Genomic DNA, 115,343 nt, shown 5'->3' on the forward strand with positions numbered 1-115,343 from the left:
TTACAATGACGCCATCCTGACGGAGCCTACGAATGCGATATCCCTTCAATCAGCGTACCTTCCTGCTGGCCGGCCTGCTGACTGGTGCCGTGCTTTCCACGACCCCCGCCCTCGCCGCCGAAGAAAAGGCCATCTTCGCCGGAGGCTGCTTCTGGTGTGTCGAGGACGCCTTCGACAAGATCGATGGCGTCGAGGCTACCGTCTCTGGCTATGCGGCGGGCAACACCGATAATCCCACCTACGAAACCGTCAGCGCGGGGGGCACCGGACACGCCGAAGTGGTGGAAGTCACCTTCGACAGCGACACGGTGAGCTACCAGGATCTGCTCTACGTCTTCTGGCGCAATATCGATCCCTTCGTCGCCAACCGTCAGTTCTGCGATGAAGGCGATTCCTATCGCTCCGCCCTGCTGCCACTCAACGATGAACAGCGCGAACTGGCCGAGGCCAGCAAGGTGGACATCGCAGAGCGCTTCGACCAGCCGATCGAGACCACCATCGAAGATCCCGGCACCTTCTATCCGGCCGAGGACTATCACCAGAACTACTACCAGAAGAACAAGGTGCGCTACACCTTCTACAAGAACGCCTGCGGCCGTCCTGATCGACTCGAGGAAATCTGGGGAGACGAAGCCATGCCCCACGACGTGCCTGCCTCGTCCGCAGCATCCTGACGGCGCGGCGCTGACAGCAACGTCATGACACACCGATCGACCCTGGTGCGAGCCAAGGTCGATCGGTCTCTGCAACGCATCTGCAACCTATCAGCAACAGCGTCGCTGTAGCGTACTCATACGTGTTCGAGTCGACGCTCGACGACGCGCTGGTGTTGTGCACGCTGCAGCCGCTTTCCTAGCCGCCAGGACAGCCAGCCCGTGGTCGCCAGCACCAGCCAGCTGGCCGCCACCACCCCAGGCCAGCCCCGCCACAGCCAGAACGGCTCGAGCCACAGCGGCCCGAGACTCGCCCCCAGGTAGTAGAACACCAGATAGAGCGCCGATGCGCCGCCTCGTCCTTCGCGGGCCTGGCGACCGACCCAGCCCGAAGCGGTGGCGTGGCACAGAAAGAAGCCGAAGGCGCTGAGGGTCAAGGCGGCAATGATGACGGCGAGCATCGGTATCAGGGACACACCCAGCGCCAGCATCATGATGACAACGCCCACCCCCATGGTGGCGGGCGCTCCCGCTCTGGCGACGACCCTGGCAGATAACGTCGAGCCCAGAGTACCGCCCAGGTAGGTCAGAAACAGCAGGCCCAGCCAGCGGGGCCCGAGAGCAAAGGGTGCCTCGGCCAGACGAAAGGTCATGTAGCTGTACTGGTTGATGAACACCAGGAAGTTGAGACCACCGATCAGATAGGCCGACAGCAGCCATGGGTTGGCCAGGTGGCCACGCATCTGGCGGCAGGCGTGCCCCACTCGAAAGGGTTGAGGGGCAAAGGAGCTGGCCGCCGGCAGCAGCCACCAGAACACCGCCACGCCTACCAGGGTCAAACCGCCAACCGCCACGAAGCTCGCCTGGACGCCATACCATTCACCGATGACGCCTCCCAGCACGCGACCACCGATACCGCCCAGGGTATTGGCCGCGATATAGAGCCCCACGGCTCGACTCATCGCCTCCGGCGAGAACTCGTCGCCCATCCAGGCGATCGCCACCGCCGGCAGCCCTCCCAGGGCGACCCCCTGCAGCACGCGCGCGACCAGCAGCCAGTCGAGCCCAGGCGCAAATGCCGCCAACAGTGTCGCGAGAGCTGCCACCGACAGGCTCGCACGCATGATACCGCCCCGCCCGATGGCGTCGGACAAGGGCCCGTAGACCAGCAACGAGAGCGCCAGGGTAAGGGTGGCAAGCGACATCACCAGGCCCACCTTCAGGGTCGAAGCCTCATGGATATCGCGCAGCAGCGGCAGCAATGGCTGGGGGGCGTAGAGGTTGATGAACACCAGCATCGAGCCCAGACACAGGGCGAGGGTCGCCCTGCGCCAGGCAGGGGTATTGGCGTGAATCATGGCGGTCTCCGGTTGGCCTCGTCCATCTTCCATGCTTCACTACCATCACACCAACAGAAGAAAATGATGCTATCCATCACATTCCCTTATGTCGCTACCCTTTGACCTGCGCTCGCTGTCGCTGTTTGTCGCGGTGGTGGACCACGGCGGCTTCAGCGCCGCCGCCCGCGCCCGTCACATCGCCCAGTCCGCCGTCAGCCAGACCATCGCGGGCCTCGAGCGACGCCTCGACACTCGTCTGTTCGAGCGCCATGATCGGCGTGTTCGACTGACACCAGAAGGTGAGGTGCTGCTGGAACATGCCCGACGGCTGCTCGCCGACGCCAGTGCCACCGAACTGGCGCTGAAGGAACTCAACGGCCTGGTAAAGGGCGAAGTGCGCATCGGCATCCCCTCGATGCTGGGTTCCTACTATCTGCCGCCGCTGCTGATGGGCTTTGCCGCACGCCACCCTGGCATACGCATGACGGTGATCGAGGCGGGCGCCCGCCGACTGCAGGCAATGATCAAGGCACGCGAGCTGGACCTGGGAATCGTGGTCGAGGATGGCAGTGCCTGCGAACTGGAAACCGAGGCCCTGCTGCGCGCGGAGATGGTGGTATGCACGCCCCGGGACCACCCCTTCACGGCACGCCACAGCGTGACCCCGGAAGCCTTTCTGAGCGAGCCGCTGGTGCTGTTTCAGGACGGCTATTTTCACCGCGAGTTTGTCGACGCCATGGCCCGACGGCTGGATATCCAGCCCCGCCTGACGTTCCAGTCGAATCTGATCCCGCTGACCAAGGCCATCGTCCGCCAGGGCTTTGGCATCACCACCTTTCTGCGCCGGGTGATCGAGGAAGATGACCTGTCGGCGGTGCCCTTTGACCCCGCCGCCTGGCTGACCCTGTCGCTGGCCTGGCAGCCCCAGGGCTACCTGTCACGCGCCGAGCGCGCCTTTATCGACTACGCCCTGTCGCAACGCGACTCGTTGTAGCCCTGGAGGCGCCGAAGGCTCGCCAAGGACTGGCCGAGGCCTCGCCAGCCAAGCACCAATGCTACCCAACGCAAACGGGGCGAGCCCAGTGAAAGGCTCGCCCCGTTGTTGTGGCGACGTCGATGGCGCCGAGGACGCTTCAGCCGCCCATGCCCGCCGGGCTGTAGGCGAACTGGCGCATGCTCAACCGGGTGGGTTCCAGCGGTCGACGCGCCTGCCAGTAGTAGCGGCGCCAGTAGCTGTTATCCAGCTTGGAGATCATCACACCGCGCGACGATGAGGCGTGCAGAAAGCGCCCCTGGCCGACGTAGATGCCGACGTGGCGGTTGCCCGGAGGACGAAAGAACACCAGATCGCCGGGAGACAGCTGATCACGCGTGATCGGTTCGCCGGTATGCACCTGGCTGCCGGTGGTGCGCGGCAGCTGCACCTGGAAGGCATCGCTGAAGATGTTCTGCACCAGCGCCGAGCAGTCGATGCCGCTCATGCCGGTGCCGCCGAAACGATAGGGCGTACCCGCCCAGCGATCGTGCTCCGCCATCAGCGCCTCGCGGATGGCAGCGGCGGGATCTTCAAGGAAGCTTCCCCCTGCCGCTGGGTCCTCCAGCGGGGACATGCGCGAGGCGGCGCGTTCGGCCAGGCTCGGCATATCACGGGAAAAGTAGTCGTTATCGGCAGTATTCTGGTAGTTCGATGCCGCACAGCCTGACAGCAGGCCAAGCAACACCATCGCCGCTGTCACGCGGCTTGTCTGGGCGACGCTCATGCGACACACACCTCATTCCCTGAACCGGCTGGCTGACGGCCTGCCGGCGCCCAAGAGCCGCTGTGGAAGTGACGCACTCGTGTCACTACCATAACGCCCCTCAGCTGCAAGTTTGACAATTCGGCCTCCTTCTTGATGGGAGGCCTGACGAAAGATCAACACGATACTAGCCAAAATTATCCGATCTGACGATAGATCAGGACAATTTTTTGGCGTTTTTTTCTGCTGTTTCGCGACGATCAGTGCAGGGTTCGTCCATCTCCCGGCAAGGTATCGATGTGAAGCGGTGCCCAATGGCGGGGGCGCGCACCCGGGAAATCCAGGCTGGCCCAGGTGCCGGCGAGGGGCGGAGCGCCCGACAGCCAGGCCACCAGCGCCTGGCGGAAGCTGGCCAGAAACGCTTCGCGCTCCGGGGTTTCCCCCATGAAGAACGAAAATCCTGCATAGAGACCCCGGGCATACTCCTGCCAACCGGCGTAGTGCTCCGACGCCAACTGGTGCGCACGCTCGAGCAGTGCCAGGAAGTCCTGCTGAGCCAGCCAGCCCAGCTGGCGACCGGCGATCGCCAGGTCGACCGCCTGGGCCAGGTCCCAGGCGCACATGTCGACGTCATTGCACTGGTCGGCGTTGTCACGTACCCGCAGCAGGCGCTCCAGGTGATTGCGCTCTTCCTCGTTGCACTCACCGGACTCCAGGGTCGCAATCTCGGAATTCAGGCGCGCGCTGTTGAGGGTGTAGGGCGCGTAGTTGATCTGATATTCCTGGCGATCACCGGCGTCCAGCAGAAAGCGCACGAAATCGATCAGCTCGGTGGCGGAGTGCAGGCCGTAGTGTCCATCGATCCACTCCAGGATCGAAGCCCCTTCCCGGTCGCTTTCCGGCTGCGGCAGGCTCCAGGCGGCGGTGTTCAAGGGTCCCACCAGCGACAGCGCGGTAAAGTGCATCAGGCTCGGACGCTCGCCAGGCTCGCGCCAATCGCCGCTGCGCCACTCGAGCCAGTGGAACAGGCTACCCGGATCGTCCAGGTGCCAGCGAATCTCGTAGGTCAAGGAAGGCTGATCCGGTTCCGGCAACAGCGCATCCCAGGTCGCCCAGGCCTCGAGCAGGCGCTTGGGGGTGCTGTAGAACCGACACAGCACATCGCGCAGGGACGCCGCCATATCGGTCAGGCTGTCCTCGTCGAACTGCTCACTGTCCATGCTCATCAGCAAGTAGAAGGCATACTTCTCGGCCATATGGATGGTCGCCGAATGGCGGGTCGCCCTGGCCAGGCCATCACGACCTGCCAGATCCGCCTGGGGCGCATCACCAAAGGGGGTTCTGGCCGAAGGCAGCGCTCGATGCGCCGCGTCAGCCGCCAGCTGATTGAGATGATGGGCCTGGGCCGGCAGCCAGTAGCGCACCAGTGAGCGGGCGCCCTCGTCGGGGTGCAGATCGAGGGTCTCCGCCAGGTACTTGCGCGCCTCGTCACGACGCGCCTGGGGCAGCGGCGGAATCGGCCCCTGACGTGCCGCCAGCTCGGGTTCACGCACCGAGGCCAGCGCCAGCACCCAGTGGCGAGGCGAGGCGCGCCACTGCCTGGCCGCCTGGCGTGATGCCTCGACCTGCTCCTGGTCGAGCAACTCCTGCAACGAGCCATGCCAAGGGCTCACCGGCGAGCCCATCAGCAACTGCCAGTCGGCTGCCAGGGTCGGCAGCCTGTCCTGACCTTCGAACAGACCACGGCCGCGCTGATAGGAGCGCGCCAGGGCGCTCCAGTCACTGTAACGACGCTGGACCAGATCGCCTGCGTGGTGCGCCAGCAGCGACGCTTCCTGGGGTGTCAGCCAGCCAATGCAGCTGCCGGCCCAGGCCAGATCCACCGCCCTCAGCCAGTCCCAGGCGGCCCACTCCAGCGGCTCCCCCTGGTCCACGTAGCGGCACAGCAGGCGGCCGTATGGGCGCTCCTGAGGCGCCAGCCCCTCACACCAGGCCTGGCGTTCGCCGGCACTGACCGCCATCAACCGCGCGGCGTCGATATCCCAGCCCTGGCGATCCCCCTGACTGGTCAGCCACAGCAAGGCGCGCTTGAGATCCTCGGCGCCATGAATCTGCCAGACTTCCCCCAGCCAGGCCTCGACCCCGTCCCAGTCATCCATGCTGGCCGGCGTCATCAGTACCGGCGAGAAGGCCGCCCGCAGTCGCCAGACGCGATCTTCCGGGCTGTCAGGCCAGAGGGCGGCGGCAGGCTCGCGACTCAGCGCAGTGCCGAGCAACGGCCAGGTGATTCCGGCGCCCTCGCCTTCCAGCTTCGACAGCGCCCGGCAGGTATCGAGCAAGCCCTCATCGCCGCGAAGCCAGCCTTCGCCGCTGCGGGAGGCGCAGAGTGCCTCCAGCCATTCATCCAGGCTTGCGTGACGATGGTGGATGTCGCTGCACAGGCGTGCTGCCCAGCCACGACTCACCTCGGCCGACATCCATCCCGACGCCCCTGCCAGGGCCACCAGCTCAAGCGCTCCCAGCAGGTGGGAGGCAGGCAGCGTGTTCGACGCATTGAGCTCGAGCAGGCGCCACCCCAGTTCGCCCCGGTCGGGGATCTCGAGGGCGGCCAATCGCTCACGTGCCGCCTCTTCAGGCAGCATCAAGGGGTCAGGCATAAAGGCCCAGTCGCACAGCACCAGTTGCTGAGCCCACCAGGCATTGAGCGGATCAACCAAGTCTCACCTCGCAGAAACACGGAGTCAGGCCAGCCCGGTCCGGCCTGACACAAGGCGCCAAGGACCATCGCTTCGGGCAGCTAGAAGTCGGCGACACAGTGTACCGGAAACTGTTCGCCACGCCGATGGCGATTGTTGCCAATAGATCTTCCAGACCTGGGCCTCGAGGGCCCGGCAAGCCTCATCGATGCATTCTTCGAACGGGCGTAAAAAATTCCGATCACAGCCCTTGGCGAGATGTTTCAAATAATGCACACTCGTCAATCATGACATAACACCCCTCTTCTCTGACCCTTTCCGGAGCTCCCGCATGTCCCACGTTCAGGACCTGATCATCGACAAGGCGTACATCGGCGGCCAGTGGCGTGACGCCGATCGCCACTTCAGCGTCACCAATCCCGCCACCGGCGAGACCCTGGCCGAGGTGCCGGACTTGAACGCCGAGGAAGTCCGCGAAGCCATCGGTGCCGCCGATGCGGCCTGGGCCGGCTGGAAGCGCAAGACCGCCAAGGAGCGCTCGGCCCTGCTGCGCGCCTGGTTCAACAGCATCATGGACCACCAGGAAGCCCTGGCCGAACTGATGACCCGTGAACAGGGCAAGCCGCTGGCCGAGTCCCGTGGCGAGGTCGCCTACGGCGCTGCCTTCGTCGAGTTCTACGCCGAGGAAGCCAAGCGTGTGGCTGGCGAGACCCTGCCGGGCCACGGACCCGACAAGCGTATCCTGGTGTTCCGCGAGCCGGTCGGTGTGGTCGCCGCCATCACCCCCTGGAACTTCCCGCTGGCGATGATCACCCGCAAGTGCGCCCCGGCCATGGCCGCCGGCTGCACCGTGGTGGTCAAGCCGGCCGAGGCCACCCCGCTGACCGCCCTGGCGCTGGCCAAGCTCGCTGAAGACGTGGGCATCCCCGCCGGCGTGCTCAACGTGGTGACCTCGAGCTCCCCGCGCGAAGTCGGCCCGGTACTGACCGGCGATGCCCGAGTACGCAAGGTGTCCTTCACCGGCTCCACCCCGGTGGGCAAGATCCTGCTGGCCCAGTGCGCCGACACCGTGAAGAAGGCCTCCATGGAGCTTGGCGGCAACGCGCCCTTTATCGTCTTCGATGACGCCGACCTGGACGCCGCCGTCGAGGGTGCCATCGCCTCCAAGTACCGCAACTCCGGCCAGACCTGCGTATGCACCAACCGCTTCCTGGTTCAGGACGGCGTCTACGATGCCTTTGTCGAGAAGCTGGCCAAGCGCGTGGGCGAGCTGAAGGTCGGCAACGGCCTCGAGGACGGTGTGGTTCAGGGTCCCCTGATCAACTCGGCAGCGGTGGACAAGGTGCAGTCGCACATCGCTGACGCCCTCGACAACGGTGCCCGCCTGGTCGCCGGCGGTGAGGCCCTGGAGGGCACCTTCTTCCAGCCCACGGTGCTGGCCGACGTGACCACCGACATGCGTGTCGCCCGGGAAGAGACCTTCGGGCCGCTGGCCCCGGTGTTCCGCTTCTCCAGCGACAACGAAGCCATCGCCATGGCCAACGACACCGAATTCGGTCTGGCCGCCTACTTCTATGCCACCGACTATCGCCGTATCTGGCGCACCATGGAACAACTCGAGTACGGCATGGTCGCCATCAATGAGGGCATCCTCTCTACCGAGCTCGCCCCCTTCGGCGGCGTCAAGGAATCGGGTCTCGGTCGCGAAGGTTCACGCCATGGCCTCGATGAGTACACAGAGCTGAAGTACGCCTGTGTCGGCGGCCTCTAAGGGCCAGCCCCGTCTCCCCGGGGCACGCCCTGCGTGTCCCGGACCTAGCGTCTACCCTATACATTCAGTGCCCTCAAAGGAGTCACGACATGAATAACGCTCAGCTGAACGAACTCAAGGACAAGTACGTCGCCAAGGGCGCGGCCAGCCCCGCCACCGCCTTCGCCGATCGCGCCAAGAACGCTGAACTGTGGGATGCCGATGGCAACCGCTTCATCGACTTCGCCGGCGGTATCGGCGTGCTCAACATCGGTCACTGCCACCCCAAGGTGGTGCAGGCGGTCAAGGACCAGCTCGACAAGGTGATGCACACCTGCCAGACCGTGATGCCCTACGAGGGATACGTGAAGGTCGCCGAAAAGCTTGCTGCGATCACCCCGGTGCGCGGTGAGGCCAAGGTGATGCTGGCCAACTCCGGCGCCGAGGCGCTGGAAAACGCGGTCAAGATCGCCCGCGCCGCCACCGGTCGCAACAACGTCATCTGCTTCGACGGCGGCTACCACGGCCGTACCTTCATGACCATGGCGATGAACGGCAAGGTTGCCCCCTACGCCAGCGACTTCGGCACCATGCCGGGTTGTGTGTTCCGCGCCGGCTACCCGGTGGCCGAGCACGGCATCAGCGAGGAAGAGGCGGTGCGTCGCCTCAAGATGGTGCTGAAGACCGACGCCAACCCCAAGGATACCGCCGCCATCGTGCTCGAGCCGGTACTGGGTGAAGGCGGCTTCTACCCCGCGCCGCAGAGCTTCCTCGAGAAGATCCGCGAGATCTGTGACGAACACCGCATCCTGATGATCGTCGACGAGGTCCAGAGCGGCTTCGGTCGTACCGGCAAGATGTTCGCCATCGAACACAGCGGCGTGAAGCCAGACCTGATGACCATGGCCAAGAGCATGGCCGCCGGCATGCCGATCTCCGCCGTGGTCGGCACCGCCGAGCACATGGACGCCTCTGGCGGCAACTCGCTGGGCGGCACCTATTCCGGCAGCCCGGTGTCCTGCGCCGCGACCCTGGCGGTGATGGAAGTGTTCGAGGAAGAGGACATCCTGGCCAAGAGCCAGGCGCTGGGCGACAAGCTGGCCAAGCGTTTTGCCCAGTGGGCGAGCGACTTCGACGCCGTGGTCCACCCGCGCAACCTGGGTTCCATGGCCGCCTTCGAACTCAACGGCAAGGACGGTCAGCCGGCTCCGGATCTCGCCGCCGCCCTGTGCAAGCGTGCCCGGGAGCAGGGCCTGATCCTGCTGTCCTGCGGCATGTTCGGCAACACCATCCGCTTCTTGATGCCGGTCACCATCGAGGACAAGGTACTCGAGGAAGGCCTGGACATCGTCGAGCAGAACCTCAAGGCCCTGGTCGGCAGCGAAGCCGCCGCCACCGCCTGATCGTGAAGCCTTGACGGCCTGAGCCGTCAGCCGATGACGCCACCGGTCCCGCCGGTGGCGTCGTCGTTTGTGGGGGTTGGCAACACTATGCCGAATCAAGCTAGGGTAAGGGTCCATCCATGGACGCGAGGGACCCGACCATGCAAGAGGACGAACTGGGCATTCTGGGCGTTGCCGCGCTGACGGAGCACTATCGCAGCGGCGACGCCTCCCCCCTGGAAGCTACACGGGCGGCGCTTGCGCGCATCGAGCGCTTCAACGACGCCGTCAATGCCTACACCTACGTCGACGCCGAGGGTGCCGAAAAGGCGGCCAAGGCGTCGGCACGTCGCTGGGGCCAGGGCAAGCCGCTGAGTCCGATCGACGGTGTTCCGGTCTCGCTCAAGGATCTGACCAACGTGGCCGGCATGCCGACGTCCAACGGCTCGCTGCTGGGTTCAAGCGAGCCCTGCGATGCCGACGCGCCACCGGCGAAACGCCTGAGAGAGGCCGGCGCCATCCTGCTGGGCAAGACCAACACCCCGGAAGACGGCTGGAAGGCGGTCACCGACAATCGGGTGTTCGGCGCCACCTGCAACCCCTGGGATACCCGCCTGACCGCGGGAGGCTCGTCCGGCGGTGCTGCCGCCGCAGCGGCCCTCAACATGGGGGTGTTGCACCAGGGCGGCGACTCCGGCGGCTCGATCCGCATTCCTGCCGCCTTCTGCGGGGTGTTCGGCTTCAAGCCGACCTTCGGCTGGACGCCCCAGTGGCCGCCGGCGGAAGAACCGACGCTGTCCCATATCGGGCCCATCGCCCGCAGCGTCGACGACGCCGTGGCGATGCTCAATGTCATTGGCCGCTACGACTATGTCGATCCCTACGCCACCCGGGGCCAGCCGGAGGACTGGGGCCAGGATATCGGCAAGGGGCTCGAGGGACTGCGCATCGCCTTTTCCACCGATCTGGGCTTCGCCGAGGTGGACCCTCAGGTCGCCACACGGGTCAGAGAAGCGGCGGATCGCATGCGCGATCTGGGCGCGGAGATCTGCGAGGTGGATCCAGAGCTGCCCTCGCCGCTATGGATCTTTCAGCGGCTGTGGTTCACCGCCTCGCTGGAGATGGTCTCGCAGCTCAGCGACAGCGAACGCGCCAAGCTGGATCCCGGCCTCTACGAGAACGCCCTGCGCGCAGAAGAGTGGAAGGCCGTGGAGCTGTTTCGCGCCCAGGCGGCCCGAGCCGAGCTGACCATGCGTCTTGAGCAGTTCAACCAGGACTACCACCTGCTGATGACGCCCTCTGTGCCGATCAGCCCCTTCGAGATCAACCACCAGGTGCCGCCGGGTAGCCAGATGCGCGACTGGGAGGAGTGGGCGCCGTTCTCCTACCCCTTCAACCTGAGCCAGCAGCCGGCCGCCTCGGTGCCCTGTGGTTTCACCGACCGTGGCCTGCCGGTGGGTTTCCAGCTGGCCGGCGGCAAGTTCGACGACGCCCGGGTACTGCGCGCCTGCCACGCCTTTCTCGAGGCGCATCCGCCGCGCTTCCCGACCCTGCCGGACCCGGCCCAGCGCGCCGGCTGAGCGGTGCATCAGGCCCCTGGCAGGGCCAGCTACGACAAGGGCCCGGTGCAGTGCACCGGGCCCCTTGCGATGACGGCGAGTCGCCGCCATTCGGTCGCTGATCAGAGCGCGCTAACCGCGTAGCTTGCCCACACCCCACAGCAGCACCACGGCACCCACCACCGCAGTGACCAGTGAACCGATAAAGCCGCCGCTGGACAGCCCCACCAGGCTGAACAGCAGGCCGCCAATCAGAGCACCCACCACGCCGACGCCGATGTTGCCGAGCAGGCCGAAGCCGCCGCCACGCATGATGTTGCCCGCGATCCAGCCCGCCAGACCACCGATGATCAACCACGCGATAAAGCTCATTGCGTTCTCCTTTCGTCACTGAATGGAAACTTGCGAATCATTCACCCTCGCTCCTTCGACCAAATCCCTTGACCAGGGCGCGAGGTGCCGCGTCGATCGCCCGGGGACGATCTTCACCGTTCACAGCTATACCATTACATCAATGCATACGAAAGTAGGGATATGTCACGTAATGTGAGACGCGACAGCACGAATACCGTCCGGTGACGCTGGGTCAGCGCCGATGACAGGCCCTTCGTCGCGTCTAGAATCGGTTGCCGGGCAGGGCAAGAAAGGCCAGTTCCTCGGCGGTGGACGCTCGTCCCAGCGCCTCATTGCGCTGAGGATAGCGACCAAAACGCACCAGCACCTCGCGGTGGCGATGCTCGTGGTGCAGGTTGTGCTCGAGTCCCGGTTGGTCGAACAGGCGCAGCGCCTCGTCGTGCACACGCAACGACTCGCTGTGCATATAGGGCATGTACAGGAAGGCTCGCCAGGGAGGATCGAGCACCCGATCTGCGCGCTGGGACACCGCCTCTTGGGCCAGTACCAGGGCCTGACCGTCACAGGCGAAGGCTCGTGGCTCGCCGCGGTAGATGTTGCGAGAGAACTGATCGAGCACCAGGATTTCCGCCAGCCGCCCGCGGGCCGAGGTACGCCACTGCCAGGTCTCGCCGGCGGCCGCCGCCGCCAGGGTCGCACCGAAGTCATCGCGGATACGGCCATCCAGCGCATCATCCTTGGCAAACCACTGTTTTGGTGTCAGCGTCTGAAACCAGAACTCGATCACTTCGTCGGCTCGCACCACCCTGTCGGTCATGGCAGACTCCCCTTCGCTCGCTTGTGACCCAGGCGGCCGCGCCCTTTCGCTCGCGGATTCCGCCACGTCGCCCCTCTGCCACAGGATGCCCAGGGACAGCCCATGACCTCGTTTGAACTGCTTCGATCGCTCGCCGTGGTGTTTCATCTCACGGGCTTGCTGGTCTGCCTGCTCGGCCTTCACCTGGCACGCCACCCGCAGCGCCGATGGCCCGGTCGTGCACTGGCCCTGTGCGGCTTTATCATCGCGGCAACGCCGACACTGCTGCAACTGTTCGGCATCATCGAGCCTGTGCCGATTTCAGCAGCTCCACCAAACTGACCCGCTGCGACAAAAGACGTATGGCTCGCCACGGAGAGCCGATTAGACTTGCGATCACGTAGTTGGAATACGCAACCGTCGGTTAACTTAATCCTTTAAGCTCGACGTCTTTCTGGAAAAAGACGAAGACTTTCGGAATTTCCACCGACTTGACGTCAATGCGACACTGCGCGAACCCGCGCTGCTTCAGCGCCAAAAGATGCACTGCAGCGGGCAGGATGACGCAAGCGCTGCAAAGATACTTCCTGGGTGTCGGCGCCACTGGCCTGCCAGCTGGCGCTCGGCACGGACATCGACCCAAGTGCGGTAATCGCCATGCCCCCTTTGGGAGGTGGCTCACGACCACGCCGCACCGGACAACGACCGCAAGGATGACACCATGCCCCTACTCACCTTCGCGTCCTTCCTGTTCTTTACAGGACTGGTCGCCTTCATCACCTGGCGCATCACACGCCGTGACGACCATTCAAGCACCAGCGGCTTCTTCCTGGCGGGGCGCAGCCTGACCTTCCCGCTGATCGCCGGCTCGCTGTTGATGACCAACCTGTCCACCGAGCAGATGGTCGGCCTCAACGGCTCCGCCTTCACCGATGGCCTCAGCGTGATGGCCTGGGAGGTGGTGGCGGTCATGGCTCTGGTGGCGCTGGCGTTGTTCTTCCTGCCGCGCTTTCTGAAAAGCGGCATCGCCACCCTGCCCCAGTTGCTCGAGATTCGCTTCGACAAGGGCACCCAACTGATCACCAACGTGATCTTTCTGATCGCCTACGCGGTGGTACTGCTGCCGATCATCCTCTACTCCGGCGCCATCGGCCTGCAGGGCATGCTCGACCTGTCCGGGCTCACCGGTATCGAATCCAGCACCACCCTGCTGTGGCTGACGGTGTGGATCGTCGGCATCATCGGCTCCATCTATGCCCTGTTCGGGGGCCTGCGCACCGTTGCCGTGTCGGATACCCTCAATGGCGTCGGCCTGCTGATCGGTGGCTTCGTGATCGTCTACTTCGGCCTTCAGGCGGTCAGCGACAGCGGCGGTGTGCTCGCCGGCTGGGAGATCCTCAAGGAATCCAACCCCGACAAGATGAACTCCATCGGTGGCAGCGAGCAGAGCGTCCCCTTCTTCACCCTGTTCACCGGCGTCTTCCTGATCAACGTCTTCTACTGGACCACCAACCAGCAGATCATCCAGCGGACCTTCGCCGCCAAGAACCTGGCCGAGGGCCAGAAGGGCGTGCTGCTGACCGGCTTCTTCAAGCTGCTGGGGCCCCTGTACCTGGTCCTGCCGGGCATCATCGCCTACCACCTGTACGCCGATCAGGGCGTCAAGGCTGACGCGGCCTACGGCCACCTGGTGTTCAACGTGCTGCCGGCGCCACTCACCGGCTTCTTCGCCGCGGTGATGGTCGGCGCCATCCTGTCTTCCTTCAACTCGGCGCTGAACTCCACCACCACCCTGTTCAGTCTGGGCCTCTACAAGGCGGTCCTGAAGAAGGACGCCACCGAGGCCCAGGTGGTCAAGTCGAGCCAGGTGTTCGGCTGGATCATGGCCATCTCCGCGATGATCATCGCGCCACTGCTGGCCGGTCAGGAAAGCCTGTTCGGTTACCTGCAGAAGATGAACGCCATCTACTTCATCCCCATCCTGGCGGTGGTGGTGGTCGGCCTGCTGACTCGTCGGGTGCCCCCCATGGCGGCCAAGATCGCTCTGGTGGGTGGCTGTCTGGCCATCTTCTGTGGCTACTTCATCCCGCCCTTCAACAAGCTGCCGGTGATCATGCACGAGTTCCACTTCGTCGCCCTGGTGTTCGTGCTGCTGGTGGCATTGATGCTGGTGATCGGCAAGCTGCGCCCGCGCGCCGAGGCCTGGAAGCAGGAAGACGTCGGCGCCGTCGACCTGACGCCCTGGAAGGGTGCCGTGCCGGCGGGCATCGTGCTGGTGATCCTGGTCATCGCCATCTACCTGGCCTTTGCCGGCTGACGGCCACCACGCCCCGCAATGACGACGCCCCGCCCTGTCAAGGCGGGGCGTCGTCGTTGTGGACACCATATGTCCATATCGGTGGGATAATGGTCCTTGCCGACATTCCTGACCTCCTCCAGACTCCAGAGACTCGCTGTCGCGCCGTTGTCAGGTGCGTCCCCCCTTCTCTGGAGCCCCCATCGTGACCACGACTCGAGACGTCGCCCTGCTGGCCTACCCCGACTGTCAGATGCTCGACGTCAGCGGCCCCTGGCAGGTCTTCGCCAGCGCCAACGACGTGCTGGGCAAGCCTGCCTACCGGCTACGTCTGATCGGCCGAAGTGCGAGCGAACTGGTCACCAACGGCGGTCTGCGACTGCTGCCGGATCTTGACTGGGAAGGGTGGGAGAGCGAACTCGACGAGGCCCCCGATGCTGGCGGCAACGGCCGCGACCTGACCACCCTGCTCATCGCCGGGGGCCACGGCGTCTTCGTCCAGTGCCAGCAACAGCGCTGGCGCGAACGACTGACGCGGGTGGCGCCGCACCTCGGGCGCCTGGGCGCCGTCTGCACCGGCGCCTTCCTGCTGGCCGATGCGGGCCTGCTTGACGGACGCAGCGCCACCACCCACTGGCGCCACTGTCGACGGCTTGCCGACAACTTTCCGCAGGTAAGGGTCCAGGCCGATGCGCTCTACGTCCATGACGGCGGGCGCTACACCAGCGCCGGGGTCACCGCCGGCATCGACCTGGCACTGTCGCTGGTCGAGAGTGATCTGGGCGCAGAAGCCGCCGCAGCGGTGGCCCGCGAACTGGTGATGTTCCTCCATCGCCCCGGCGGCCAGTCCCAGTTCAGCGAACTGCTGTCTCGCCAGCATCGTTGCGGCCCCCGCCTGCGCCCCTTGATCGATCGACTGCACGCCGACCCCGGCGGCGCCTTCGACCTGGAGAGCATGGCCGACAGCCTGAAGATCACCCCACGCCACCTGACCCGGCTGTTTCGCCACCACCTGGACACCAGTCCCGGCGAGTATCTCACCGGACTGCGCCTGGAGGCGGCTCGGCGCGAGCTGGTGCGTGGAGAAACCTCGCTGGAACGCCTCGCTTCACGCTGGCGTCTGGGCACCAGCGAACAATTGAGACGCCAGTTCCATCGCCACTATGGCGTTTCGCCGTCGATCTACCACGCGCGCTTCGGCGCCGATTCAGCGAACCATCGCTGAGTCACCGCCTCAGTCTTTTTTATCCACGACCTTCGTTACCGGAGACTCCGCCATGCCCCCTGTGACTTCATCCCGCCTCCCCGGCGGTGTGCTTCTGCTGTCGCTGTGTCAGGCGCTGCTGGTGAGCGGCAACATTCTGTTGATCGCCGTCTCGCCGCTGATCGGCCAGAGCCTGGCGCCCTCGCCCTGGCTGTCCACCCTGCCGGTGGCGACTCAGTGGCTGGGGTTGATGCTCGCCACCCTGCCGGCCTCCTTGATCATGGGCCGATTGGGGCGCAAGCGAGGCTTCGTGATCGGCAACCTGATCGGCTTCGCCGGCACGGTAGCCGCCTACCTGGCGTTGCTGGCCAATCACTTCGCCGCCTTCACCGTGGCGACCATGGCAATCGGCGTGGGCATCGGCTTCGGTCAGCTCTATCGCTTCGCGGCGATCGAGCTGGCCCCGAGCGGCGCCAGGGACAGGGCCATCGGTCTGGTCATGGGCGGTGGTGTGCTGGCCGCCTTCTTCGGCCCCTGGCTTGCACGTATCAGTCAGGACGCCGTCACGACGCCCTTTCTCGGAAGCTTCATCGGCCTGGGAGCGCTCTACCTCATCGCCCTGGCCCTGTTGCTGGTGGTACCTTTGCCCCCGCTGGACCCGAGCACCCGTCATGGCAAGAGACGTCCGCTCGGGGAGCTGCTGGCACAGCCCAAGCTTTGGCTTGCGGTACTCGCCGCCATGATCGGCTACGGCGTGATGAACCTGGCCATGACCGCTACCCCCCTGGCCATGGCCTCCGATGGCCACGCCTTTCACCACGTCTCGATGACGATTCAGTGGCATGTGCTGGCGATGTTCGCGCCCTCGTTCTTCACCGGCCAACTGACCCAGCGGTTCGGCACGACACGCATGATCGCGCTGGGTTGTGTGCTGCTTTGCGCCAGTGCCCTCAGCGCCCTGGCACCCTCCAGCCTGGCGGGCTTCAATGTCACTTTGATCCTGCTGGGACTGGGCTGGAACTTTACCTTTCTGCCGGCCACTGGCCTTCTGACCGAGTGTCACCTGCCCGCAGAAAAGGCCCGTGTTCAGGCCGCCAATGAGTTCCTGGTGTTTTCCACTGCGGCGATCACCGCCCTGGCGGCCGGCCCGCTGATCCAGTGGCTTGGCTGGCAGACGCTCAATCTGTGGCTGTTGCCGATGGCTGCCCTGCCGCTGATACTGATCGCGGCGCAGCGTCTTGCCTTTGACGCCGGTCGCCCCCAGATTAAGGAATAACTTTCACCGACGGAGTGGCAATGCCAACGGACCTGACCCGTGATCTGATGGACCTGATCGAGCGCGGCCGAGACCGCCAGTTGCGTCTGGCGGTGACCGGGCTATCTCGGGCCGGCAAGACGGCATTCTTGACCTCCCTGGTGGACCAGTTGCGTCACGCCGGGCTCGAGGCGCGGCTCGACCTGCTCTCGGCCAGCCGCGAGGGGCGCCTGCTGGGCGCACAGCGGGTTTCCCAGCAGGATCTCGCGGTCCCCAGGTTTCCCTTCGACCGAGCCCGCGCCAGCCTCGAGAGCACGCCTCCCGAGTGGCCCCAGCCCACCCGTGGCATCAGCGAGTTACGCCTGAAGATTCGCTATCGCCCCGGTCGCCAGCAGTGGTTGCGACCCGATACCGCCGAGTTGACCCTGGACCTGTTCGACTATCCTGGCGAGTGGCTGCTCGACCTGCCGCTGCTGGACCACGACTTCCTGAGCTGGAGCCTCGCCCAGTGGGACGCGGCGGGGCCAGCAAGGCGCGCCATGCTGGCCGACTGGGAAAGCGCGGTGCGTGAACTTCGGCTCGACGACGAGGCCGACGAGGCCCGCCTGGCGGAGATCAGCGAGCGCTACGCCGAAGGCCTGCGCGCCGCCAGGGAGGCCGGCTTCTCCGACCTTCAGCCCGGCCGTTTTCTGCTGCCGGGGGAGCTGTCCGGCGCCCCGGTGCTGCAGTTCTTCCCCCTGCCGGGGCTGGAGCAGGCATCGTCCGACGACCTCGAAAGGCTGCCCGAGACCAGCGTCTACCGTACCCTGGCCCGGCGTTTCAGCTACTACCAGCAACATATCGTCAAGCCGTTCTACCGCGAGCACTTCCGGCGCTTCGACCGCCAGATCGTGCTGGTGGACGTGCTGGGAGCACTGAACGCCGGGCCGGAACGCTTCGAGGATCTGTCCAAGGCGCTCCATCGTCTGATGCAGAGCTTCAACTACGGCCAGCGCAGCCTGTTCTCGCGGCTGTTCACGCCACGCATCGACCGCCTCGCCATCGCCGCCACCAAGGCCGACCACGTGACCCCGGAACAGCATGCCCGCCTGGTCGGGCTGCTCGAGGCGCTGCTGGCCGAACCACTGAAGAACCTCAAGTACGCCAATATTCCGGTCAAGGCCATGTCGCTGGCGGCCATTCGCGCCACCGAGGCCCGCGAGGTCACCCACCAGGGCAGGAAATCCCCTGCGCTCAAGGGCGTCACCCTGGAAGGCGAGCCCTTGCTGGCCTTCCCCGGCGAGGTGCCCAGCCGCCTGCCTGACCCAGCCTTCTGGGATCGCCAGGGGTTCGATTTCACCGCCTTCCGCCCTCAGCCCTCGACCACCGGTGCGCTGCCCCATATTCGCATGGACCTGGCGCTGGACTGGCTGATTGGAGACAAGCTCGCATGACTCGAGATAGCCGTGACGACCCGCGCCCTGCGGTACGCTTCGCCGATGACGACGATGCGCCCTCCGCTGCCGGCGTCGACAACACCACCTTCAGTGACCCGCGTCCGGGCCTGCGCTTCGACGATCACCTGGATAGCCGAGCGCTAACCCCAGCCGAGGCGCCGGAAACCGATACCAAGGTCGACCTCGAGGGCTCTCTGGGACGCCCACGCAAGCGCCGCTGGGGCCTGATCGCAGTACTGGGAGCGGCGGTGGGACTGGGCGGCGCCGAACTGGTGACCGGGGTCCCCGCTACCCTGGCCAGCGGTGACCTGATCGCCACCGGCTGGCAACTGCTTGGACTTGCCACCATCGGCCTTGGCGGGCTCGCCCTGAGTCGGGAGCTGTTTCGCCTCAGGCGCCTCAAGCGCCACGACCAGTTGCGTGAATCCCTGGCCGAATTACCGTCGCGCTCCCCCAGGGACGCACTGTCCATGGTCAGACGGCTCAAGCATCAGCTGGCCCTCGGCGACGACGATCCCCATTGGCTGGCCTTCGAGGCCGCCCGTGAAGACCACCATGACGGCCGTGACCTGCAGGCGCTGGTGGCCCACCATCTGCTCGCCCCCCGTGACCGAGAGGCGCGCCGGCTGATCTCGCGCATGAGCGGAGAAACCGCCGTGATGGTGGCGGTCAGCCCGCTAACCTTGGTCGACATGGCGCTGGTGGCCTGGCGCCACCTGGCGATGATCGATCGCCTGTGCCGACTCTACGGATTGGAGCTGGGCTACGCCGCCCGGGTACGCCTGCTGCGCAGCGTGCTCTATCAGATGGCCTTCGCCGGCGCCACCGAGCTTGCCGCCGACGCCAGCATGCAGATGCTGTCGCTGGACCTGGCCGGGCGGCTGTCCACCCGCGCCGCCCAGGGCCTCGGCGTGGGGCTGCTGGGGGCACGTCTGGGACTGCGCACCCAGCGTCTAGTGCGCCCGCTGGCCTTCGACCCTGACGAGCGCCCCCGAGTGGCGGACCTGCGCCGCGATCTGTGGCGCCAGCTCAGGCGCATGGAGGCACCGAAGAAGGACGCCTGACGGCCCAGGATGGTGAGGAGCGCCGGCCGTAGCATGGCATCGGCCGGCGCCGAAGACAGATGCCTAACGATCCAGCCGCTCGAGCACTTCCATGACTTCCTGACAGGCGCCCATGGTGTGGTAGTCGACCTTGCCGGCAGGGCTCTTCAGGTTGTCGTAACGACGATTGTCCGGCGTCAGGATACGCACCCAGGCGCCATGATGGTGGTCGATCATGTGCTGCCAACTGTAGTCCCACAGCCGCTGGTACCAGCGTCGATAGCTGGCCTTGCCGGTGACCTCCCAGAGCACGGCGGCCGCGGCGAAGCTCTCCGCCTGGACCCAGAAGTACTTGTCGCCGTCACATACCTGCCCGTCGAGATCCAGGCCATAGACCAGGCCGCCATGGGTCCTGTCCCAGCCCGCTTCGCAGGCGCTCGAGAACAACCGCTCGGCGGTGGGAATCAACCAGGCATCATCGCGATAGCGTGCCAGCAGCACCAGCAGCTTGGCCCATTCGGTCTGGTGGCCCACCTGATAGCCCCAGGGACGGAACAGGTGCTTGGGATCATCGCGGTTGTAGTCGAAGTCGCGCTGCCACTGGCGGTTGTAGTGCTCCCAGATCCAGCCCTGGGGATGGTCATCGCTGGCCTTGGTGATCGCGCGGGCGATGGCCATGGCCTGGTCCAGATAAGGGGTCTCGCCGGTGGCCTCGAAGGCGGCGATCAGCGCCTCACAGCCATGCATGTTGGCGTTCTGGCCGCGATAGTCGCTGAGATTCCAGTGCTCATCTGCCTCATCGGCGAAGCGCTGCCACTGGGGTTCCCAGAAGCGCTTGTCGAGCATGGCGTGAACCCGACCGATACCCTCGTAGGCTTCATCGATGCCGGCGCGATAGGCCTCGGCGTAGGCCAGCAACACGAAGGCCAGGCCGTAACAGTGATGGGTGGGGTCTTCGACCTTTCCATCGCGCAGGGTCCAGGCGTAGCCCTGATGGCGCGTCTGGAAGTGGGCCTTTTCGAGATAGGCCAGACCATGGCGGGCCCAGTGCAGATACTCGGGATTGCCGGTCTGGCGAGCAAAGCGTGCATAGGTCACCACGAAACGCGTACTGGAGACCAGGTGCCGATGTCCTGCGTCGACGATGTGGCCATCGTCACGAAAATACTGGAAGAAACCGCCGTGCGGATCGATCGCCCGCGGATGATAGAACGCCATGGTGTCGCGCACATGGCGATCGAGAAACATCGGGTCAAATCCGTTCATCACTGCCTCCTGTTACGGGGATGCAAGACCTCGGTATGACGGCGCTAGGCGCTGTCCGAAAAGTCGACGAGCGAAGGTTAGACAAGGCAAAAATCGGTGAGAAAGCGCAGTTTACGGGGTGTAAATGAGCATTTTGACCGGGCTGGCGCACCAGACGATTTTTAACGCCGTATTACCGAGCGCAGGCACTTTTCAGACAAGCCCTAGCCCGCCGCCCCACCACTGCCCCAAGTGTGGCCTCAGTGTAGCGCGCTGCCTTTGCCTCGGCCGCCCCGTCAGCCGTCCAGCCCGAACCGCTGCCGCAGGTGCTGGGCCACCGCTGCCTCGGCGTGGTGACCGATCACGCGGGCCTCGGGCAGATCCTCGGCCAGCCTGGGATGGGCGTTGGCCATCACCTGGGCCTCGCCGGCCAGCGCCAGCATCTCCAGATCATTGAGGTTGTCGCCGAAGGCCAGGCAACGGGTGGCGGGGATGCCGAGGTCGTCAAGCAGTGCCGAGACGGCGGTGCCCTTGTTGACCCCGGCGGCCATGATCTCCAGCGAATGACTCATCGAGTAGGTGATGTGAAGCGCCTCCCCTGCCGCCTCCCGGGCGCCGGCTTCGATGTCGGCGAGCAGACTGGGGTCACCGATATAGAGCACCTTGCCGACCCCCTGGACGTCCATCTCTCCCGGTCCCTCCACCCGGTAGCCGAAGCCGGTGGCCTCGTGCAGCGACAACAGACCCGGGGCGTGATCATCGATCACCCAGGCCTCGTCGCGGTACATGTTGAGGCGTACGTCGGGATGACGCGGCAGCTGGATCAGCGCCTCGACCAGCTCCGGGGCGAGGTGTGCCGACCGCACGCAGCGGTCGCTCGGGTCCAACGTCCAGGCGCCGTTGCTGGAGATGATATGGGCGTCCACCCCCAGGCGATCGCGAAAGCCGATCATGTCGCGATGATGGCGGCCCGAGGCCAGGGCGATACGGTGGCCATCGGCGGCCAGTCGACGCAGGGTCTCGACGGTCAGCTCGGCCAGGTCATGGTTGGCACCCAGCAGGGTACCGTCGAGGTCGGACACGATCAGGTGAGGCAGCATGGCGACTCCGGGTCTTCAGGGGGAACGGGGAAGTCTACACCAGATGGCCAGGCGTAGAACGCCAGCGGCGGCACACCCTGAAGTGTGCCGCCGCTGGCGGTAAGGCGAGATGACCGCAGGTGGCGGGCGCATCACACTCGCCACCTGCCACCCAGCGGGCTACCACTCAGCGGGCTACCACTCAGCGGGCTACCAGCCCTGCCTGGTGCAGACCACCGGCCAGGGCCTCGGCGTCCTTGCCCACCACCAGGTGCCACACGCCATCGGCTACTCGCATCACGCCGTGACAACCCAGCTGCGCCAGCGCCTGCTCGTCCAGCGCACCGTCGCTGCCGACCTCCAGGCGCAGACGGGTCGCCGCCCGGGCTTCCAGCGCGCGAACGTTGTCCGAGCCACCCAGCGCTCGGGTCCAGGCGTCTATCTGCTCGTCATTGAGACTCTTGGCGCTCACCACCTTGGGGACGCCGGTGGCGATAGGTGCGGGGTCGGCGCCCACCGGCGGGGTCTGGCCCTCGGCGGCCATGGCGGCGCGAATCTCATCGGACACGCTGTCGGCGATGGGGCCCAGGATGACCTGGATGCCACCTCCGCCGAGGCGCATGATGCCACGCGAGCCCAGCGCCTTGAGTGCCGGCTCGTCGATCTGCTCCGGCTCCTTGAGCACCAGCCGCAGGCGTGTGGTGCAGGCACCGACGGCCTCGAGGTTGGCGGCACCGCCGAGTGCCGTGACGAAGGCCGGCCCCCGCTCGCCCAGGTCCTCGGCTTGTACCTTGGCGCCCTCGTCCATCGGCTCACGCCCTGGCGTCGGCAGATCGAAGCGCACGATCGCCCACCGGAACAGCACGTAGTAGACGCTACCGATCACGAGCCCCACCGGCAGCATCAGCCAGCCGTTGGTGGACAGACCGTAGGACAGGGCGTAGTCGAAGGCGCCGGCTGAGAAGGTGAAGCCAAGCTTGACGTCGAGCCACTGCATGATCGCCATGCTCAGCCCGGTCATCAGCGCGTGGAAGGCGTACAACAGCGGCGCCAGGAACATGAAGGTGAACTCGATCGGTTCGGTCACCCCGGTCAGGAAGGCGGTCAGCGCCAGCGACATCAAGAGCCCGCCGACCTGGGCGCGACGGCCCTTGTCTGCGGTGTGGTACATGGCCAGTGCCGCCGCCGGCAGACCGAACATCATCACCGGGAAGAAGCCGGCCATGAAACCACCCGCCGCCGGGTCACCGGCGAAGAAGCGATTGAGGTCACCGGTGGCGTCACCGAAGCTGCCGAACACGAACCACACAAAGCTGTTGAGCACGTGGTGCAGGCCGGTGACGATCAGCAGTCGATTGAGCGCACCGTAGACGAACTTGCCAAAGGCGCCGGCGTCGATCAGCCAGTGTCCCAGGGTGTCGATGGCGTGCTGGATCGGCGGCCAGCCCCAGCCGAAGGCGATCCCCAGCACCACCCCGGCAAGGCCGGTGGCGATGGGCACGAAGCGCCGTCCGCCGAAGAAGGCCAGATAGTCGGGCAGTTTTATCGCCTTGAAGCGGTTGTACAGAAGCCCGGCCACGGTACCCATGATGATGCCGGCCAGCACCCCCATGTCGATCTCGGGGTTGAGGCTTTGCAGCACCGCGTCCAGCACCAGATAGCCGATCACCCCGGCAAGTCCCGCCGCGCCGTTGCTGTCGTCGGCAAAGCCGACGGCGAGGCCGATGGCGAAGATCAACGCCAGGTTGGCGAAGATCGCCTGACCGGCGCTGGCGACGAAGGCGATGTCCAGCAGGTCCGGCTGGCCCAGGCGCAGCAGCAGGCCGGCCACCGGCAGTACCGCGATCGGCAGCATCAAGGAGCGCCCGAGCAGCTGAAGCGCCGCCATCAGGCGTGAACCAAAGGAGGTGGTCATGTCAGGATCCTCTCGGGTGTGGGTTCGACGTCGAGGGCGGCGTCCACCAGCGGTGCCAGAGCCTTGCGCACCGAGGCCGCATCGGGCATCGCCAGCAGGGTGTCGATTTCACGCGCGATCACGGCGGCATCAAGCCTGCGCAGGCGGGCCTTGACCGAAGCGATACGCGACGGCTCCACCGACAATTCCGACACGCCCATGGCCACCAGCAGCGGGCCGGCCAGGTCGTCACCCGCCGCGGCGCCACACACCCCCACCGGGCAGCGGTTGGCGGTGCCCGACAGGGTGGCCTGGATCAGCCGCAGCACTCCGGGATGCAGCACGTCGGCCTGGGCCGCCAGCTGAGGATCCTCGCGGTCCATGGCCAGGCCATACTGGGTCAGGTCATTGGTGCCGATCGACAGGAAGTCCGCGACCTTGGCCATGGCGGCGGAGCACAGCGCTGCGCTGGGCACCTCGATCATGGCGCCGAGCAGCGGCAGTTCGGTCAGCCGCATCTCGGCGGCCAGGGCCTCCATGCGTTCGCGCACCCACTCGAGTTCGCTGGCATCGCTGACCATCGGCACCATGATGCGCAGATGACGCAACGGCTTGACCCCGAGCAAGGCCTTCAACTGGGTATCCAGCAGGGCCGGCTGGGTCTGCCACAAACGCATGCCGCGCACGCCCAGCGCCGGGTTGGGGACGGTGGGCAGGGTGAGGTACGGCAACTGCTTGTCGGCACCGATATCCAGAGTACGGATGATCACCGGCCTGGAACCCAGCGCATCGACGCTTGCCTGGTACTCCTGACGCTGGGCGTCCTCGTCCGGCGCTGCGCCACGCCCCAGAAAAAGAAACTCGGAGCGCATCAGGCCGACGCCATCGGCACCACAGTCGCTGGCCTGGCGGGCTTCCTCGGCGCTGCCGATATTGGCCGCCACCTCGACCATGTGGTTGTCCCGGGTGACCACCTCCAGGTGAGCCTCGGCGCGTTCTTCCTCGGCGCGCGCCTGGCGGGCGGCGATGTCCGCCACCACCTGGTCGCGACGCGCCTGGTCGGGCTCGAGTTCCAGCCGGCCGTTGTCGGCATCCAGCACCACCGCCCGATCCAGACACGACTCGGTCGCTTCCATCAGGCCGCCGCCCATGGCGACCAGGCACGGCAATCCCCTGGCCCTGGCCATGATGGCCACGTGGGAGGTGGTGCCTCCGGCGGCCAGGCATATCCCTGCCGGCGCCAGGGCGCAGAGATCGACGAAGGTGGACGGTGTCAGATCCTCTGCGACGACGATGGCGCCGGGGGTGATATCACCGAACCCGCTGCCCTCGCCTTCGCTGAATTCCAGCATCACCTGGCGTTGCAGATCACGCAGGTCGGCGATCCGCCCGATCAGGATGGGGTTACCAGTGGCCCGCAGCCGATCGGCCTCGGCATCCAGCGCCTCGCGCCAGGCCTGGCCAGGGCTTAGTCCCTCTTCCAGGCGGCTGATCGACGAGGCCACCAGATCAGGGTCTTCAAGCCACGCCTGGTGCGCCTCGAACACCTCCGCCTCGGCGGTCTGGCCACTGCGCTCGGCGCGCTCTCGGGCGGCCTCCAGCTGGCGCCCGACGCGTTCGAGCGCCTCTTTCAGACGCGGACTTTCCAGCTTGCGCCCCAGCCCTTCCAGCGGTACCTCGGGTAACTTGACCGACAGTGTCGCCAGCGGACCGGTCGCGATCCCGGCGCTGGCCACAAGACCTGCGAGCTGTCCGGCGGGCAGATCGACGCTGGGCGCTGCCGATGATGTGGCGGCCTCCGCCTGTCCTGGGCCATGCCCTTCCGGGGTGGTCAACAGCGCCATCGCTGCCGCCAGGGCCGCGTCGGCCTGACGCCCCTTTACTCTGATGACCACCTCGTCACCGCACTCGAGCCCCAGGTTCATCAGGGCGCTGACACTATCCGAACTGGCCGTGCGAGCGTCGCGCAGCAGGCTCAGGCTCACCTGGTGATCACGCGCGATGGCACGCAGGCGTGCCGCCGGCCGGGCGTGCAACCCTGACTCGATCGCCAGTACCAGAGAGCGCTCCAGCGCCTGGTCATCGCCGCCTTCTTCATCGGTGACATCATCGGCAAGCCTTTCGGGGCCCAGCACCACCAGCGGATCACCGCGCTGGACGATATCGCCGGCACGCAGGTCCAGCGACACCCACTCACGACCTCCGGCATCCAGCACCACCAGTGGTGTCACCAGCGATACCGCCTCGCATACCAGTTGATCCACATCGAAGTAGCACAGCGGCTCGCCCGCCTCGATGCGCTGGCCCAGGCTGACGCAGGGCTCGATGCCCTTGCCTTCGAGGGCGACGGTGTCGAGGCCAAGATGAACCAGTACCTCGACGCCCTCGTCGCTCTTGATGGTGAAGGCGTGATGGGTACGGGCACACTGAATCACCTCGCCGGCGCAGGGCGCGTGCAGGCAACCGCCCAGGGGATCCAGGGCGATGCCCTGGCCGAGGGTACCCTCGGCAAAAACCGGGTCCGGCACGTCGGCCAGGGGGACTACCACCCCCTTGACCGGCGCCACCAGAGTGACATTGCTGGAAGTCATGATCGGCTCCGTATGATTGTCGTAGTGATTAGAGCGTGCAGGTCACCTTGCGCAGGTGCCTCGGTTGATCCGGATCGATACCGCGAGCCTCGGCCAGGCGGGCCACCATCGGATAGAAGCTCTGGATCACCGACACCGGTTCCAGCGCCTCGTGACCCGCCGAGGTCAATGTCAGATGGCGCTTGGGCACACGGTCGTCGGCGGCCAGCAGCACCTTGGCACCCACGCTCTCGAGCCACTCGGCCAGCTCCAGCAAGCCCTGCTGTTCGGCGCCGGGGGGGGCGAACACCAGTACCGGATAGCCTGGCTCGATCAGCGCCATGGGGCCGTGCTTGACCTCGGCGCCACTGAAGGGCTCTGCCTGAATGGCGCAGGTTTCCTTGAACTTGAGCGCCGCCTCCTGGGCGATGCCAAGCCCGGTACCCCGGCCGATGACCATCAGCCGATCGGCGTCCTTGAGCGCTTCTACCGCCGTGCTCCAGTCCTGGGCGGCGGCGTCGGTGAGGCGGTCGGGCAGCTCATTGAGCGCCCCCAGCAGCATGGCGCTCTCGTTCCAGTGCGCCATCAGCTGGGCACCGGCGGACAGGGTCGCCAGGAAGCTCTTGGTGGCCGCCACACTCTTCTCTTCACCGGCAAACAGCGGCACTTCCAGATCGCTCGCCCGGCCCAGTGGTGACTCCGGCGTATTGACCAGCGCGATGGTGGTGGCACCACCCTGCTTCAGCGCCTCCTGGCTCGCCACCAGATCGGGACTCTGGCCCGACTGGGAGATGGCGATGGACAGCTGGCCGGCCAATCGCCAGGGCGTACGCGACAGGGTCGACAGTGACGGCGGCAGCGAGGCCACCGGAATGCCGCGAGTCTGCATGCACAGGTAGGCGAGATAGCTGGCGGCGTGGTCAGAGCTGCCCCTGGCCACGGTGACGGCGCCTGTCGGCGGCTCGGCACGCAGGCGATCACCCAGTTCCCGCAGCACTGTCTGGTTACGCGTCAACTGACCGCGCAGGCGTTCCGGCGCGTTCAGCGCCTCTTCAAGCATGAGTGACATGGGATTCTCCAGAGACAAGACGACCGTCCAGATGGACAGAGGTAAGGGTGAGTTCGGGGTCGAGGGTCACGATATCGGCGCGGGCCCCGGCCCCCAGGCGACCGATGTCACGGCGCCCGAGGAAGTCCGCGGGAAAGCGCGACAGCCGATCCGAGGCCTCGGCCAGGCTGAGCCCGACACTGACGAAGTTGCGCAGCGCCTGATCCATGGTCAGGGTGCTGCCGGCCAGGGTGCCGTCGGCCAGACGCACGCCGCCCAGGCACTTGGTCACCTTCTGCTCGCCCAGGCGGTAGTCACCGTCGGGCATGCCAGCCGCCGCGGTGGAATCGGTCACCGCATAGAGCCGCGGAATGCAGCGCAGCGCGGTGCGAATGGCGCCGGGATGTACATGCAGCAGATCGGGAATGATCTCGGCGTACTCGGCGTGGGCCAGCGCCGCCCCGACCATGCCCGGCTTGCGGTGGTGCAGCGCGGTCATGGCGTTGAACAGGTGGGTAAAGCCGCAGGCGCCGTGGGACAGCGCCTCGACGCCTTCTTCGTAGCTGCCCAGGGTATGGCCCAGCTGGACGCGCACGCCCTTGTCGGTGAGGTGACGGATCACTTCGCCATGGCCGCTGATTTCCGGTGCCAGGGTGATCAGCAGGATGGGCGCCAACGCCATCAGTTCATCCATTTCGGCGACGCTGGCGACCTGGGCGTGGGCCGGCTGGGCGCCGAGCTTGCCAGGATTGATGAAGGGCCCTTCGAGGTGTACGCCGAGCACCCGGGAAGCCGCGGGGTCCGGGGCGTCCATATAGCCTGAGATCTCGCCCAGAACCGTACGCACCTCTTCCGGGCGCGCGGTCATGGTGGTCGCCAGCAGGCTGGTGGTGCCAAACCGCAGGTGAGTGCGGGCGAGGGTCGAGACGGCCTCGCGCCCCTCCATGGCGTCGGCTCCGCCACCACCATGCACGTGCAGGTCGACGAAGCCGGGGATCAGCCGAGGGGCATCATTGGTAGAGGGGTCCACGGGGGAGCCCTCGATGGCGGCGATCCGGCCCTGTTCCAGCCGAATCTCACCCAGGCGCCAGCCCTCGGGGGTCAGCACGTTACCGGCAAGGCGGGTGGGAGCGGTACTCATGGCGGTCTCCTAGCGGGCGAGTTCGACGGTGAAGTCGTAGTAGTCGGTACGGCAGTAGGTGATGGTCAGCTCCGCCGGGGTGTCGTCGGCCAGGTAGCCCAGCCGCGTCACCTTGAGCAGAGCCTGGCCTTCGGCCACCTGGGCAAGCCCGGCGAGTTCGGCGTCGGCATTGACCGCGGTGACCTGCTGACGGGCACGCACGATGGGGCGACCAGCCTGCTCGAGCCATTGATACAGCGAGACGTCGACCGCCATGGGGTCCGGCAGCACCGTGACCGGCAGGCAGCTCTCCTCCACCGCCATCACCACGTCATCGGCCAGACGCAGACGCTTGAGTCGCGACACCTGGGCATTGCTCGACAATCCCAGGCGTAGATTCTCCTCGGAGCTCGGCTGGCAGCGCTCGCGTCTCAGCCACTCGGAGCGCGGCGAAAATCCCCGCTGGATCAGCATGTCGCTGAAACTCGCCAGTCGGGTCAGCGGCTGATCCATGCTGGGACGAATAAAGGTGCCGGAGCCGCGGTCGCGTCGGATCAGGCCGCTTTCCTCCAGCTGGTCGAGGGCCTTGCGCGCCGTGATGCGTGACACCGCCAACGCCTCGGCCAGGTTGCGTTCCGACGGCAGCGCCTCTCCGGCGCGCCAGCTGCCACTGCGGATGGCCGCCTCCAGGCCGTTGGCCAGCTGGCGGTACAGTGGCGTGGCAAGCGAGGCGTCGAGGTGCAGGTGCTCGAATCGTGAATCCATGGCGGCGTGGTCCCTGGGAGCTTGGTGATAACCACTATAGCTCCACCTAGAGACCAATTAAATACCAATCTAATACCACATTGGTCGAACCCTGACTGTGCATTTCACGGCGACCCACACGCCCCCTCAACTCCTCTACCGAGGTATTCCCACGGGAGCGAAAGGAGGCGTAGCAAGGATGCCGCACAGGAAGCGGTGAAATTTTGCCGAATGCCGTTTCCAACCCCTTGATTTGTGGCCTCGGGCTCCACGGGGTTTGGCCGGGGCTGCAACAATCCGTATAGTGGCCCCCTTATTCCCGCCACTCGATCGTGACCATGCTGCAGAACAACGCCTTGCTGGCTCAGCTCAAGCAACAGATCCGCGATAACACCCCCCGCGTCACGGGTGTCATCAAAGCCACCGAAAAGGGCTTCGGCTTCCTCGAGTGCGAGGACGGTGCGTCCTATTTCGTGCCGCCCCCCGCCATGAAGAAGGTGCTGCACGGCGACCGCGTCGAGGCAGTGCTGCACGAGGAAGGCGAGCGCAAGTCGGTGGAACCCGACACCCTGATCGAGAGCAACATGCAGCGCTTCGTTGCCCGGGTGCAGAAGCGCGATGGACGCCTGGCGGTGGTGCCTGATCACCCGTCGATCAAGACCGCCATGAAGGCACGCATCAAGCGCAGCCTTGAGGAAGACGCCATCGGTGACGGCGACTGGGTCGTGGCGCGTCTGGTGCGCCACCCGCTCAAGCCCGACGATCGCGCCTTCTTTACCCAGATCGACGAGCTGGTGGCCAAGACCGATGATCCCGCAGTGCCCTGGCGCGTCACCCTGGCCCGCCACGCCCTCGAGCAGGAATGCCCCGACGCCGGCAACGACTGGCCGCTGCGCGACGAAGGCCTGGAGCGAAAGGACCTGACCGCCGAGCCCTTCTTCACCATCGACGGCGAGAAGACCCGGGACATGGACGACGCCTTGCGCGTCGAGGTCCGTGAGGACGGCGGCTGGCGCCTGTCGGTGGCCATCGCCGACCCTACCGCCTACGTCGAGGAAGGCCACGCCGCCGACCTCGAGGCCCGCACCCGCGCCTTCACCGTCTACCTGCCGGGCCAGAACGTCACCATGCTGCCCGAGCAGCTGGCCGACGATCTGTGCTCGCTGCACGAGGGCCAGGAGCGCCCGGTGCTGGCCTGTCGCCTGGACGTCAACGCCGATGGCAGCCTCGGTGACTATCAGTTCTTCGCTGCCACCGCGCGTTCACAGGCTCGCCTGGTCTACGACAACGTCTCTGACTGGCTCGAGGGCCAGGGCGAATGGGCACCCGACGACATCATCGGTGAACAGCTCAAGGCCCTCCGCGATCTGACCGAGGCACGCACCGCCTGGCGTCAGGAGCACGCCCTGGTGTTCAAGGACCGTCCCGACTATGTCTTCGACCTGGACGAGGCCGGCAACGTGCTGGCGATCCGCACCGAAGAGCGGCGCATCGCCAACCGCATGATCGAAGAGTCGATGATCGCCGCCAACGCCTGCTGTGCGACGCTGCTGGCCGACAAGGTCGGTCACGGCATCTTCAACGTCCATCGTGCCTTCGAGGACGACAAGGCCGAGGCCGCCCAGAGCTTCCTGGCGACCCAGGACATCGCCGTCGAGCGTGAGGCGCTGACCGACCTGTCGCGCTACAAGGAGCTCAAGCGTGCGCTGGAAAGCCGCGACGATGCCTGGCTCGACGCCCGCCTGCGCAAGTTCCAGGGCTTTACCGCCATGTCCGCCCAGCCGGGCCCGCACTTTGGCCTGGGACTGGCCGCCTACGCCACCTGGACCTCGCCGATCCGCAAGTACGGCGACATGGTCAACCACCGCCTGATCAAGCGCGTGCTCAAGGGCGAGCAGGCGCCGAAGGAGGCCAGCGTCGAGTTGACCGAGCAGCTCACCGAGCGCCGTCGCCTCAACCGTCTGGCCGAGCGCGACGTCAAGGACTGGCTCTACGTGCGCTACCTGACCCCGGCGGCCAAGCAGCAGGACGTGTTCGATGCCGAGATCATCGCCATCAACCGCGGCGGCATGCGGGTACGCCTGACCGCCAACGGCGCCACCGCCTTCGTACCGGCACCGCTGATGCACGCAGACCGCGACAAGGTGGTGGTCGACGACAAGGAAGGCCGCATCCAGATCGAGGGCGAGGAGCGCTTCAAGCTCGGCGACGCGGTACGCGTCGCCCTGACCGAAGCCAAGGAAGAGACCCGCTCACTGGTGGCCCAGCCCGCCGCCTGAGCGATCCTTCCTGCTCGGTCGCGGCGGTAACACCGCTATCGACCTCGAAGTACAGAAAACGGCGACCTTCGGGTCGCCGTTTTTCGTTCTCCGCCCGGGCGATTCTTCCAGGCACCTTTCCCTGTCGCTGAACTGACTTATTTCCCTCGTAGGCTCATGGCAATGACGCGCTCGCCATGGAGGCCCCTTTTGCATCTCGCCGACGTCACCATGTTTCACGCCCCCGCCAGCGGCGGCGTACGCACCTACCTTCAAGCCAAACACCGGGTGTTTTCGCGCTTCCCGCAGTTGCGCACCAGTCTGCTGGTGCCGGGGGCCGAGCGAGACAGCCTCGGCGACCATCACCAGTTGCCTGCACTGCGCATCCCGCTGGGCCAGAGCTACCGCTTTCCGCTGCGCCGCCGGCCCTGGCGCGACGCCCTGGTGGAGCTATCGCCGGATCTGATCGAAGCCGGCGACCCCTACGTCACCGCCTGGGCGGCACTGGACGCCGGCCAGCGTCTCGGCGTGCCGGTGGTGGGCTTCTACCACTCGGACCTTCCTCGGTTGATGGGGGATCGCTTCGGGCCGATGGTGCAGCGACGGCTGGAGCGCTACGTGGTCGACCTTTACCGCCGCTTCGACAGCGTACTGGCGCCCTGCCAGGCGATGGCCGACCGTCTGACGTCCTGGGGCGTCAAACGGGTGCGGGTGCAGCCCCTTGGCGTCGATCTGGCGACCTTTCACCCGGACAGGCGCGATCCCGAGCTCAGGCGCAAGCTGGGGCTCGGCAACGACAGCCGTCTATTGGTGTTCGTCGGGCGCTACTCACGAGAGAAGAACATCGAGGTGTTGCTGGACACCGCCAGGCGCCTTGGGCCTCCCTACCACCTGCTGTTGATGGGCCCCGGCATGCCCACCGAGGTGCCCGCCAACGTCAGCGTCATCAATCGCTGCGTCGGCGTGCATGAGGTCGCCCGTGCGCTCGCCTCCAGTGATGCCCTGCTGCACGCGGGCACCCGCGAGACCTTCGGGCTGATCGCCCAGGAAGCCATGGCCAGCGGCATCCCGGTGATCGGCGCCAGGGCCGGTGCGCTGATCGAGAACGTGCCATTGGGCGGCGGCGTGCTATGTCAGCCACATTCGGCAGCCGCCATGGCCGAGGCCACCGAGGCGCTGTTCGCCAATGATCCGCAATCGGCCGGGCGCCACGCTCGGCGCTTCGTCGAGCGCCAGTTCGACTGGGACAAGGTGATGATTTCGCTGCTCAACCATTACGAAGCCGTCATCGATCCGGTCTGCCCGCGCGATCGGCGCCATGGCTAGGTTTGGGCCAACACCATCGCTGGACAGGCGCCTGCGTGCCCCTGCCGGGATGCAATCACGCCTGTGGTGGAAGGCCGCCCTGCTGATCCTGACCCTGGCCATCACCCTGCTGCTGCCGTGGTGGCTGGGGGGCGCCGGCACCTTCACTGCGGTTATCGCCTTCCCGCTGCCCCTGCTGGCGCTGATGGTAGCCCTGGCGGTGATCTGCTGGAACCTCAACGCGGCGCGCCTGCGGCTGATGCTCGACGGACGAGCCGGCCGCCTCGGTCAGGGCGGTGCCCTGGCGATCGAGATGTCGTCGAAGTTCGCGCTATGTGCCACCCCGGCCGGGGGCGGAGGCGTCGCCACCCTGCTGTGGCTGCTGGCACGCCGGGGCTATCCGCCGGCCCAGGCCTCGGCCATCTTTCTGGTCGATCAACTGGCCGACATGCTGTTCTTCAGCCTGATGCTGGGCGTACTGGTGTCGCTGTCGATGAGCGGACTGGCCAGCTGGCCTCACCAGACCCTGGTCGAGGCCTCCCTGGCGGCGCTGCTGCTGGCGCTTGTGGTGTTTGCGGTGGTGATCGTGTGGCTACCCTGGCTGCTGCGCCATGTCTCTCCCCCTCCCTTTGTCGGCTCGGGGCCCAGGCGCTGGATGACCCGACGCCTGCTGCGCTGTCGCCGGACCCTGGCGAGTACGCTTGCGCTGCCCAAGGGCGTGCTGATGGCGATCTTCGCGCTGTGCTGCCTGCACTGGCTTGCGCGCTATAGCCTCCTGTATCTGGCGGTGCTGGGGGTGGGCGGCGGCGCCGACTGGGCCTGGACCTTTCTAGTGCAGATGCTGGCCATGGCCGCCAGCCAGTTGAGCGTGCTGCCGGGCGGCGCCGGCGCCGCGGAGGTCAGCGTAGGCGCCCTGCTGCTGCCGCTGATGGCCCGAGAGCAGGCCGCGGCGGCGGTGATCGTCTGGCGCCTGGTCAGCTACCACCTCTATCTGGTGGCGGGCGCGCCGGTGTTCGTGGCACAGGTGGTCGGCTGGTGGCGCACGCGGGCCAATCAATCGTCGCCTCGTCCCTAACGCCTTCCGCGTACTTCCCCCTTCGACCCGCCCCTTCGTCGCATCTGGTGGAGTTCCAGCCACAAAAAAGGCCACCCGGAGGTGGCCTTTATTCTGACGCTTATTCTGACGGTAGGACCGCTTACCAGCCGGTCGCTTCCTTCAGGGCGTCGCCGATCTCGGCCAGGGAGCGCACGGTCTTGACGCCCGCGGCTTCCAGGGCGGCGAACTTCTCGTCCGCGGTGCCCTTGCCACCGGCGATGATGGCGCCGGCGTGGCCCATGCGCTTGCCGGGAGGAGCGGTGACACCGGCGATGTAGGACACCACCGGCTTGGAGACGTGCTCCTTGATGTAGGCAGCAGCCTCTTCCTCGGCGGTACCGCCGATCTCACCGATCATGACGATGGCCTCGGTCGCCGGGTCCTTCTCGAACATCTCGAGGATGTCGATGAAGTTGGAGCCCGGGATCGGGTCACCGCCGATGCCCACACAGGTGGACTGGCCGAAGCCGTGGTCGGTGGTCTGCTTGACCGCTTCGTAGGTCAGGGTGCCGGAACGCGACACGATACCGACCTTGCCCGGCTTGTGGATGTGACCCGGCATGATGCCGATCTTGGTCTCGCCCGGGGTGATGACACCGGGGCAGTTCGGACCGATCAGACGCACGCCCAGCTCATCGCACTTGACCTTGACGTCCAGCATGTCGAGGGTCGGGATGCCTTCAGTGATGCACACGATCAGCTTGATGCCGGCGTTGGCGGCTTCCAGGATGGAATCCTTGCAGAACGGGGCAGGCACGTAGATCACGCTGGCCTCGGCGCCGGTCTGCTCGACGGCTTCCTTGACGGTGTTGAACACCGGCAGGCCCAGGTGCTCCTGGCCGCCCTTGCCCGGGGTCACGCCGCCGACCATCTGGGTGCCGTACTCGATGGCCTGTTCGGAGTGGAAGGTCCCCTGTCCGCCAGTGAAGCCCTGGCAGATGACCTTGGTGTTCTTGTCGATCAGGATGCTCATTACTTGCCCTCCGCTGCCTTGACGACCTGCTGAGCCGCATCGGTGAGGCTCTTGGCAGCGATGATGTTCAGACCGCTGGAGGCCAGTTTCTCGGCACCCAGCTCGGCGTTGTTACCTTCCAGACGCACCACGACCGGCACATTGACGCCGACCTGCTCGACGGCACCGATGATGCCTTCAGCGATCATGTCGCAGCGCACGATACCGCCGAAGATGTTGACCAGCACGGCCTGCACGCTGTCGTCGGACAGGATGATCTTGAACGCCTCAGCCACGCGCTCCTTGGTGGCGCCGCCGCCGACGTCAAGGAAGTTGGCCGGCTGGCCACCGTGGAGCTTGATGATGTCCATGGTGCCCATGGCCAGGCCAGCGCCGTTGACCATGCAGCCGATGTTGCCTTCCAGGGCGACGTAGTTCAGGTCCCACTGGGCAGCGTTGGCTTCACGCTCGTCTTCCTGGGACGGGTCACGCATTTCCTGCAGATCCGGGTGACGGTACAGGGCGTTGCCGTCCAGGTTGATCTTGGCGTCGAGGCAGTGGAGATTGCCTTCGTCGGTGATCACCAGCGGGTTGATCTCCAAAAGCGCCAGATCCTTGTCGTGGAACATCTTGGACAGACCCAGGAAGATCTTGGTGAACTGCTTCACCTGCGCGCCTTCCAGGCCGAGGGCGAAGGCCAGCTCACGCGCCTGGTAGGGCTGTGCGCCGACCAGCGGGTCGATCTCGGCCTTGAGGATCTTCTCGGGCGTCTCTTCGGCGACCTTCTCGATCTCGACACCACCTTCGGTGGAAGCCATGAAGACCACACGCTGGGTGCCACGGTCGACCACCGCGCCAAGGTACAGCTCATTGGCGATGTCGGTGCAGTTCTCGACCAGGATCTTGGCGACCGGCTGACCGTTCTCGTCGGTCTGGAAGGTCACCAGGTTCTTGCCCAGCCACTGCTCGGCGAAGGCCTTGGCTTCGTCCGGGCTCTTGATCAGCTTGACACCACCGGCTTTGCCGCGGCCACCGGCGTGGACCTGGGCCTTGACGACCCACATGTCGCCGCCGATCTTCTTGCAAGCCTCGTAGGCTTCTTCGGGGGTGTCGCAGGCGAAGCCCTTGGAAACGGGCAGACCATAGTCGGCAAACAGCTGCTTGCCTTGATACTCGTGAAGGTTCATCGATTCATGCCATTGGTTGCATGTGACTCGAACGGCGACCCACCCTGCCCCGAGGGACGAAAGTCATCGGGTCGCCACCGACCGCCACCGATACATGGTCGGCGGCGATGCGCTCGCGGAAAACACCGGCAAGCCTGCCAAAACTGCACAGGCTTGCCTAGGATTACCGGGCGCTTGTTGTCTTGCTAGCGCTTCTTGCGGTTGGCCACGTGGATGGCGTGCCCTTCCACCGCCAGCGCTGCCTCGTGCACCGCCTCGGACAGGCTCGGGTGCGCGTAGCAGGTCAGCGCCAGATCTTCGGCGCTGGAGCCGAATTCCATGGCGATAACGCCCTGGGCGATCAGCTCACCGGCGTGCTGACCGACGATGTGCATCCCCAGGATGCGATCGGTCTCGGCGTCGGCGATGATCTTGGCCTGGCCTTCGGTGGCGTTGTTGGCCATGGCACGGCCACTGGCGGCGAACGGGAAACTACCGGTCTTGACCTTGATACCGGCGGACTTGGCGTCCTGCTCGTTCATGCCGACCCAGGCCACCTCGGGGTGGGTGTAGATCACGCTGGGAATGGCGTCGTAGTTCATCTGCGCCTTGTGGCCTGCGATGATGTCGGCCACCATCACGCCCTCTTCGGAGGCCTTGTGGGCCAGCATCGGGCCACGCACGCAGTCGCCGATGGCGTAGACGCCCGGCACGCTGGTGCGGCACTGGTCATCGACGTGGATGAAGCCGCGCTGATCCAGTTCGACGCCCAGGCCGTCGGCTACCACGCCCTTGGTGTAGGGACGACGGCCGACACAGACGATCAACTTGTCGAAGGTCAGTTCCTTCTCACCCTCGTTGTCCTCGTACTTGACGACGACTTCCTCACCCTTGACCTCGGAACCGGTCACGCGGGCGTTGAGCTTGATGTCCAGACCCTGCTTCTTGAGCAGCTTCTGGGTCTCCTTGGCGATGGCCGAGTCGACCATCGGCAGGAAGCTGTCCATCGCCTCGAGCACGGTCACTTCGCTGCCGAGGCGGCTCCACACGCTGCCGAGCTCAAGGCCGATGACGCCGGCGCCGATGACGCCCAGACGCTTGGGCGTCTCCTGGAACTCGAGGGCGCCGGTGGAATCGACGATCAGACCCTCGGTCAGCGGGGTCGGCGGGATCTCCACCGGCACCGAGCCGGCGGCGATGACGATGTTGTCCGCCTCGACGGTGCTGGACTCGCCGTCCTTGTCGGTGACCTCGACCTTGTTCTTGGCCACGACCTTGCCGGTACCTTCGATGGCGGTGACGCCATTGGCCTTGAACAGCCCGGAGATGCCGCCGGTCAGCTGCTTAACGATCTTGTCCTTGCGCGCCATCATCTTGGACACGTCCATGCTGACGTCGCCGGCCTGGATGCCCATGTCGTCGAAGTCGTGCTGGGCCTCGACGAACTTGTGGGAGGCCTCGAGCAGTGCCTTGGACGGGATACAGCCCACGTTCAGGCAGGTACCGCCGTGCACCACCTTGCCTTCCTTGCCGATCCACTTCTCGACGCAGGCGGTCTTCAGACCCAGCTGAGCAGCACGGATGGCGGCCACGTAGCCACCCGGGCCCGCGCCAATGACGATCACATCATACTTGTCGGCCATGTTGGCTCCTGTTCGTTCTGTGTGCAGAGGCTCTGCAGTAAATCCCTGTCGCTGCCACGGTCAGGCTCAGATTTCCAGCAGCAGACGCGCCGGATCCTCGAGCAGCTCCTTGATGGTGACCAGGAACTGTACCGCATCCTTGCCATCGATCATGCGGTGGTCGTAGGACAGCGCCAGATACATCATCGGGCGAATCTCGACCTTGCCGTTGACCGCCATCGGACGCTCCTGGATCTTGTGCATGCCGAGGATCGCGGTCTGCGGCGGATTCAGGATCGGGGTCGACATCAGCGAGCCGAAGATGCCGCCGTTGGTGATGGTGAAGGTACCGCCCTGCATGTCCTCGATGCCCAGCTTGCCTTCGCGTCCGCGCTTGCCGAAGTCGACGATGCCCTTCTCGACGTCGGCGATCTTCATGCTGTCGGTATCGCGCAGCACCGGCACCACCAGGCCACGGTCGGTGGATACGGCCACGCCGATGTCCTGATAACCGTGGTAGACGATGTCGTCACCGTCGATGGAGGCGTTGACATCAGGGAAGCGCTTGAGCGCCTCGGAAGCCGCCTTGACGAAGAAGCCCATGAAACCGAGCTTGACGTCGTGGGCCTTCAGGAAGGTGTCCTTGTACTGGGAGCGCAGCTCCATCACCGCACCCATGTCCACCTCATTGTAGGTGGTCAGCATGGCAGCGGTCTGCTGAGCCTGGACCAGACGCTTGGCGATGGTCTTGCGCAGACGGGTCATCGGCACGCGCTTCTCGGGGCGCTCGCCTTCCACGGCCGGGGCTGCGGTGGCGCCGGAGCTGGCCTTCTTGGCCGGCGCGGACTTCTTGGCGCCGCCGTCCTTGACCGCCTTGAGCACGTCTTCCTTGAGGACGCGACCGTCCTTGCCGGTGCCCTTGATGGCACTGACGTCGAGGTCGTGCTCGGCGATCAGCTTGCGCGCGGCAGGCGCCACGATCTTGTCACCGACCTGCTCGTCGCTGTCGCCATCGTCGGCGCTGGCCTTGGGCGCTTCCTGATCGGCGGTATCGGCAGAGCCACCGCCTGCACCCACCTCGAACACCGCCAGCACGGCCTCGGACTCCACGGTGTCGCCTTCCTCGATCTTGATCTCGGCCAGGGCGCCATCTTCCGGTGCGACCACCTCGAGCACGACCTTGTCGGTCTCGATCTCGGCCAGCACTTCGTCACGCTTGACCGCTTCGCCGACCTTCTTGGTCCAGCTGGCGACGGTCCCTTCCTGCACCGACTCGGGGAAGCTCGGTGCCTTGACGTCGCGCTTCTCGCCGCCGCCCTTGGGCGCTTCGGCCGGCTTCTTCTCAGCCTTGTCGTCGGACGCTTCGGAAGCGGCTTCCCTGGCGTCGTCCTCGTCTTTCTCGGACGACTCCTCGGACGCTTCCTTGGACTCGCCGCCGCCTTCACCGATGCGGCCCAGGACCTGCTCGGACTCCACGGTGTCGCCTTCTTCCACCAGCACCTCTGACAGGGTGCCGGCTTCCACCGCCACCACCTCGAGCACGACCTTGTCGGTCTCGATCTCGACGATCAGTTCGTCACGCTCGACGCTGTCACCCGGCTTCTTGTGCCAGGTACCTACGGTGCCTTCGGCAACGGATTCCGGAAAGGATGGTGCCTTGATCTCGGTAGCCATGTCGTATCCTTAGTGTTCTCTCTCTTCCCGATGGTCGCCTTAGAGATTGAAGGCGTCTTCCACCAGTTGGCGCTGCTGTTCGGTGTGTACGGACATGTAGCCCGCCGCGGGAGCCGCCGATGCCGGACGTCCGGCAAACTTCAGCTGACCGCCCAGGCCGTCCTTGAGCGAATCGGCGACGATGCGCAGATTGTGCTGCATGGAATACCAGGCGCCCTGGTTCAGGGGCTCTTCCTGACACCAGACGATGTCGGTGACGCCGCTGTAGTCCTTGAGCGTCTCGATCAGCTCTTCCTTGGGGAACGGATAGAGCTGCTCGACGCGCACGATCGCTACATCGTCACGCAGGTTCTCCTCGCGCCAGTTGGCCAGATCGTAATAGACCTTGCCCGAGCACATGATGATCCGCTCGACCTTGGACGCATCACGCTGTCCCTGGTCGGGCAGCACCATGTTGAAGCTGCCGTTGGCGAGGTCCTCGAGGCTCGAGGTGGCTTCCTTGTGGCGCAGCAGGCTCTTCGGCGACATCACCACCAGCGGCTTGCGCAGCGGGCGAATCACCTGACGGCGCAGCAGGTGATAGATCTGCGCCGGGGTGGTCGGCACGCACACCTGCATGTTGTGCTCGGCGCACAGCTGCAGGAAGCGCTCGAGACGCGCCGAGGAGTGCTCGGGGCCCTGCCCTTCGAAACCGTGGGGCAGCAGCATGGTCAGGCCACACAGACGACCCCACTTGGTCTCGCCGGAGGAGATGAACTGGTCCACCACCACCTGGGCGCCGTTGAAGAAGTCACCGAACTGCGCTTCCCAGATCACCAGCGCGTTGGGCATGGTGGTCGAGTAGCCGTACTCGAACGCCAGCACCGCCTCCTCGGAGAGGAAGGAGTCATGGATAGTGAAACGCGGCTGACCGTCCGCCATGTGCTGAAGCGGCACGTAGGTGGAACCGTCGGCCTGGTTGTGGATCACCGCATGGCGGTGCGAGAAGGTACCGCGTCCGACATCCTGACCGGTCAGGCGAATCGGGTGCCCCTGCTCGAGCAAGGTGGCGTAGGCCAGGGTTTCGGCGAAGCCCCAGTTCATGGCCAGCCCACCGCCCTGCATCTTGCGGCGATCATCGTAGATCTTGGCGACCTGACGCTGCACCTTCACCCCGTCAGGGATCTCGCACATCTTGGCGGCAAGCTGCTTGAGCCGCTTCATGTCGAAGGTGGTATCGGCGTGCCCGGTCCACTCGTGACCGAGGTACGGCTTCCAGTCGACGAACAGTGAGGTGTTGGGTTCCTGCACCAGGGCGTTGGCCACGTGATTGCCGGCGACCAGATCATCGCGATACTTCTCGACCACCGCCTTGGCTTCGTCTTCGCTCAGCACGCCCTGCTTGACCAGGCGCTCGGCGTAGATCGCACGAGAGGACGGATGGTCCTTGATCTTGCGGTACATCATCGGCTGGGTGCCGGAGGGCTCGTCGGCCTCGTTGTGGCCGCGGCGGCGGTAGCACACCAGGTCGATGACCACGTCCTTCTTGAACTGCTGACGATAGTCCAGGGCCACCTGGGTCACGTGGAGCACCGCGTCGGGATCGTCACCGTTCACGTGCAGGATCGGCGCCTGCACCATCTTGGCGATGTCGGTGCAGTACTCAGTGGAACGCGCGTCCTCGGGATGCGACGTGGTGAAGCCGACCTGGTTGTTGATGACGATGTGCACCGTACCACCGGTCTTGTAGGCACGGGTCTGGGACATCTGGAACGTCTCCATGACCACGCCCTGACCAGCGAAGGCGGCATCGCCATGGACGTTGATCGGCAGCACCTTGCCGCCATCGACATCGTCGCGGCGATCCTGGCGAGCGCGCACCGAGCCTTCCACCACCGGCGCCACGATTTCGAGGTGCGAGGGGTTGAAGGACATCGCCAGGTGAACCTCACCGCCCGGCGTCATCACGTTGGAGCTGAAGCCCTGGTGATACTTGACGTCACCGGAACCGCGCTCGATCAGCTTCTTGCCGTCGAACTCGTCGATCAGCTCGCCGGGGTTCTTGCCGAGGATGTTGACCAGCACGTTGAGGCGACCGCGGTGGGCCATGCCGATGACCACTTCCTTGGTGCCGTAGCTGCCCGCGCGCTGGATCAGCTCGTCCATCATCGGAATGAAGGTCTCGCCACCCTCAAGGCCGAAGCGCTTGGTGCCCGGGTACTTGGAGGCCAGGTAGCTTTCCAGCCCTTCGGCCGCGGACAACCGCTCGAACAGCTGCTTGCGGCGATCATCACCATGGTCCGGAGCCGAGCGCACCGACTCGAAACGCTGCTGCAGCCAGCGCTTCTCTTCGGTATCGACGATATGCATGAACTCGCAGCCGATCGAACGGCAATAGGTGCGATCCAGCGCATCGACGATTTCCTTGAGCGGCGCCTGGTCCTTGCCCAGGAAGAAGGAACCGGTCTGGAACTCGGTATCGAGGTCGGCCTTGGACAGCTGGTGGAACGCCAGATCAAGATCAGGCACCGGCTTCGGATCACGCAGCCCCAGCGGGTCGATGTCGGCCTTCTGGTGGCCCCGGAAGCGATAGGCGTTGATCAGCTGCAGGACCTTGACCTGCTTGCGGCTCTCTTCGCTGTCGACAGGCGTGCTGCCGGCAACGGCGGTGCGACGTTCGCGGCCAAGCTGATAGAACTGATCACGGATCGGTGAGAGGGGGGTCTCGTCGGACGGGGCGCCTTCCTGGCGTGACAACTCGTCGAAGTAATCGCGCCATTCATCGGTGACGGCGCTAGGGTCGTCGAGGTACTGCTCATAGAGCGCTTCCACGTAGTGGACGTTGCTGCCCGTCACGTGAGAGGAGCGCCACATCAACTCCATTATGCCTTGTTGCATCTCTCGGTCACCCTGCACTGATGGGGTGGTAGTGGGCTCGATGCTCGTGATCTACCGCGGGCGTGGCGCAGGCCCCTCAGTGGAAGGCGTCCTGCCCATCGTCACCCTTGGCACTGACCATCATCGAGCGCCCTGGTGGTTCTGCCGCGGTCATCGGGGCCGCGGTCGATCTGCCTAGCGGTCTTGCATCATGCTCAAAAGCCGGTGCCCATGGCACCGGCTCCTGACGCTGTCATCCGGGGGCGCGACAGGATGCCGCGCCCCCGGACCGAGCCCATGATAACAAGCCCGGCGCCACGATTTAAGTGGCATTCGCCAGCAACATCTCACGGATCTTGCCGATCGCCCGAGTCGGGTTAAGCCCCTTGGGACAGACCGCCACGCAGTTCATGATGCCGCGGCAACGGAATACGGAGAACGGATCCTCCAGCTCCGACAGACGCTCCTGGGTCGCCGTATCGCGGGAATCCGCGAGGAAGCGATAGGACTGCAGCAGGCCGGCGGGACCGACGAACTTCTCCGGATTCCACCAGAACGACGGGCACGAGGTCGAACAGCAGGCGCATAGAATGCACTCATACAGACCGTCGAGCTTGTCGCGCTCTTCCGGAGACTGCAGGCGCTCGATGGCCGGCGCCGGCGTGTCGTTCTGCAGGTACGGCTGGATCTTTTCGTACTGCTTGTAGAACAGCGCCATGTCGACCACCAGGTCACGAATGACCGGCAGACCGGGCAAGGGACGCAGTACCAGCTTGTTGTTCTTGACCACCTCGGACAGCGGGGTGATACAAGCCAGGCCGTTCTTGCCGTTCATGTTCATGCCGTCACTACCACAGACGCCTTCACGGCAGCTGCGACGGAAGGCCACGGAGCTGTCGTCCTCCTTGATCATCTCAAGCAGGTTCAGCACCATCAGGTCGCGACCCTGGGTGTCGACCTCGAACTCCTGCATATAAGGCGCGGAGTCGGTTTCCGGGTTGTAGCGGTACAGGGATACCTGAAGCTTGGACATGTTGACTCCCCCTTAATAGGTACGGATTTTCGGCTCGAACTTGTCGACGGTCTTCGGCGCGAAATTGACATCGCGCTGGCCGACCCGCTTCTCGCCGGGGAAGAACATGGAGTGCTTCAGCCAGTTGGCGTCGTCACGATCCGGATAGTCGTAGCGGGAGTGCGCACCGCGACTCTCCTTGCGCTCCAGTGCCGCGATGGCGGTGGCCTCGGCCACTTCCATCAGGTTGTCGAGCTCGAGAGCCTCGACCCGGGCAGTGTTGAACGCATGGGACTTGTCGGCCAGATGAGCGTTGGCGATCCGTCCACGCAATTCGGCCAGCTTCTCGACGCCCTCGACCATGTTCTTCTCTTCGCGGAACACGCCGAAGGAGTTCTGCATGATGCTCTGCAGCTCGCGCTTGAGCTCAGGCACGCTCTCGCCGCCTTCGGACTCGTTCCAGCGAGTGATGCGTTTCATCGCGGTCTCGATGTCGGACTCGCGGGCATCCAGGTACTCGATGCCTTCATTGAGCGCGCTCTCGATGTACATGCCGGCGGCACGCCCGAACACCACCAGATCCAGCAGCGAGTTGCCGCCCAGGCGGTTGGCACCGTGCACGGAGACACAAGCTGCCTCGCCACAGGCGTAGAGACCATTGATGATCTGGTCGTTGCCGTCGGCATCCTGGGCAATCGCCTGACCATGCACGTTGGTGGCGATACCACCCATCATGTAGTGGCAGGTCGGCACCACCGGGATCGGCTCCTTGGCCGGATCCACGTGGGCGAAGGTCTTGGCCAGCTCGACGATGCCCGGCAGACGCTTGGACAGCACCTCCTCGCCCAGATGGTCGAGCTTGAGGAAGACGTGATCGCCGTCTTCACCGCAACCACGGCCTTCGAGGATTTCCATGACCATGGAGCGCGCAACCACATCGCGGCCGGCGAGGTCCTTGGCGTTCGGCGCATAACGCTCCATGAAGCGCTCGCCGTCCTTGTTGACCAGGTAGCCGCCTTCACCGCGACAACCTTCTGTCACCAGCACACCGGCACCGTGGATACCGGTCGGGTGGAACTGCCACATTTCCATGTCCTGCATCGGCACACCGGCACGCAGCGCCATGCCGATACCGTCACCGGTGTTGATCAGGGCATTGGTGGTGGAGGCATAGATGCGACCGGAACCGCCGGTGGCCAGCACGGTAGCCTTGGACTTTACGTGCACCACTTCACCGGTCTCGATATCCATGGCGATACAGCCGACCACGTCACCGTTGGCGTTCTTCACCAGGTCGACGGCGTACCATTCATTGAGAAAGGTGGTGTTATTTTTCAGATTGTTCTGGTACAGCGTGTGCAGCAGAGCGTGTCCGGTACGGTCGGCCGCGGCGCAGGTACGGGCCGCCTGGCCGCCTTCGCCAAAGTTCTTGGACTGACCGCCGAACGGGCGCTGATAGATCCGCCCATTGTCGAAACGGGAAAACGGCAGGCCCATGTGCTCGAGTTCGAACACCGCCTTCGGCCCCTCGGAACACATGTATTCCGCAGCGTCCTGGTCGGTGATGTAGTCACCGCCCTTGACGGTGTCGTACATGTGCCAGCGCCAGTCGTCGTTGGGGTCGGAGGAAGCGATGGCACAGGTAATGCCGCCCTGGGCGGACACGGTGTGCGAACGCGTCGGGAAGACCTTGGACAGCACCGCGGTCTTCTTGCCGGACTTGGCCAGCTCCAGCGCCGCACGAAGGCCGGCACCACCGCCACCGATGATGATGGCGTCAAAGGTCAAACTACGCATGGTTGACATGTATCAGGCTCCCCACAGCACTTGGATGCCCCAGACCAGGAACACGAAGATGGCAATGATGATGACGGACTGGGTGCCGACACGAATGGCGGTCGGCTTGATGTAGTCGGTGGTCACGGTCCACAGGCCCACCCAGGCATGGGCGGCCAGCGAGACGAAGGCCAGCAACGAGAAGATTCGCATCCAGGTCTGCTCGAACAGACCGCTCCAGGTGGCATAGTCGAGCTGCGGATGAGCCAGCAGATAGACCACCAGAAAGACCGTGTAGAGCGCCATGACAACCGCACTGGCGCGCTGGATGATCCAGTCGGACAGGCCGCTGCGGCTGAAGCTCGTGATGTTGGTTACCATACCCAGACTCCCGCCAGAATGATCAGGACAACGCTCGCCACGATGGTGATCTGCGCCTTTTTCACCGCACCTTCCAATGACACGCCGATGTTGGCGTCCATAATGAAGTGCTTGCAGCCGGCGACGAAGTGGAAGGCCAGAGCGGACAACAGTCCCCAGGCCACCAGCTTGGCGAAGAAGTTGTGCGCCAGCGCATCACGTACGGCGTCGAAACCGGCCGGCGAGGACAACGAGGCGTCCAGCGCCCAGAAGCCGAAGATCAGACCGACGAAGAGAATGACGCCAGTGACCCGGTGGGTAATCGACGTCAAGGCGGGAAGGGGGAAGTGGATCGTGGATAGATCCAGATTTACGGGTCGTTTGCTATTCACGGCTCTCTACACACTCTCTTGGCCCACTCTACGACATACGGGCCAGAGGCCCGAGCGGGCGGTGGTTTTGGGAAGGGCGCTGTCGTGACCCAACCTGCGACAAGTTGGACACGACCTCCTGTTCCTGCCAGTCGCGGCCTGAATTATAGGGACATGCCCCCACCATGACAAATGGCATGACCATGCAATTTGGCGAACGCTTCGTCGGAAAATGCGGCAAAGCTGCATAAAAATGCGACTTCGTCAAGTTGCTGCACTGCAAAAGGACAGCCTATGATGCAAAGCATCATAACCTGTACAACACCTATACTGCTAAATGAGCATAGTACAACAGCAAGCGTTCAATGGGAGAATTGACAATATCCTGAACGCTTCTATAGTGGGCGAACCTTTTTTGCCGGGCGACCCCCTATTCGTCGGCACGTTAGTGAGAAATGACAACGTATCGCTCCATATCGAACACGAAGGAGGCCTGACATGGCTGAGAGAAAAGCGACCCTGACGGTGGATGGTCTGGAGAAACCTGTCGAACTTCCCGTCCATTCAGGCACCCTCGGCCCCGACGTCGTTGACGTGCGCGGACTCGGAGCGGAAGGCCTCTTTACCTTCGACCCCGGCTTCCTGGCCACCTCTTCCTGCGAATCCGGCATCACCTACATCGATGGCGCCAACGGCGTGCTGCTGCATCGCGGCTACCCGATCGAGCAACTGGCCAAGCATTCCAACTTCGTCGAGCTCTGCTACACCCTGCTGTTCGGTGAACTGCCGGACGAAGAGCAGTACAAGGACTTCGAGCACCGGGTGCGCAACCACACCATGGTCCACGAGCAGATCGCCAACTTCTTCAAGGGCTTTCGCCGCGACGCCCACCCCATGTCGATCATGTGCGGCGTGATCGGCGGCCTGGCAGCCTTCTACCATGACCACCTAGACATCACCCAGGCGCAGGACCGCGAGATCAGCGCCATTCGCCTGATCGCCAAGATGCCGACCATCGCGGCCATGTCCTACAAGTACAACATCGGCCAGCCTTTCAACTACCCGCGCAACGACCTGAACTATGCAGAGAACTTCCTCTACATGATGTTCAGCAATCCGTGCGAGCCTTACGAGATCAATCCGGTCTACGCCAAGGCCATGGACCGCATCTTCATGCTGCACGCGGACCACGAGCAGAACGCTTCCACCTCCACGGTGCGTCTGGCAGGCTCCACCGGCGCCAACCCGTTTGCCTGCATCAGCGCCGGCATCGCGGCTCTGTGGGGTCCAGCCCACGGTGGCGCCAACGAAGCAGTGCTCAACATGCTCGACGAGATCGGCGACGACTCCGAAGAGAACATCCAGCGCTTCATCGACAAGGCCAAGGACAAGGATGACCCGTTCAAGCTGATGGGCTTCGGTCACCGCGTCTATCGCAACTTCGACCCGCGCGCCAAGGTCATGAAAGAGACCTGCGACGAGGTCCTGGAAGAACTGGGCAAGGCCGACGATCCGCAACTCAAGATCGCCAAGCGCCTGGAGCAGATCGCCCTGGAAGACGAGTACTTCGTCGAGCGCAAGCTCTACCCGAATGTCGACTTCTATTCCGGCATCATCCTCAAGGCGATGGGCATCCCGACCAACATGTTCACGGTCATCTTCGCGGTATCCCGTACCATCGGCTGGATCTCGCACTGGAACGAGATGATCAGCGAAAGCTACAAGATCGGTCGTCCGCGCCAGCTCTACACCGGGCATCCCAAGCGCGACTACCCGTCCAAGTAATTCGCCGACCAGGTAATTCGCGTGGCGCCCGCTGCCCCATGCAAGGGAATCGCCGCCACGCCAGAAGACGCACCATCCCGCGTCGCATTACCATGAAAAGGGCCGCCCTCCGGGGCGGCCCTTTTTTTGTTCAACTTTTTTGCCCAACGGATGAACGGACACGCCTACCGGCGCTATGCTGACCCCCTCTAGCGAAACAACAAAGGAGCGTTTTCATGAGTCAAGACATCTCCACCGTCGCCTTTATCGGCCTTGGGGTCATGGGCTACCCCATGGCAGGCCATCTCGCCGAAGCCGGACTGACGGTACGGGTCTACAATCGCACCCGAAGCAAGGCCGAACAGTGGTGCGAGCGCTTCGACGGCAGCCATCATGCGACACCCGCCGAGGCCGCCAGCGGCGCCGATCTGGTACTGGTGTGCGTGGGCAATGACGACGACGTTCGCGAGGTCACCACCGGGCCCGACGGGGTACTGTCGACGCTCTCCCAGGGCGCCATCCTGGTGGACCATACCACCGCCTCCTCGAGCCTCGCCGAGGAGCTCGACCAGGCCTGCCAGAAGCAGGATGTGGGCTTCATCGATGCGCCGGTCTCCGGCGGCCAGCAAGGAGCAGAGAACGGCGCCCTGACCATCATGTGCGGCGGCCAGGAGGAGCACTTCTCCAGGGCAAGGCCGGTACTCGAGCACTATGGCAGAGCCGTAACCTTGATGGGCGGCGTCGGCGCCGGACAGCTGACCAAGATGGTCAACCAGATCTGCATCGCGGGCCTTGTCCAGGGCCTCGCTGAAGGCCTTCATTTCGCCGAGCAAGCGGGTCTCGATCAGGAGCGGGTGGTCGAGGTCATCAGCCAGGGAGCCGCCGGATCGTGGCAGATGGAGAACCGTCACGCGACCATGATCCGTGACGAATACGAGCATGGCTTCGCCGTCAACTGGATGCGCAAGGATCTGGATATCTGTCTGAACCAGGCGCGTCAGCTGGAGGCTCGCCTGCCGGTGACCGCCCTGGTGGACCAGTTCTACGCCGACGTGCAGGCAATGGGGGGTGGGCGCTGGGACACGTCCTCATTGCTGCGACGCCTGCGCGAAAGGTCTGACAGCAAGGACTGACATTTTCCATACCTGCCGGGCCAGCGCCCTCCTGCTGGCCCGACCTTCCCGCGCCGCCGGCATGCGCTCATGGGCCAACATCCCCCTCTCTTCTCAAGCCCCTTTCACCCCGCCCAGCGTTTTCCACACTTTCTGTGGATAACCCTGTTCACAACCTATCGAAACCGCCCTCGAATCGCCATGAACTGGGCATTGGACTTAGATTGGTTAATTTTTAACCTGTCGCAACACGTTGATTTTGAAAGGAAAAAATATAAATCGCGCAACCACGGGCGTTATCCCCGTAGCAGAGGCTGACCGGGGGAAAAATGCGTCACTGGTGGACAAGAGGAAGGTTCTGTCAAGCCGTACAAGACAGTTTTTGCAAACCATCCACAAGCAAACTGAGGCTTCGTGCAAATCACGAAGAGCTCACAAAGCGAATGGTGATAACAAGAGGAGAGACCACGGAGTTCACAACGATTCATGCGAAAGCATGAATCCATGCGGAGCAGACGCTACGCACAGGAAGTGGCGTCCCATAGGGGGTTCGAACCCCTGTTCCCGCCGTGAAAGGGCGGTGTCCTGGACCACTAGACGAATGGGACGCAGCCTGAAACGAGATTGGTGGAGCCTAGCGGGATCGAACCGCTGACCTCGACACTGCCAGTGTCGCGCTCTCCCAGCTGAGCTAAGGCCCCATCTCGTGAAGACGAGACGTATCTTACGGATATCATAAGATTTGGTCAACCCCGGAAGCGCCAAAATTTTTCGGTGTCCCGGCCATGGCGATGCCAAGGTGATGGGGTGCCAGCAGGCCTCCCCATCTTTTTCATCATGCCGCCGGCAGCTCGCGCTTTTTCTCAGGTCAGCTCGCGGCGCGCCTTCTCGAAGCGCTTGGCCTGCCTCCTGGAGACGCCACCCAGCACGCCGATGGCGTGACGCAGGCGGGCGCGGGGGAGCTAAACGTATCAAGCGCCATGGCGATGGGGGCTCGCAATAACGCCTCTCCCCCACCGCCATCACTTGTCACTATTCCGCCGGCAACTCGCGATATTCCTTCTCGAAGCGCTTGGCCTGCTTCTTGGAGACGCCACCCAGCACGCCGATGGCGTGACGCAGGCGGGCGCGGGTCATGTCGGAGCCAAGAATCGCCATGGCGTCCATCACCGAGGTGCTCGACGAAGAGCCGGTGATGGCGATAAAGACCGGTGCCAGCAGTACCTTCATCTTCAGATCGAAGTGGCTGCCCAACAGCTTGATCTCGGCCAGCAGCGCGTCCTTGTTCCAGCTGGACACACCTTCGAGCCGCCAGACCAGGAACTGCAGCAGCTTGACGAGATCTTCACGCTCCAGGTTGATCCCGTCGAAGCTTGCTTCGCTGATGGCGGGCAGCCCGGAGAAGAAGTGCCCCGCCAGAGGCGCCACGTCGGACAAGGTATCGACCCGCGTGCGCACCTGGGGCAGGATCTGCGCCACATAGTCTTCATTGAAGGCCCAGGTCATCAAGGCCTGGAGAAAGGCGCGGTCGTCCAGGTCCTCGCGCAGGTAGACACCGTTGAGCCAGGTCAGCTTCTCGAGATCGAACACCGGGCCACCCAGCGATACCCGCTGAATGTCGAAGTTTTCCATCATCTCGGCGAGGGAGAACTTCTCTCGTTCGTCCGGCATGGACCAGCCCATGCGTCCGAGATAGTTGGTTACCGCCTGGGGCAGGAATCCCATACGCCGATAATAGTTGATCGAGGTAGGGTTCTTGCGCTTGGACAGCTTGGACTTGTCGGGATTGCGCAGCAGCGGCATATGGCACAGCTCAGGCATGTCCCAGCCAAAGTACTCATACAGCAACTGGTGCTTGGGCGCCGAATTGATCCACTCCTCGCCACGCAGCACGTGGGTGATCCCCATCAGGTGATCGTCCACCACATTGGCCAGGTGATAGGTCGGCATGCCGTCGGACTTGAGCAGGATCTGCGCATCCACCTGGGCCCAGTCCACCTCGATGGCGCCACGCAGCATGTCCTGAACGACGCAGGGGCCGCTTTCCGGCACCTGCATGCGCACCACATAGGGCATGCCCTCTTGCTCGCGACGGGCCTGTTCATCGGGATCAAGCGCCAGATCGGCCGGCTTCAGCGCCAGGTGCAGCCCCTGGGCCTTGCGCGCCTCACGCAGCTCGTCGAGCTCCTCGCTGGTGCGGTAACACTTGAAGGCATGGCCGGCATCGATCAATCGCTGGGCGTGCTCGGCATAGATGTCTCCTCGCTCGCTCTGACGATACGGACCATGCGGGCCGCCTACATCGGGTCCTTCGTCCCATTCGAGCCCCAACCAGCGCAACGAATCGAGGATCATCTGCTCCGACTCGGCGGTGGAACGAACACGATCGGTGTCCTCGATGCGAAGGATGAACTCTCCCCCATGCTGTCGAGCAAAGCACAGGTTGAACAAGGCAATGTAGGCGGTTCCTACGTGGGGGTCCCCGGTGGGCGACGGGGCGATACGCGTGCGAACAGTCATAACGTCCTGCATCCTGAAGTCGTTGAAGCCAAGCTGGCGGCGTGGGCGCATTATACGCACCGACGAAGCAATTGCGCAGGACCCGGCGGGATTCGCGAAACTCTGAAATCGTCACCCCGTGCGGGACTCGAACAGGTTGCCACCCCACCCAGGCCAGGAGAGCGACATGGACAGACTTCCCGACGGCTATCGCGCCCTCGTCATCGGCGGCAATGGAGGCATAGGTCGCGCCGTCGTCGATCGACTGCTCGCCGACCCACGGCTGGGGCAGGCGACCGTCGTCAGCCGAACCTCCTTTCAGGCCTCCTCTTCTCGCCTGGAAGCGATCGAAGGCGATGTCACCACTGCACAGGGCCGGGCTGACCTGGGTCGAGCCCTTCACGGCCCTGCTGGCCAAGCCGTTCCTCTTCACCTTGTGGTCAACGCCATTGGCCTGTTGCACGACGAAGCAAGCAACATTCAGCCCGAGAAACGCCTGGAGGACCTCGACGAAGCCGCCCTGACGACCCTTTTTCAGGTCAACGCCGCCACGCCGGCCTTGATGCTCCAGACGCTGCTTCCCCACCTCAAGGGCTCCCATCCCACCACCGTGGTCAGCCTATCGGCACGGGTCGGCTCGATCGGCGATAACGGCCTGGGCGGCTGGTACGCCTACCGCGCCAGCAAGGCCGCCCACAACATGCTGATGAAAACCGCTGCCATCGAACTCAAGCGATTGAATCCCCAGTCCTGCGTGCTGAGCTTCCACCCGGGTACCACCGACAGCTTGCTGTCACGCCCCTTTCAGGCCCGAGTCCCTGAGCACAAGCTATTCACCGCCGACTTTGTCGCCGACCGACTGATGACCATGGTGCAGCAGCGTGGCCCCGACGACAGCGGCGGCTTCTTCGACTGGGCCAACGAGCCGATCACCTGGTAGTGCGGCATAGGAACCGTCGAATATCGTTGACGCCTGATATTGCACAAGAGGTGCTTATGAATGAGTATTCTAAATTCTCTTTATGTGTCGACAGGAAGGTTCCATGGACGCGCTGGGTCCGCGCATCAAATCTTTGAGGTTGGCAGCCGGCTTGAACAAGGCGGCGCTGGCTCGCCAGGTCGGGGTCTCTGACGTCACCATTTCCTACTGGGAGTCCGGCACCATCAAGCAGATCGGGCATGAACGCCTGGTGGCACTGTCACAGGCCCTTAACTGCCCCCTGGCACACCTGCTGGAAGGAGAACCGAGCCGACCATCTCCCCTCTACCTGAGATCGACCCTGCCGCTGCCCTGGCAGGAAGTCGCCCACAAGGGGATCGATCTGCCACTGGAGCTGATCCCGGAGCAGCGTTGGGACGGTGACTGCCACCTGGTGACGCCAGCACCGGATGAGCACTTCGATTTTCTGGGACCGCTGGATCTGGCCGCCGTGGCTCCGACCGAGATATTCCGGCAGCCGGGACTCTATCTTGTGGCGGAGGAAGATACCCTGTACCTGCGCCGGGTCGCACAGGACAACAACGGGCAACTGACCTTTCAGCGCCAGGGCCAGACCACCACCATGCCTTATCACAGCGGCATGCGACTCAAGGCCAAGGTGGTAGCGCTATGGCGTAGCGAGTCAGCGACCTGAGGTGAGACGAAAAGCAGAGATGAAACCAAAAGCAGTCGGCCGGGCCTGACGTTTCATCTCTCGCCTACCCAGATCATCCAACCAGGCGCCCAAGCCCCGAGAGCGAGCCCGACGGGGCAGGTCGGTCACTCCGGCCTGACCGTCCCTTGCCGCCTCTGCCCTGCCCGGCAGTCTTGTCGCCACCGCTCTCTGTGCCTTGCCCTTCTTATCCTCTGCCCTTCTTATCACTTGCGTTTCTTATCTCTTGAGCTTCTTATCCCTGGCGCCGTTTATCCCTCTTACTTATAAGTCGGCGATGGCGTCCAGGCGCGTTCGACGCATGACGTCCGCTTCCAGCCATCTTCCAGGACGCTTTTCTGGAACACTTCTCCAGAACTCTTCTCAAGAACGTTGCCCCGAGAACTCTTCCCAAGAACTTTTCCCAAGAACTTTTCTCAAGCATGTTTTCCGAGAACACTTCTCAAAGCCTTTTCAGATACATCTTCTCAAGAACTTTTCGCAAGAACTTTGCCAGGAACACTTCTCAAGAACACGTTTCCGGAACGATTTCCAAAAACGATTTCCAAAAGCGACTTCCACGGGCGGTCTGTAACAACTTCCTGCTGCGTTCGCGTCTTAAGGACACTTATCAAGGGCTGCTTTCAAGGGTTGATTCACGGGCTTTGCTGCACTTCGACATCGTCCAGCGTTCGTCGCACTTCCTGCCCTACCAGAAACCGCTGGCTAGCCTTGATGATCTTGCCCAGTCCATGCTCCGACGTGGCAACCAGCGGCCCATCAAGGTGCTCGCCGCTCGGCCCGATCCGCGCCTTGACCTCGGCGGGCTGCACGTCAGCAGGCGCGGTGACCAGTTCGATACGATAGTAGCCATCGGGCAACCCGCTACCGGGACCGTAGGGCCCGGCTGCCACACTGCCCTCACGCACCTCAGTGCGTGACTGCCAACGCACATTGCTGGCCTCGCGCACCACTCGAAGCTGGACTTTAGTGCCTTCCGGCAAGTTGGTCGTGGCCGCCACATGCATTCGCCGATCCGACGCCAGCCGGATATCCAGCGACACCGTCACCGGCTCGTCCAGCGCCGCTACCGTCATCGGTTCAGGTTCAGGTTCATCAGCTCGGGACGTCACCCTTTCGACAGAACCGGACGCGATGTCTCGCTCACCGCTCGGCTCCGAAGGGTGACTCACTGTTGAATCTCCATCACAGGCCGCCAGCACCCCGGCAACCAAGGCTCCTGCGACCAACATTACTACAAAACGCCAAGGGCTCATCATCACCTCTCCTTGCTGCTACATGAGCCTAGCACGGTGCTAGTTCAGTGTACGCCCGAGCGCCCCGCCCTTTTCAAAACAACCTTCAGCACAATCACTTCATAACACCTTTCATTACGTTTGATAACACTTAAACACCAATTAAAACCCATAAAAAGCTAATAAAAAGGAATCATGCGTAAAGATGCATCTACGCTAAATATTCAACTACAAGAGTTTTAGAAAGCCCATACTGGCTTCATTGCCTTTCCACCAAGATAACCATTACATCCGGACTAGGTGAGGTATAAACCGATGACTTTGCAACGAAAACTACTCGTTATTGCTCTCGCCAGCGCGATGGCGACCCTGACCGCCTGCTCTGGTGATTCCAGCAACTCTCGCACCCTGGCCAGTAACAGCCAGGACCCGATTACCAGCGGTGGCGACGATGGCTCCGGTGGCGCCGGTGGCGATGGCGGCTCAGGTGGCGATGGCGGCTCCGGTGGCGATGGCGGCTCCGGTGGCGATGGCTCCGGTGGTGATGGCTCCGGTGGCGATGGCTCCGGTGGCGATGGCGGCGATGGTGATGGATCCGACGGCGGCGATGGCGGCGATGGCATTGCCCGCTCATCGCTGGAAGGTGTATTCCTGGCGACAGCCGATACCAGCGACGGTGTAGACACCACGCTTACTGACATCGGGAACGGCATCTCCCAGCAGAGCGCCGTCCCTCAATTGGCCAGCGTCACCGAACCTGCAGGTACGATCGTCTCCGAAACGGGCGATGCGGTCGGCGACATCTCGAGCGGCATACGCGATGGTGTCGGCAGCCTCAGTACCAATGACAACTATCTGGGCACCACCGCCGCAGGCGTGACCAACGGTGTCGGCGAGCTTGGACAGGCAGTTTCGGCGACAGGAGACACCGTTGCCGGCCTGGGCGAACTGCCCGTAGTGATGGAACTCGACGCCCGAACAGGACTGGTGACCAAGCTCGGTACCACCGTCAATGGGCTCGGCGGCAAGGTGGAGCGCGCAGGCGACGCACTCAGCGTTAATTTCGAGGATTCCAGCGAGGTGCTCGGGGCCACCACTACCAAGCTTGGTGTTGCCCTTCGTCCTGTGCTGCTGGGCACCGACGGCAAGGTCACACGCGTCGGTCAAGCGCTGGTGTTGCCGGCCCAGGCCGGCAACCTGCTGCTACGCACCGGTGGCACCCTGGCCGACCTCGGTCAGCGTATCGGTGAACGCTACTCTCTGCTTGGCGGCGCCGGCGATAGCGTGACCGGCAGCGGTAATATCGTCATCGCGACCGGCGAGCTGCTCGGCGGGGGTGAAGGCGACAATGGCTCAGGCGGCGGCCTCGGCGGACTGCTCGATGGCGATACCAGCGCGCCTGAAGACGGCCGCACCGACCTGGAGCGCACCGTCGCCAGCGCAGGACAGACCGGCGCCGGTGCTGGAGACGCGGTCACCGCCCTGGGCGATGGCATTTCGCAACAAAGTCTGGGAGGACGTGGAGATTTCGTCACCGACGGGCTGGGCAATGTCATCAGCAATGGCGGCCAAGCCGTATCCGGGCTCAGCAACGGACTCGACAATGGTCTGGGCAACTTCTCGAATAACCCCAACGCTGTGGGAACCACCTTGGCCGACGGCGGTGTAGCGGTCTCCGAAACCGGAGAGGTGGTATCCAGCCTCGGCGCCACCGTCGGCAACCTGAACCAGCTCCCCCTGGTCATGCAGCTCGACAACCGCAGCGGCGCCATCACCCAGCTCGGCAGCAGCGTCGCGGCCCTTGGTGGCGGCGTGACCCAGGCCGGTAACGTGCTGACCCTGAACTTCAACGACGATGGCTCGCACCTTGGTGGCCTGACCCGCGAAGTGTCGGCGGTATTGCGCCCCGTTGTCATCCAGACGGATAGCGGCGTTACCCAGCTCAGCCAGGCCCTGGTGGTCGGCCCCGAGGTAGGCAACGTGCTGATCCAGGCCGGCGTAGCGGTAGATGGACTGGGTGGCCGCCTGGGCCAGGGCAATGACCTCGCCGCTGGCGTGGGTGGTGCTGTCAGTGGTGTCGGAGGCATCGCCGCCAACACCGGCAGACTGCTGGGCGGTGATGAGGCTCGACTGCTTTCACGCCTCGATGGTCAGGGACTCAGTCAACTGGAATCTGCCGGACTGCTGGGCCAAGGGGCTCTGCTCTCGGACCTCGGAGGAAGCCAGCAAGGCGGCCTCGGGGGCGGACTCGAGGCAGGGCTTGGCGACCAGCTTGGTGGTGACAGCAACCTCATCGCCGGACTCAACGATACGCTGGGCGGCGGCAGCGGCTTGACCGCAGGGCTTGGCGACACCCTCGGTGGCGACAGTGGCGGCGGCCTGGTCTCTGGCGTCTCCGACACCCTGACCAGCACCCTCGGCGGTGGCGACAGCGACAGCGGCGGTGGCCTGGTCGGCGGCACCCTGGACGCCGTCGGTGGCGTGACCGAGAAGCTTACCGGTGACATGGGTAGCAGCCAGGACGGCAGCAGTAACGACTCCAGCAGCAATGACGGCCTGGTCAGCAACGTTCTGGGAGGACTGCTGGGCAGAAACTGATCTCGCCTGACCAGCCATGCCAGACGCAGGCCCGATACCCCCGCGGGTATCGGGCCTTTTCTTGAGGTCAAACCCAACACCAGTCCAGACGCTGTTCATAACAATATTCGAGCCCCCTTGAGGGGCCTCTACCAGGGATCGACAAGGAAGCCTATGCCAAGCACTACGCCGCAACCAACGCCCTACACCAAGCCGCCTACCCCGCCACGTTCGCGATACAGTCCCCTTCCACTAGTGATGGCCGCCGGCAGCCTGCTGGCCGTGTCCCCCCTCCAGGCCCAGCAGACGCTGGAGACCGTCGACGACATCATCGAAAATCGCCGGCTGGCGCCACAACAGCGCAGCGTGGAAACCGAGGTTGACCTGCCCAGCGACGCCAGCGCCGGCATCCCTGCCCGCGTCACCGTGCGTCACGTGCGCTTCATCGGCGACAGCGTGCTGGATCTGGCCGAACTGAGTCAGGGACTTCAGGCCATGATCGGGCAGAGTGTGAGCCGAGAGGCCATCGAGGCCGAAGTCCAGGCGATCACCGACGCCTACCAGGATGGCGGCTATCCGCTGTCCTTCGCCTACCTGCCAACCAACAACTTTCGTGACGGCAACGTGCGCATCGTACTGGTGGAGGGGCATATCGCCCGTACCGAGATCGTGGTGGACGATGACCCCGTGGCGGGCCGGGTGGAGAAACTGGTCCAGCCATTGCTGGAAGAACGCCCTCTGACGCGCAGCACCTTTGAGCGTGTCAGCGGGCTGATCGAGCGAATTCCCGGTGCCAGCCTGACCTTGAAGGCACCGGTGCCGCGCACCCCCAGCGGCGCCACTACCCTGCGTGTCGAAGAACGTCGTATCGATCATTTTGACTATTCGGGCAACCTCAGCGGCGGCGATGAGCAGGACGCCGTCTTCATCAACAGGGTCTCGACCCAGAGCCTGACTACCTGGGGCGACAGCCTGGGCTTCTCCTGGCTGTGGCCCATCGACAACGACAACGAGCTCTACGCGTTGGACTATCGTACCGATATCGGCAACGACGGCCTGACCCTGACCGCCTCCGCCGACAGCTATGACGGTGAGGACGAGGAGAATCTGATCTACCTGCTCGACGGACAGCGCTTCGATCTGCGCCAGGATCAGGATACCGACCGCAGACGCTATCGCCTGGGGCTGTCCTACCCCTTGCTGCTGTCACGTTCCTCGAGCCTGACCCTGGGCGGCGCCTTGCGTCACCACGACGAGACCAAGACCACATCACTCAGCTTCGAGGAACAGACTCTCAACCAACTGGTCGAGGAATCCGAGTATTCGGCCGCCGATCTGGACCTGAACTATCGCACCCAGCGTGGACGTCAGTTCTGGCTGGCCTCGCTGGCCCTGCGCCAGGGCATGGATCTGGGGGCCAACGAGCAGCAGCGCCGGCTCAACGGTACACCGCTTGCCGACAACGGAGATCTACACTTCACCCGCTGGCAGCTGGACGCCCAGTACAGACGCCTGTATGGCGATCACTGGCGCCTTACCGCCAGCGCCAATGGTTTCTACTCCGACGATGCGCTGCCGGAACCCGAGCGCGGCAACTACGGTGGCCAACGCTTCGGTCGCGGCTATGACGCCGGCCAAGCTGAGGGCGACTACGGTTTCGCCGGGGCGCTGGAACTACGCTATCTGCAGCCTGTGAATAGCGCCTGGCTTTCGCGCGTCGAGCCCTACCTGGTGCTGGATGGTGCCCGCACCGAGTTTCAGGAGCGCGACGCGGATAGCCACCTGGCCTCGGCGGCGGCCGGCGTCAGTCTGGGCAAAGGACGTCTGTACGGCCTCACCCTGGAGTACGCCGAGCCCATCGGCGATCGTGACCTCGAGACCGATAGCCGCGAGGGTCGCATCAACGCCCGCCTGACCTGGAACTTCGAAGGCTGATCTCTGGGCTATGGGTGAACTCGCCAGGGGCCGCCACACCGGGCCCCTGGCCATATCACCCGACCCAAGGCCCTCATTTACGGCAGGGTCGGCCACTCGCTCAGTCGGCCTCCCGGCCGTCCTTCCAGCCGCCCTTTCAACCGCCCTGTCAGCCGACCCCAGCGCCACTTCCTATTGCCCTGCACACGACAACCCTGCGCGTGTCTCGTCGTGGAGCGAGACCGCGTGCGGTGAAACATTGGGGTCGTCTCGTTTCTTGAGCCAGGCCAGCAAATTTACCTCTCATCTCGCCGCATCGTCGCCGTCCTTGCAGCGGATCAAGCATTGTGCCGACCCAAGTCCCGACAGACTGTCGAGGCCCGTAGACTCGAAGACAGGCGGTCACACAAGGGCCGTCTGTCCCTGATCACACCGACAACAAAAGAGCCTACACCATGACCTTCTGAAACGAGGAAACCGAGATGGAAACGCAAGCGACCTCCTCCAAACGGCGCTCCGGCCTGCGCATGCCCACGGTCTATACCCTGCTCTTTGTGATCACCGCGCTGGTGGCGGTGCTGACCTGGGTCATGCCCGCCGGCAAGTACGACTACCATGTGGAAGGCAGCGATCAGGTCATTGCTGCCAGCGACGTGCTCGACTATCAGGGTGACGGCCGCCTGTTGCCGATTCCCGGCACCTACCAGGTGCTGGAAAGCTCCCCCCAGGGGCCTTTGGATGTGCTGGTGGCACCGATCCAGGGATTCCACAAGGCCGTGGACGTTGCCCTGTTCGTGCTGGTCATCGGCGGCTTCCTGGCGGTGACGATGCGCTCGGGCGCCCTAGATGCCGGGATCGGCGCGGTGGTCGAGCGCTTTGGCGGGCGCGAGCAGTACCTGATTCCCGTACTGATGGTGCTGTTTGCCCTCGGTGGGTCCACCTACGGCATGGCCGAGGAAACGGTCGCCTTCTGGGCCATCATCCTGCCGGTGATCACCGCCGCCGGCTACGACCGCATGGTGGCCGCAGGCATCATCCTGCTCGGCTCCGGCACCGGTGTGCTGGCCTCCACCGTCAACCCCTTCGCCACCGGCATCGCCTCGGGCTTCGCCGGCCTGCCGATCGGCGCCGGTATCACCCTCCGGCTGGTGCAGTTCGTGATCCTGGTGTCGCTGGCTATCTGGTTCGTGATGCGCTACGCCGCGCGGATCAAGCGCGACCCGCAGCGCTCGGTGCTGGCGGACCTGCATCTGGCGGCCGCCCCTCAGGCCAAGGATGCCGCCTCGACCCAGGCGTTTACCCTGCGCCACAAGCTGACCATGACGGTGTTTTTCATGACCTTCGGGATCATGGTCTACGGCGTCGTGCCCTGGGAAGACATGGGCATCACGGCTTTTCCGACCCTGTGGTGGTGGTTCGATGAACTCTCCACCCTGTTCCTGAGCGCTGCCATCCTGATCGCCCTGATCAATCGACAGTCCGAATCCGACTTCATCGAGACCTTCCTCGATGGTGCCAAGGACCTGATCGGCGTGGCCCTGGTGGTGGCCGTGGCACGCGGCATCTATGTGGTGATGGACAACGGCGTGATCATCGACACCATCCTCAATTGGGCCGAAGGCGCGGTAGCCGGCCTGTCCTCGGGACTGTTCGTGGTGGTGGCCTACGTGGTCCACATCGTGCTGAGCTTCTTCATCCCATCGACTTCGGGGCTGGCCACGGTGTCCATGCCGCTGATGGCGCCACTGGCCGACTTCTCGGGCGTGGATCGCGAACTGGTGGTCACCGCCTTCCAGTCCGCCAGCGGCTGGATCAACATGTTCGCTCCCACCGCCGCCCATCTGGTCGCCGGACTGGCGCTTGCCAAGATACCCTACGAGCGCTTCGTCAAGTGGGCGCTGCCTTATATCCTGATGACCCTGGGAGTCACCACCGTGACATTGTTCGTGGGCGCCAGCCTCACCTGAGCACAGGTCGCGTCAGGGCAACCAACGCAAGTCGAGCATAAAAAAACGCCAGCGCTTTCCAAGCGCTGGCGTTTGCCCTTGCATGACGCCTCAAGGGCCGCATTCAGGCCTTCTTGACGTACATCGACTTGAGCTTCATGGCACCGATGCCATCGATCTTGCAGTCGATGTCGTGGTCACCATCGACCAGGCGGATGTTCTTCACCTTGGTGCCGACCTTGACCACCGAGGAAGAGCCCTTGACCTTCAGATCCTTGATCACGGTGACGCTGTCGCCGTCGCTCAGCACATTGCCGTGGGCGTCACGCACCTCGTCACCGCTCTCATCGGGCTCGGCGTTCAACGACCATTCGTGGCCGCACTCGGGACAGACCAGGGAATGGCCATCCTCGTAGCCGTATGGGGACTCACAGGCGGGACAGGGGGGCAGGTCGCTCATGACACTCTCGCAGGTGGGAAAAGCGAAGACGGTACTCTGCCCCCCGCCGGATTGCCAGTCGTCCAATGGAAGGAGAGCCTTGTCAGGCGCTGTCTTCCTATTGCTCCCTATTCCTCCTTATCTTCCTTTTCCGCCTTTTCGCCCTCGCCTTGGGCCTGGCGCTCGTGAATGCGCTTGATATCGGCCTTCAGGGCCCGCCGCTGACGGCGTGTACTGAACTGCAGAGTGTCCCAGGTTTCGGGCACCAGGGTGCAGGAATCCTCGCTCTGGTGAAACACGAAACGCCGCTCGGCACCGATCGGCAGGTTCTCCGAACAGTACGTGCCGATCACCCGTACACAGACGGCCTTGAATACCAGCCCATCCCGCGACTCGTCGATGTCGGCGATGGTGGTAATACGTTCCTTCAAGGCATTGAACGAACCGATATGAACGAAGCCACCGCTGTCCAGCGGACCCTGGTGGGTACAATGACTGGCGTTGTGGCCAGCTTCCTGCTGATCTTCATCATCATCAAGATCCGCCTCGTGGTCACTGACATCCAGCGTCCAGTCACCTTCCGAGGTCTCCAGCGTCATCATGATATGTTGCAAGTAGATGGGCTCGGCGCTCATGTTGCTGATCACACACAGCGCATCCAGATTCTTTCGCTTGCCGCGATTGATGATCAGCCGGGGTCGACGCTGGCGGCGAAAGCCAAAGTACAGAAGCTGCGCGTAGATCAGCCAGATCATGAAGGAGCCGACGCTGGCCAGCGTCTGCAATACGTCCTTGTGGGCAGAAATCCATTCGTACATGGGCGTCATCCTTGAACGAGAAGCCCGTTAAAAACGGGCTTCAGTACGTCATGTTCTGATGGTGGCCGAAGCGCCTCAGGCGTCGCGCTGATAGCTCCCCACCAGCCGATTCATGCCGAGCAGGTGCGGCTCGACCTCGGACAGCAGTTCATTCATGCCGAGGCCCTCCGGCAGGTTCGTCTCGGTGTCCAGCGCCAGTACCCAGAAGTAGTAGCGGTGCACGCCATGCCCTTCCGGCGGCATCGGACCATTGAAACCGAGGTTGCCGGCGTCGTTGACTCCTCGGGTGCCTTCCTCGGTGGCCTCCTCCAGCGAGGAGAGAGACGCCGGCAGGTTGTAGAGCACCCAGTGAACAAAGCCGTAGCATCCCTTCTGGACCAGCGGCGCGTCGGGGTCGTGACAGATGACCGCCACCGACTTGGTACCCTCGGGCAGGCCGTCCCAGGCCAGCGCCGGAGACAGGTCTTCTGCCTCCTGGGAGTGCCGTGCGGGGATGGCGCCATCATTGTCGAAGGCGGTGCTGGTCACTCTTAGCGAAGAAAGCGCAAAGGGCATGGTGATATCCTCCCTGGATCGAAATGGTTCACAATCTGCAAAGGGCGTCTGCGTGATGTTCATGCCACCGCTAGGCGATATTTCACCGCGGCAGCCATGTCCAGCCTTGACGAGTCGCCCCGGGCTGTCAAACCCGCATGTCTTTGACATGATGATGATCCCCCATGGCTTCAAGGGGGCAGCCGGAAGATCGACGCACTGAACCGTCGCTCGCCGCTCTAGCCACCATCCTCGCACCAACCTTGCCGGAGCCCTGCATGAAACGTCTGCTGATCGTCGCCCATGCACCCTCGCCCAACACCCTGGCACTAAGGGAAGCGGCCGAGCGTGGCGCCCGCCATCCGGACATCGACGGCGTGGACGTCCAGGTACTGGCGCCGCTCGATGCTGGCCCCGAGGATGTCAGGAAAGCGGACGCCATCCTGCTTGGCACCACCGAGAACCTCGGCTACATGAGCGGTGCCCTCAAGGATTTCTTCGATCGTAGCTATTACCCCGTGCTGGAACACACCCAGGGGCTGCCCTGCGTGCTGTACATCCGCGCGGGTCACGACGGCACCGGCACGCAGCGGGCGGTGGAAAGCATCGTCACCGGTCTACGCTGGAAATGGGTCCAGGCGCCACTGGTGCTGCGGGGTGAATGGCAGGACGACTTCATCGGTCAGGTAGAAGAACTCGCCATGACCCTGGCGGCGGGGCTTGATGCGGGGATCGTGTAAGGCGCAAGCAGGCACTACCCATCGCCGCAAGCGGCGCCGACAAAGGCACCGTCCAGCACCATCCAGAATCGAGAAGCCCCGCTACCGAGCCGCCGTCTGGTCAGCGCCTTGGCGCTATGCTCTGCCGGAGGAGACGTTCGAATAGACCTGACGTCGCGATCGACTCGCCGTCCCCTTGCTTGCCGCAGCGAACGGAAATGTCGCCAAGACCTCACAACTATGCACCATCACATCGCCAATAGCGTATTAGCTTGGTCGCATAAAGCCTCGGCATTGCCAGGCCACGATCCCTGTAGAGACACTCTCACCAACGTACAGATGGGCCTTTGGCAAGATGCCTGATGTCGCCCGGACTGTGCGTCACTCACTCGATACTCGTCCGTTCAAGGGATGCCGTAAATCACGGCGAGGTCGGGGTCTACAGGGAAGTACAACGGCTCCGGCCTACGGAGCCACAGGAGATGCGCATGGATGCACAGCAGACGCTGGAGGACCTACCGATCGAATTCGAAGGTCCCTCCTACACCGGTGATACTGTCTTTGGCTATCTGGTCATTGCGGTGTCGCTGATTGTCTTGATCATCGCCGTTCTGATCATCATTTTCGGCCCCGAGTACGTCAGCGTATCGATCGCCCGCGGCCCCACCTTCACCCAGTTCTGGCAGCTCTACCCGGGCCCTATCGCTACCGTCGCGGGGATCGTGACGCAGCTTGGCTGGATGTTGGTCAAAAAGCAGGATGAGGTATTGTCAGAGGAGGTCTTGGATCGTGTACGCCGGCTCCTCCCGGCCTCCGCCGAGATGCCCGAGGGCCATCGGTTCGTGTTGACCCACCTCGCCGGACATCGCTACAGGGTGGAACTCGAGGAAGTGGTCGAACCATCGGACCAGCAGAACCCGCCGGACAACGTCGGTCAGATCGTGCCACTGGGACGAGGAGGCGCCATGGTGCGCCTCTGCCACGATCAGATGATGGCCACGGCAGCATCCAGCGGTTGAATGACTTGCGCGTGTACACTGCACTCTCGCAACAACGCCGGCACTGTCAGACAGTGCCGGCGTTTTCCGCTCTGCTCCGCCCGAAGGCGGCAAGAGTTCAGTCGAGGCGTTCGAACACGGTCGCCACGCCCTGCCCCATGCCGATACACATGGTGGCGAGACCCAGGCGGGTGTCCTGGCGCCGCATCACGTTCAGCAGGCTGTTGCTGATACGGGTGCCGGAGCAGCCCAGCGGGTGACCCAGGGCGATGGCGCCGCCGTGCAGGTTGACCTTCTCGTCCATCACGTCGAGCAGCCCCAGGTCCTTGAGTACCGGCAACGCCTGGGCGGCAAAGGCTTCGTTGAGCTCCACCGTGTCGATGTCATCGATGCTCAGTCCCGCCGCCTTGAGCGCCTTCTGGGACGCCGGTACCGGGCCATAGCCCATGATCGAGGCGTCGCAGCCGGACACTCCGGTGGAAAGCACCCGAGCAATCGGCGAAAGACCAAGGGCCTGGGCGCGTTCGTAGCTCATCACCAGCATGCCACTTGCGCCCACCGACAGTGCCGAGGAGGTGCCGGCGGTGACGGTACCGCCACGCGGATCGAACACCGGCTTGAGGCCCGCCATGCTGTCCAGGCTGGCCTCGGGACGAATCACCTCGTCACGCTTGACCAGAATCCGGCGGCCGTCGGCGTCATGGCCTTCCACACCGATGATCTCGCGGTCAAAGGCGCCGCTCTGCTGGGCCTCGTAGGCACGCTGATGGGAGCGTACGCCGAAGCTGTCCTGCTGCTCGCGGGAGATGCTGTGCAGCTTGCCCAGCAATTCGGCGGTCATGCCCATCATCATCGCTGCCTTGGCGGCGTGCTTGCTGGCGCTGGGGTTGACGTCGATGCCGTGGGTCAGCGGGATGTGCTCCATATGCTCGACGCCACCGACCAGGTAGACGTCACCCATGCCGGCCTTGATGTTGGCGGTGGCGATGTGCAGTGCGCTCATCGACGAGCCACACAGGCGGTTGACCGTCTGGGCCGGCACGCTGCGCGGCATGGCGGTCATGATCTGGGCGTTGCGTGCGACGTTGAAGCCCTGCTCCAGGGTCTGGTTGACGCAGCCCCAGATGACGTCATCCACCTCGCCGGGATCAACGGCGGCGTTGCGCTCGAGCAGCGCATTCATCACCGCCGCCGACAGGTTCTCGGCACGCACGTGGCGGAAGCCACCGTTCTTGGCCTTGGCCATGGCGGTACGGGCACCATCGACCACCACCACATCTCTCGGGTTCAAGCTCATCTGTCTTCTCCTGTCTGGTGGGGTCACTTGGCGTCGGCGTAGAAGGTCTTGCCACTGTTGGCCATCTCACGCAGGCCATCGGTGGGCGCATAAAGCGGCCCGAGCTCCTCGGCCAGGCTGTCGGCCAGGGCGACGAATTCGGCCACGCCCATGGCATCGATATAGCGCAGTGCACCACCTCGGAAGGGAGGGAAGCCGATGCCGTAGATCAGCGCCATGTCGGCCTCGGCCGGGGTGCCGACGATGTCATCTTCGAGACAGCGCACGGTCTCCATGCACAGCGGCACCATCATCCGAGCGATGATCTCTTCGTCGGAGAACTCGTGGTTCTCGCTGACCACCTGCTTGACCAGCTCGATGGCGGCCTCGTCGCTGACCTTCCTGGGCTTGCCCTTGCGATCCTCTTCGTAGGCGTAGAAGCCCTTGGCGTTCTTCTGCCCCAGGCGATCGTTGTCGAACATCACCTGAATGGCGGTCTTGGCGTCACGCGCCATGCGGTCGGGGAAGCCTTCGGCCATCACCGCATTGGCGTGCACCGCGGTATCCATGCCGACCACGTCGAGCAGATAGGCCGGGCCCATCGGCCAGCCGAACTTCTCCATCACCTTGTCGACGCGCTGGTAGTCGGCACCCTTCTCGACCAGCAGGCTGAAACCGCCGAAATAGGGGAACAGCACGCGATTGACCAGGAAGCCCGGGCAGTCGTTGACCACGATCGGCGTCTTGCCCATGGCCTTGGCGTAGGCCACGGTGGCGGCCACGGCAGCGTCGCTGGTCTTCTCGCCACGGATGACCTCGACCAGCGGCATGCGGTGCACCGGGTTGAAGAAGTGCATGCCGCAGAAGTTCTCGGGACGCTTCAGGTTCTCGGCCAGCCGGGTGATCGAGATGGTCGAGGTGTTGGACGCCAGGATGGTGTTATCGCCTACCTGCTGCTCGACCTCGCTGAGCACCGCACCCTTGACCTTGGGGTTCTCGACCACCGCCTCGACCACCAGGTCGACATTGTCGAAATCACCGTAGGACAGCGTCGGACGAATGTTGGCGAGCTTCTCGGCCACGCCTTCGACGGACAGCTTGCCGCGGGAGGCCTGCTTGCCGAACAGCTTGCGCGCCTCCTTGAGGCCCAGCTCGATGGCGTCTTCCTTGATATCCTTCATCAGGATCGGGGTGCCCTTGGAGGCGCTCTGGTAGGCGATTCCGCCGCCCATGATGCCGGCACCGAGCACCGCCGCCTGGCGCACCGGTTGCGCCTTGCTGGCGTACTTGCCGCCCTTCTTCTTGACCACCTGGTCGTTGAGGAACAGCCCGACCAGGTTGTAGCAGACGTCGGTCTTGGCCATATTGCAGAAGGCCTTGGCTTCGATTGCCTGGGCCCGCGCACGACCTTCACCGGCGCCCTTCTGGATCACCTTGATGGCTTCCACCGGCGCCGGATAGTGCGGCCCGGCCTTGCCGGCGACATATCCCTTGGAGGTCTCGAACACCATCATCTGCTCGACCGGATTGAGGTTCAGCGCGCTGTTCTTTTCCTCGCGCCGGGCCTTGAAGTCGAGTTCGCCGGCGTTGGCTCGCGCCAGCATGTCGAGCGCCGCTGCCTCGAGGTCATCGGCGGGCACCACCGCATCCACGGCGCCGACCTTGAGGCAGGCCTCGGCACGGTTCTCGGTGCCGCCGGCGATCCACTCGATGGCGTTGTCGGCGCCGATCACCCTGGGCAGACGCACGCAGCCGCCCCAGCCGGGGACGATTCCGAGCTTGGTCTCGGGCAGGCCGATCTTGGCGTCAGGCGTCATCACGCGGAAGTCGGTGGACAGCACCACCTCACAGCCGCCACCGAGGGCCAGACCGTTGATCGCGCTGACCGTCGGGAAGGGCAGGTCCTCGAGGCCATTGAAGATGCCGTGGACCTGCTCGAGCATACCCTGGATCTCCGCCTCGTCCTTGCCGAACATGGCGTGAAACTCGGTGATGTCGGCACCGACGATGAAGGCGTCCTTGGCACTTTTCAGCATCAGGCCCTTGACGCCGCTCTCGCCGCGTACCGCGTCCAGCGCTTCGCCCAGCTCCTTGATCACCGCGCCAGAGAGCTTGTTGACCGATTCATCCTTCAAGTCGAAGGTCAGAGTGGCGATATCGTCGCCATTGCGAGCCACCGAAATGGCATTGCCTTGATAGATCATCCACGCATCTCCACTGAAGTCATGCCGTGTCATCCGGAAAGGGCCCGACAATCGATGGGCCAGGCGACATTCATACGCCCGTTTGATTTCGCCAGCTTGGTGCAAAGATTCACTTCCGTCAACCCCTACCAATACCTTAGAGGGCTTGCGAGGCGTTGAAGCATGCAGCGGCGCTTCACCAGCGTTTAAGCATACTGATAGCATGCCCCTCCCAGCCGCCGCGGACCACGCCATGCCCTCCTCGCCCCCTCAGCGCACCACCCTCAACGCGACGCAGCGATTCATCGAGACCTGGGTAGCGCGTCTGCGGCCCTGGCACTGGCTGTGGCCACCGCTGGCCTTCGCTGCCGGTGTCGCCAGCTTCTTTCTGGTCGAGCGCCAGCAGTGGCTCGGCGTGTTGCTGGCCGGGGGCATGTTGCTGGCCTGGACCCTGCTGCTGTCGGAGAGTCTGATCGGACGCCTGATGGTGAGGCGCGGCTATCCTGCCCTGCCCCGTGGCGTCACCACCTTCATCGCCCAGATGATCCACCAGGAGACGCTGTTCTTCGCCCTGCCCTTTCTGGTCGCCACCACGGTGTGGAGCAGCGGTCAGGCGCTGTTCACCCTGTTCATGCTTGGCATGGCGGTGCTGTCCATCGTTGATCCGCTCTACTACCGACTGGCCGAACGCAAGCGCTGGCTCTACTTCGTGTTCCACGCCCAGTGCGTGTTCCTGGTGGTGCTGGTGACCCTGCCGCTGGTACTGCACCTGAGTACCGGTCAGAGCATGCTGGCGGCCGCCGTGGCCATGGTGGTATTCAGCCTGCCGAGTCTGTTGCATCTGCTGCGCCCCATGAGTCCCGCCCGCTGGCTGGCGATGTTCGCGCTGCTGCCGTTATTGGCCGGGGTCGCCTGGCTGGGCCGGGTGTGGGTGCCGCCGGCGACCCTGTGGTTGTCCGGCAGCGCCCTGTCGCCGGCCTTCGACGAGGCCGCACGCACGCCGCAGGGCTCCATGGCGCTGACACCGGAGGCGCTGTCGTCCCGAGGGCTCTATGCCTACACCGCAATCCATGCGCCACGCGGCTTGAAGGAAGAGGTGGTACACGAGTGGCGCCACGAGGGAGAACTCGTCGACCGCATCGCGCTGAATATCTACGGCGGACGCGCCGAGGGCTATCGCGCCTGGACCCGCAAGCAGAACTTCCCCGAGGCCAGCAGCGGCAGCTGGCGCATCGATGTGATGACCGCCGGCGGCCAACGTATCGGCGTACTGCGCTTCGAGGTTGCCGAAGACCCTGGGGCGGCGACCACCGCCGACGCCAGCATCGATACCCAGGCGGGCATTCCCGGCCTCAGGCTACGCTGGTTGACCGCCCGCCCCGAGGGACAGCAGGAGACACCGGACATGGCATCCGACAAGGCACGCCAGCAAGAGCCGCCGAATCACGAGGAGCCAGCCCCTGCTGAAGAGGATGCGGAGGGTGAGCCGAAAGATGACACGGGACAAAGCGGCGAGACGAGGGAGAGCGGCACCGGAGGCGATCCGCCGGCTGATCATGAAGGCGGTCACAAGGGAAACGGCGATCAAGCGCCAGACGCAGACGACGATGAAGTGGCGCAAGGAAACGATGATACAAAAGCCGCCAACCGTGAGGCGGAAGCAGGCGACAGCCGATGAGCGGCTGTACCCCCGAAGAGTGAATCTAAGGTGCGTATTCGGCGCAAAGGAGGGAGTTGGCTTGCATTACCGCCGCTGCGTTCGGACAATCAAATCATTTGCAGCCTTGCGATCTTGATCACTATGAACGAGAACATCGGATTTCAACTGTCTCGGGCACCACGCATCTGGCGTGCGGTGCTCGATCAGCGCCTCGCTCCGCTGGGACTGACCCAGACGCGGTGGGTGACGCTCTATCATCTGTGGCGCATGCCGGACGGGCAGCCCCAGTGCGACCTGGCGCGGGCCATCGGCGTCGAGGCGCCGTCGCTGGTCAGGACGCTGGATCAGCTTTGCGAGCAGGGCCTGGTCGAGCGCTGTCCCTGTGACCAGGATCGCCGCACCAAACGCGTGCACCTGACCAAGCAGGCGACGCCTCTGCTCGAGAAGATCGATGCCATCGTGCAACAGGCCAGGGAAGAGATGCTCAAGGGGCTGGACGAGCAGGAACAGGAAAGACTCAGCGACATGCTCAGCCGTATCGAGGCCAACGGTCAGGCCTTGCTGACGCCGGACGATTGCCAGCGCTGACACCTGAGCCCGACGAGTCCAACAAGAGCCTCGCCGAGATCGCCTTCACGGCCCGCCCTGACACCTGGGCCGGATACCCAGCATGCCGCAGCCCTGTTCGATCCTGGGTGGTCGATCGCCATCGTCCAAGTTAGAGCCGCCAATATCAGGGCGGCGAGTTCGGCAAATTGGCGGCGGGACGATCCGGACGTCCCTGCAGGGCGTCGCGTAGCGCCGTCGCAGGCGCCGCCAGGCTGCCGAAGGCGTCGGCCTCCAGCGACTCTTCCCACCACAGCGTCAAGGCCTTGTCGCTGGATTCGACCACGCAGGCGTCCTCGGGCAACTGGGTCAGCAGACGCGACAGTCGCGCATTGATCACCGATGGCAACGGCTCCAGCGGCTGAATCCGCCAGCGCCAGCTATTGTCGTAGTCGAACGACTTGAGCGCCTCGCTGGCACGTTCTGTGCGTACCAGCACAAAACGTGGGCCAGGCCGCTGGCTCGGATAGACCCAGCGATAGGCCGCCATCTTGTCGGTCTCGCCGTGCAGCGGTGGCGTCTCCAGCTTGACGCTGGCCCCCGCCTCGATCGCCACCTGGCGCAGCGACCCCTGACGACGCTCTCGGGCGGTGGGGCGCAGCCACATGGCCGGGGCAAAGACCATTCCTACCACCCCCAGGATCAGCAGCCACAACATACGGTTTCCTCAGAAAAATCGTTGATCATCAGCATTGTTTTGACGGGACTGGCGGCCTAGAGTGGAAGCACAGACCTTTTCTCAACCGACCGCCGCTGGAGGCGTAGTCCCGTGAGCAATGAATATCGTCATGTGCTGGTGGCCGTGGACCTCACCAAGGACTCCCACAAGATCCTCGAACGCGCGCTGCAGATCGCCGATCGCAACCACGCGAAGCTGTCGATCATGCATACGCTGGAGCCCCTCGGCTTTGCCTACGGGGGCGACATCCCCATGGACCTGACCAGCATCCAGGACCAGTTGGACGACCATGCCAAGCAGCGCCTGGCCGAGATCGCCGATGCCCACGTGGCGCGCGACGACCAGCACGTGGTCGTCGGCATGCCCGATACCGAGATCCATCGCTTCGCCGATGAGCACGACGTCGACCTGATTGTGGTCGGCTCCCACGGCCGTCATGGCTTCGCCCTGCTGCTCGGCTCCACCTCCACCGGCGTGCTCCATGGTGCTCAGTGCGACGTACTAGCCGTGCGCGTCGGCAAGGAAAGCGAAGAGTAACCCCAGCGGTTGACCGGATCGCACCTCGCGGCAACCGCATCGCGCCCACTGCCCCGTTCATTCCCGGGAGCTTGCCCTCGCCCGTCCACCCAAGCGGTGGACGGGCGAGCTTTTTTCGCAAGGCTCCTTTCGCGAGGCGCCTATCGAGCGACTCCTCGGTGCCCCGCCGACGGGCCAGAGCGCGTCCGTGTCTACTCGCCGGCGGCCATGGCCTCGAGTTCCATCCAGCGCTCCATGACCGCGTCGAGGCGTTCCTGAGTCTCCTGCAGCAACGCCAGACGCTCGGTGACCACACCGGATGGCTGCTGGTAGAAGTCGGGCTTGCCCGCCTCCGCCTCGAGCTCGGCCACCTCAGACTCCAGCCGCTCGATCTCCGCCGGAAGGCCATCGAGCTCCCGCTGCAGCTTGTAGGATAGCTTGACCGGCTTGGCCTTGGCTGGCGCTGCGGCCGTGTCCGCCGTATCCGTCTTGCTGGATGCCGGCGCCGGTGCCGCGTCATCCGCGGTCGGCTCCACCCGCTGGCGCGCCGCCCCCTCCCAGGGCGCCGGCGGCAACTTGCCGCCCTGGCGGACCCAGTCGCTGTAGCCACCGACGTACTCGCGTACCTGCCCCCTGCCTTCGAAGGCCAGCACGCTGGTCACCACGTTGTCCATGAAGGCGCGGTCGTGTGATACCAGCAACAGGGTGCCGTCGAAGTTGAGCAACAATTCCTCGAGCAGCTCCAGGGTCTCGACGTCCAGGTCATTGGTCGGCTCATCGAGCACCAGCACGTTGGCCGGCTGGGTGAACAGCTTGGCCAGCAGCAGGCGGTTGGACTCGCCCCCGGACAGTGCCTTGACCGGCTGACGCGCACGCTCCGGCGAGAACAGAAAGTCCTGCAGGTAGCTCATCACGTGGCGGTCCTTGCCACCCACCGTGACCCGATCACTGCCCTGGGCCACGTTGTCGTAGACGGTGCGCTCAGGCTCGAGCCCGGCCCGGAGCTGGTCGAAGTAGGCGACCTGAAGCTTGGTCCCCAGCCGCACCGTGCCTTCGCTCGGCTCGAGTTCGCCCAGCAGGATCTTCAACAGGGTGGTCTTGCCGGCGCCATTGCGCCCGATCAGACCGATACGATCCCCACGCTGAATCTCGATATTCAGGTCACGGATGACCGTCGCGTCCTCGAAGTGCTGGGTGACGTGAGACAGCTCCACCACCCGCTTGCCGCTGCGTTCGCCGGTATCTACCGTCAGCGAAGCATTGCCCTGGCGCTCGCGCCGCTGGCTGCGTTCGCGGCGCAACTGCTCGAGCGCCCTCACCCGTCCTTCGTTGCGCGTACGTCGGGCCTTGATCCCCTGACGAATCCAGGCTTCTTCCTGGGCCAGTTTCTTGTCGAACTCGGCGTTCTCCCGGGCCTCGACCTCGAGCTCGTGCTGCTTCTGGGCCTGGTAGGTGGCGTAGTCACCGGGATAGCGCCCGAGCTTGCCACGATCCAGCTCGAGGATGCCGGTGGCCAGACGCGACAGAAAGGCGCGGTCGTGGGTGATGAACAGCACCGCTCCGGCAAAGGCGGCAAGCTGTTCCTCGAGCCAGGCGATGGTATCCAGGTCCAGGTGGTTGGTCGGCTCATCGAGCAGCAGCAGATCAGGTTCGGCGACCAGCGCCCGAGCCAGCGCCACCCGCCGGCGCCAGCCGCCCGACAGCGAGGACATCTCGGCGTCTTCGGGCAGCCCCAGGCGGGTCAGCACCACATCGATCCGCTGGTGGAACGACCAGCCGTCGATGGCCTCCAGCCGCGTCTGCAGCGTGGCCATGCGGTTCATGTCCGGTTCCTCGGACTGCACCAGATGGTGATACTCGGACAGCAGATCGCCGGCCTCGGGCAGGCCCTGGGCCACCACATCAAAGATGGTCTCGCCGCTGGCCTCGGGCAGGTCCTGCTCGAGCACCCCGATCTTGAGCCCTGGGGCGCGCCAGATGGTGCCGCTGTCGGCCTGATTCTCGCCCGCCACCAGTCTCAGCAGCGTGGACTTGCCGGTGCCATTGCGGCCCACCAGCGCCAGCCGCTCTCCCCGCTCGAGCACCAGGTCGGCACCGTCGAGCAACACATGGTGGCCATAGGCCAGTTGCAACTGCTCCAATCGTAGCAGGGTCACGCTTCACCTCTTCGCTTGATCATCGCGACAGTGTACCTCATGCCCCCCTCCTGCTGGCATGACCGATCCCACCTGAGAGTCAAAATCAGAGACTACGCGATCAGCGACATGGCCACCTCGAGCACCGCACCACGTGGTTGTGCCGCCGACACACAGGTACAATGCGCCTCCATCGAAATAGCCGCCCCAAGGAGACCGCGTTGTCCGTCCCAGACAAGCCTGCCCCAGACGAGACGCTGCCGAACCCGCTGCCGGAGCCGCTGCGCTTTCACTCGCCTGCCCCTCTGGTCGACATCGGCGCCAACCTGACCCACGAGAGCTTTACCCACGATATCGATGCCACCCTCGCCCGTGCCCGCGCGGCCGGCGTCGAGACGCTGATTCTCACCGGTACCGATCGTGAGCATGCCGAACAGGCGGTGGCCCTGTGCCAGGCCCACGAAGGCCTTTACGCCACCGCCGGCATCCACCCGCACCAGGCCAGCGAATGGGGTCCGGAGCTCGAAGCCGCCATGGCCGAGCTACACCAAAAGCCCCAAGTGGTCGCGGTGGGAGAATGTGGCCTCGACTTCAATCGCAACTTCTCGACCCCGGCCGAACAGGAACGCGCCTTCGAGGCGCAACTCGCCCTGGCTGCCGAGTCGGGGCTGCCATTGTTCCTGCACGAGCGCGACGCCGGTGCCCGAATGCGTGACATCCTCGGCGCCTGGCGAGATGATATTTCACGGGCGGTGATTCATTGCTTCACCGCGGATCGCGAGACGCTCCACGGCTACCTGGATCTTGACCTGCACATCGGCCTGACCGGCTGGATCTGCGACGAGCGCAGGGGCCATCATCTACGTGATCTGGTGGGCGACATCGCCGCCAATCGACTGATGGTGGAGACCGACTGTCCCTACCTGTTGCCGCGTAATCTGCCGGCCAAGCTCAAGGGCCGCCGCCACGAGCCGGCGCTGCTGCCCTGGATCGTGCGAGAGATCGCCCACTGGCGCGGCGAAAGCGAAGCTGAGCTTGCCGCCAGCAGCACCGCGACGGCCCGCGCCTTCTTCGATATCAAGGAGTCCTGACATGGGCGACATGCCTGCCTTTATCGCCGTGGAGACCGGCGGCGACGGCGATCTGCCCCTGGCCATCGCCTGGAGCCTCGACGATGGCCGCATCAAGCACACCCTGATCCAGCCCGACGAGGACTGGCTCGATGCCGAGACGGTGTCCCTCGGCGACTACAGCCGCGAGGAACTGGCCAGCATCGGCGTGAGTCCGCTGGACGTGATCCGTGAACTGGAAACCGATCACTTCAATGCCACCCTGCTGACTGCCGGCGTATTCGACGACGAGGCGGCCATCTCTCGGCTGTTCGACACCTACGGTCTCGACCCCTTCGTCGAGCTGGCCCCGGCAGAATCCCTCTATCCCGACCTGGATCCTGGCGAGTGGGCGCGCGTCCGCAACGAGCTGTTCGCCGAACTGGGCCTAGAGCCCATGCGTCCGGAGCAGGAGGTAGAGGTAATGTTGCATCTGCACAAGCGACTCAGCGACAGCGACTGAGTCCGCAAACGAAATGCAACCGCTGACGGTGCGACTCGGACCGTCAGCCCTCCCGACAGCCCTCCCGACAGTCTTCCCGCCAGCCCTCCCACCAGCCCACTCATAGCTCCATACCCTGTTACCAGGGCTTCAGGCGTTCTCGCGAACTATCGCTTGGTCACGAAGCAGTACCGCCCGTGCGGGCGCGAAGCTAAGCAGCGGCTGGCGTCACCCCGGTGTGGTGGTCGCGGTATACCTTGGTCGACTGGTCTCCTCCCTCCTCTCGAGCCAGGCTTGTTCTTCCCAACAAATCGAACTTAAGTGCGCTATACGAACAGCAAGCTTCGAGAGAGTGAGCCCATGCCCATTACTACGAACATTGCCACGAGCATTACGACGACCATTGCCACGTCTTTTGCCCAGCCCCGTCGTCTTGCCGGCCCCCGACCTACCCCCCGCGCCATCGCCACCTTCCTGGCCCTGGCCAGCGCAGCCCTTTTCAGCGCAACCCTGTCCACCGCCGCCCAGGCCGACACCAGTATCGTGATGCTGGGCACCGGCACCCCGGTACCCGACGGGGAGCGGGCCGGTTCGGGGGTCGCGGTCATCCATGATGGCGAGGCCTATCTCTTCGATGTTGGCCCCGGTGTCGTCGAGCGCGCCAGCCAGGCCCAGGAGCGAATGGGCATCGAAGCGCTCGCCCCGGTGAACATCGAGCGGCTGTTTCTGACCCACCTCCACAGCGACCATGTACTGGATTACCCGGAACTGCTCGGCACCTACTGGTGGCGCCGCGAACAGCCCATCTCGGTGGTCGGCCCGGTGGGTACCGAGGCCATGAGCCAAGGGGTCTACACCATGCTGGCCGAGGACACCAATACGCGCCTGGCCGACAAGAGCCCTGTCACCAATCCAGCGGCGGCCAGGGCCCTGGTGACCGAAATCGAGAAGGAGGGGCTGGTCCACGAGTCACCCGGCATCAGCATCCACGCCTTCGGGGTAACTCATGGAGACTGGGAGCAGGCCTACGGCTACAAGGTCGTCACCGATGACCTGACCCTGGTGATCTCGGGTGACACGTCGCTTTCCGAGGAAGTGCGTCGCCAGGCAAGCGGCGCAGACGTACTGATCCACGAGGTGATCAGCCGTCAGGGGTGGGAACAACTATCACCGCAGTGGCAGGCCTACCATCAATACGCCCACACGCTGAGCGATGAACTGGCAGAGTTGGCCCGGGAAGCGCGTCCCGGCACCCTGGTGCTGACTCATGTTCTGCACTACTCGGCCCCGCGGGAGAGCGTGCTTGACGAGGTTCGCGCCGACTATGATGGCAGGGTGCTGCTACCCGATGATCTTGACGTCATCGAGTGACCGACACCATCAGGCGATGGCAGGCTCGAGCTGCTCTCGTCCGAGCTCGATCGCCTCGCTCAACGCCAGCCCTTGCCGATAGAAGCCGCGCAGCGCGGCTTCGAAGGCTGCCGCACGGCGCGGCAGTCCTTCGTCACGGTAGCGGCGGGCACGCACTGCTACCCGTCGGGCGAAGCCTTCGCGATCGACCTCCACCTCGCCGAGGTTGTCGACGCTGACGTGAAAGGTCAGCCCGGCCGCCTCGCTGAAGATGCGCTCCAGCGCCTGGGGCGCCACCTCGACCTTCTCGAAGGCCTGCTGCTGCATCTCGCTGCGACCGTCAGGCTCGTACCAGTAGCCGTAGTCTTCCAGCAGTCGCCGACGCGGCCCGGCGATACACCAGTGACTGACCTCGTGCAGAACGCTGGCAAAAAAGCCCCGTGCGAAGATCACCCGATGCCAGGGCACCTGATCGTCGGCGGGCAGATACAGTGGCTCATCACCGCCACGCACCAGACGGGTATTGCAGGGGCCCAGGAACAGCCCATCGAACAGTTCGATCACGTCTTCCAGGCGGTGCTCCACGAGGGCTCCTTCACGTCGGGCGTTTGTCTCAAGCGGCGGCGGGTTGTTGACCAACGCCACTACCGAGCGATGTTGGCGAGGGCGCTTGCCAAGGGCGCCTGCCGAGAACAGTGGCCGATGCCGACTGGCGCGAGCCGGCAAGGATACCAAGGCTTGGCGCACAGCCAAACTCTCGAAGCGTTCGATTCTGGCGACATCGCTGGTTTGACTGACCAGACACCGATGACAGCGCTCCGCCTTGGCGCACTGGCAACTGGCCGCGCGGCGCCAAGATGGTGCATCGCTGGTACACTCTCACGGTACCCCGTGCCCCGAGTCGGCGCTTGCCCGGCGATCACCTCTTGGCCGTCTGTCCCGACAGCGACCCGCTGACTCAAGGCACCAGGGCAAGAAGCCCGTATTCTCTGCATGGAGCCCACCAACGTGCGTCCTTTCCCCACCGGCCTCGGCGCCACCAGCCGCCGCGAGAGCTGGCCCTTGATCCGTCTGGCATTGCCCATCTGTGGCGCCCAGCTGGCCCAGGCCGGCATGAGCGTCGTCGATATCATGATGACTGGCCGCCAGAGCGCCACCGATCTTGCCGCGGTCTCCGTCGGTGCCAGCCTGTGGATGCCCTTGATGCTGTTCATGACCGGCACCCTGATGGGACTGACCCCGATCGTCGCCCAACTGCTGGGAGGCGGGCGCCAGGCGGGCATTCGTCCCAACGTGCACCAGGCGCTGTGGGTGGGCCTGGTGCTGGGGCTGATCTCGGCGCTGCTGCTGCGCCTGGCGGTGGCGCCGGTATTCGCCTGGATGGAGGTCCCCTCCGAGGTAGCCGAACGCGCTCGTGACTATGTTGGCGCAGTGGCTTTCGGAATGCCCGGCGTCGCTATCTTTCTGGCACTGCGAGCGTTCTCCGACGGGGTCAATCATACCCGACCGGCGCTGTGGATCAGCCTGATCGGGCTGGCCGTGAATATTCCCAGCAACTATGTGCTGATCTACGGTGGTGACGGTTTCACTCGCCTGCTGGGCGACGCCACCCCCGGCTGGTTGGCCGACCTGCCGGCACTGGGCGCCTATGGTTGCGGCATCGCCACCGCCATCGCCATGTGGGTGATGACCCTGGCGATGATCCGCTACACCCAGAAGAGCCGCGCCTATGGCAGTATCGAGCTGTGGCACTCGCCCACCCGTCCGAATCCCCGGATGATTGCCGAATTGCTCTACGTGGGCGTCCCCATCGGTGTGGCGATCTTTGTCGAGGTCACCCTGTTCACCCTGATCGCGCTGTTTATCGCAAGCCTCGGCGAGATCGTGGTGGCCGCCCACCAGGTGGCGCTCAACTACACCTCGGTGCTGTTCATGCTGCCGCTGTCGCTGGGTATGGCCTTGACGGTGCGGGTCGGAAACACCCTCGGCGGTGGTGACCCTCGGCTGGCGCGACTGGTGGCCTGGAACGGCATCCTGATCGCGCTGTTGGTGGCGCTGTTCAACAGCCTGCTGCTGTGGCTGACGGCGGAGACCATCGTCGGGCTCTACACCCATAACGTCGAGGTCCAGGCACTGACCCTGTCGCTGGTGGGGCTGGCGATGCTCTATCAGGTATCGGATTCCCTGCAGGTGGCTCTCGCCGGCGCCCTGCGCGGCTACAAGGATACCCGGGTGATCATGTTCATCACCCTGCTGGCGTACTGGCTGGTCGGCCTCGGCGGCGGCCACCTGCTGGGACGCTACGGGGTTGGCGACTGGATCGAGCCGATGGGGGTACACGGCTACTGGATCGGGCTGATCGCGGGGCTGACCGTCGCCGCGCTGCTGCTCGGTGAGCGCTTCCGACGCAAGGCCCGAAGCGTTGCCAGGCGCGCGGAGGACGGCTGAGCATGAACGGCTTTCGTCCTGGCCGGTGGCGACCGCTGCTGCTCGCCTCCTGCCTGTCGCTGCTGGTGGGCTGTGGCGACTCGGCGCTGGAACGTGATCTGCTGGCCTATCAACAGCGGCTAGCCGAGGCACTCGACCAGCCACCACCGGAGCCCGCGCCGGTGGCCAACATCGGCGACTTCCCCGAACGCCGTCAGTTGACGCTCGAGATCCCGCCGATCAGGGAAGGCATGCTCGACGTCTTTGCCCTGCGCGGCTGCCATATCGCCAACCTGGTCGCCGAGCGCAACAACCAGCTTGGCAAGACCGCCGCCCCCAGCCAGCGCTGGCTCTACGAGCTGCGTCTGTGGCGCCGCCTCAGCGCCTGCTGGAACGCCGAGGCCGCCGACGCCCTGGCCGAGGGCGACCGCCAGCGTCTGGCTCGCCTGACCGACATCAAGACACGCCAGCTGCCGCTGGCCAGCTACAACGCCCTGGTCTCCTCCGAGGAGTGGACCGGCAGCTTCTCGCGGGCAAGCTCCCCCCTGCCTCTCGACGAACTCTCGGCGGTCGACGAGCAGCTTGCGGCGCTTGGCTATCTGAACGAAGCGGTCATCCACCAGTTCGACCGCCAGTGGACGCCAGAGTCCGGGCCACTGGAACAGGCGCTTGCCACCCTGCGGGATCGTCCACTGAGTGCCGAGCTGATGCGCGCCCTGATGCTGGCAAGCCAACGCCTCGAGGAAGCCAGTCGACTGCTTGAGCGCGCCCTCGCCTCCCGCCATGGCCCAGACAACGACCGGACCGGCGCTGATGCGGCATGTTCACAGACGACGACGCTGCCCGAGGAAGGCGACACCCTAGCGTCACTTGAGCGCCTCGAGACGCAGGCGCTACGCTGGTTCGCTGGCATGGACCGACTGCTGGACGCCCATGTGGCGGGCAGCCAGGCCTTTCAGGACTACCGCCGGCAATGGCTCGACCTGGACAGCGAAACCACGCCACTGGCAAGTTTCGTGCGCGTACGAGACGATCACCTGTGGTTGCGTCAGCAATGGCGTCAACGCTGTGATACCCACGAGGACTTACGCTAGTTGATGAGTCTGTGCTATTGATGAGAACAGGGACGTAGAGCGCAGCGTCCGGCCCCGGGCCGAGATGCGATGCCGTAAGCAAGCAGCCGCTGGAGGGAGATCATGGGCATTCCACTGTCACCCCGCCCCGCTCGGGTCATCGACCTGGAGAGCATGCGCCAACGCCAACTGGCCCGCAGACGCCTGGTTCGCCTGGCCCCGGAGCTCGATGGACTGGAGATGGTGTACCGACTCGACGCGCACCCGGATACCCTGTACGGCATGCCGATACTGGCCTGGGGGATGCGTGAGAACGGCGATATTGTCGGGCTGGTCCCGTGGATGGAGTCGCTGACGCCATGCGAGCAGCTCGACGATCCGGACCACGGTCACTTCGTCGGCTACCGTGATCCGGAAACCGAGGAGCTGTTCGACCAGCCCCCGGAACACAAGGAAATGGAACTGGCCCACGCGGCGGCCTACTTCGAATACGAGGATACCCGCGAAACCACCCTGATCCAGAGCCTGCCGGATCATCAGGGTACCCACGCCCTGTGCATGGACGAGGAAGGCGCGCCCTGGCAGCTCAAGCAGGTCTTCGGCTGGCGCCTGTACAGCGATGGCACCATCGAGTCCCTGCTGGCCGACGAGAACCTGATCGAAACCGTCCCGGTGCTGCCCGGCGACGCCTGTCTCTACCCGGGCCACAGCCGACACCGGGTGGTGTACTTCTTCCAGCGCCAGATCGCCAATCGTATTCGCCAGGAAGACCCGGCGACGCTGGAAGCCCTGGCCATGATGGTCATGCCTGACGACGATGAGGAAGCCGCGCCATAACGTAAGAAGGAGCGTCGGAAGGAGCGTCAGGATCAGCGTCACCACCAGGGAGGGGGCTCAAGCGTTGAGTCCCCTCCCTCGGCAATATCATCCCAGCCGGATAAAGTAGAAGTGCGAGCCATCTTCAAGACTGCGATGCTCCACCAGCTCGTGCCCGAGAAACTGGCAGAACTTGGGCACATCTCGGGTGGTCGCCGGATCTGTCGCCGTGACCTTGAGCACCTGGCCAGGACTCATGTCCCGCACCGCGTTGTGCATCATCATGATCGGTTCAGGGCAGAACAGACCGCTGGTATCCAGTTCCTTGTCGCTTGCGGGCAGCGCATCGGAAGAATCCACCATCAATACCTCGGAGTTGGAGTGAAAGCATGATCAAGATCATCATCGAGCGCCGCATCATGCCGGGCCTGGAAGAAGAATACGAGCAGGCCGCACGAGAGGCCATGCGCCAGTCGCTGGGCGCCGATGGCTTCTTCGGCGGCGAGAGCCTGGTCGAACAAGGACGCTCCGACCGCCGTCTGATGATCACCAAGTGGCGCGATCTGCGCGCCTGGAAGGCATGGTACAACAGCGAGGCCCGAGAAAGAGTGATGCAGCACGTCCAGCCGTTGCTGACCGAGGCCGAAAACGTCCGGATCTTCGAACCGGCCTACTGACCCACGCCCATCTGCTGCCCGTGTCGCCGTCTCAATCGAGGCGAACGTGCACGGTGACCTCTTCCCTGTCGTGATAGAGGTGACGACAGCGTATCTCGGCCCGAACCCCGGCCTCCTGCAAGCGTGACGCGAGGCCGGAAAGACACAGCGATACCTCCTCCCAGCGCTTCTTCATCGGCAGCTTCAAGTTGAACACCGCCTCGCGACACCAGCGCTGCAACAGCCAACGCTCCATCATGGTGATGACGCGCGAGGGCTTGTCGACGATGTCGCAGACCAGCCAGTCCAGGCGCATCGGCGGCTCCCACACGAAGCCATCCTCGCGCAGATGCTCGACCATGCCGCTGGCCATCAGGGCCTTGTCCATGGGGCCATTGTCGATGGCGTAGACCTGCATCCCCCGCTGCACCAGCTGCCAGGTCCAGCCCCCCGGGGCAGCACCAAGATCCGCCGCCTGCATGCCCTCCCCGAGTCGCTCGTCCCACTCGTCACGCGGCACGAATTCATGCCAGGCCTCCTCGAGCTTCAAGGTCGAGCGGCTTGGCGCGGCGTGGGGGAAGCGCAGACGTCGAATGCCGCCGGGGAATTCACTGCGATTGCCGGGAAAGCTCATCGCCAACTGGACCCGGTCACCGTCACGCCAGACCAGGTGCAGCCGTCGTCCTCCCGCCTTGCGCCGCAAGGCACCACGCTTCTTGAGCTGGGAGTTGAGCGGGCGTTCCAACGCCTTCAACAGGCTACTCAGCGCCTTGGCCTCGTTGGTATCCGGGGTCTCCTGCCAGATCGACTCGAAGCTCCAGCCACAGGCCTTGAGCTGCTCGAAGATGGGCGAGAGCCGATCGTCCCGGGACAGCGAGAGCTCCGGCAGGGCCAGCAACGACTGGCGGGCAAATACCAGCTCGTCGAGACGCAGGCGACGATGCAAGTCATTGGCCGGGTGCTCGCCGTCCATTCTGACCCTGACCAGCCCCTCCTCCATCAGGGGCTCGACGCTGGCGCCCTCGCCTTCGGCCAGGAACTCAGCGTGCAGGCGGTCGGTCAGCTCGGCGGCCAGGTCCGGCTCGAACCCCGGGCGACAGAACAGAAGGATTTGATCAGGCGTCATGAGTAAAGGTTCTCTTTCTCCAGTCGAGTCCGGCGCGTCCCTCTGCGGTCAGTTCGATATCCTTCAACTGAACGTTCAGGGCGTTGGTGGAGATCACCACCTCCCACAGCGAAAACACCAGGGATATCGACAGCGATGCCAGGCTGATGCCGAAAAGCAGCATACCCAGCGGCGTCCATGACAGGAACAGCGCAAACATCGACAGGGTACACAGCAGAAAAGCGAAAACCCCGGCGATCTGCATTCGCTTGGTCAGCGAGATGCGCCGGCGCAGTAGTCGGATCTGGGTGACGTGATCCTCTTCCCCCTCCTTTACCTGCTCCGCCAGCTTGCGGATCAGTCCGGCCAGGGTCAGGAAGCGATTGGTATAGGCCAGCAACAGCAATGAAATGGCGGGAAACAGCAGGGCCGGCGTGGTCAAGTTCACGGGGGCACTCCAGAGGATCGACGAAAGTCGGTCATGGTAGCAGTCACGGCGCCTGGCGACGAGTCGCGCGGTCCTTCCCCGGCCTTGGAGGTCAGCTTGACGCACCGGGAGCGACACACCCGGTACGCTGAGCCAAGCTCGCGCAGGAAGACGCACAACTTGCCGATCCGGTAGCGACTGCCGGACCGCTGTGCCATATACGAAACTGCCCCCGACGCAAGCGTCGGGGGCAGACAATGGAGCGGAGGCCGCAATCAGGACTCAACCTGCAGAGCCATCAGGCCGCGGCCAACAGAGGCGATGTCCCGATTACAGGATGCCTTGCTCCTTGGCCATCTGACGAGCCGCCCGAGGGGCCGTCCACAATGTCGGCAGCAGCACCAGCGACACCGGGATGGCGGTGATCACGATAAACTGCTGCAGGGCACTGATCTGGCCTGCACCCATTCTCAGCAGAATGGCGGCCATCAGCGCCATGGCGATGCCCCAGAAGGCACGAACCAGAGCATTGGGCTCGTCGTGACCGGCACCGACCACGGAAATGGCGTAGCTCATGGAGTCACCAGTGGTCGCCACGAAGATGGTGGTCAACAGCAGGATGGCCATGGCCATCAGGCTTCCGCCGGGCAGCGCCTGGGCCACGGTCAGGGTCGCGACATCAAACTGGAAGTTGTTCAGCGCCTCGGTCAGATCGATGGCACCGCTCAGTTGATAGTAGATGCCGGAACCACCCAGCAGGGTGAACCAGATCATGGTGGCCACAGGCGCCATCACCGCCACCGCCAGAATCATCTGCCGGATGGAGCGTCCACGAGAAATACGAGCGACGAAGATCGCCATCAGCGGGCCGTAACCGATAAACCAGGCAAAGAAGAACACTGTCCACCACTGCATCCACCAGTCCGGTGCGGTCTGGGTGGTCATGGTCGCCATCTCGAAGAACGAGCTCAGATAGGCGCCCGCCCCCTGGGTAAAGGCATCGGTCAGAAACAGCGTCGGTCCCAGGATAAAGATCGTCGCAGCGATCGCCAGAGCCAGAAACACGTTGAAGCGGCTGAGGATCTGGATCCCCTTGTGGATCCCGGTGACCGCCGAGGTCACGTACACCACCCCCAGAGCAGCAAGCACCATCAATTGGGTGCTGTAGCCTTCACTGACACCGAACAGCTCATGAAAACCGAAGCTGACCTGAGTCGCCAGGAAACCGATGGGGCCGACGGTACCCGCCACCACGGCGATTACGCACAGAGCGTCGACCAGGCCACCGAAGGGCCCCTTCATGACCTTTTCGCCCAGCACCGGATACAGCAGGGTCCGCGGCTGCAGCGGCTGTCCCTTGACGTAGTGGGCATGAGCCAGCACCACCGACGCCAGCGTACCCAGCACGGCCCAGGCCAGCAGCCCCCAGTGCATGAACGACTGGGCCAGAGCCCCTGAAATGGCCTCGGCCGTCCCGGCTTCGCTGTCGAAGGCCGGCGGCGTCACCACGAAGTGATACACCGGCTCACCGGCGGCGAAGAACACACCGCCGCCCGCGAGCAGCGTGCACATGATCATCGACAGCCACTTGAAGGTACTGATCTCTGGCGTCTCGAGATTGCCGATACGCGCCTTGGCGCTGGGAGACACGGCGATGCCCATGGCGATGAAGAAGGTCGCCAGCAACAACAGCTGGAAATAGCTGCCCAGGGTCTTGGCGGTCCAGGCAAAGCCTGCCGAGATGCCGTTGGCAACCATCTCGATGTCGTATACAGACAGGGCGACGAAGCCCATGATGAAGCCGATGCTCAAGATGAGCACGATGGGATCACCCAGTCGAGAACCGGCCGAAGAAGCCCGCGAGTCGGAGGAAGCGGTGGTATGACTCATGTGGTGGGTAGCGACAGCAGACTAGGGTCAGGCTGTCGGACTCTCCTTTTGGGAAAGATGAATGGCGCCCTGATGGGCATGAAGGAAGCACGGAGGATTCCGCGATTTCATGACAGCTCTGTGGCTGAAGGGAAAGGATTCACCGCGCCTCATGCGCGAATCGAACCCGGCGACGCGCCTGGAACCCGTTCCAGGCTTATCGTAAAAAAAGCATGACAATGTCGACGCCGCGTGACCACCCCCTGAACAGCGCGATGGTTCAACGCTTGAGTCTTTTTCCGGTCATGCCAGCATGCCACTGGAGGGGTATACGACCTCAGGGCGTCACACAAACACTAGCGCCCTCGCATGGGGGTGAGTCACCCCGAAGCTCTTCAGAAGAACTGCAGCGAAGCTGCAAGGGGTGACGAACGACGCGAGCCCGCCCTTGAGCAGAGCCAGGCCGGACCGCGCCGAAGGGGTTATCGTCCCGCGCCCGCCTATAGAAAGCGAGCCTAACCTTGTGGAAAATTCCGGTATCCGGAGTTGTACTAGAAACAAGGCAGCTTATCTCTCGCATGGGGGTGAGTCACCCCGAGCTTTTGCGGCAACGCCGCAAGGGGGGACGAACGACGCGAGCTTGCGAGCGGCCGGACCGCACGCAGTGCGGCCCCACATATAAAGAGAGGGGTCTTCCCCATGCGTACGAAAAAGCCCAACTCCTCTCGGAATTGGGCTTCTTCTGAATAAATGCCTGACGATGACCTACTCTCGCATGGGGAGACCCCACACTACCATCGGCGCTGAGCGGTTTCACTTCTGAGTTCGGCAAGGGATCAGGTGGTTCCCACTCGCTATGGTCGTCAGGCGGAAAAAGGCAATGTATATCATGCTGACGATACGTTTCATCGTATCCGTCAATTAATTCGAGACATCATCGACCAAAACCCTTTGGGTGTTATATGGTCAAGCCTCACGGACCATTAGTACCGGTTAGCTCAACGCCTTGCAGCGCTTCCACACCCGGCCTATCAACCAGCTGGTCTTGCTGGGTCCTTTAGGAGGCTCAAGGCCTCAGGGAGATCTCATCTTGAAGGGGGCTTCCCGCTTAGATGCTTTCAGCGGTTATCCCGTCCGTACATAGCTACCCGGCAATGCCACTGGCGTGACAACCGGAACACCAGAGGTACGTCCACTCCGGTCCTCTCGTACTAGGAGCAGCGCTTCTCAAATCTCCAACGCCCACGGCAGATAGGGACCGAACTGTCTCACGACGTTCTAAACCCAGCTCGCGTACCACTTTAAATGGCGAACAGCCATACCCTTGGGACCGACTTCAGCCCCAGGATGTGATGAGCCGACATCGAGGTGCCAAACACCGCCGTCGATGTGAACTCTTGGGCGGTATCAGCCTGTTATCCCCGGAGTACCTTTTATCCGTTGAGCGATGGCCCTTCCATACAGAACCACCGGATCACTAGAACCTACTTTCGTATCTGCTCGACGTGTCTGTCTCGCAGTTAAGCACCCTTATGCTCTTGCACTCACTGCACGATTTCCAACCGTGCTGAGGGTACCTTCGTGCTCCTCCGTTACTCTTTGGGAGGAGACCGCCCCAGTCAAACTACCCACCACACACGGTCCTCGAACCGGATTACGGTCCTGAGTTAGAACGCCAATGATGCCAGGCTGGTATTTCAAGGTTGGCTCCACCCCATCTGGCGACAGGGTTTCAAAGCCTCCCAGCTATCCTACACAAGCAACATCAGCGTCCAGTGTGAAGCTGTAGTAAAGGTTCACGGGGTCTTTCCGTCTAGCCGCGGGTACACAGCATCTTCACTGCGATTTCAATTTCACTGAGTCTCGGGTGGAGACAGCGTGGCCATCATTACGCCATTCGTGCAGGTCGGAACTTACCCGACAAGGAATTTCGCTACCTTAGGACCGTTATAGTTACGGCCGCCGTTTACCGGGGCTTCGATCAGGAGCTTCGCGTGAGCTAACACCATCACTTAACCTTCCGGCACCGGGCAGGCGTCACACCCTATACGTCCGCTTGCGCGTTTGCAGAGTGCTGTGTTTTTAATAAACAGTTGCAGCCACCTGGTATCTTCGACCGCGTCAGGCTCCGGTCGCGAGGACCTTCACCCTAATGCGGCGTGCCTTCTCCCGAAGTTACGGCACCATTTTGCCTAGTTCCTTCACCCGAGTTCTCTCAAGCGCCTTGGTATTCTCTACCTGACCACCTGTGTCGGTTTGGGGTACGGTCTCACAGTATCTGAAGCTTAGAGGCTTTTCCTGGAAGCGTGGCATCGATGACTTCCTGACCGTAGTCAGTTCGTCTCGCCTCTCGGCCTTAAGGATCCGGATTTACCTGAATCCTCAGCCTACCGGCTTTCACCAGGACAACCAACGCCTGGCTCACCTAGCCTTCTTCGTCCCCCCATCGCAATACTGTGAGGTACGGGAATATTGACCCGTTTCCCATCGACTACGCCTTTCGGCCTCGCCTTAGGGGCCGACTCACTCTGCTCCGATTAGCGTCGAACAGAAACCCTTGGTCTTCCGGCGGGGGAGTTTTTCACTCCCCTTGTCGTTACTCATGTCAGCATTCGCACTCGTGATACCTCCAGCATGCTTCTCAACACACCTTCATCGGCTTACACGACGCTCCTCTACCGCGTGTTCGCATCCTTAAAATGACTCAGGCCGTTCACCTTGCCCTGCCCGACTCAACGTTCGGGAAGCGCTTTGCCATCGCTTCGCGATGGCAGCGAACTGACACTATCGAATCACCTTAAGTGATGCGAACACACCCGTAGCTTCGGTACCTGGTTTGAGCCCCGTTACATCTTCCGCGCAGGCCGACTCGACTAGTGAGCTATTACGCTTTCTTTAAAGGATGGCTGCTTCTAAGCCAACCTCCTAGCTGTCTAAGCCTTCCCACATCGTTTCCCACTTAACCAGGATTTCGGGACCTTAGCTGACGGTCTGGGTTGTTTCCCTTTTCACAACGGACGTTAGCACCCGCTGTGTGTCTCCCACGCTTGCACTCACCGGTATTCGGAGTTTGCCTCGGGTTGGTAAGTCGGGATGACCCCCTAGCCGAAACAGTGCTCTACCCCCGGCGGTGATACGTGAGGCGCTACCTAAATAGCTTTCGAGGAGAACCAGCTATCTCCGGGCTTGATTAGCCTTTCACTCCGATCCACAAGTCATCCAAATCTTTTTCAACAGATCCTGGTTCGGTCCTCCAGTTGATGTTACTCAACCTTCAACCTGCTCATGGATAGATCGCCCGGTTTCGGGTCTATTTCCAGCGACTGGTCGCCCAGTTAAGACTCGATTTCTCTACGCCTCCCCTATACGGTTAAGCTCGCCACTGAAAATAAGTCGCTGACCCATTATACAAAAGGTACGCGGTCACCAAACAAGTTGGCTCCCACTGCTTGTACGCATACGGTTTCAGGATCTATTTCACTCCCCTCTCCGGGGTTCTTTTCGCCTTTCCCTCACGGTACTGGTTCACTATCGGTCAGTCAGGAGTATTTAGCCTTGGAGGATGGTCCCCCCGTCTTCAGTCAAGGTTTCACGTGCCTCGACCTACTCGATTTCACAACACTCAGGTTTCGGTTACGGGGCTATCACCCACTATGGCCAGATTTCCCAATCTGTTCACCTACCAGTTGTGTTGCTTAAGGGCTGGTCCCCGTTCGCTCGCCGCTACTAGGGGAATCTCGGTTGATTTCTTTTCCTCGGGGTACTTAGATGTTTCAGTTCCCCCGGTTCGCCTCTCATGTCTATATATTCAACATGAGATACCCAAGTTACCTTGGGTGGGTTTCCCCATTCAGAGATGTCCGGGTCGCAGGTCGTTTGCCACCTCGCCGAACCTTATCGCAGGCTTCCACGTCTTTCATCGCCTCTGACTGCCTAGGCATCCACCGTATGCGCTTCATCGCTTGACCATATAACCCCAAAGGGTCTGTCAATCGATGATGTCACGACAATTGCCGGATACGCTTGAAACGTATCTTACTTTGTCAGCATGATATACATTGTTAAAGAGCATTAGAGCACAAAACTCTAAGCTGGCGGCTTGTGGCTTGCTAATGAAGCACAAACGTCCAACTCAAAGTTCCGTTAACCGCTCTATCGATCAGGTAATTCATTGTGAGCACTTACCGACAGTCAGATGACGTGTCGTTTAAGGAGGTGATCCAGCCGCAGGTTCCCCTACGGCTACCTTGTTACGACTTCACCCCAGTCATGAACCACACCGTGGTGATCGCCCTCCGAAGTTAGGCTAACCACTTCTGGTGCAGTCCACTCCCATGGTGTGACGGGCGGTGTGTACAAGGCCCGGGAACGTATTCACCGTGACATTCTGATTCACGATTACTAGCGATTCCGACTTCACGGAGTCGAGTTGCAGACTCCGATCCGGACTGAGACCGGCTTTATGGGATTAGCTCCACCTCGCGGATTCGCAACCCATTGTACCGGCCATTGTAGCACGTGTGTAGCCCTACCCGTAAGGGCCATGATGACTTGACGTCGTCCCCACCTTCCTCCGGTTTGTCACCGGCAGTCTCCCTAGAGTTCCCGACCGAATCGCTGGCAAATAGGGACAAGGGTTGCGCTCGTTACGGGACTTAACCCAACATTTCACAACACGAGCTGACGACAGCCATGCAGCACCTGTCTGAGAGCTCCCGAAGGCACCAATCCATCTCTGGAAAGTTCTCTCGATGTCAAGGGTAGGTAAGGTTCTTCGCGTTGCATCGAATTAAACCACATGCTCCACCGCTTGTGCGGGCCCCCGTCAATTCATTTGAGTTTTAACCTTGCGGCCGTACTCCCCAGGCGGTCGACTTATCGCGTTAACTGCGCCACAAAGCTCTCAAGGAGCCCAACGGCTAGTCGACATCGTTTACGGCGTGGACTACCAGGGTATCTAATCCTGTTTGCTACCCACGCTTTCGCACCTCAGCGTCAGTGTCAGTCCAGAAGGCCGCCTTCGCCACTGGTATTCCTCCCGATCTCTACGCATTTCACCGCTACACCGGGAATTCTACCTTCCTCTCCTGCACTCTAGCCTGACAGTTCCGGATGCCGTTCCCAGGTTGAGCCCGGGGCTTTCACAACCGGCTTATCAAGCCGCCTACGCGCGCTTTACGCCCAGTAATTCCGATTAACGCTCGCACCCTCCGTATTACCGCGGCTGCTGGCACGGAGTTAGCCGGTGCTTCTTCTGTGAGTGATGTCCTCCCTCGAGGGTATTAACCTCAAGGCTTTCTTCCTCACTGAAAGTGCTTTACAACCCGAAGGCCTTCTTCACACACGCGGCATGGCTGGATCAGGCTTTCGCCCATTGTCCAATATTCCCCACTGCTGCCTCCCGTAGGAGTTCGGGCCGTGTCTCAGTCCCGATGTGGCTGATCATCCTCTCAGACCAGCTACGGATCGCAGCCTTGGTGAGCCGTTACCTCACCAACTAGCTAATCCGACATAGGCTCATCCGATAGCGCAAGGTCCGAAGATCCCCTGCTTTCCCCCGTAGGGCGTATGCGGTATTAGCCTGGGTTTCCCCAGGTTATCCCCCACTACCGGGCAGATTCCTATGCATTACTCACCCGTCCGCCGCTCGACGCCTCCTAGCAAGCTAGGATCGTTTCCGCTCGACTTGCATGTGTTAGGCCTGCCGCCAGCGTTCAATCTGAGCCATGATCAAACTCTTCAGTTTAAAGTCTGATAGTCCGTTAAGCGGACCAAACTTGGCTCAAGGTTCAAACGTCTCGTTTGACGAGTCGCTTGCCTTGATATTTCAGTGACAGTGTCACTGACTCATCGGCAAGCGCCCACATGAATTACCTGATCAAATTATTAAAGAGCGTGCTCTGGGCTCTATAGAGAGCTTAAAGAGCTGCTCTTGCGGCACCCGGCCGGAAGAGCGCCTCGCTTTGCTGCGCCACAGCCCTAAGGCTTGTCACAGCGCCCTGCGAGGAAGGCGTATTCTACAGAATCGAAGCGCTTCGTCAAGGCTTTCTTTTTTCGCCGTGCAAGCGACGCCTGCAGAACCCAAGAGAAAGCGAAGCGAGCCTGACGCGCATCCTGCGATGCCGTCCTGGCGACTCCGATCGAGTGGCGAGTATTTTACCGATTTCTCGTTGCCCGTCAAGTGGAGAATTTTTCGAAGACTTCAAAAAGCCTTTTCAAAACAACCACTTTTACCACTCTTCACCGCCTGTGACGTTTGCTCGTCGTCGGCAGCGGATGCGTACTTTACGGATCGGGGCCGGCCTTGGCAAGCACTTCGTGTAAAAAAATTTCGACCAAAGGCTAAGCCTGCCCGGCGACGGATTTTGCAGGCCCATGGGTACGCCCGGGGACAGCGCTGCCCACGCTGCCCAAGCCACCGCCCTCCCCTCGTTGGTCTCTACAGCACCAGCAGATCGACAAAGCGATGAACCGGCGTCGCCGCCAGGCGCTCGGCGTCCTGATACAGCGTCATGATCTCGTCGCAACGTCCGGGGGCGAATCGGGTGGCCAGGTGGCGTCGACACTTGGCCTCGAGCACCGCCATGCCCTCTTCGCGACGACGGCGATGACCAATGGGATATGCCACCTCCACCTTGTCGGTCGCACTACCATCGGTGAACACCACCCTGACCGCGTTGGCGATCGATCGCTTGTCCGGGTCCAGATAGTCCCGTGTATAGCCCTCGTCCTCGACGACCACCATCCTTGCCCGCAGCTCATCGATCTCCGGATGAGCCTGATGAAAGTCATCCTCGTAGTGCTCGGCCTGAAGCTCACCCAGCATCAGCGGTACCGCCACCATGTACTGCAGGCAGTGGTCTCGATCTGCCGGGTTGGCCAGCGCCCCTTCCTTGGAGATGATGCGTATTGCCGACTCATGGGTAGTCAGCTCGATGCGCTCGATCTCATCCAGCCGCCCCTTGACCTCGGGGTGCAGGGTGACCGCCGCCTCGCAGGCCGTCTGGGCATGAAACTCTGCGGGGAAGGAAAGCTTGAACAGGATGTTCTCCATCACGTAGCTGCCAAACGACTGAGGCAGACGTAGACGCCGGGTGTCCTCGGGCTTCAGCGAGAGATCACGATTGGAGTGACTGAAGGAGACATCACAGAAGCCCCACTGGGGAGCGCTCAGGACGCCGGGTATGCCCATTTCCCCGCGCATCGCGATGTCCACCAGACGCGCCGACCGCGAGGTGGCGTCACCGGCGGCCCAGCTCTTGCGCGAACCGGCATTGGGAGCATGGCGGTAGGTGCGCAGGCTCTGACCGTCGACGAAGGCATGGGATAGCGCCGACAGCGTCTGCTCACGACTGGCGCCGCGCAGCCTGGCGATAGCGGCAGTGGACGCCACCTTGACCAGTAACACGTGGTCCAGTCCGACACGATTGAACGAGTTCTCCAGCGCCAGCACGCCCTGTATCTCGTGTGCCCGTATCATCGCATCGAGCACCTCGTGCATGACCAACGGGGCTTCGCCCCTGGCCACGCGGCACTGTGAGAGATGGTCGGCCACCGCCAGGATACCGCCCAGATTGTCCGACGGGTGCCCCCACTCCGCCGCGAGCCAGGTATCGTTGTAGTCCAGCCAGCGCACCATGGCTCCGATATCGAAGGCCGCCTTGATCGGGTCCAGTCGATAGGACGTGCCAGGCACCCGCGAGCCACATGGCACCTGGGTGCCTTCCACCAGCGGCCCTAGATGCTTGGTGCATTCTGGGAAGCGCAATGCCAGCAGGCCACAGCCCAAGGTATCCATCAGGCAGTGGCGCGCCGTATCGAAGGCCTCGTCACTATCGATGACGGCGTCCAGCGCATAGTCGGCGATGGCCTTGAGTTCGTCGTCGTAGTCGGGACGAACATTGGATTCGACGGTGCTCATGTCTGCCTCCTTCCAGTGAGCGCTATCGCCCGCTGCCGGCGTGCCTGCACCTGAGCCAGTGCCTGAGCCTGTGCCTGTATCAGGGCAGGGGCCGGGAGTCCGAGGACCAGCGTGGGCGGATGGCGAGAGGTTCGAGAATGGGGGAGAACGACAGCGCCGCCTGGCGGCGGCGCTAATGCAAAAGGTCCGTTGTCAGTATCGTCGTGGTGCGCCACTGGCGCCAGTATCGACACTGGCGGGCTTCATCGGTCGAGAGCGTTATGAATCGAGGACGTCCGCCGGCACCCTGACCTTGCCCTCCATCAGAATGCGGGCACTGCGGCTCATGGTCGCCTCCGTGGCGGTCCATTCCCCGTCCAGCTGTTCAGCTCGCGCCCCGACCCGCAGGGTGCCGGAGGGATGACCGAAGACCACCGAACTGCGCCCCTCGTCGCCGCCGGCGGCCTGGCTGACCAGGGTCCCCGGCACCGCGGCGGCCACTCCGATGGCCACGGCCGCGGTGCCCATCATGGCGTGATGCAGTTTGCCCATGGACATGGCCCGCACCAGCAGATCGATATCGCCTTCGTCGATCTGCTTGCCGCTGGACGCCCGGTAGCCCCGAGGCGAGGCGACGAAGGCCAGCTTCGGCGTGTGCTGACGGTTCGCGGCCTCCTCGAGTCTCGAGATCAGCCCCATCTTCAGCGCGCCGTGGGCCCGTAGCGTCTCGAGCCGATCGAGGGTGGCGGGGTCTGAATTGATATCGTCCTGAAGCTCGGTGCCGTCATAGCCAAGGTCGGCCGCGCTGACGAAGATGGTCGGAATACCGGCATTGATCAGTGTTGCCTGAACGCGACCTCCGGCCACCACCTCCTCAGGAACCTCGAGTTCATCCATCACCTGGCCTGTCGGGAACATCCGCCCTTCGCCGTCGGCGGGGTCCTTGAAGGCCAGGCCGATCTCGGCGGCGGGGAAGGCCACGCCGTCAAGCTCGAAGTCACCGCTTTCCTGCACCTGACCGTCCTGTATCGGCACTCGGGCGACGATGGTCTTTTCGATGTTGGCCTGCCAGATGCGTACCTCCACCTCGCCGTCGGCAGGAATTCGCTCAGGCGGGATCAGTCCGCTCTCGATGGCGAAGGGACCGACCGCCGAGGACAGGTTGCCGCAGTTACCGCTCCAGTCGACAAAGGCCTTGTCGATGGCCACCTGCCCGAACAGGTAGTCGACATCGTGATCCGGCGACTCGCTGGCGCTGACGATGACCACCTTACTGGTGCTGGAGGTGGCGCCACCCATGCCGTCGGTGTGCTTGGCGTAGGGATCGGGGCTACCGACCAGACGCATCAGCAGGGCGTCGCGCACGGGGCCGGGCTCACGCGCGGCCTCGGGCAGGTCGTCCTTGCGCAGGAAAGTACCCTTGCTGGTGCCGCCACGCATGTAGATGGCGGGAATGCGGAGCTGCGGAGCAAAAGCGGCCATCACGCCACCTCCGATTCGAGGAAGTCCTGGGCGAAACGCTGCAGCACGCCACCGGCTTCGTAGATCGACAGCTCCTCGAAGGTGTCGAGACGACAGGTCACCGGCACCTCGAGGCTTTCCCCGTCACGCCGCTTGATCACCAGGGTCAGGCTGGCCCCCGGCTGGATGTCGCCGCGGACATCGAAGGTCTCGCTGCCGTCGATGCCGAGGGTCTTGCGCGTGGTCCCCTCCTCGAACTGCAACGGCAGTACCCCCATGCCGATCAGGTTGGTGCGGTGGATGCGCTCAAAGCCCTCGGCCACGATGACTTCGACACCGGCCAGGCGCACCCCCTTGGCAGCCCAGTCACGGGAGGAACCCTGACCATAGTCGGCCCCGGCGATCACGATCAGCGGCTGCTTGCGCGCCATGTAGGTCTCGATGGCCTCCCACATGCGCATGACCTCGCCCTCGGGCTCGAGGCGAGCCAGTGAGCCCTGCTTGACCTCACCGTCGACCACCGCCATTTCGTTGATCAGCTTGGGGTTGGCGAAGGTCGCCCGCTGGGCGGTCAGGTGATCACCTCGATGGGTGGCGTAGGAATTGAAGTCCTCCTCCGGCAGGCCCATCTTGGCCAGGTACTCCCCCGCCGCGCTGGTCGGCAGGATGGCATTGGACGGCGACAGGTGGTCGGTGGTGATGTTGTCCCCCAGCACCGCCAGGGCGCGCAGCCCGGTCAGCGAGCGCTCGGCGGCCAGCGCACCCTCCCAGTACGGCGGACGCCGGATATAGGTGCTCATCTCGCGCCAGTCGTACAGCGGGCTGATGTCCTTCGACCTGTCGAAGGTGGTGTCGAACATCGGGATGTAGACGTCGCGGAAGTGCTCCGGCTTGACGCTCTCGGCGATGATCGCATCGATCTCGTCATCCGCCGGCCAAAGATCCTTCAGGGTGATCGGGTTGCCCTCGGCGTCTTCGCCCAGGGCGTCCTTCTCGATATCGAAGCGCACGCTGCCGGCGATGGCGTAGGCCACCACCAGCGGCGGAGAGGCCAGAAACGCCTGCTTGGCGTAGGGGTGGATACGCCCATCGAAGTTGCGGTTACCCGACAGCACGGCGGTGGCGTAGAGATCACGCTCGACCACCTCCTTCTGGATCACCGGATCGAGCGCACCACTCATGCCGTTGCAGGTGGTGCAGGCGAAACCGACGATGCCGAAGCCGAGCTGCTCGAGCTCACCGAGCAGGTTCGACTCCTCCAGATACAGCTGCACCGCCTTGGACCCCGGCGCCAGCGAGGTCTTGACCCAGGGCTTGCGGGTCAGGCCCAGCTCGTTGGCGCGCTTGGCCAGAAGCCCCGCGGCGATGACGTTGCGCGGATTGGAGGTATTGGTACAGCTGGTGATGGCGGCGATGATCACCGCGCCATCGGGCATCTCGCCGTCCTTCTGCTCGTAAGGAGCGGCGATACCGCGACTGGCAAGCTCCCGCGTAGAGACCCGGTTGTGCGGACTCGAAGGCCCCGCCAGGGTGCGCTCCACCTTGGACAGGTCGAAGTGCAACACCCTTTCGTAGTCGGCGTTGACGAGGCTGTCGGCCCACAGGCCGGCGGCCTTGGCGTAGGTCTCCACCAGTTCGATCTGCTCCGGCTCGCGCCCGGTCAGCTTGAGGTAGTCGAGGGTCTGATCGTCGATGTAGAACATCGCGGCGGTGGCGCCATACTCCGGCGTCATGTTGGAGATGGTGGCACGATCACCCAGTGTCAGGTGCCCCGCGCCTTCACCGAAGAACTCGAGATAGCTCGACACCACCCGTTCGCTGCGCAGGTATTCGGTCAGCGCCAGCACGATATCGGTGGCGGTGATGCCAGGCTGGGGCTTGCCGCTGAGCTCCACCCCGACGATGTCAGGCAGTCGCATGTAGGAGGCACGCCCCAGCATCACGCTTTCGGCCTCGAGCCCGCCCACCCCGACGGCGATCACGCCGAGGGCGTCCACGTGGGGCGTGTGGCTGTCGGTGCCCACCAGGGTGTCGGGGAAGGCAACGCCGTCACGGGCCTGGATCACCGGCGACATCTTCTCCAGGTTGATCTGGTGCATGATGCCGTTGCCGGGGGGGATCACGTCGACGTTCTCGAAGGCTTCGCGGGTCCAGTTGATGAAGTGGAAGCGGTCCTCGTTGCGCCGATCCTCGATGGCGCGGTTCTTGTCAAAGGCGCCCTCCTCGAATCCCGGGTGCTCCACCGCCAGCGAATGGTCGACAATCAGCTGGGTCGGCACCACCGGATTGACCTTGGCCGGATCCCCCCCCTTCTCGGCGATGGCGTCACGCAGGCCGGCCAGGTCGACCAGCGCCGTCTGCCCGAGGATGTCGTGGCACACCACCCGCGCAGGGAACCAGGGAAAGTCGAGTTCGCGCTTGCGCTCGATGATCTGGGACAGCGCCGCCGTGAGATCCTCCGGCGGACAGCGGCGCACCAGGTTCTCGGCCAGCACCCGGGAGGTGTAGGGCAGTCGGTCGTAGGCGCCGGGAGAGATGGCGTCCACCGCCTCCCGGGTATCGAAGTAGTCAAGGTCGGTCCCCGGCAGGGGCTTGCGATAGTCGGTGTTCATGGGCGTCACGGTCTCGGGCGCCCGAGGGCACGGCCCTCGCGGCGCGAATATGGTAGGAAGGCGGCGGAGCCACTTGTGCCTGCGCATGACCATGACCACAACCATGACCATGCGCGCGCCCCGCCGCTCGAGCCTCGGGATATCTTCAAGATACGTTCAGGAGAGCCCCGGACTCAGTCACGCTCTTCGATGGGTACCCATTCGCTGTGGGCCGGGCCGGTGTAGTCGGCGCTGGGGCGGATGATGCGGTTGTTCTCGCGCTGCTCGAACACGTGGGCGCACCAGCCAGTCACCCGAGAACACACGAAAATCGGGGTGAACAGCTTGGTCGGGATATCCATGAAGTGATAGGCGCTGGCGTGGAAGAAGTCGGCGTTGCAGAACAGCTTCTTCTCGCGCCACATCACCGCTTCGACCCGCTCGGACACCGGGTACAGGCGCGTGTCGCCCACGTCGTCGGCGAGCTTCTTCGACCAGTGCTTGATGATGGCGTTGCGCGGGTCGGACTCGCGGTAGATGGCATGTCCGAAGCCCATGATCTTTTCCTTGCGCTCGAGCATGCCGAGGGTTTCGCGTTCGGCTTCTTCGGCGCTCTGCCAGTTCTCGATCATCGCCATCGCCGCCTCGTTGGCGCCGCCATGCAGCGGGCCACGCAGGGAGCCGATGGCCCCGGTGACGCAGGAATGCATGTCAGACAGCGTCGATGCACAGACACGAGCGGTAAAGGTCGAGGCGTTGAACTCGTGCTCGGCGTAGAGGATCAGCGAGACGTTCATCACCCTGGCATGCAGCTCGGAGGCCGGCTCGTCACGCAGCAGGTGCAGGAAGTGCCCGCCCACCGACTCGTCGTCGGTCTCGGTGTCGATGCGCACGCCATCATGGCTGAAGCGGTACCAGTAGCAGATGATCGAGGGCAGCGCCGCCAACAGGCGATCGGAGACGTCCTGCTGCTGGCTGAAGTCGGCCTCGGTTTCCAGGTTGCCGAGCATCGAAGCACCGGTACGCATCACGTCCATCGGGTGGGCGTCCGCCGGGATCTGCTCGAGTACCGTCTTGAGCGCCTCGGGCAGACCGCGCAGGCCCTTCAACTTGGTGATGTAGGCATCCAGCTCGCTCTGGTTGGGCAACTTGCCCTTGAGCAGCAGGTAGGCCACCTCCTCGAAGCGGGCCTTGTCCGCCAGTTCCTTGATGTCGTAGCCGCGATAGGTCAGGCCCGAGCCACTCTGGCCCACGGTGCACAGTGCGGTCGCACCGGCGCTCTGTCCCCGCAGACCGGCTCCTCCAATCGGTTTATCAGCCATGGCGTATCTCCATTTTCGTCATTGGTCGTTGTTATAAAAAAGGCATGAAAGGCGTGCTGGACGCCCGAGGGTCTCTCAGTCCTTGCCCTCGTCGAACAGCGCGTCGAGCTTGCGCTCGAAGTCGTGGTAGCCCAGCACGTCGTAGAGTTCGTCGCGGGTCTGCATGGTGTCGACCACGTCGCGCTGGTGTCCGTTGTCGTGAATGCTCTGGTAGACCTTGAGCGCGGCAGCGTTCATGGCGCGGAACGCCGACAGCGGGTAGAGCACCATACTGCACCCCACCTCGGCCAGTTCCTGCTGACTGAACAGCGGGGTGGCACCGAATTCGGTGATGTTGGCCAGGATCGGGGCATCCACCCGCTCGCAGAAGGCGCGATAGTCGTCGAGGGTGTGCACCGCCTCGGCGAAGATCGCATCGGCACCGGCCTCGATGCAGGCGTTGGCACGGTCGATGGCCGCGTCGAGTCCTTCCTTCTGGAAGGCATCGGTACGGGCGATCAGGTAGAACTCCGGATCGATGCGCGCGTCGGCAGCAGCCTTGACCCGATCCACCATCTCCTGCTGGGACACGATGGCCTTGTTCGGGCGATGGCCACAGCGCTTCTGCGCCACCTGGTCTTCCAGGTGCACGGCAGCGACCCCGGCCCGCTGCATCTCCTTGACCGTACGCCCGATATTGAAAGCGCCCCCCCAGCCGGTATCGATGTCCACCAACAACGGAAGGTCACTGGCCCCGCAGATGCGATGGGCGTCTTCCACCACATCGTTCATGGTGGTCATGCCCAGGTCCGGCAACCCGAAGGAAGCATTGGCAACGCCACCGCCGGACAGATAGATCGCCTGATGCCCGACCCGCTCGGCCAGCATCGCGGTGTAGGCGTTGATGGTGCCGACGATGGGCAGCGGGCTATTGGCGTTGAGCGCCGCACGAAAGCGGGCACCAGGGGTCGAAGTGGACGAGGATGTCATGGGGGGCTCCAGTCAGGGGAAAGTAAGATCAGGTCACCAGGCCGTTGCCGGCGACCACCTGGGGTTCGTCGCGCCCCTCCAGCGAGGCGGCGTAGCGCGCCATCACGTTCTCGCGGGAAGCGCTGACGTGGCGACGCATCAGCAGCTCCGCCAGCTCGGCGTCACCCGCCTCGATGGCGTCGACGATACGGTGGTGCTCGACGAAGGCCTTCTGCGGACGTGCACCGCTGGCGCTGAACTGGGTGCGGTACATCCGGACCAGGTAATAGAGGTCGTCGCACAAGAGGGCCATCAGCATGCGATTGTGGCTGCCCACCACGATACGATAGTGGAAGTCCAGATCGCCCTCGCGCTGATAGTAGGCCTCACCGCTGGCCAGATCAGCCTGCTTCTCGTGCACTGCCAGCACTTCTCGGAGGCCGGCGATCTCGCTGGCGGTCATATGCTCGGCGGCGATCCTGGCGGCCATGCTTTCCAGCGCCTCGCGCACGTCGAACAGCTCCATCAGCTCCTTCATCGACAGCTTGACCACCCTGGCACCCACATGGGGTACCCGTTCGATCAGCCGGTGAGCCTCGAGTCGTCGCATGGCCTCGCGCAGCGGCCCACGAGAAATACCGTAGGCCTTGGACAGTCCCGGCTCGGTGATCTTGCTGCCCGGCGCCAGTTCTCCCCGGACGATGGCGTCCTGCAATTGATGAAAGACCCGCTCGGCGAGGGTTCTGACTTCGGGGGTGGCGCGGGTCTCGTATTCGGCGCTGGTCATGGGATCATTGTCGACAATGTTGGGATAACGGAAATGTAAGATACGCCAAGGCGCGGGTCAATGGCCTGATCAGGCTCATAACCTTAACCATTGGTTGTAGACAATGCCATCCATCTTCCTTGTCCTGTCGACAATGCAGCGTTGACTCGCGCCATCCTTCCACAACGACAAGCCCTGTCGTTGCCCGTAGAATATGCCGCCTGCAACGCCCGAGGCCCCGAATGAACGCCGAGCTCCAGACCACCTCCCTGCCCTACCACGCGACCCCCCTGCGCTATTTCGAGGCTCTGCGCTCGAGGCCCGGGGCGGTGCTGTTGGACAGCGGCCGGCCCCAGGCCCCCGGCGGACGATTCGATATCCTCTCGAGCGACCCCATCGAATGGCTGGAAGTCGATCAGCATGGTCTGCCCAGAGACTCGAGCGGCAGGGCCCTCGAGGGTTCCGCCTTCGACGCCCAGCAGCGCCTGCTCGAACGCCTGCCCCGTCCACGCCAGCCGCTTGATCTTCCCTTCGTCGGCGGGCTGATCGGCTACTGGAGCTACGACCTGGGCCGGCAACTGGCGGGAATCGAAGGGCCTTCACAGACCGCCACCGCCCTGCCTCAGGCCCGGCTCGGCCTGTATGACTGGGCGCTGATTCAGGACCACCAGGAGCGCCGCTGCCTTCTCGTCGCCTCCCCCGAACGGCGCCAGCAGGTACAGACCTGGCTGGCGACAGCGACACCTGCCGGCGACTTTTCGCTGAGCTCCGCCTTCACCTCCAACCTGAGCGAAGCGGGCTACCGCGATCGCTTTGCCAAGGTGCAGGACTATATCCGTGCCGGAGACTGCTACCAGATCAATCTGGCTCAACGGTATTCGGCGGATTACCGGGGAGACCTGTGGCAGGCCTATCTCCGCCTGCGTGACGCGACGCCGACCCCCTTCGCCGGCTTCATGGCGTGGCAGTGCGCAGGGCGCGAACAGGCGCTGCTGTCGCTGTCGCCCGAACGCTTCGTTGAAAGCCGCCAGGGCGAGGTGGAGACGCGTCCGATCAAGGGCACGCGGCCGCGGGGAGCCAATGAGCAGGAGGATGCAGCCCTGGCACAGGAGCTGTCCTCGAGCATCAAGGATCGTGCCGAGAACGTGATGATCGTGGACCTTCTGCGCAATGATCTGGGTCGCGTGTGTCAGCCCGGCACGGTGAAGGTCCCCCAACTGTGCGGACTGGAAAGCTACGCCAATGTTCACCATCTGGTGAGCGTGGTGAAGGGACGCCTACCCGCCGAGACGCCACCGCTCAAGCTGCTGGAAGCGGCCTTCCCCGGTGGCTCGATCACCGGCGCCCCCAAGATTCGCGCCATGCAGATCATCGACGAACTGGAGCCGGATCGACGCAGCGCCTACTGCGGTAGCCTCGGCTACGTCGATGTGCGTGGCCATATGGATACGTCCATCGCCATCCGTACCCTGGTCGCCGATGCCGGCCGACTGCACATCTGGGGCGGTGGTGGCCTGGTGGCGGATTCTCGGGAACAGGCCGAGTACACAGAAACCCAGGACAAGATTCGCCATCTAATGGCCGCCCTGGGCACTGCGACTGACTCGCGCTAGACAGGAACAGGCCGACCTACCATAAAGAAACCCAGGACAAGATTCGCCATCTGATGGCCGCCCTGGGCACACCTGCCAAATAGTAATAAGAAACCTTACCGCTAATCGATAAACGCTATATAAGAACCGAACCAATCGATATTGGGGCGATGGCGGCGGGTTTTGGTAGGGTATCGGCAAAACCCCCAGTGGAGGTCGCCGTGACGTCCTTTGACCCCAATACGTTCGTCCTGGCCAATGACCAGGCGACACCCAAGAATATCCTGAAAGCCGCCTACGAGGCCTTCGGCGAACTGACCGTGTCATTCTCCGGCGCCGAGGACGTGGTGCTCGTCGACCTGGCGCTCAAGGTCGCGCCCAAGGACAAGGTCAAGGTGTTCAGCCTGGACACCGGGCGTCTGCACGCCGAGACCTACGAGTTCTTCGAACGAGTCCGCAATCACTATGATATCGAGCTCGATATTCGCTTCCCCGATCAGCAGGCAGTGCAGGCGCTGACCAGCGAGAAGGGATTGTTCAGCTTCTATCAGGACGGCCACCACGAGTGCTGCGGCATTCGCAAGGTAGCGCCGCTGCGCCAGCGCCTGGCAGGCCTGCCGGTGTGGGTCACCGGCCAGCGTCGGGACCAGAGCCCGGGCACCCGTTCGAAGCTGCAGATCGCCGAGCGCGACACCGCCTTCGGCAGTGACGATCAACCCCTCTACAAGATCAACCCGCTGACCCACTGGACCAGCGAAGACGTGTGGAACTACATTCGTTCCTTCGATGTGCCCTACAACGCCCTGCACGAAAAGGGCTACGTCAGTATCGGCTGCGCCCCCTGCACCCGCCCCATTCTGCCCGGCCAGCACGAGCGCGAGGGTCGCTGGTGGTGGGAAGACCAGGGTGGCAAGGAATGCGGGCTACATGCCCTCAACCTGCCCCAGGCGGCCACCAGCTGACGTTGTGAGGTATCTGGCTGCACAGCCTCACAAGATCGCAAAGGCCCCGGACTCGCTTGAGTCCGGGGCCTTTCGGTTCATGACGACGCCGTTCATGGCGACGTCAGTGAAGCTCGCCTGACGCCACCTCGCCGCGGTCAGCGCACCGGCAGGCTGATCTTCTCGAACAGCGCGTGTTCATGGCGCGGTCCCGCTGCCAGGGCAGCGTCGACCAGATCACGGTCCAGATGGTCGGCAAACTGCTGCAGGAAGTCATACATGTAGCCGCGCATGAAGGTGCCGCGGCGGATACCGATCTTGGTCGTGGAGCTCTCGAACAGATGGCTGGCGTCCAGCGCTACCAGATCCTCATCGAGCACCTCGTCCACCGCCATGTGCGCCACGATGCCGACCCCCAGCCCCAGACGCACATAGGTCTTGATCACATCGGCGTCGGCGGCGGTCAACACCACATTGGGAGAGAGTCCACGGGCACGGAAGGCGTCGTCGAGCTGCGAGCGTCCGGTGAAACCGAACACGTAGGTCACCAGCGGGTGCTTGGCCAGTTCGTCGAGTCCCAGACGCTCGACCTCGGCCAGGGGGTGATCCCGCGGCACCAGGATGCAGCGGTTCCAGCGATAACACGGCAGCAACACCAGGTCGTTGAACAGTTCCAGCGACTCGGTGGCGATGGCGAAGTCGGCCTGTCCCTCGCTGACCATCTGGGCGATCTGCTTGGGCGTCCCCTGCTGCATATGCAGAGCGACATCCGGGTAGCGCTGGGTAAAGTTCTGGATCACCGGCGGCAGGCAGTAGCGCGCCTGGGTATGGGTGGTGGCGATGGACAGGCTCCCCCGCCGCTCGTCGCTGTGTTCCTGGGCCACATCCTTGATGTTGGCGGTCAGCCTGAGCACCTGGCCTGCCAGCTCGATGATCGCCTCCCCTGCGGGTGTCACGCGAGTCAGGTGCTTGCCGCTGCGCGCGAAGATCTCTACGCCAAGCTCGTCTTCCAGCAGACGAATCTGCTTGGATATGCCTGGCTGAGAGGTAAAAAGACTCTGAGCGGTAGCCGACACATTCAGGTTGTGGCGGGAAACCTCCCAGATATAGCGCAGCTGCTGTAATTTCATGGCCGGGGCTTACCTCGTCCGAAGTCGACGGATTGGCACGGTGGTCGCGGAAGCGGACTAGACTGGAGCCATCGCGTTGGCGGCGTGACAGCGTCCTTGCCCGGGTTCAAGCACTGGACCTCGGGCATGACAACATGCCAAAGCGCCATAAAAAACCACCTTTGTGATTACTTTATAGCATAATGAGATGAGATGCAGCGATTCGTAAGCTGACTAAGAAACTATCGACCCAATATTTGCCAGCGTATGGGCCGACCGCTACCATCGTCCCACCGGACATGGCAGACATGTCCCACATTCCGCTCGATGAAGCGCAACGTAGATGGAGAAACACATGGCTAACAATGTCGATGTCACCAATGCCAACTTCGAGCAGGAAGTTCTGCAGGCCGACTCCCCGGTATTGCTGAAGTTCTGGGCTCCCTGGTGTGGCCCCTGCAAGGTCATGGCACCGGTGGTCGATGAAGTCGCCGAGGAGCGTGACGGCGCCCTCAAGGTCGTCAGCATCAACGTCGATGATGCCCCGGAAATCGCCGCCGAGCAGGGCGTACGTGGCGTCCCCACCGTGATGCTGTTCAAGTCAGGTGCCAAGGTGGCATCCCTGGTAGGTGCCCAGTCGAAGTCCCAGCTGACCCAGTTCATCGACCAGAACGCCTGATACAGCGCTGTCGACCTCTGCCGTCACCAGACGGGACGTCCAGCCAGGGGCCAAGGCCCCTGAAACATGGCCCGGGATCCTCCTTCAGGATCCCGGGCCATGTCGTTACTGCCCCGAGCGTTATCGCTGAAGCCAAGGGCTTGGGCAATGGCAGTGCCCACCCTCGCCAGTGGATGCCATCGTGCGAGGCTCGAGGCAGCGCCGACATCAGTCCCGCAGCACGTAGCGCAGGATCTCTACCACCTGGTCGGTGGTCGTGGCCCAGGCCTGGGCGTCGGCATCGACCTCCTTGAGCGGATGTACGATGTCCTCGCCGTGCAGCGTCACATAGGGCTTGCCGAGAGCCGAGCAGTAGCCGGCGTCGAAGGCCGCGTTCCACTGCTTGTACTTGTCACCGAAGCGCACCACCACCAGATCGCTCTGCTCGATCAGGGTCCGGGTCCGGATGGCGTTGACCCTGGAAGACTGGTGATCCCGCCAGAAGCCACTTTCCGGCACGCCCAGCATGTCTCCGGCGGCGTCGCTGGCATCATGGTTGGTCACCGCCTGGGTGAACACCACGTCGAGCCCGGCGTCTCTGGCTCCCTGCTTGATCTCTTCACGCCAGTCGGTATGGATCTCACCGGACAGATAGACGGTAAAACTCATGGCCTCATTTCCTTTTTCTCGGTCTTGCATGAATCATTGTCGGAGTGCCAGGACGCCGCCACCGGCCGTCACCCGAAAGAGGGACCAGGACATTCGGACTTCATCCTGGCCTTCGGAGCTGATAATTTGCCTATTGGCGGTCTAAGGAACCTGGCCCTCGTGGCTTCTTGCGTGGCGCTCACCATCATACCCGCGCCTCCTGTACTGACAAACCGGTTGCCCGGCGCAGTGACGGCGTGGCGGTATCGACTCGAGCACCACCAGTCCGTCTGACTTCATTCGACAAGGATCTTCGATGCACCCGCAGGACTCCCCTTCCAACCGGCCAATGCCTGTCAGCGCGGACACCCGGGAAGCCAATCGACGCCAGGACCATTTCGGCTCTCGCGAGGCGATCTGGCTGTTCGGCTACGGCTCGCTGATCTGGAAGGCGGACTTCGCCTATCGCGCACGTCGTCCAGCGCTGATCGAAGGCTACGCCCGCCGGTTCTGGCAGGGCTCCCACGATCATCGCGGCACTCCTGAGGCTCCTGGTCGCGTCGCGACGCTGATCCACCAGCCGGGCTCGCGGTGTCTGGGCATGGCCTACCTGATCGGGCCGGAGGTGTTGGCCCCCCTGGACCTGCGTGAAAAGAACGGCTATCTGCGTGAGCGTGTCACGCTGCATTTTCTGGACAACGATCTCGCCGACAACGATCAGCCTGATGTCGATGACCCACTCGACGATGACGGCCTGACCACCGCCAGGACCGCCGAGGGGCTGGTCTACATCGCCGGTGATGCCAACCCGGCCTATCTCGGTGATGCCTCCGATGACAGCATTGCCGAGCAGATCGCCCACGCCCATGGCCCCAGCGGCCCCAACAGCGACTACCTGCTGCACCTGGCAGACGCCCTGCATGCCATGGGAGGCGAAGACGACCACGTCTTCGGCCTGGCGACCGCCCTGCGCCGTCGAATGCGCCAGGCGGCGACTCACCCGGCTACCACCGACTGAGCGCCGCCCTTCCCCTCGGCAATGCCGGCCACGCCTGGCTCTCGGATCGAGCCGGCGACCCCGCCGGCGACACCTTGTGCCGGACGACCTCCGGCCATCTGTCTGTTACCCGCTGGAGATCCCGGATGAGTGTGACCCTTGAAGACATTCGACGTGCCGCCGATGCGACCGTCGGCCATATCGCCCGTACTCCCTTTCTGCATTCCGCCACGCTGTCGCGGCTGGCCGGCTGCGAGTTGTACATCAAGTTCGAGAACCACCAGTTCACCGCCGCCTTCAAGGAACGCGGCGCCCTCAACCACCTGCTGTCCCTGTCCGAAGACGAGCGCCAGCGGGGGGTCATCGCCATGTCGGCCGGCAACCACGCTCAGGCGGTGGCCTACCACGCCTCAAGGCTCGGCATCCGGGCGGTCATCGTGATGCCGCGCCACACTCCCAACCTCAAGGTCAGCAATACCCGGGCCCTTGGCGCCGAAGTGCACCTGGTCGGTGATGGGGTGGACGAGGCCGGAGACTACGCGGCTCGCCTGGCCGAGGAGCACGGCTATGTATTCGTCCACCCCTACGACGACGAGCGCGTGATTGCCGGCCAGGGCACCATCGCGCTGGAGATGCTCGAAGACGTGGCGGATCTGGATGCGCTGGTCATCCCCATCGGCGGCGGCGGCCTGATCGGCGGCAACGCCGTGGCCGCCAAGGGACTCAATCCCGACATCGAGATCATCGGCGTGCAGACCGCCCGCTTTCCCGCCATGCAGCAGGCGCTGGCGGGTGAAAAGATCCACTGCAGCCTCGCTACCATTGCCGAGGGGATCGCGGTCAAGCAGCCCGGCAAGATCACGCGAGAACTGGTGCGCGAGCACGTCAGTGACATCCTGCTGGTCGACGAGGCCACCATCGAGCGGGCGATCCTGATGTTCCTGGAGATCGAGAAGACGGTCGCGGAAGGCGCCGGTGCGGCGGGACTCGCTGCCGTATTGAGCCAGCCGGAGCGCTTCCGCGGTCGCAAGGTGGGGCTGGTCCTGTGCGGCGGCAATATCGACATGCAGGCGTTGTCGTCGGTGATCCAGCGCGGCCTGGTGCGCTCTGGTCGCATCGTGCGCGTTCGCGTGGGCATCTCCGACGTACCCGGCTCGCTGTCAGAGTTGACCCAACTGCTCGCCGAGCAGCGTGCCAACGTCATCAGCATCACCCACCAGCGTACCTTCACCGACCTGTCGCTGCGCGCCACCGAGGTCGAAGCCACCCTGGAGACGCTGGGCAGCGAACATACCCGAGAGGTCATCGAGGCCCTGCGCCATGAGGGCTACGATCCGGTGATGCCGGCCAATGAGGTGCATCCGGACGAACGTTGGGCCAGCGGCGTGGCTCCCGGCGACGTCTAGGCCCCGCCAGCGGCGGGACGTCACCTCATCGAAGGGTCCCGCCCAGGGCCGCTTTCAGGTCTGCAACAGCCCCGCCGATCGCAGAGCCTGGCCGGTCGCCGGGCCCAGCCGGGCGAGTATCTCGAGCTGTGTCTCGAGTTCCGCCTGCTGGCCGTCGTTTGCCATGCGCTCCACTCGGGCGGCCTGCGCCTCCAGGGCCTGGCAGCCCAGCGAAGCAGAGACGCCCTTGACGTCATGAGCAATCTGACCGAGTGCCTGGTGGTCGCCGACCGACAGCGCCTCTCGCATCTGCTCGAGCCGCTCCGGGAAACGCTGCAGATAGTTGGCCACCATGCGACTCAGGCCCTGGGGCGACATCACCTGACGCAGCTCCTCTACCGTGTCTCCGGCGAGCAGCGTCTCGTCGATCCGGGGCCGATCCTCGAGCATCGGGGCAACGACGGCGGGTGCCGCTTCGACAGTGCCGCCTAAGGTCTCGCTATCCAGGCCGCGGTCCGGACCACTCGCCCTGCCATCGCAACCCCTGCCATCGCCCCCCCTGCCGGCATTGTCGCCACCTGATGGGCTCGCGTCAGCGGAGCTCGGTGCCGCGTGCACCCGGCTGTAACGGCGCAGCGCAGCAGACAGCTCCTTGCGCGAGAACGGCTTGCCGATGACGTCGTCCATTCCCGCATCGAGACAGGCGCGATGATGCTCGGGCATGACGTTGGCGGTCACCGCGATGACCGGCAAACGCTGGACCCGCTGGCCCTGTTCGCGCAGAGCCTCTTCGTGCTGGCGCCAGCGACGCGTGGTCTCTAGCCCGTCCATCACCGGCATCTGCATGTCCATCAAGACCAGATCAAAACGTCGTTGGCCCAGGGCCTCCAGCGCCTGCTCGCCATTGCCCACCAGTTCGCAGGTCTGTCCCAGTCTGGTCAGCATGGCGGCCACCAGCTCACGATTGAGGGCATTGTCCTCGACCACCAGCACGTGCTGGCTTTCCAGCGGCTCCTGCTGCCCGGTGCTGGCAGCACCCTCTTCCACCCCCGCCACCACCGGCAAGGGAAGATCGAACCAGAATCGGCTGCCGGACTCCGGCTGGCTTTCCACCTTGAGCTCTCCGCCCATGGCCGCGACCAACTGAGAGCAGATCGCCAACCCCAGGCCGGCACCCTCATGGCGACGTGACAGGGCGGTATCGGTCTGGGCAAAGGGCTCGAAGATGCGCTGCTGGTCCTGCTGGGCGATACCGCAGCCGGTATCGTAGACCATGAAGGTCAGCCGGCCGTCCCCATTGTCGGAGACCCGGAGCATCACAAAGCCACTTTCGGTGAACTTGAAGGCGTTGTTGAGCAGATTCATCAGCACCTGGCGCAGCCGATGCACGTCGCCATCGACCCAGGTGGGCAAGGCGGGAGCGGCACGCATCAGGAACTGCACCCCGCTGCGGCTCTGGGTCTGATAACCGGTCGCGAGTTGCTCCAGCATTCTCGACAGGTGGAAGGGTTGACGTTCGACCGCCAGGTGCCCTGCCTCGATACGGGTGTAGTCGAGCACGTCATTGATCACCGAACGCAGCCCAGCGGCGCTGTCACGCAGCCCTTCTATCTGGCGGCGTCCCTGATCACTCAAGGGTTCGTCGTGCAGCAGCTCGGCCATGCCCAGCACGCCGTTGAGTGGCGTACGGATTTCATGGCTCATGATGGCCATGAAGTCGGACTTCGCGCGATTGGCCACTTCCATGCGCTGATAGGCCTCGCGCAGGGTTTCGGACTGGGATTCGAGCAAATGGGTCTTGTGACGATGCTGACGCGCCTCCTTCACCAGCGCACGAATCAGCACGCCACCGGCGATCAGCGACAGCAGGATCGAGATCAGCACCGCGATGTACAATCGCCCGAGCACGCCCATGTCCGCGCTGCGCTCTTCCGCGGCGATTCGACCATGATGCAGCATCAATTGCCGACTCAGTTCCTGCGCTTCGCCGAGACGCTCTATCAGTTCGCGTCGCAGTGCAGCGTCATAGGCAACGTCTCCATCGGCCACCGCAATGAAGCGTCGATCCAGCCGTTGCATGCCACGATCCAGCTCGTCGATCAGCTCACGACCGGTCGCGTAGCGATCCAGGAAGTTGCTCGTCTGGCCCTCCAGCAGCACCATGAAGCGCCCGTACAGCAGTTCGAAATCCAAAAGGGTCTCGTCCAGCCGGCTATCGCCGCGCTCCCAGATGGCCAGCCGCAGATCGCGCAGCGAGCGATCGTACTGATACAGGGTCCAGGTGACGGTGTCGACGTCTCGGTGGTAGATCGCCTTGTTGCGGTCATAGATCAGCCCTCCTGTCACCATCACGGCGACAATGAAGACGACGGCGGCGATCGCAGGAATCCTGATGCGCAGACGATGGGCCATGAGAACTCAGTTGACGTCGATGCGGGCGACCTGCCAGACAGATCGACTGAAGTAGATATTGGTCTTGAGTTCCGGCTGGTCGTCGAAAGGATAGACCACGAACAAGGGGCCCTTGTCGCGGATTCTCATGCGCTCTCCATCGCGGCGCATGGCGAGGATCACACCATGTTCGTGGGCGTCGCTCACCGGCATCAGCGTCTCGTAGTCCTTGATGGCGGCCACCCTGAGCTCGTCGCCCTCGGCCTCCACCGCCGCCAGTACATCGCTGAGCAGCGGCCCCTCGAAGCGAGACTGACCATCGATCCAGGGATTGCCGGTCACCACGACATGCTGGGGCAGCGCCTCGAGCATGGCGCGGTCGAAGTGGGCTTCATCACTCACATTGGTCACGGAGATGCGCCCACCCACCTCGAGGATCACCCTGCCACCGGGGGCGTCCAGCGCAAGAGCCTGTCCGACCATTCCCCATAGCATCACCAACGCGATGGTTCGCCATCCCATGACGCCTCTCCCATTGAAAATCGGCATTCTCGACGAATTTTTGCCGTACCAGCGACATGCTACTGCCAGTTCAACGGCCAGGGAAGGCATTCACGCTCAGGATTCAGCGAAAGCTGTCGAGCACTCCGGTGGTTCGCCAGGCAAGACCGGTGCGGGTGCCGATGTCCTCCAGTTCCTTGATCAGAGGCACCAGCGGCTCGTGACGGCCCATCTCACCGTGCTCGATGATCGCCTCCACCACCGCGACCACTGCCGTGCACCCCAGGGTGGTTGACGCATGATGAAGCTCCCTGGCCTCACCGACCAGCATGTCGAAGTCCCTTTCTTCGTGGGCCGTGTAGAGCCTCGCGATGCGAGCAGGAAAGCGGGCCAGGTAGCCGCGTACCATGCGCTCCAGAGCATCCGCCGAGACCATCGAGCGCAGCTCTTGAAGCGTCGTTCGCGACAGCAGGTCGGCACTGGCGACTCTTTCTTCCGTCGCCGTCTGGGTGGGCGCGGAGGCCCCTTCGTGGGCGGATGTACTCGGAGGCGTCCAGAAGTTTTCGTCGGGGTCGAGGGAGGGATAGACCCGAGAGGGAAAGCGACCAAGCACCTGGCCTAGATCCTGACGCGTGAAAGGCTTGCCAATCAGGTCATCCATCCCCGCCTCGCGGCTGGCCCGGCGATGTTCCGGCAGAACGTTGGCCGTCACCGCGATGATCGGCAGCCGAGCGTCGTCGTCGCCATCACCACGGTGGATCGCCGCTTCCCGCTCGCGCCAGCGCCGGGTCGTCTCCAGACCATCCATGACCGGCATCTGCAGATCCATCAGCACCAGATCGAAGTCACGCTGTGACAGCGCCTGCAGCGCTTGCTCGCCGTTGGACACGACTTCGCAGGACTGGCCCAGGCGGGCCAGCATACTGGCCACCAGCTCCCTGTTGAGAAGGTTGTCGTCCACCACCAACACATGGTGCGGCGCCAGCGGCGCCGGGGCAGACGCCACCTCGACCTTCTCCTCTTTCTGATCGCTGGCCGGCAAGGGAAGTTCGAACCAGAATCTGGAACCGCTGCCCAGCTGGCTGTCCACCTTGAGGTCGCCCCCCATGGCGCGCACCAGGCTACGTGCGATGGGCAGGCCAAGACCGGCACCGTCATGACGCCTGGCCATCACCGGATCGGATTGTTCGAAGGGCTCAAAGATTCGCTCGACATCCAGCTGAGATATCCCGCACCCGGTGTCGTAGACGACGAAGGCAATGCGCTGATCCTGGGCACAGGAAACCCTCAACATCACGAACCCCTGGCGGGTGAACTTGAAGGCGTTGTTCAACAGGTTCTGCAGTACCTGGCGCAGCCGATGCTGATCTCCTTCCACGCAAGCGGGCAGGTCCGGGGCCAGGCGCATCAGAAACTGCACATCGCCCAGGCGTTGCGAACGATAGCCCAGGGTGGTCTGGTCGAGCATATGGCGCAGCGCAAACAGTTCGCGCTCGACCTCGATCCGGCCGGTCTCCAGCCGCGTATAGTCGAGCACATCGTTGATCACCGAGCGCAGTCCCGTCGCGCTGGCCTCCAGGCCTTCGATATGACGCTTGCCCTGATCGCTCAGGGATTCGTCGCGCAGCAGATCGGTCATGCCCATGACGCCACTGAGCGGTGTGCGCATCTCATGACTCATGATCGCCATGAAATCGGACTTGGCGCGACTGGCGTTCTCGGCACGCTCCACCGCTTCCTTCAGTGCTCGCGACTGGGCCTGCAGCAACTCCGCCTTGAGGGTGTGGGCACGCCCCTCACGCATCAGCGCCAGCACCAGCACGGTACCGGTCACCATGATAAGCACGATGCAGGCCAGTACGACACCATACAGACGCAGCATCGACTGGGTATCTTGGGTGCGCAACTCGGCCACACTGGCCTTGTGTTGCAACAGCATGTCGCGACTGACGTTCTGCAACTGCCCCAGGGTCTGCTTGAGTGCATCCCTGTCGTCGTCGAGCAGGCGCCCCCCCTGCTCCAGAGGCTCGACTCGCCCCCCCAGATCGTCGATCAATTGCTCCGCGCGCCGATACAGTTCCTGGGAGGCACTGGTCTGACGCAGAAAGTCCCGAGTCTGCCCCTGACGCAACAAGTCGCTTCGTCCGTGCAGAATCTCGTAGTCGAGGACCAGGCTATCGATATCATCCGCGCTGACCTCGGCGGCCTGAATGCGCATTTCGCGCACCATGCGATCGAACTGGTAGAGGTTCCAGGTGACGGTATCGAGGATGCGATGCTGCAATTCCTGCTGCCGATCGAAGGTAAGGCCTCCCGCCACCAGTGCCGCCACAAAAAACAGCACCGTTGCGGTGGCCGCCACCCTCGAGCGATACGGCAGTTTCAGCATAATCTGACCTCGGCCACCGGCGGCTCAGTGGACATCGATGGACTCCACCTGCCAGACGGACCGCGTCAGGTAGACAGCGTTGTAGATTTCAGGGTGCTGATCAAAGGGATAAATCACAAACAGGGGCCCTTGATTGCGCACTTCCAGGCGCTCGCCATCGCGCCACATCGCCAGCACAAGGTTGAAGGTCGAGGCATCCTGCACCGGAACCGACGCCACAAAATCGTTCAATGCGGAAACACGCAGCTCGGTACCGCGCGCCTGGACCGCATCGAGTAGCCCCTCGAGCAGAGGCCCCTGATAGACAGAGGCACCGTCAAACCAGGGGAGATGGGTCGTGATCGTGCCCTGGGGTAGCGCCTCGAGCATGTCGCGGTCGAACCAGGCCAGATCACCGACATTGGTGACCCCGATGTCACCGGACACCTTCAACAAAGGCGTGCCCGAGGGCGGTTCGAGCGCCATCGACAGGGGCGACGCCAGTGTCAGCCCCAGGACCATGAGTCGCCAGCAATATCTCACATCTCCCCCTATGGCCTCCTGCTTGGGCGTGGAAGCAATCTTCGCTTATATGCTGAATCAGCTACCGATGATGTGAAAAGAGTAAAGCAAAAGACACAAACCGTCACGTTTAGAAACCTGAAGCGCCTCTCTACTACCCTTCCATGGTGAAAGACGACCCTCGGGAGACACCAGTCGACACGGACGCGTCTACCCACCAGGCAACAATGGCGTGCTGTTCTCGCAACGTCATGGATGTTTCATGGCCTTGTCATGACCACGCCCTGAACGGTGTGCTCCGTCCTATAAAACCACGTCTCAAACCCCTGTTTCGACCTGCCCTCCCACCAAGTGGTCTCCTACGCGTGCCGAAGCACATATCCTTGCTGGCTTGCCAGCCGGCGATACCAGGATAAGACCGCTTCGGGCCCTTGCGCACGCTACCAGATCACAGCACGCATCCTCACTAGCCTGCCGGCCGGCACTACAAGGACAAGTGCACTTCAGGTACTTGCGCACGCTACCAGATCACAGCACGCATCCTCGCGAACTTGCCAGCCGGCCATACAAGGGCAAGTGCGCTTCAGGTACTTGCCCACGCTACCAGATCACAGCACGCATCCTCGCTAGCCTGCCGGCCGGCCATACAAGGGCAAGGCCGCTTCAGGTACTTGCCCACGCTACCAGCGCCAACTGCTGCGGGCCACGGCGTCGTGGGCGTGCAGGCTCTCGGCATGGATCACCTTCTGTTCGAAGCCATCGATCCCCGGGATGGTCATCAGGCAACCATGCACACGACGTGCGGCGTCCTCGCAGAACATCAGGTTCTGCCCGTTGGCCAATGCAAAGGCCTGTTCGTCGGGACGCTTGACCGCAGTCTGCAGCGCCGTGCCCAGGCTCTGCTCCACCCTGTCGATGACTTCGACCATGGGGACGTCCTCGACCTCGAGGCCCAGCCTGAGCGCCATGATCACCTGGCTGCGCTGGCTATGAGGCGTCGCCACGATCCCCGACTCCTGCCCCAGCCAGCGGTGCACCTCATCACGGGCCGGATGAGGCTCTGCGGCAAAGTCACGGTTGAACTGTTGCTGGATCAATTGACGCGCCAGCGCCGCGGAACAGGGGCAAGTGGAGGAATAGCCCACCTCCAGACGCAGGACTACCGACCGCTGGCCACCTCGTTGCTCGACTTCAAGGTGAAAGGGATAGGCCTTCCAACCAGCCAGGTCACTGACCAACGCCGGACGCTTCAACAGCAAACGTCCCTCGAGAGACAGACTGGCAGACCGGGAGAGACCCTCGTGACTGTCGAGAAAGCGCGCCAGGCAGGCGTCCAGTCGAGGCAACGTCAGCGCTTCTTCGGTCAGGTCGTCAAGCGCCAGGTACAACCTCGACATATGAATCCCGCGGGCCTCCGGGGCGTCAAGACTGACCCCTGCGTTCACCCTGGCTTCGATCCGCTGTCCCGCCAGCTCGACGGGCAGCGCGATGCCCTCCATGCCGACCCAGTCCAGGGCGACGCCCTGGCTCACCTGCTGCACGGCCACATCCGACAGCCTTTGTGGATCGTCGATGGGCTCCCTCCCCCGGGCGTCTGTGTCGCTGACCGTGTCGTTGACCGTATCGCTGACTGTGTCGTTGACGGCCTGGCTGGCCTCGATCTGTGCGTCATTCATCCTTTCACCGCCGGTTCAGTCTGATAAAAAACTACGTTATAACATAACATTAACAACGACTGCATTCGGACATCCTGCTCTACCATCAGCACGCAGCAGCGCGACCGAGCACCCGTTCACAGCGCGGCGAGCCGCGCCATTGCCGGCTCGCACCTCGTATCAGCCCAGCACCTCGTATCAGCCCAGCGCCGGCGCTTCGGCCAGCTCTGCCGCCAACCAGTCGGCCAGATCATTTGCCAGCGGATGGCGCGCCCCCCTAGGCCCGGCAGCCAGTTCCAGCACCAGGCAGGCGTCGGTGGCGACAAAGCCCCAAGGCGCCACCAGGCGCCCTGCGCGCACGTCCTCTTCCACCAGGTAGTCCGGCGCAATGCCGACCCCAAGCCCCACCAGGGTCGCCTCCAGCAGGTAGTTGAGGTGCTCGAAGCCCTGGCCCATCGTCAGCCGCTCCGGCGCGATCCCCTGGCGGCGACTCCAGTCGCCCCAGGCGGAGGGACGTGAACGGGTATGCAACAGCGCTTGGCCGAGCAGTACCCGCGGGTCGGGCGGGCTTGCTGTAGCCCCGCCGGGCCGATGCAGCTCAAGCTCACGACTGAGCACGGGACCGATGCGCTCCTGCCCGAGGATACGGGTGACCTCGCCCGGCGGCTCCCCTTCCGGCAAGCGCTGAAAGCGCAGCACACCATCGACCCCGGATAGCGTCGCGACACCTTCCTCACCGGCGGTCAGATGCAACTCCAACTGCGGCAGAGCCTGCTTCAAGCGGGCCAGTCGAGGAATGAACCAGCGCGCCAGGAAGGAGCCTGGGCAGCTCAGCACGAAGGGCGACTGGACGCTGGTGCGAGCGACCTCGGCGCAGACCCGTGCCAGGGCGCCAAGATGGAATCCGGCGGCGTCGGCCAGCTCACGGCCGGCATCGGTCAGTCTCAACCCCCGCCCTTCCTTCTCGACCAGGGCAACCCCCAACTGGTCCTCGAGCAGCTTGATCTGACGACTGACCGCACCATGGGTCAGGTGCAGCGAGGCCGCCGCCCGCGACACGCTACCGTGGCGCCCCAGCGCCTCGAAGGCCCTGAGCGCCCTGAGCGAGGGCAACGGGACGTCCTGGTTGTGCGATGTCATGGCGAGCGTCTCTCCCGGCTTGGCATGGGGTGTCTTGTCTTAGCTCGTCTGGGCCTGGTGTGCCCCGGCGCCCAGAGGTCAGCTGATGGTGCCACTGCGTGCCGTGCGTGCGGACTTCCGGGGCACGGCTCACGGCCTAGTTCGGGACCACAGTGAAGGGCCAAGTGGTCTTGCAGCTCCTCAACTGGTGAGATTTTCTCACACATCCTGGCTGTTATTTCGATTTTTTCCGGCCGCATGCAGCGCTATGCTGCTGTCCAT

At 63.7% G+C, this 115,343-nt stretch carries 87 protein-coding genes, 2 tRNA genes and 3 rRNA genes; 38 read left to right on the top strand and 54 right to left on the bottom strand.

Annotation, left to right across the window (positions count from 1 at the left end; all coding sequences use genetic code 11):
- Window positions 1-32: 32 nt before the first annotated feature.
- Complete coding sequence (msrA, locus tag NFG58_RS14490) at window positions 33-674, top strand: peptide-methionine (S)-S-oxide reductase MsrA (protein WP_348826824.1); 642 nt, start codon at window positions 33-35, stop codon at window positions 672-674.
- 116 nt (window positions 675-790) lie between these two features.
- Here the strand turns inward: msrA and NFG58_RS14495 are convergent, their stop codons facing one another.
- On the bottom strand, window positions 791-2,011 hold the full coding sequence (locus tag NFG58_RS14495; protein WP_348828141.1) for an MFS transporter: 1,221 nt from the start codon (window positions 2,009-2,011) through the stop codon (window positions 791-793).
- A gap of 88 nt (window positions 2,012-2,099) precedes the next feature.
- Here NFG58_RS14495 and NFG58_RS14500 point away from each other — a divergent pair, with 88 nt between their 5' ends.
- Complete coding sequence (locus NFG58_RS14500; RefSeq protein WP_348826825.1) at window positions 2,100-2,987, top strand: LysR substrate-binding domain-containing protein; 888 nt, start codon at window positions 2,100-2,102, stop codon at window positions 2,985-2,987.
- 139 nt (window positions 2,988-3,126) lie between these two features.
- Here NFG58_RS14500 and NFG58_RS14505 read toward each other — a convergent pair whose 3' ends face one another.
- Window positions 3,127-3,753 (bottom strand): NlpC/P60 family protein, encoded by a 627-nt coding sequence (locus tag NFG58_RS14505; RefSeq protein ID WP_231498679.1) that lies wholly within the window; start codon window positions 3,751-3,753, stop codon window positions 3,127-3,129.
- A 239-nt stretch (window positions 3,754-3,992) separates the two neighbouring features.
- Window positions 3,993-6,449 carry a DUF1266 domain-containing protein gene (locus tag NFG58_RS14510; protein ID WP_348826826.1) on the bottom strand — a complete coding sequence of 819 codons (2,457 nt, stop codon included), beginning with the start codon at window positions 6,447-6,449 and terminating at the stop codon, window positions 3,993-3,995.
- A gap of 310 nt (window positions 6,450-6,759) precedes the next feature.
- Here NFG58_RS14510 and NFG58_RS14515 point away from each other — a divergent pair, with 310 nt between their 5' ends.
- The 3 genes from NFG58_RS14515 (at window position 6,760) to NFG58_RS14525 (ending at window position 11,140) form a co-directional block, all read left to right on the top strand.
- Window positions 6,760-8,199, top strand: a complete 1,440-nt coding sequence (locus tag NFG58_RS14515) for an NAD-dependent succinate-semialdehyde dehydrogenase (protein ID WP_348826827.1) — start codon at window positions 6,760-6,762, stop codon at window positions 8,197-8,199.
- Window positions 8,200-8,288: 89 nt separating this feature from the next.
- A complete protein-coding gene (gene gabT / locus NFG58_RS14520) occupies window positions 8,289-9,581 on the top strand; it encodes a 4-aminobutyrate--2-oxoglutarate transaminase (protein WP_348826828.1) in 1,293 nt (430 codons plus the stop codon).
- A gap of 140 nt (window positions 9,582-9,721) precedes the next feature.
- On the top strand, window positions 9,722-11,140 hold the full coding sequence (locus tag NFG58_RS14525) for an amidase (RefSeq protein ID WP_045992929.1): 1,419 nt from the start codon (window positions 9,722-9,724) through the stop codon (window positions 11,138-11,140).
- A 111-nt stretch (window positions 11,141-11,251) separates the two neighbouring features.
- Here NFG58_RS14525 and NFG58_RS14530 read toward each other — a convergent pair whose 3' ends face one another.
- A complete protein-coding gene (locus NFG58_RS14530) occupies window positions 11,252-11,491 on the bottom strand; it encodes a GlsB/YeaQ/YmgE family stress response membrane protein (RefSeq protein WP_045992930.1) in 240 nt (79 codons plus the stop codon).
- Window positions 11,492-11,735: 244 nt separating this feature from the next.
- Complete coding sequence (locus NFG58_RS14535; protein WP_348826829.1) at window positions 11,736-12,290, bottom strand: DUF924 family protein; 555 nt, start codon at window positions 12,288-12,290, stop codon at window positions 11,736-11,738.
- A gap of 102 nt (window positions 12,291-12,392) precedes the next feature.
- On the opposite strand from NFG58_RS14535, the gene NFG58_RS14540 reads away from it, so the two are divergent.
- From NFG58_RS14540 to NFG58_RS14565, 6 genes are all read left to right on the top strand, one after another.
- Window positions 12,393-12,611 carry a hypothetical protein gene (locus NFG58_RS14540; RefSeq protein ID WP_045992932.1) on the top strand — a complete coding sequence of 73 codons (219 nt, stop codon included), beginning with the start codon at window positions 12,393-12,395 and terminating at the stop codon, window positions 12,609-12,611.
- A gap of 379 nt (window positions 12,612-12,990) precedes the next feature.
- On the top strand, window positions 12,991-14,586 hold the full coding sequence (locus NFG58_RS14545; RefSeq protein ID WP_045992933.1) for a solute:sodium symporter family transporter: 1,596 nt from the start codon (window positions 12,991-12,993) through the stop codon (window positions 14,584-14,586).
- Between the two features lie 184 nt (window positions 14,587-14,770).
- Window positions 14,771-15,790 (top strand): helix-turn-helix domain-containing protein, encoded by a 1,020-nt coding sequence (locus NFG58_RS14550; RefSeq protein ID WP_348826830.1) that lies wholly within the window; start codon window positions 14,771-14,773, stop codon window positions 15,788-15,790.
- 52 nt (window positions 15,791-15,842) lie between these two features.
- Window positions 15,843-17,045, top strand: a complete 1,203-nt coding sequence (locus NFG58_RS14555; RefSeq protein WP_348826831.1) for an MFS transporter — start codon at window positions 15,843-15,845, stop codon at window positions 17,043-17,045.
- Between the two features lie 20 nt (window positions 17,046-17,065).
- On the top strand, window positions 17,066-18,457 hold the full coding sequence (locus NFG58_RS14560; protein ID WP_045992935.1) for a YcjX family protein: 1,392 nt from the start codon (window positions 17,066-17,068) through the stop codon (window positions 18,455-18,457).
- Window positions 18,454-19,524, top strand: a complete 1,071-nt coding sequence (locus tag NFG58_RS14565; RefSeq protein WP_348814580.1) for a TIGR01620 family protein — start codon at window positions 18,454-18,456, stop codon at window positions 19,522-19,524. Before NFG58_RS14560 ends, NFG58_RS14565 begins: the two co-directional genes overlap by 4 nt.
- Before the next feature lie 63 nt (window positions 19,525-19,587).
- Here the strand turns inward: NFG58_RS14565 and NFG58_RS14570 are convergent, their stop codons facing one another.
- From NFG58_RS14570 to NFG58_RS14600, 7 genes are all read right to left on the bottom strand, one after another.
- Window positions 19,588-20,769, bottom strand: coding sequence for an AGE family epimerase/isomerase (locus NFG58_RS14570; RefSeq protein WP_348826832.1), 1,182 nt, complete (start codon window positions 20,767-20,769; stop codon window positions 19,588-19,590).
- A gap of 275 nt (window positions 20,770-21,044) precedes the next feature.
- Entirely contained in the window at window positions 21,045-21,848 is an 804-nt protein-coding gene (locus tag NFG58_RS14575) for a Cof-type HAD-IIB family hydrolase (protein ID WP_222517168.1), read from the bottom strand.
- Between the two features lie 181 nt (window positions 21,849-22,029).
- The gene (gene nagE / locus NFG58_RS14580) at window positions 22,030-23,742 is read right to left on the bottom strand and encodes an N-acetylglucosamine-specific PTS transporter subunit IIBC (RefSeq protein ID WP_348826833.1); all 1,713 of its coding nucleotides are present in this window, start codon (window positions 23,740-23,742) and stop codon (window positions 22,030-22,032) included.
- The gene (gene ptsP, locus NFG58_RS14585; protein WP_348826834.1) at window positions 23,739-26,312 is read right to left on the bottom strand and encodes a phosphoenolpyruvate--protein phosphotransferase; all 2,574 of its coding nucleotides are present in this window, start codon (window positions 26,310-26,312) and stop codon (window positions 23,739-23,741) included. The genes nagE and ptsP overlap by 4 nt, the downstream gene beginning before the upstream one ends.
- 28 nt (window positions 26,313-26,340) lie before the next feature.
- Window positions 26,341-27,360, bottom strand: a complete 1,020-nt coding sequence (locus tag NFG58_RS14590; RefSeq protein ID WP_348826835.1) for an SIS domain-containing protein — start codon at window positions 27,358-27,360, stop codon at window positions 26,341-26,343.
- Window positions 27,344-28,480 carry an N-acetylglucosamine-6-phosphate deacetylase gene (gene nagA, locus NFG58_RS14595; protein ID WP_348826836.1) on the bottom strand — a complete coding sequence of 379 codons (1,137 nt, stop codon included), beginning with the start codon at window positions 28,478-28,480 and terminating at the stop codon, window positions 27,344-27,346. The genes NFG58_RS14590 and nagA overlap by 17 nt, the downstream gene beginning before the upstream one ends.
- 9 nt (window positions 28,481-28,489) lie before the next feature.
- On the bottom strand, window positions 28,490-29,224 hold the full coding sequence (locus NFG58_RS14600) for a GntR family transcriptional regulator (protein ID WP_108133240.1): 735 nt from the start codon (window positions 29,222-29,224) through the stop codon (window positions 28,490-28,492).
- A 317-nt stretch (window positions 29,225-29,541) separates the two neighbouring features.
- On the opposite strand from NFG58_RS14600, the gene NFG58_RS14605 reads away from it, so the two are divergent.
- The 3 genes from NFG58_RS14605 (at window position 29,542) to NFG58_RS14615 (ending at window position 33,841) form a co-directional block, all read left to right on the top strand.
- Window positions 29,542-31,482: an exoribonuclease II gene (locus tag NFG58_RS14605; RefSeq protein ID WP_348826837.1), complete on the top strand. Its 1,941-nt coding sequence runs from the start codon at window positions 29,542-29,544 to the stop codon at window positions 31,480-31,482.
- Window positions 31,483-31,671: 189 nt separating this feature from the next.
- Window positions 31,672-32,787, top strand: coding sequence for a glycosyltransferase (locus NFG58_RS14610; protein WP_108133238.1), 1,116 nt, complete (start codon window positions 31,672-31,674; stop codon window positions 32,785-32,787).
- Window positions 32,780-33,841: a lysylphosphatidylglycerol synthase transmembrane domain-containing protein gene (locus NFG58_RS14615; RefSeq protein WP_231498677.1), complete on the top strand. Its 1,062-nt coding sequence runs from the start codon at window positions 32,780-32,782 to the stop codon at window positions 33,839-33,841. The genes NFG58_RS14610 and NFG58_RS14615 overlap by 8 nt, the downstream gene beginning before the upstream one ends.
- A 121-nt stretch (window positions 33,842-33,962) precedes the next feature.
- Here the strand turns inward: NFG58_RS14615 and sucD are convergent, their stop codons facing one another.
- The 9 genes from sucD to sdhC all read right to left on the bottom strand — a co-directional run bounded on the left by sucD (window position 33,963) and on the right by sdhC (window position 45,672).
- Window positions 33,963-34,835 (bottom strand): succinate--CoA ligase subunit alpha, encoded by an 873-nt coding sequence (sucD, locus tag NFG58_RS14620; protein ID WP_045992944.1) that lies wholly within the window; start codon window positions 34,833-34,835, stop codon window positions 33,963-33,965.
- Window positions 34,835-36,001 (bottom strand): ADP-forming succinate--CoA ligase subunit beta, encoded by a 1,167-nt coding sequence (sucC, locus tag NFG58_RS14625; RefSeq protein ID WP_045992945.1) that lies wholly within the window; start codon window positions 35,999-36,001, stop codon window positions 34,835-34,837. Before sucC ends, sucD begins: the two co-directional genes overlap by 1 nt.
- Before the next feature lie 185 nt (window positions 36,002-36,186).
- On the bottom strand, window positions 36,187-37,623 hold the full coding sequence (lpdA, locus tag NFG58_RS14630; protein ID WP_045992946.1) for a dihydrolipoyl dehydrogenase: 1,437 nt from the start codon (window positions 37,621-37,623) through the stop codon (window positions 36,187-36,189).
- A gap of 66 nt (window positions 37,624-37,689) precedes the next feature.
- The gene (odhB, locus tag NFG58_RS14635) at window positions 37,690-39,276 is read right to left on the bottom strand and encodes a 2-oxoglutarate dehydrogenase complex dihydrolipoyllysine-residue succinyltransferase (RefSeq protein ID WP_348826838.1); all 1,587 of its coding nucleotides are present in this window, start codon (window positions 39,274-39,276) and stop codon (window positions 37,690-37,692) included.
- Between the two features lie 39 nt (window positions 39,277-39,315).
- Window positions 39,316-42,153, bottom strand: coding sequence for a 2-oxoglutarate dehydrogenase E1 component (locus NFG58_RS14640; RefSeq protein ID WP_108133235.1), 2,838 nt, complete (start codon window positions 42,151-42,153; stop codon window positions 39,316-39,318).
- 301 nt (window positions 42,154-42,454) lie between these two features.
- Window positions 42,455-43,165, bottom strand: coding sequence for a succinate dehydrogenase iron-sulfur subunit (locus tag NFG58_RS14645; protein WP_045992949.1), 711 nt, complete (start codon window positions 43,163-43,165; stop codon window positions 42,455-42,457).
- Window positions 43,166-43,177: 12 nt separating this feature from the next.
- Window positions 43,178-44,950 carry a succinate dehydrogenase flavoprotein subunit gene (gene sdhA / locus NFG58_RS14650; RefSeq protein WP_045992950.1) on the bottom strand — a complete coding sequence of 591 codons (1,773 nt, stop codon included), beginning with the start codon at window positions 44,948-44,950 and terminating at the stop codon, window positions 43,178-43,180.
- 3 nt (window positions 44,951-44,953) lie between these two features.
- Window positions 44,954-45,301 (bottom strand): succinate dehydrogenase, hydrophobic membrane anchor protein, encoded by a 348-nt coding sequence (sdhD, locus tag NFG58_RS14655; protein ID WP_045992951.1) that lies wholly within the window; start codon window positions 45,299-45,301, stop codon window positions 44,954-44,956.
- Window positions 45,295-45,672, bottom strand: a complete 378-nt coding sequence (gene sdhC / locus NFG58_RS14660) for a succinate dehydrogenase, cytochrome b556 subunit (RefSeq protein ID WP_045992952.1) — start codon at window positions 45,670-45,672, stop codon at window positions 45,295-45,297. The genes sdhD and sdhC overlap by 7 nt, the downstream gene beginning before the upstream one ends.
- A gap of 477 nt (window positions 45,673-46,149) precedes the next feature.
- On the opposite strand from sdhC, the gene gltA reads away from it, so the two are divergent.
- Both gltA and NFG58_RS14670 read left to right on the top strand, forming a co-directional pair.
- Entirely contained in the window at window positions 46,150-47,436 is a 1,287-nt protein-coding gene (gltA, locus tag NFG58_RS14665; RefSeq protein WP_222517158.1) for a citrate synthase, read from the top strand.
- A 215-nt stretch (window positions 47,437-47,651) separates the two neighbouring features.
- Window positions 47,652-48,548: an NAD(P)-dependent oxidoreductase gene (locus NFG58_RS14670; protein WP_348826839.1), complete on the top strand. Its 897-nt coding sequence runs from the start codon at window positions 47,652-47,654 to the stop codon at window positions 48,546-48,548.
- Between the two features lie 511 nt (window positions 48,549-49,059).
- On the opposite strand, the gene NFG58_RS14675 is transcribed toward NFG58_RS14670, so the two are convergent.
- The 3 genes from NFG58_RS14675 to gltX all read right to left on the bottom strand — a co-directional run bounded on the left by NFG58_RS14675 (window position 49,060) and on the right by gltX (window position 51,047).
- Window positions 49,060-49,135 (bottom strand) — tRNA-Glu (locus NFG58_RS14675).
- A 17-nt stretch (window positions 49,136-49,152) separates the two neighbouring features.
- Window positions 49,153-49,228 (bottom strand) — tRNA-Ala (locus NFG58_RS14680).
- A 331-nt stretch (window positions 49,229-49,559) separates the two neighbouring features.
- Window positions 49,560-51,047: a glutamate--tRNA ligase gene (gene gltX, locus NFG58_RS14685; protein ID WP_045992955.1), complete on the bottom strand. Its 1,488-nt coding sequence runs from the start codon at window positions 51,045-51,047 to the stop codon at window positions 49,560-49,562.
- A 166-nt stretch (window positions 51,048-51,213) separates the two neighbouring features.
- Between gltX and NFG58_RS14690 the strand changes: the two genes are divergently transcribed.
- Window positions 51,214-51,966 carry an SDR family NAD(P)-dependent oxidoreductase gene (locus tag NFG58_RS14690; RefSeq protein ID WP_348826840.1) on the top strand — a complete coding sequence of 251 codons (753 nt, stop codon included), beginning with the start codon at window positions 51,214-51,216 and terminating at the stop codon, window positions 51,964-51,966.
- A 103-nt stretch (window positions 51,967-52,069) separates the two neighbouring features.
- Window positions 52,070-52,660 carry a helix-turn-helix transcriptional regulator gene (locus NFG58_RS14695; RefSeq protein ID WP_162816469.1) on the top strand — a complete coding sequence of 197 codons (591 nt, stop codon included), beginning with the start codon at window positions 52,070-52,072 and terminating at the stop codon, window positions 52,658-52,660.
- Between the two features lie 653 nt (window positions 52,661-53,313).
- On the opposite strand, the gene NFG58_RS14700 is transcribed toward NFG58_RS14695, so the two are convergent.
- Entirely contained in the window at window positions 53,314-53,850 is a 537-nt protein-coding gene (locus NFG58_RS14700) for a hypothetical protein (RefSeq protein WP_348826841.1), read from the bottom strand.
- A 378-nt stretch (window positions 53,851-54,228) separates the two neighbouring features.
- Between NFG58_RS14700 and NFG58_RS14705 the strand changes: the two genes are divergently transcribed.
- From NFG58_RS14705 to NFG58_RS14715, 3 genes are all read left to right on the top strand, one after another.
- Window positions 54,229-56,511 carry a collagen-like triple helix repeat-containing protein gene (locus NFG58_RS14705; protein ID WP_348826842.1) on the top strand — a complete coding sequence of 761 codons (2,283 nt, stop codon included), beginning with the start codon at window positions 54,229-54,231 and terminating at the stop codon, window positions 56,509-56,511.
- A gap of 153 nt (window positions 56,512-56,664) precedes the next feature.
- Window positions 56,665-58,425, top strand: a complete 1,761-nt coding sequence (locus tag NFG58_RS14710) for a POTRA domain-containing protein (protein WP_124804185.1) — start codon at window positions 56,665-56,667, stop codon at window positions 58,423-58,425.
- Between the two features lie 461 nt (window positions 58,426-58,886).
- On the top strand, window positions 58,887-60,371 hold the full coding sequence (locus NFG58_RS14715) for a YfcC family protein (protein ID WP_222568565.1): 1,485 nt from the start codon (window positions 58,887-58,889) through the stop codon (window positions 60,369-60,371).
- Between the two features lie 103 nt (window positions 60,372-60,474).
- Here NFG58_RS14715 and NFG58_RS14720 read toward each other — a convergent pair whose 3' ends face one another.
- The 3 genes from NFG58_RS14720 to NFG58_RS14730 form a co-directional block, all read right to left on the bottom strand.
- The gene (locus tag NFG58_RS14720; protein WP_348814591.1) at window positions 60,475-60,810 is read right to left on the bottom strand and encodes a zinc ribbon domain-containing protein YjdM; all 336 of its coding nucleotides are present in this window, start codon (window positions 60,808-60,810) and stop codon (window positions 60,475-60,477) included.
- A gap of 107 nt (window positions 60,811-60,917) precedes the next feature.
- On the bottom strand, window positions 60,918-61,607 hold the full coding sequence (locus tag NFG58_RS14725; protein WP_108449038.1) for a hypothetical protein: 690 nt from the start codon (window positions 61,605-61,607) through the stop codon (window positions 60,918-60,920).
- A gap of 75 nt (window positions 61,608-61,682) precedes the next feature.
- Window positions 61,683-62,162 carry a YbhB/YbcL family Raf kinase inhibitor-like protein gene (locus NFG58_RS14730; RefSeq protein WP_348826843.1) on the bottom strand — a complete coding sequence of 160 codons (480 nt, stop codon included), beginning with the start codon at window positions 62,160-62,162 and terminating at the stop codon, window positions 61,683-61,685.
- Between the two features lie 257 nt (window positions 62,163-62,419).
- On the opposite strand from NFG58_RS14730, the gene NFG58_RS14735 reads away from it, so the two are divergent.
- Complete coding sequence (locus tag NFG58_RS14735) at window positions 62,420-62,881, top strand: flavodoxin family protein (RefSeq protein ID WP_348826844.1); 462 nt, start codon at window positions 62,420-62,422, stop codon at window positions 62,879-62,881.
- Between the two features lie 467 nt (window positions 62,882-63,348).
- Window positions 63,349-63,879 (top strand): hypothetical protein, encoded by a 531-nt coding sequence (locus tag NFG58_RS14740; protein ID WP_108133213.1) that lies wholly within the window; start codon window positions 63,349-63,351, stop codon window positions 63,877-63,879.
- Window positions 63,880-63,976: 97 nt separating this feature from the next.
- Here the strand turns inward: NFG58_RS14740 and fadA are convergent, their stop codons facing one another.
- Together fadA and fadB are read right to left on the bottom strand one after the other, a co-directional pair.
- Window positions 63,977-65,155, bottom strand: a complete 1,179-nt coding sequence (gene fadA / locus NFG58_RS14745) for an acetyl-CoA C-acyltransferase FadA (protein ID WP_045992964.1) — start codon at window positions 65,153-65,155, stop codon at window positions 63,977-63,979.
- A gap of 23 nt (window positions 65,156-65,178) precedes the next feature.
- On the bottom strand, window positions 65,179-67,338 hold the full coding sequence (gene fadB / locus NFG58_RS14750; RefSeq protein ID WP_348826845.1) for a fatty acid oxidation complex subunit alpha FadB: 2,160 nt from the start codon (window positions 67,336-67,338) through the stop codon (window positions 65,179-65,181).
- A gap of 232 nt (window positions 67,339-67,570) precedes the next feature.
- Here fadB and NFG58_RS14755 point away from each other — a divergent pair, with 232 nt between their 5' ends.
- Window positions 67,571-68,995, top strand: coding sequence for a DUF5924 family protein (locus tag NFG58_RS14755; protein WP_348826846.1), 1,425 nt, complete (start codon window positions 67,571-67,573; stop codon window positions 68,993-68,995).
- A gap of 123 nt (window positions 68,996-69,118) precedes the next feature.
- Window positions 69,119-69,565, top strand: a complete 447-nt coding sequence (gene slyA, locus NFG58_RS14760) for a transcriptional regulator SlyA (protein WP_045992966.1) — start codon at window positions 69,119-69,121, stop codon at window positions 69,563-69,565.
- A 145-nt stretch (window positions 69,566-69,710) separates the two neighbouring features.
- Here slyA and NFG58_RS14765 read toward each other — a convergent pair whose 3' ends face one another.
- Window positions 69,711-70,241 carry a preprotein translocase subunit YajC gene (locus NFG58_RS14765; protein ID WP_348826847.1) on the bottom strand — a complete coding sequence of 177 codons (531 nt, stop codon included), beginning with the start codon at window positions 70,239-70,241 and terminating at the stop codon, window positions 69,711-69,713.
- A gap of 111 nt (window positions 70,242-70,352) precedes the next feature.
- Between NFG58_RS14765 and NFG58_RS14770 the strand changes: the two genes are divergently transcribed.
- Entirely contained in the window at window positions 70,353-70,799 is a 447-nt protein-coding gene (locus NFG58_RS14770; protein WP_045992968.1) for a universal stress protein, read from the top strand.
- A 191-nt stretch (window positions 70,800-70,990) separates the two neighbouring features.
- On the opposite strand, the gene NFG58_RS14775 is transcribed toward NFG58_RS14770, so the two are convergent.
- Window positions 70,991-72,934 (bottom strand): ATP-binding cassette domain-containing protein, encoded by a 1,944-nt coding sequence (locus NFG58_RS14775; protein WP_348826848.1) that lies wholly within the window; start codon window positions 72,932-72,934, stop codon window positions 70,991-70,993.
- Between the two features lie 200 nt (window positions 72,935-73,134).
- On the opposite strand from NFG58_RS14775, the gene NFG58_RS14780 reads away from it, so the two are divergent.
- The 3 genes from NFG58_RS14780 to NFG58_RS14790 all read left to right on the top strand — a co-directional run bounded on the left by NFG58_RS14780 (window position 73,135) and on the right by NFG58_RS14790 (window position 75,835).
- The gene (locus tag NFG58_RS14780) at window positions 73,135-74,004 is read left to right on the top strand and encodes a TatD family hydrolase (protein WP_231498675.1); all 870 of its coding nucleotides are present in this window, start codon (window positions 73,135-73,137) and stop codon (window positions 74,002-74,004) included.
- Window position 74,005: 1 nt separating this feature from the next.
- Window positions 74,006-74,485 (top strand): hypothetical protein, encoded by a 480-nt coding sequence (locus tag NFG58_RS14785; protein WP_348826849.1) that lies wholly within the window; start codon window positions 74,006-74,008, stop codon window positions 74,483-74,485.
- 339 nt (window positions 74,486-74,824) lie between these two features.
- The gene (locus NFG58_RS14790) at window positions 74,825-75,835 is read left to right on the top strand and encodes an MBL fold metallo-hydrolase (protein ID WP_348826850.1); all 1,011 of its coding nucleotides are present in this window, start codon (window positions 74,825-74,827) and stop codon (window positions 75,833-75,835) included.
- Window positions 75,836-75,844: 9 nt separating this feature from the next.
- Here the strand turns inward: NFG58_RS14790 and NFG58_RS14795 are convergent, their stop codons facing one another.
- Window positions 75,845-76,399 carry an elongation factor P hydroxylase gene (locus NFG58_RS14795; RefSeq protein ID WP_348826851.1) on the bottom strand — a complete coding sequence of 185 codons (555 nt, stop codon included), beginning with the start codon at window positions 76,397-76,399 and terminating at the stop codon, window positions 75,845-75,847.
- 423 nt (window positions 76,400-76,822) lie between these two features.
- Here NFG58_RS14795 and NFG58_RS14800 point away from each other — a divergent pair, with 423 nt between their 5' ends.
- The 3 genes from NFG58_RS14800 to NFG58_RS14810 all read left to right on the top strand — a co-directional run bounded on the left by NFG58_RS14800 (window position 76,823) and on the right by NFG58_RS14810 (window position 80,151).
- Window positions 76,823-78,262 (top strand): MATE family efflux transporter, encoded by a 1,440-nt coding sequence (locus NFG58_RS14800; protein WP_315900882.1) that lies wholly within the window; start codon window positions 76,823-76,825, stop codon window positions 78,260-78,262.
- A 2-nt stretch (window positions 78,263-78,264) separates the two neighbouring features.
- Window positions 78,265-79,335, top strand: a complete 1,071-nt coding sequence (locus NFG58_RS14805; RefSeq protein ID WP_286984868.1) for a DUF3080 family protein — start codon at window positions 78,265-78,267, stop codon at window positions 79,333-79,335.
- A 102-nt stretch (window positions 79,336-79,437) separates the two neighbouring features.
- Window positions 79,438-80,151 (top strand): hypothetical protein, encoded by a 714-nt coding sequence (locus NFG58_RS14810; RefSeq protein WP_045992975.1) that lies wholly within the window; start codon window positions 79,438-79,440, stop codon window positions 80,149-80,151.
- An 87-nt stretch (window positions 80,152-80,238) separates the two neighbouring features.
- On the opposite strand, the gene tusA is transcribed toward NFG58_RS14810, so the two are convergent.
- Window positions 80,239-80,493, bottom strand: coding sequence for a sulfurtransferase TusA (gene tusA, locus NFG58_RS14815; RefSeq protein ID WP_045992976.1), 255 nt, complete (start codon window positions 80,491-80,493; stop codon window positions 80,239-80,241).
- Window positions 80,494-80,519: 26 nt separating this feature from the next.
- Here tusA and NFG58_RS14820 point away from each other — a divergent pair, with 26 nt between their 5' ends.
- Window positions 80,520-80,807 carry an antibiotic biosynthesis monooxygenase family protein gene (locus NFG58_RS14820; RefSeq protein ID WP_045992977.1) on the top strand — a complete coding sequence of 96 codons (288 nt, stop codon included), beginning with the start codon at window positions 80,520-80,522 and terminating at the stop codon, window positions 80,805-80,807.
- Window positions 80,808-80,838: 31 nt separating this feature from the next.
- Here the strand turns inward: NFG58_RS14820 and rlmM are convergent, their stop codons facing one another.
- From rlmM to NFG58_RS14880, 12 genes are all read right to left on the bottom strand, one after another.
- Window positions 80,839-81,912, bottom strand: a complete 1,074-nt coding sequence (rlmM, locus tag NFG58_RS14825) for a 23S rRNA (cytidine(2498)-2'-O)-methyltransferase RlmM (protein ID WP_286984870.1) — start codon at window positions 81,910-81,912, stop codon at window positions 80,839-80,841.
- Window positions 81,902-82,339, bottom strand: coding sequence for a DUF2721 domain-containing protein (locus tag NFG58_RS14830; RefSeq protein ID WP_108449027.1), 438 nt, complete (start codon window positions 82,337-82,339; stop codon window positions 81,902-81,904). The genes rlmM and NFG58_RS14830 overlap by 11 nt, the downstream gene beginning before the upstream one ends.
- A 309-nt stretch (window positions 82,340-82,648) precedes the next feature.
- On the bottom strand, window positions 82,649-84,208 hold the full coding sequence (locus NFG58_RS14835; protein WP_045992980.1) for a BCCT family transporter: 1,560 nt from the start codon (window positions 84,206-84,208) through the stop codon (window positions 82,649-82,651).
- 731 nt (window positions 84,209-84,939) lie between these two features.
- Window positions 84,940-85,055 (bottom strand): 5S ribosomal RNA (gene rrf, locus NFG58_RS14840).
- A 94-nt stretch (window positions 85,056-85,149) separates the two neighbouring features.
- Window positions 85,150-88,155 (bottom strand): 23S ribosomal RNA (locus NFG58_RS14845).
- A gap of 240 nt (window positions 88,156-88,395) precedes the next feature.
- Window positions 88,396-89,933, bottom strand: a 16S ribosomal RNA gene (locus tag NFG58_RS14850).
- The 16S, 23S and 5S rRNA genes sit together here, the layout of an rRNA operon.
- A 693-nt stretch (window positions 89,934-90,626) precedes the next feature.
- Window positions 90,627-92,108 (bottom strand): bifunctional 2-methylcitrate dehydratase/aconitate hydratase, encoded by a 1,482-nt coding sequence (locus NFG58_RS14855; protein ID WP_108133817.1) that lies wholly within the window; start codon window positions 92,106-92,108, stop codon window positions 90,627-90,629.
- Window positions 92,109-92,366: 258 nt separating this feature from the next.
- Window positions 92,367-93,569 carry a 2-methylaconitate cis-trans isomerase PrpF gene (gene prpF / locus NFG58_RS14860; RefSeq protein ID WP_348826852.1) on the bottom strand — a complete coding sequence of 401 codons (1,203 nt, stop codon included), beginning with the start codon at window positions 93,567-93,569 and terminating at the stop codon, window positions 92,367-92,369.
- Window positions 93,569-96,160 carry a Fe/S-dependent 2-methylisocitrate dehydratase AcnD gene (gene acnD / locus NFG58_RS14865; RefSeq protein WP_348826853.1) on the bottom strand — a complete coding sequence of 864 codons (2,592 nt, stop codon included), beginning with the start codon at window positions 96,158-96,160 and terminating at the stop codon, window positions 93,569-93,571. Before acnD ends, prpF begins: the two co-directional genes overlap by 1 nt.
- A 173-nt stretch (window positions 96,161-96,333) precedes the next feature.
- Window positions 96,334-97,461, bottom strand: a complete 1,128-nt coding sequence (gene prpC / locus NFG58_RS14870; protein WP_213231206.1) for a 2-methylcitrate synthase — start codon at window positions 97,459-97,461, stop codon at window positions 96,334-96,336.
- A 75-nt stretch (window positions 97,462-97,536) separates the two neighbouring features.
- Window positions 97,537-98,430 carry a methylisocitrate lyase gene (gene prpB / locus NFG58_RS14875; protein ID WP_045993771.1) on the bottom strand — a complete coding sequence of 298 codons (894 nt, stop codon included), beginning with the start codon at window positions 98,428-98,430 and terminating at the stop codon, window positions 97,537-97,539.
- A 28-nt stretch (window positions 98,431-98,458) separates the two neighbouring features.
- Window positions 98,459-99,196: a GntR family transcriptional regulator gene (locus NFG58_RS14880; protein WP_348826854.1), complete on the bottom strand. Its 738-nt coding sequence runs from the start codon at window positions 99,194-99,196 to the stop codon at window positions 98,459-98,461.
- 221 nt (window positions 99,197-99,417) lie between these two features.
- Between NFG58_RS14880 and pabB the strand changes: the two genes are divergently transcribed.
- Both pabB and NFG58_RS14890 read left to right on the top strand, forming a co-directional pair.
- The gene (pabB, locus tag NFG58_RS14885; protein ID WP_348826855.1) at window positions 99,418-100,788 is read left to right on the top strand and encodes an aminodeoxychorismate synthase component I; all 1,371 of its coding nucleotides are present in this window, start codon (window positions 99,418-99,420) and stop codon (window positions 100,786-100,788) included.
- Between the two features lie 200 nt (window positions 100,789-100,988).
- Window positions 100,989-101,729, top strand: a complete 741-nt coding sequence (locus tag NFG58_RS14890; protein WP_348826856.1) for a phosphoadenylyl-sulfate reductase — start codon at window positions 100,989-100,991, stop codon at window positions 101,727-101,729.
- Window positions 101,730-101,866: 137 nt separating this feature from the next.
- On the opposite strand, the gene cysB is transcribed toward NFG58_RS14890, so the two are convergent.
- The gene (cysB, locus tag NFG58_RS14895) at window positions 101,867-102,838 is read right to left on the bottom strand and encodes an HTH-type transcriptional regulator CysB (protein WP_045993775.1); all 972 of its coding nucleotides are present in this window, start codon (window positions 102,836-102,838) and stop codon (window positions 101,867-101,869) included.
- Window positions 102,839-103,172: 334 nt separating this feature from the next.
- On the opposite strand from cysB, the gene trxA reads away from it, so the two are divergent.
- Complete coding sequence (gene trxA / locus NFG58_RS14900) at window positions 103,173-103,496, top strand: thioredoxin (RefSeq protein WP_045993776.1); 324 nt, start codon at window positions 103,173-103,175, stop codon at window positions 103,494-103,496.
- A gap of 207 nt (window positions 103,497-103,703) precedes the next feature.
- Here the strand turns inward: trxA and NFG58_RS14905 are convergent, their stop codons facing one another.
- Complete coding sequence (locus NFG58_RS14905) at window positions 103,704-104,144, bottom strand: YtoQ family protein (protein ID WP_213231200.1); 441 nt, start codon at window positions 104,142-104,144, stop codon at window positions 103,704-103,706.
- A gap of 328 nt (window positions 104,145-104,472) precedes the next feature.
- Between NFG58_RS14905 and NFG58_RS14910 the strand changes: the two genes are divergently transcribed.
- Window positions 104,473-105,141, top strand: a complete 669-nt coding sequence (locus NFG58_RS14910; RefSeq protein ID WP_213231223.1) for a gamma-glutamylcyclotransferase — start codon at window positions 104,473-104,475, stop codon at window positions 105,139-105,141.
- A gap of 125 nt (window positions 105,142-105,266) precedes the next feature.
- Entirely contained in the window at window positions 105,267-106,526 is a 1,260-nt protein-coding gene (locus tag NFG58_RS14915) for a threonine ammonia-lyase (protein ID WP_124803013.1), read from the top strand.
- Window positions 106,527-106,580: 54 nt separating this feature from the next.
- On the opposite strand, the gene NFG58_RS14920 is transcribed toward NFG58_RS14915, so the two are convergent.
- The 6 genes from NFG58_RS14920 to NFG58_RS14945 all read right to left on the bottom strand — a co-directional run bounded on the left by NFG58_RS14920 (window position 106,581) and on the right by NFG58_RS14945 (window position 115,082).
- Window positions 106,581-108,917 carry an ATP-binding protein gene (locus NFG58_RS14920; protein ID WP_348826857.1) on the bottom strand — a complete coding sequence of 779 codons (2,337 nt, stop codon included), beginning with the start codon at window positions 108,915-108,917 and terminating at the stop codon, window positions 106,581-106,583.
- 6 nt (window positions 108,918-108,923) lie between these two features.
- Window positions 108,924-109,418 (bottom strand): molybdopterin-dependent oxidoreductase, encoded by a 495-nt coding sequence (locus tag NFG58_RS14925; RefSeq protein ID WP_108133826.1) that lies wholly within the window; start codon window positions 109,416-109,418, stop codon window positions 108,924-108,926.
- A gap of 103 nt (window positions 109,419-109,521) precedes the next feature.
- A complete protein-coding gene (locus NFG58_RS14930) occupies window positions 109,522-111,786 on the bottom strand; it encodes an ATP-binding protein (RefSeq protein WP_213231196.1) in 2,265 nt (754 codons plus the stop codon).
- Between the two features lie 24 nt (window positions 111,787-111,810).
- Entirely contained in the window at window positions 111,811-112,251 is a 441-nt protein-coding gene (locus tag NFG58_RS14935) for an oxidoreductase (protein ID WP_348826858.1), read from the bottom strand.
- Between the two features lie 716 nt (window positions 112,252-112,967).
- Window positions 112,968-113,963: a GTP cyclohydrolase FolE2 gene (gene folE2, locus NFG58_RS14940; protein ID WP_083970516.1), complete on the bottom strand. Its 996-nt coding sequence runs from the start codon at window positions 113,961-113,963 to the stop codon at window positions 112,968-112,970.
- 177 nt (window positions 113,964-114,140) lie between these two features.
- Window positions 114,141-115,082: a LysR family transcriptional regulator gene (locus tag NFG58_RS14945; protein ID WP_348826859.1), complete on the bottom strand. Its 942-nt coding sequence runs from the start codon at window positions 115,080-115,082 to the stop codon at window positions 114,141-114,143.
- Window positions 115,083-115,343 lie beyond the last annotated feature (261 nt).

This window comes from Halomonas sp. RT37 (assembly GCF_040070525.1).
GTDB classification, from domain to species: domain Bacteria; phylum Pseudomonadota; class Gammaproteobacteria; order Pseudomonadales; family Halomonadaceae; genus Halomonas; species Halomonas litopenaei.

Bases quoted from the DNA above. Each gene is read 5' to 3' on its own strand.
- nagA (WP_348826836.1), bottom strand. From the start codon at position 28,480: ATGAGTACCGCTCCCACCCGCCTTGCCGGTAACGTGCTGACCCCCGAG.
- NFG58_RS14765 (WP_348826847.1), bottom strand. From the start codon at position 70,241: ATGTTGTGGCTGCTGATCCTGGGGGTGGTAGGAATGGTCTTTGCCCCG.
- sucC (WP_045992945.1), bottom strand. From the start codon at position 36,001: ATGAACCTTCACGAGTATCAAGGCAAGCAGCTGTTTGCCGACTATGGT.
- NFG58_RS14915 (WP_124803013.1), top strand. From the start codon at position 105,267: ATGAGTGTGACCCTTGAAGACATTCGACGTGCCGCCGATGCGACCGTC.
- NFG58_RS14705 (WP_348826842.1), top strand. From the start codon at position 54,229: ATGACTTTGCAACGAAAACTACTCGTTATTGCTCTCGCCAGCGCGATG.
- NFG58_RS14600 (WP_108133240.1), bottom strand. From the start codon at position 29,224: ATGGATTCACGATTCGAGCACCTGCACCTCGACGCCTCGCTTGCCACG.
- NFG58_RS14710 (WP_124804185.1), top strand. From the start codon at position 56,665: ATGCCAAGCACTACGCCGCAACCAACGCCCTACACCAAGCCGCCTACC.
- NFG58_RS14565 (WP_348814580.1), top strand. From the start codon at position 18,454: ATGACTCGAGATAGCCGTGACGACCCGCGCCCTGCGGTACGCTTCGCC.
- NFG58_RS14785 (WP_348826849.1), top strand. From the start codon at position 74,006: ATGGGCGACATGCCTGCCTTTATCGCCGTGGAGACCGGCGGCGACGGC.
- NFG58_RS14540 (WP_045992932.1), top strand. From the start codon at position 12,393: ATGACCTCGTTTGAACTGCTTCGATCGCTCGCCGTGGTGTTTCATCTC.
- NFG58_RS14920 (WP_348826857.1), bottom strand. From the start codon at position 108,917: ATGGCCCATCGTCTGCGCATCAGGATTCCTGCGATCGCCGCCGTCGTC.
- fadA (WP_045992964.1), bottom strand. From the start codon at position 65,155: ATGAGCTTGAACCCGAGAGATGTGGTGGTGGTCGATGGTGCCCGTACC.
- NFG58_RS14740 (WP_108133213.1), top strand. From the start codon at position 63,349: ATGGATGCACAGCAGACGCTGGAGGACCTACCGATCGAATTCGAAGGT.
- NFG58_RS14925 (WP_108133826.1), bottom strand. From the start codon at position 109,418: ATGGGATGGCGAACCATCGCGTTGGTGATGCTATGGGGAATGGTCGGA.
- NFG58_RS14690 (WP_348826840.1), top strand. From the start codon at position 51,214: ATGGACAGACTTCCCGACGGCTATCGCGCCCTCGTCATCGGCGGCAAT.
- NFG58_RS14810 (WP_045992975.1), top strand. From the start codon at position 79,438: ATGGGCATTCCACTGTCACCCCGCCCCGCTCGGGTCATCGACCTGGAG.
- NFG58_RS14555 (WP_348826831.1), top strand. From the start codon at position 15,843: ATGCCCCCTGTGACTTCATCCCGCCTCCCCGGCGGTGTGCTTCTGCTG.
- NFG58_RS14570 (WP_348826832.1), bottom strand. From the start codon at position 20,769: ATGAACGGATTTGACCCGATGTTTCTCGATCGCCATGTGCGCGACACC.
- sdhD (WP_045992951.1), bottom strand. From the start codon at position 45,301: ATGGTAACCAACATCACGAGCTTCAGCCGCAGCGGCCTGTCCGACTGG.
- NFG58_RS14545 (WP_045992933.1), top strand. From the start codon at position 12,991: ATGCCCCTACTCACCTTCGCGTCCTTCCTGTTCTTTACAGGACTGGTC.
- sdhA (WP_045992950.1), bottom strand. From the start codon at position 44,950: ATGTCAACCATGCGTAGTTTGACCTTTGACGCCATCATCATCGGTGGC.
- NFG58_RS14535 (WP_348826829.1), bottom strand. From the start codon at position 12,290: ATGACCGACAGGGTGGTGCGAGCCGACGAAGTGATCGAGTTCTGGTTT.
- NFG58_RS14715 (WP_222568565.1), top strand. From the start codon at position 58,887: ATGGAAACGCAAGCGACCTCCTCCAAACGGCGCTCCGGCCTGCGCATG.
- NFG58_RS14670 (WP_348826839.1), top strand. From the start codon at position 47,652: ATGAGTCAAGACATCTCCACCGTCGCCTTTATCGGCCTTGGGGTCATG.
- NFG58_RS14525 (WP_045992929.1), top strand. From the start codon at position 9,722: ATGCAAGAGGACGAACTGGGCATTCTGGGCGTTGCCGCGCTGACGGAG.
- NFG58_RS14855 (WP_108133817.1), bottom strand. From the start codon at position 92,108: ATGAGCACCGTCGAATCCAATGTTCGTCCCGACTACGACGACGAACTC.
- prpF (WP_348826852.1), bottom strand. From the start codon at position 93,569: ATGGCCGCTTTTGCTCCGCAGCTCCGCATTCCCGCCATCTACATGCGT.
- NFG58_RS14805 (WP_286984868.1), top strand. From the start codon at position 78,265: ATGAACGGCTTTCGTCCTGGCCGGTGGCGACCGCTGCTGCTCGCCTCC.
- rlmM (WP_286984870.1), bottom strand. From the start codon at position 81,912: ATGACGCCTGATCAAATCCTTCTGTTCTGTCGCCCGGGGTTCGAGCCG.
- NFG58_RS14505 (WP_231498679.1), bottom strand. From the start codon at position 3,753: ATGAGCGTCGCCCAGACAAGCCGCGTGACAGCGGCGATGGTGTTGCTT.
- fadB (WP_348826845.1), bottom strand. From the start codon at position 67,338: ATGATCTATCAAGGCAATGCCATTTCGGTGGCTCGCAATGGCGACGAT.
- NFG58_RS14835 (WP_045992980.1), bottom strand. From the start codon at position 84,208: ATGAGTCATACCACCGCTTCCTCCGACTCGCGGGCTTCTTCGGCCGGT.
- NFG58_RS14590 (WP_348826835.1), bottom strand. From the start codon at position 27,360: ATGTCACTCATGCTTGAAGAGGCGCTGAACGCGCCGGAACGCCTGCGC.
- NFG58_RS14945 (WP_348826859.1), bottom strand. From the start codon at position 115,082: ATGACATCGCACAACCAGGACGTCCCGTTGCCCTCGCTCAGGGCGCTC.
- tusA (WP_045992976.1), bottom strand. From the start codon at position 80,493: ATGGTGGATTCTTCCGATGCGCTGCCCGCAAGCGACAAGGAACTGGAT.
- NFG58_RS14530 (WP_045992930.1), bottom strand. From the start codon at position 11,491: ATGAGCTTTATCGCGTGGTTGATCATCGGTGGTCTGGCGGGCTGGATC.
- NFG58_RS14935 (WP_348826858.1), bottom strand. From the start codon at position 112,251: ATGGCGCTCGAACCGCCCTCGGGCACGCCTTTGTTGAAGGTGTCCGGT.
- NFG58_RS14725 (WP_108449038.1), bottom strand. From the start codon at position 61,607: ATGTACGAATGGATTTCTGCCCACAAGGACGTATTGCAGACGCTGGCC.
- gabT (WP_348826828.1), top strand. From the start codon at position 8,289: ATGAATAACGCTCAGCTGAACGAACTCAAGGACAAGTACGTCGCCAAG.
- NFG58_RS14930 (WP_213231196.1), bottom strand. From the start codon at position 111,786: ATGCTGAAACTGCCGTATCGCTCGAGGGTGGCGGCCACCGCAACGGTG.
- trxA (WP_045993776.1), top strand. From the start codon at position 103,173: ATGGCTAACAATGTCGATGTCACCAATGCCAACTTCGAGCAGGAAGTT.
- gltA (WP_222517158.1), top strand. From the start codon at position 46,150: ATGGCTGAGAGAAAAGCGACCCTGACGGTGGATGGTCTGGAGAAACCT.
- prpB (WP_045993771.1), bottom strand. From the start codon at position 98,430: ATGACATCCTCGTCCACTTCGACCCCTGGTGCCCGCTTTCGTGCGGCG.
- NFG58_RS14820 (WP_045992977.1), top strand. From the start codon at position 80,520: ATGATCAAGATCATCATCGAGCGCCGCATCATGCCGGGCCTGGAAGAA.
- nagE (WP_348826833.1), bottom strand. From the start codon at position 23,742: ATGACCACCTCCTTTGGTTCACGCCTGATGGCGGCGCTTCAGCTGCTC.
- NFG58_RS14500 (WP_348826825.1), top strand. From the start codon at position 2,100: ATGTCGCTACCCTTTGACCTGCGCTCGCTGTCGCTGTTTGTCGCGGTG.
- NFG58_RS14910 (WP_213231223.1), top strand. From the start codon at position 104,473: ATGCCTGTCAGCGCGGACACCCGGGAAGCCAATCGACGCCAGGACCAT.
- NFG58_RS14905 (WP_213231200.1), bottom strand. From the start codon at position 104,144: ATGAGTTTTACCGTCTATCTGTCCGGTGAGATCCATACCGACTGGCGT.
- ptsP (WP_348826834.1), bottom strand. From the start codon at position 26,312: ATGACTTCCAGCAATGTCACTCTGGTGGCGCCGGTCAAGGGGGTGGTA.
- pabB (WP_348826855.1), top strand. From the start codon at position 99,418: ATGAACGCCGAGCTCCAGACCACCTCCCTGCCCTACCACGCGACCCCC.
- NFG58_RS14880 (WP_348826854.1), bottom strand. From the start codon at position 99,196: ATGACCAGCGCCGAATACGAGACCCGCGCCACCCCCGAAGTCAGAACC.
- folE2 (WP_083970516.1), bottom strand. From the start codon at position 113,963: ATGAATGACGCACAGATCGAGGCCAGCCAGGCCGTCAACGACACAGTC.
- NFG58_RS14615 (WP_231498677.1), top strand. From the start codon at position 32,780: ATGGCTAGGTTTGGGCCAACACCATCGCTGGACAGGCGCCTGCGTGCC.
- NFG58_RS14720 (WP_348814591.1), bottom strand. From the start codon at position 60,810: ATGAGCGACCTGCCCCCCTGTCCCGCCTGTGAGTCCCCATACGGCTAC.
- sucD (WP_045992944.1), bottom strand. From the start codon at position 34,835: ATGAGCATCCTGATCGACAAGAACACCAAGGTCATCTGCCAGGGCTTC.
- NFG58_RS14730 (WP_348826843.1), bottom strand. From the start codon at position 62,162: ATGCCCTTTGCGCTTTCTTCGCTAAGAGTGACCAGCACCGCCTTCGAC.
- odhB (WP_348826838.1), bottom strand. From the start codon at position 39,276: ATGGCTACCGAGATCAAGGCACCATCCTTTCCGGAATCCGTTGCCGAA.
- msrA (WP_348826824.1), top strand. From the start codon at position 33: ATGCGATATCCCTTCAATCAGCGTACCTTCCTGCTGGCCGGCCTGCTG.
- NFG58_RS14790 (WP_348826850.1), top strand. From the start codon at position 74,825: ATGCCCATTACTACGAACATTGCCACGAGCATTACGACGACCATTGCC.
- NFG58_RS14645 (WP_045992949.1), bottom strand. From the start codon at position 43,165: ATGTCCAAGCTTCAGGTATCCCTGTACCGCTACAACCCGGAAACCGAC.
- gltX (WP_045992955.1), bottom strand. From the start codon at position 51,047: ATGACTGTTCGCACGCGTATCGCCCCGTCGCCCACCGGGGACCCCCAC.
- NFG58_RS14755 (WP_348826846.1), top strand. From the start codon at position 67,571: ATGCCCTCCTCGCCCCCTCAGCGCACCACCCTCAACGCGACGCAGCGA.
- NFG58_RS14735 (WP_348826844.1), top strand. From the start codon at position 62,420: ATGAAACGTCTGCTGATCGTCGCCCATGCACCCTCGCCCAACACCCTG.
- lpdA (WP_045992946.1), bottom strand. From the start codon at position 37,623: ATGGCCGACAAGTATGATGTGATCGTCATTGGCGCGGGCCCGGGTGGC.
- prpC (WP_213231206.1), bottom strand. From the start codon at position 97,461: ATGGCTGATAAACCGATTGGAGGAGCCGGTCTGCGGGGACAGAGCGCC.
- NFG58_RS14575 (WP_222517168.1), bottom strand. From the start codon at position 21,848: ATGCTGCCTCACCTGATCGTGTCCGACCTCGACGGTACCCTGCTGGGT.
- NFG58_RS14495 (WP_348828141.1), bottom strand. From the start codon at position 2,011: ATGATTCACGCCAATACCCCTGCCTGGCGCAGGGCGACCCTCGCCCTG.
- NFG58_RS14515 (WP_348826827.1), top strand. From the start codon at position 6,760: ATGTCCCACGTTCAGGACCTGATCATCGACAAGGCGTACATCGGCGGC.
- acnD (WP_348826853.1), bottom strand. From the start codon at position 96,160: ATGAACACCGACTATCGCAAGCCCCTGCCGGGGACCGACCTTGACTAC.
- NFG58_RS14640 (WP_108133235.1), bottom strand. From the start codon at position 42,153: ATGCAACAAGGCATAATGGAGTTGATGTGGCGCTCCTCTCACGTGACG.
- NFG58_RS14605 (WP_348826837.1), top strand. From the start codon at position 29,542: ATGCTGCAGAACAACGCCTTGCTGGCTCAGCTCAAGCAACAGATCCGC.
- cysB (WP_045993775.1), bottom strand. From the start codon at position 102,838: ATGAAATTACAGCAGCTGCGCTATATCTGGGAGGTTTCCCGCCACAAC.
- slyA (WP_045992966.1), top strand. From the start codon at position 69,119: ATGAACGAGAACATCGGATTTCAACTGTCTCGGGCACCACGCATCTGG.
- NFG58_RS14695 (WP_162816469.1), top strand. From the start codon at position 52,070: ATGGACGCGCTGGGTCCGCGCATCAAATCTTTGAGGTTGGCAGCCGGC.
- NFG58_RS14560 (WP_045992935.1), top strand. From the start codon at position 17,066: ATGCCAACGGACCTGACCCGTGATCTGATGGACCTGATCGAGCGCGGC.